Below are 112,072 nucleotides of genomic sequence, written 5' to 3' on the forward strand. Positions count from 1 at the left end.
GAGTCCCCTAGGCTCCACACCGAAGTCGACGTCACGGAGGGAGGGGTGGGCGCAATTGGCAGCGGCTCCCCTCGACAGACGTGGCAAGCAGGGGGTTAGGGGTTCGAGTCCCCTAGGCTCCACACCGAAGTCGACGTCACGGAGGGAGGGGTGGGCGCAATTGGCAGCGGCTCCCCTCGACAGACGTGGCAAGCAGGGGGTCAGCGGTTCGAGTCCCCTAGGCTCCACATGATCAGCAGGCTCGGCCTCGGCATGGCCGCCGTGCTGCTCGCCTCCTCGCTGGGCGCGTGCTCGGGGGACTCCTCCGACCCGGCCCCCGCACCGGCGCCGACGAGCCGGACCCCCGCGCCGGAGTACGACGTGCGCGAGGAGGCCTCCGCCGCCGTGCTGCCGCTCGTGCCCGCGAGCGCGACCTCGCTGTCGGTGACCGACCTCGACCGGGTCCGGCTCCAGCTCGGCCTCCCCGACCTCAGCGGGCAGTCCTCGCCGGCCCAGCGGGCCGCGTTCTGGTCCCGGGCGGAGCGGCAGGCGCCGCTGCTGACCCCCGGCCTCCTGCGCCCGGTCGACGCCCGGCTCTCGCGCGACTACGGCTTCACCCAGGACGACGTGCTCTGGGAGGCGCGGTTCGACGGACCGGACGGGCCCGGCTGGGTGCTTTCCTTCCGGCTCGGCCTCGACATGGCCGCCGTCCAGCGGGCGGTCGCCGACGGGGTCGGCCCGCTGGCCGGCGCGGAGGTCCGGGCCCAGGACAGCCTCGTCGTGCGGGGCGCGAGCGCCGACGGGTCGGACTCGTGGGCCGCGGACCCGGAGGTCGCCTCGGTGGTGGGGTTCCCCGCGGAGGCGACGTACGTCGAGCGCGGCTGCGTCGAGCCGCCGGCGGGGGTCGACACCGGCGGGCTGGACGAGCTGGCGGCGTGGTCGGTCGCGCTGCAGGGCGGGCTGGCCACCGCGCGGCTGGGCGAGCTCCGGTCGGACGCCTTCGACCGCCTGCGGCTGGGGGAGACCTGGCCGGCCCGGGGCGCCTCGTTCACCGACGGCTTCCGGGACGGCGTGGCCGACCCCTCGACCGGCCGGATCGGGTACCAGCTGACCGACCCCGTCGTCGCCGCCGACCTGGTCCGCCGGCGCACGGTGCCGGTCGCCGCCTGCGCGGGCTGAGGGCCCGGCCGCGCGGACCGTCGCACCGCTTGCACCCGCCGGGCGACCCCGGTCACGCCGTACCCTGGAGGGGTGCCCGTCGCCCTCGCCCCCCGCTACTGGGGCGGTCACCTCCTCGCGGTCGTGCTGGTCCTCCTGGCCTGCTGGCTGGGCGTCTGGCAGCTCGAGGCGTGGCAGGCGCAGCGGGACCTCGAGGCGCGCGACCTCACCGGCGTGGCGCCCGAGCCGCTGGAGGACCTGATCGGCCCGGACGACCCCTTCCCGGGCGAGGAGGTCGGCCACCCCGTCGAGCTCAGCGGCACCTGGGTGCCGGAGAGCACCGTGTTCATCGAGGGTCGCCAGCACGAGGGCCGCGACGGCTACTGGGTCGTCACGCCGGTCGAGGTCGACGGGGGCGGCGGCGCCGCGATGTACGTCGTCCGCGGCTGGAGCGCGGAGGCGCAGGCCCCGCCCCCGGCGCCCGGACCGGTCACGCTCACCGCGTGGCTCCAGCCCACCGAGGGCACCACCGCCGTCGACCCCGACCGCAGCGACGACGTGCTCCCGCAGATCCGGGTCGCCGACCTGGTGCAGTACGTCGACCAGGACCTGTACGGCGCGTTCGGGATCGCCACCGAGCCGCTCGACGGCCTCGCGCCGGCCGAGCTCGAGCAGCTGCCCGGCGCCTCGGCGTTCACCGGGCTGAAGAACTTCCTCTACGGGATCCAGTGGTTCGTCTTCGGCGCCTTCGCCGCCTTCATCTGGTGGCGCTGGTCACGGGACCTGGCCACGGCCGTCGGGCGGACCGAGGAGACCGCCGACGAGGCGGTACCGTCGAGGCCGTGATCGACGACGACGAGCGCACCGACCCCGGCCTGAGCAGCGCCCTGACCCGCTACCGCTTCATGGCCACCGTCGTCGGCGTGCTGCTCATCGTGCTGTGCCTGGTCGGCGTGCCGCTGGCCAACTTCGACGGCACGGGCATGTGGGGGGTCTTCGGCAGCACCCCGGACCTGTTCGCCACCGGGTCCGGCGCCCAGGAGCTCGGCGAGGCGATCACCGGCTACCTCGGGGTCGCCCACGGCTGGCTCTACATGATCTTCCTGGTGATGGCCTTCCTGCTCGCCCGCCGGGCCGGCTGGGACCTCCGGTTCACCCTCGTCACGCTGGTGTGCGGGACGATCCCGGTGCTCAGCTTCTGGGCCGAGCACCGCGCCACCGAGCGGGTCCGCGCCCAGCTCGGCGAGCCGGTCCACGGCTGAGCGGCGCGCCCGGTAACCGATGACCACCACGGCGTTCGTCCTCGGCGGCGGTGGGGTCCTCGGCGCCGTCGAGGTCGGCATGCTCCGGGCGCTGCTCGAGCGGGACATCACGCCCGACCTGGTGCTGGGCACGAGCATCGGCGCGCTCAACGGCGCGCTGGTCGCCCGCGAGCCCACCCTCGCCGTCATCGACCGGATGACGCGGCTGTGGGACGACGCGAGCCAGGCCCCGCGCGAGGTGTACGGCGACCGGCCGCTGCGCACGGTCCGCCGTGCGGTCTCCACCGGAACCCACCTGTGGTCCTCCCGCCCGTTGAAGCAGCGCCTGCTCGACGAGCTCGGCGACCTCACCTTCGAGGAGCTGCCGGTGCGCTTCCAGGTGTGCGCGGCGAGCATCGAGCGGGCGGCCGAGCACTGGTTCGACTCGGGCCGGGTCGTCGACGCGGTGATGGCCAGCGCGGCGGTGCCCGGCCTCCTGCCGCCCGCCAAGGTCGGTGACGAGCACTACCTGGACGGGGGCATCGTCAACTCGATCCCGCTGGCGCGCGCGGTGCGGCTCGGGGCCGACCGGGTCTTCGTGCTGCAGGTCGGCCGGGTCGACCGGCCGCTGCAGGTGCCGCGTCGGCCGTGGGAGGTCGCCCGCGTGTCGTTCGAGATCGCCCGGCGGCACCGGTTCCACCGGGAGCTCGAGGAGCTCCCCGACGGCGTGCGGGCGTACGTCCTCCCCGCCCGCGGCACCTCGGCGCGGGACGACACCTGGCGCGCGGCGACCGACTTCCGCAGCGTCCAGGAGCGGATCGACCGCACGTACGACGCGTGCGTGGACTACCTCGACCGCGAGCTGGGCCCGTGACCTGGGCCCTCCGCCGCCTGGTGCTCGCGCCGGCGGTCGTGGCGTCGGCCGTGCTGCTGTGGTTCACCCTGCCGCTGTGGCTCCTGGGTGCGGCGCTGGTCTCGCCGGTGGTGCCGGGCCGGCTGCGGGTGGTCCGCCTGGCCTGGGTCGCGGTCCTCTACCTCACGATCGAGGCGCTCCTGCTCGTGGTGCTGCTCGGCATGTGGCTCGCCAGCGGCTTCGGGCGGCGGATCCGCACGCCGTACTGGGAGGGCATCCACTACGACCTCGTCCAGGGGGTCATGTGGATCTTCTTCCGCGAGGCGCGGCGGGTGCTCCGGCTGACGATCACCACCGACGGCCCCGCGCCCGACGCGCACCCCGGCGTGCCGATCGTCGTGTGCTGCCGCCACGCCGGCCCGGGGGACTCCTTCACCCTCGTCCACGCGCTGATGCACTGGTACGGCCGGGAGCCGCGCGTCGTCCTCAAGGACACCCTGGCCTGGGACCCCGCGATCGACGTGCTCCTGAACCGCATCCCGGCGCGGTTCATCACCCCCGGGCGTCCGGGGGAGGACGTGGACAAGCAGATCGCCGCGCTCGCGACCGGCCTGGACGAGAACGACGCGTTCGTGATCTTCCCCGAGGGGGGCAACTTCACCCCGCAGCGCCGGACCCGGGCGATCGAGCGGCTGCGCCGGCTGGGGCTGCAGGCGATGGCCGACCGCGCCGAGCGGATGACGCACGTGCTGGCGCCCAAGCCCGGCGGGCTGCTCGCGGCGCTGGACGCCGCTCCCGAGGCCGACGTCGTGCTGGTGGCCCACACCGGGCTCGACCACCTCACCGGGGTCGCCGACATCTGGCGCGCGCTGCCGATGGACAAGCGGCTCACCATGCGGTGGTGGCAGGTCCCGCGGGCGGAGATCCCGACCGACCGGGACGCGCGGATCGACTGGCTCTACGGCTGGTGGGAGACCATCGACGCCTGGGTGGCAGAGAACCGGCCGGAGGATCTTCCCCCCGGCCGGTCCCGTTGAGCTGCCGCTCCTGCTGACCGCCGCCGGCGGTCAGCAGGCGACGGAGGCGGTCACTTCCGGTCGCCGTCCACGTCGGTGACCTCGGCCGGGTCGTCCGGCGTGGTCACCGCGTGCGGCGCCTCGGCGGCGTCGGCGATGGCCTCGTCGGGCGAGGCACCGCCGATGTCCTGGGCGACCTCGTCGGCCAGCGGCGTCGCCGCGGTGGCGTCACCGACGGGCGCGGCCGGGGTCGTCGTGGTGCTCGGCGTCGTCGTGCCGGCGCTGGGCGGCGGGCTCGGGACGTAGGAGGACTGCCAGTTGTCGCTGGTGCCCCCGCCCTGCAGGCGCTTGGCCACGACCGCGACGACGCCGGCGAGGCCTCCGAGGAGGAGCAGCTTCTTGAGCGCACCGCCCTTCTTCTTCGGCGGCTCGCCCTTGATCGTCGCGATCCGGGCCTCCGCGGCCGTCCTGGCCGCAGCGGCCTTCTCACCGGCTGCCGCGGCACCCGCGGCGACCAGCGGGGCGGCCTTGGCTTTGGCGTCGGCCAGCGCGGGGCCGGCCTTCTCGCGCGCGTCGGCGATGACCGGAGCGGCCTTCTCGCGTGCGTCGGCCAGGCTGCTGGCCGCCTTCACCTTGGCATCGGCCAGCGCGGGGCCGGCCTTCACCTTCGCGTCGGCGAGAGCGGGTCGTGCGGTGGTCTCGACGAACTCCTCGACCGCCTCCCGGGCCTGGGCGACGGCGGCCTCCACCTGGGGGCGCACGGTGTCGACGTAGTCCGAGGCCTGATCGAGGAGGGACTTCTTCTTGCGCAGACGCATCGCGTCACTTCCTCTCGTTCGGTCACTGCCATTCGATCACGCACCGCGCGGCCGGGCCACCCGGGAGACCGGTTGGCGCCACGTGCGAGGATCGACGGGTGCGGCGCATCGCCGCCGTACGTCGTGCAGTACCCACTCGCGTCGCGATCGGAACGCGCGGCGCGTCGAACCAGCCCGTTCACACGCGAAGGACACCCATGGCTGACCAGCAGGCCGTACTGAAGACGAACCGGGGCGACATCGTCCTGAACCTCTTCCCGAACCACGCCCCCGAGACCGTCGCGAACTTCACCGGGCTCGCCTCGGGTGAGAAGTCCTACGACTCCGGGAACGGCAGGAGCGGACCGTTCTACGACGGCCTGATCTTCCACCGCGTGATCGACGGCTTCATGATCCAGGGCGGCGACCCGCTCGGCACCGGCACCGGCGGCCCGGGCTTCACCTTCAAGGACGAGCCGCACCCGGAGCTCACCTTCGACAAGCCCTACCTGCTCGCGATGGCGAACGCCGGCCCGGGCACCAACGGCTCGCAGTTCTTCATCACCGTCGGCGCGACGCCGTGGCTGAACTTCAAGCACACCATCTTCGGCGAGGTCGCCGACCAGGCCTCGCGCGACGTGGTCGACGCGATCGCGACGACCAAGACCGGCCCGGGTGACCGTCCGGTCGAGCCGGTGGTCATCGAGACCGTCGAGCTGCGCTGACGCGGTCCTCCCGGAACGCGTGCTGAGCCCTCGCTGAGACCTCGTTGAGCCAGCCCACCCAGCCGATCCCCCCGGCCGGGGTGCCCGTCTGCTACCGGCACCCCGACCGGGAGTCGCACATCCGCTGCCAGCGCTGCGGCCGTCCGATCTGTCCGGACTGCATGCGTGACGCCGCCGTCGGCTTCCAGTGCCCCGACTGCGTCGCCGAGGGCGCGCGCACGACGCGCAGCGGCCGCACGGCGTACGGCGGGTTGCGGCCCACCAACGCCGCGATCACCTCCGGCGTCCTCATCGCCGTCAACGTGGCGGTGTGGATCGCGATCCTCGTCACCGGGGGTGCGGCCAGCCGGCTGGTCGACCTGCTGGCCATGCGGCCCAGCGGGCTGTGCCTGCTCGGCGACGGCGGCTACAACGTGCCGGAGGCGGCCTGCACGGGCGGCGGCACCTGGCTGCCCGGCGTGGCCGACGGTGCGGTGTGGCAGGTGCTCACCTCGGGGTTCACCCACGTCACGGTGCTCCACATCGCGTTCAACATGTTCGCGCTGTACGTCCTCGGGCCCCAGCTCGAGCTCGCGCTGGGCCGTGCCCGCTTCCTGGCGCTGTACTTCCTCTCCCTGCTCGCCGGGTCCGCGGTGGTGATGTGGGCGGCACCGGAGTTCCAGGCCACCCTCGGTGCCTCCGGCGCGATCTATGGGCTCTTCGCGGCGCTGCTGATCATGGCGCGGCGGGTCGGTGGCGACGTGCGCCAGCTGGTCGCGCTGATCGTGGTCAACGTCGTGATCACCTTCGCGGTCCCGGGCATCTCCTGGCAGGGCCACCTCGGCGGGTTCCTCGGCGGTGCCGCGGTGACCGCGCTGCTGGTCTACGCCCCGCGGGGACCGCGACGCACGCCGGTCCAGGTCGCCGGGCTGGTGCTGGTCGCGCTGCTCGTCCTCGGCGCGATCCTCGCCCGCGTGCTCGTCCTGTCCTGAGCGCTGCCGGTCGTCGGCGGGCCGCCTTGACGCCGACCTGGCGGGTTCCGACCACTTCTTGATGCCCCACCCCCTCCCGCGCCGGAGGACGGGTCGGCACGCTCGGTGCGTGGAACGAACGACAGGGCGAGGTGTCCTCCGGGTCCCGGTGCGCGTCGACGACATCGGGCGCAGCCTGCGTGCGGACCTACCGACGGCCCGACGGCCCGACGGCACGCGGACCGCGGTGGCGTTCACCTCCGTGGAGGCCTGGGACCGGGCCATGACGCCCGGGCAGCAGCCGGTCACGCTCGCCGAGCCCGTGCTGCGGGCGCTGCTGGCCGATGTCGCGATCGACGCGCTCCAGGTCGACCCGGAGCGTCTTGACGTGTTCACCGCGGGTGGTGCTGACCCGCCCGCGCACCGGGCCCGTCCGGGCCGTTCTCGTCCACAGGTGTGGAGGACCCTGTGCAGAACTACATGCGTGTAGTTCTGCACAGGCTTGTCCACCGCTGTGGAGAAGTCGCGCCGGAGATGCCGACCGCCGGCCGGCCCGGAGGCCGACCGGCGGTCGGGGTGGTGCGTGCTCGGCGGTGCCGAGGGGAGGTCACTCCCAGCGCGTGGCGTAGGTGAACCCCACCGCCATGAACCCGATGCCGACGACCAGGTTCAGCTGGCCGAGGTCGTTGAAGACCCAGAGACTGCTGAGGTCGTCGCTGAAGACGTAGAAGGTGCAGATCCACAGCAGGCCGACGAGGAAGCACCCGAGCATGCCGACCACGACGCCGCGACCGCGGCCGAGCGGCGTGGAGGGGTGGGCGGCGACGATCAGCCCGAGGAAGAGCAGGCCGAAGCCGACCAGGTAGTTCCAGTCGCCGAGGTCGGCCATGAACGCCGGGCTGCCGGCCTCACCGGAGCCGTCGGGGCGGACAGCGGCGTAGTAGTACGCCATCCAGGCGATGCCCACCACCATGAGCACCAGGGCCAGGACGAACCGCACCGATGCGATCGGTCCCCGCACGGGGGCGAGGGGGTCGCGCTCGGTCTTCTGCTTGGCCACGGTCTCTCCTGGTGGTCTCGCCGGTCCGTCCGCGACCGGGCGCCGCGGGACGCGGGATACCTTAGTCGGCGTGACGTCCGGATCCCACGCGCGGCCTGAAGACCGCCCGCCGCGCCGCTGGAGCGGCCTGCTGCGGCGCCCGCGCGGTCGCGCCGCCCTCGGCTGGCGGATCGGCACGCCCGTGATGGTCGTCCTGAGCGGCGTGCTGTTCGTGGCGAGCGCCGAGAACAGCGAGGGCACCGACCTGCGGCCGGGGCGCTACACCGACCTCGCGTCGCTGGTGGAGGCCGAGGCCGACCAGTACGACGCGCTCCGCGAGCGCGCCACCGAGCTCGACGACGAGGTCGACCGGCTCGCCGGGTCGGTCTCCGACGCGGGCGTCACGAAGCTGCGCCAGCGGGCCGACCAGCTGCGCGACCCGGCCGGGCTGGAGCCGCAGCGGGGGAGCGGGGTGCGGATCACGCTCTCGGACGCTCCCCGCGAGGTGGTCGAGGCCCAGCCGGAGGCCGCGGACGTCAACGAGTACGTCGTCCACCAGCAGGACATCCAGGCGGTCGTCAACGCGCTGTGGCGCGGCGGCGCGACGGCCGTGACGATCGCGGGCCAGCGGATCATCACCACCACCGGCATCAAGTGCGAGGGCAACGCCGTCACCCTGCACGGCGTGCCCTACCCCCAGCCCTACGTCATCGAGGCGGTCGGCGACCCGACCAGCCTGCAGTCCTCGGTCGGGGCCGACTCCTACGTCGCGGCCTACCTCGACGCGGTCGCCCGCGACACCGTCGGCTGGGACCTCGAGGTCGAGGACGACGTCGAGGCGCCGGCGTACGAGGGCGTGCTGGCCATGTCCTACGCCGAGCCGATCGACTGAGCCTGGTCGACTGGGCTCAGCCGCGGCCGTCGCGGGAGGGCACCGCGGGCGGCAGGTCGGTCGGGAGGCCGCTGGGGTCCGGCGTCTCGCTGGGCGACGGGGTGTCGCTGGGCTCCTCCTCCGGCTCGAACGTGGAGACGACGATGGTGATCGTCGAGCCCTCCGGCAGCGTCTCGCCGGCCTGCGGGCTCTGCTGGATCACGGTGCCCGCCGGCTCGGTGGTGTCGGAGCTGCGGACGACCGAGGTGCGGAACCCAGCCTCGCCGATCAGCCGCTCGGCCTCCCGCTGGCGGCGACCGACGACGTCGGGCACCTCCTCGGGACCGTCGGAGTAGGAGATGGTGACCGTCGCCCCGTCGGCGACCTCCTGCCCGGCGGCCGGGGCCTGGGCGATGACCTGCCCGGCCGGCTCGTCGGAGGAGGTCTCCTCCTGGGCGGTGCGCAGCCCGGCCGAGCGCAGCTGGGCCGCGGCGTCGGCTCGGCTGAGACCGACGACCGACGGCACGGTCACCTTCGGCTCCCCGAGGGAGACGACGAGGTCGACGGCGGTGCCGGGGTCGACGTACTGGTCGCGGTTCGGCTCCTGCTCGGAGACCTTGCCGGCGGGCACCGCCTCGTCCTCGGCGAAGGACACGTTCCCGACGCTGAGCCCGGCCTCGCGGATCTCCGCGCGGGCCTGGTCGTCGGTGAGGCGGATCAGGTTCGGCACCTGGACCTGCTCGGGAGGCGACTCGAAGAGCCGGCCGGCCGCGAAGACGCCGGCGGCCACGAGCACGAGGGCGAGCACGACGAGGAACGCGATCAGGCCGGTACGCCGTCCCGGCCGGTCGTCGCCCGCCGGTGGCAGCGGCGGGCGGGCGGCCGTGCTGGTCGTGGCCGAGGTGGGCATCGGCGCCGGCGCGACGTGGGTGACCGGCACCGCCGCGGTCGGCGGCGGGACCGTCGCCTGGACGGGGCGGCCGGCGAGGTAGCGCTCGATGTCGCTGCGCATCGCGGCGGCGGACTGGTAGCGGTCCTCGACGCGCTTGGCGAGCGCCTTCATCACGATCGCGTCGACCTCGGGCGGGAGGTCCTGGTCGTGGTCCGACGGCGGGCGGGCGGGCTCGCGGACGTGCTGGTAGGCCACCGCGACCGGGCTGTCGCCCACGAACGGCGGACGGCCGGTCAGCAGCTCGTAGAGCAGGCAGCCGGCGGAGTAGACGTCGGAGCGTGAGTCGACGGTCTCGCCGCGCGCCTGCTCGGGGGAGAGGTACTGCGCGGTGCCGACCACGGCGGCGGTCTGGGTCATCGTCGAGGACGCGTCGCTGATCGCCCGGGCGATGCCGAAGTCCATCACCTTGACGTCGCCCGACGGCGTGAGCATCACGTTGCCGGGCTTGATGTCGCGGTGGATGATCCCGGCGCGGTGGCTGTAGTCCAGCGCCGACAGCACGCCGCTGGTGATCTCCAGCGCGCGCTCGGGGAGGATCTTGCGGCCCTCGCGGAGGATGTCGCGCAGCGTCCGCCCGGCGACGTACTCCATGACGATGTAGGGCTGGGCGACACCGCTGCCGTCGGTGGCCAGCTCCTCGCCGGTGTCGTAGACCGCGACGATCGCGGGGTGGTTCAGCGAGGCCGAGGACTGCGCCTCGCGGCGGAACCGGGCCTGGAACGTCGCGTCGCTGGCGAGGTCGGTGCGCAGCCGCTTGACCGCGACCACCCGACCCAGCCGCGTGTCGGTGCCCTTGCGCACCTCGGCCATGCCGCCACGGCCGAGCAGCTCGCCGAGCTCGTAGCGCCCGCCGACGACGGGGCCGGTCACGGCGTGCTCCCGGCCGTCGGGGCGGACATGCCGGTCGCCTGCGCGGGGGACGCCTGCGCCGGCGACGCCTGGGTGGTGGGTGCCGGGGCCGTGGGGGACGGCGGGGTGGACGTGGTCGGCTCCTGGGTGGGTTCCTGCGTCGGGGTCGGGGTCGGGGTGGGCGTCGGGGCCTGGGTGGTCGGCTCGGCCGACGGCTCCTCCGGCGTGGGCTCGGGGGTCGGCGCCTCCGTGGTGGGCTCCGGGGTCGGCTCGACGACCGGCTCCTCGCCCCAGAACTGGACGACGACGCGCTCGCCCTCGTCGAGGCGGCCCGAGGGGTCGACGGACGTCACCGTGCCGGGCGTCTCGCCCCCGGGGTTGGCGACCTCGTCGGTGGTCACCCGCAGGCCGGCGCGCGTCAGCTCGCGGCGCACGTCGCCGACCGGGCGCCCGAGGTAGTTGTCCTCGTCGATGGTGATGGTGCCGGCGGAGGCGGTCGGCCGGTCGGTCGGGTCGTCGTCGCCGTCCCGCCCGGCCAGCGCGATGGCGGCGACGATTCCGGCGATCACGAGGACCGCGACGAGCAGGCCGATCACCAGGCCGGTCCGGCGGCGGTCGGCGTCCTCGGCCGTCTCGTCGGCGGCGACGGCGCCGGTCGTGCCCGTGGCGGCAGCGGCCGGCAGCGGGGGCACGACGGCGGTCGCCTCGGACGGGGGCGTCGCGACGACGGTCGGCGCGAGGAGCTGGGTCTGCTCCGCGGCCGAGGCCGGCGGCGGGGCCAGGAGCTCGGTGGAGGGGTCGCGCAGCGCGGCCGCGAGCGCGGAGGCGTCGGCGTACCGCTCGGCGGGGTCCTTGGCGAGCGCGCGGCGCACCACCGCGGCCAGGTCGGCCGGCACCGAGTCGGGCAGGTCCGGGACCGGGTCGTTGAGGTGGGCCAGCGCGGTGGCGACCGGGGAGTCGGCCTGGAAGGGACGCCGGCCGGCGAGCATCTCGAAGGCGACGACGCCGAGCGCGTACACGTCGGAGGCCGGTGTCGCGGGGTTGCCGCGGGCCTGCTCCGGCGAGAGGTACTGCGGGGTGCCCATCACCTGGCCGGTCTGGGTCATCCCGATCCCGTCGGCGGCGCGCGCGATGCCGAAGTCGGTGATCTTGACCGTGCGGTCCGGGGTGACCAGCAGGTTGGCCGGCTTGATGTCGCGGTGCACGATGCCGGCGGCGTGGGCGGCCGCGACGGCGTCGGCGACCTGCCCGAGCAGCTGGCGCACGGCGTCCGGGTCGAGCGGCTCGCCCTCGCGGAGGAGGGCCGACAGCGGCTGCCCGTCGACCAGCTCCATGACGAGGTACGGACGGGGGACGCCGGACCCGTCGGTGGCCGCGGCCTCCCCGAAGTCGTAGACGGCCGCGACGCCCGGGTGGTGCAGCGAGGCGGCGTGGCGCGCCTCGGTCTCGAAGCGGGAGCGGAACGTCGCGTCGTCGGCGTACTCGCTCTTGAGCAGCTTGACCGCGACCTCGCGGCCCAGGGTGGTGTCGGTGGCCCGCCACACCTCGCCCATGCCGCCGGTGGCGATCCGGCCGTCGAGGCGGTAGCGGTGGGCGTCGTCGGCGTAGCGGTCGCCGGGGGCGCCCGGGGCCCCGAAGGTCACGGTCGGGTCGCTCACTGGCGGATCACCGCCTCCATGACGGCCTTGGCGATCGGGCCGCCGAGCGCGCCGCCGGCGATCTCGGAGCGGGAGATGTCGGCGTTCTCGATGACCACCGCGACCGCGACGTCCTCGTCGGGGGCGAAGGACACGAACCAGGCGTACGGCGGCCGGTCGGGGTCGCCGCTCTGCGCGGTGCCGGTCTTGCCGGCGACCTCGACGCCCTGGATCTGCGCCGGGGAGGCGGTGCCCTGCTCGACCGTGGCCACCATCAGCTCGGTGACCTCGTCGGCGGTCTGCGGCTTGACGGCCCGGGACAGCTCGCTGGGCTCGGTCTTGTCGAGGACCTCGTAGTCGGCCGACTGCACCTCGTCGACGACGTAGGGCCGCATCACGACGCCGCCGTTGGCGATGCCCGCGACGACCATCGCCATCTGCAGCGGGGTCGCGCGGACGTCGAACTGACCGATGCCGGTCTGGCCGAGCTCCGCGGCGTTCGGGTCCTCGGGGTAGACCGACTCGGCCTGCGGGCGGAGGTCCTGGAGGTAGTCGCTGTTGAAGCCGAAGCCCTCGGCGGTCTCCCGCATCTTCTCCGCACCGACCTCACCGGCGATCGCGGCGAAGCTGGTGTTGCAGGACTGCTCCATCGCCTGGGTGAACGGGATCCGGCTCGTGCCGCAGGGGCGGCCCTCGTTGTCGATCAGGCCGGTCTCGCCGCTCGTCAGCGGCAGCTGGTACGTCGCGCCGCCCGGCACCAGGTCGTCGGCGGTGTAGAGCCCCGCGTCGATCGCCGCGGCCGCGGTGACCACCTTGAACGTCGAGCCGGGGGGCAGCGTGGTCTGGATCGCCCGGTTCAGCAGCGGCTGGGCGGGGTCCTCCTGGAGCCGGTCCCAGGCGTCGGTGACCTCGCTGAAGTCGTGGGACGCGAGGTTGTTGGGGTCGTAGGTCGGCAGCGAGACCATCGCGAGCACCTTGCCGCTGCTCGGCTGCAGGGCGACGACCGAGCCGCGGGTGCCGGCCCCCAGCCTGGTCAGGCCCTCGTACGCCGCGTCCTGGGCGGCCGGGTCGATCGTCAGCTGGACGTTCCCGCCCTCGCTGTTGTCGTTGCTGACCAGGTCGACCAGCTTGGTCACGAACAGCCGGGAGTCCTCCCCGGAGAGCACGTCGTTCTCCGAGCGCTCGATGCCGCTGGCGCCGTACTGGTAGGAGAAGTAGCCGGTCAGCGGGGCGTACTTGAACGGCTGGGGGTAGGTCCGCTGGAACTCGAACCGGTCGCCCGAGCGCTCGCTGACCGCCACCGAGTCGCGGCCGACGAGGATCGCGCCCCGCTCGCGGGAGAACGCCGCGTCGATCACCCGCCGGTTGCGCGGGTCGTCGTTGAGGTCGCCGGCCGCCTGGTACTGCAGGTAGGTCGCGTTGACCATCAGCGCCAGGAAGAGCAGCAGGCAGAAGATCGAGATGGTGCGGATCGGCTTGTTCATCGTCATGACAGGCGTACCACCTGGGTGGTCTCGGCGGCGGCGTCGTCGTCGTCGGTGTCCGCGGTCGGGACCGGCCGACGGGCGAGGTCGGAGACGCGGATCACGAGCGCGATGATCACCCAGTTCGCGACCAGCGAGGAGCCGCCGTAGGAGAGGAACGGGGTGGTCAGGCCGGTGAGCGGGATCAGCCGGGTGACGCCTCCGACGACCACGAACACCTGGAGCGCGAAGACGCTCGCGAGCCCCGTGGCGACCAGCTTGCCGAACGCGTCGCGCGAGATCAGCGCGGCCCGCAGCGAGCGCTCCACGATCAGGCCGTACATCAGCAGGACGGCCATGACGCCGGTCAGGCCGAGCTCCTCGCCGATCGAGGCGACGATGAAGTCGGACTCCGCGTAGGAGATCCGCCACGGGCTGCCCTCGCCGAAGCCGCGGCCGAGCAGGCCGCCCCAGGACATGCCGAACATCGACTCGACGATCTGGCGGCCGTTGTCGCTGGTGCCCTCGCCGTAGTAGGCGAAGGGGTCGAGCCAGAGGTCGACCCGGTCCTGCACGTGGCCGAAGAGGCGCCACGCGACGACCGCGCCGGCCAGGAACATCGCCGAGCCGACGACCAGCCAGCCGGGACGCTCGGTGGCGACGTAGAGCATGACCAGGAAGAGGCCGAAGAAGAGCAGGCTGGAGCCGAGGTCGCGCTGGAAGACCAGGATGCCGAGGCTGATCAGCCACATCGCGAGGATCGGACCCAGGTCGCGGCCCCGGGGGAGGTCGACGAAGACCAGCCGCCGGCCGGCCAGCGCCAGCGCGTCGCGGTGGAGCACCAGGTAACCGGCGAAGGCGACCACCAGGAGCACCTTGGCGACCTCGCCGGGCTGGAAGCTGAACGGCCCGACGCCGATCCAGATCCGCGCGCCGTTGATGGTCTTGCCGATCCCGGGGACCAGCGGCAGCAGCAGCAGCACGATCGCGCCGAGCCCGCTGGTGTAGGTGAAGCGGGTCAGCACGCGGTGGTCGCGGATGACGATCAGGGTGCCGATGAAGAGGACGACGCCGAGGGTCATCCAGGTCAGCTGCTGGCGGGCGAACGTCGTGTCGCCCGCGGCCAGGTCCAGGCGGTGGATCACCGCGAGCCCGAGCCCGTTGAGCGCGGCCACCACGGGCAGCAGCACCGGGTCGGCGTACGGCGCCACGAAGCGGATCACCACGTGGGCGGCCACCACCAGGCCGGCCAGCCAGCCGCCGTACCCGAGGAGGTCGACGGGGACCTCGCCCTCGACGCCGATGCCGACGGCGGCGTACGCCCCGATGCCGACCGCGAGGGCCAGGACGAGCAGGAACAGCTCGGCGCCCCGGCGGCGCCGGTGGACGAAGCCCATGATCGCGCCCTGCTGCGCGCCCGCCATCAGGGCTCCTCCGTCGCCGAGCCCGGGCCGGACCCGGACGCGGGGCCGGGCGGCGCGGGCGTGGTCCCGCCGGTGGTCCCGCCGGTGGGGCTGTCCGTGGCGCCGGCGGTGGGCTCGCCGCTCGCCGCGGTGCTGTCGTCGGCCGGCTCGTCGACCGGGGCCTGCTTGGCGGCCAGGTTGTCCACGGCGCGGCGGGCGTCGTCGAGGTCGTCGACCTCGATGCCCTCGCGGACCTTGCCCGCGTCGAAGTCCGAGAGGCGGTCCAGCTCGACGTCGGTGGTCTCGAACGGCTCGTTGAGCGGCACGCCGGGCAGGTCGGTGTTGAGGCCGCGGTAGATGACCACCGCGCCCTCCTCCTCGCCGACGAAGTACTGGTCCTGGCTCCACGACCACGCCACGGCGGCCGCGACCCACACGATCCCCCCGAGGACGAGGATCCCGAACAGCGGGCGCAGCCAGGCCAGCCGCCGCGGCGGCCGGGGGGCATAGCGGGCCGCCTCGGGGTCGAGGGGGTCGGAGGAGATCGCGAACGGCACGTCGTCGGGGATGTCGGCCTGCACCGGCTCGAGCTCCCCGGTGTCGCCCGAGCGGTGGCCGCGGAAGAGGCCGCCCGAGCCCGGCTTGGTGCCCCGCGACGGCTTGCGGCGCAGCTCGCTGGCGGCACCGACGAGCATCGGCTCCAGCTCGGCCCAGGAGGCGTCGGCGGACGCCTGCTCCTCGGTGAGGACGTCGGCGACGATGCAGGTGACGTTGTCGGAGCTGCCGGCCTCGAGGCTGGCCCGGACCAGCTCGACGGCGGCGTAGTCGGGCGAGCCGGTCCCCACGATGTCGCCGAGGCGGGCGTCGTCGAGGACGCCGCTCGCGCCGTCGCTGCACAGCAGCAGGCGGTCGCCGGCCTCGAGCTCGACGAGGAACAGGTCCGGCTCGACGTCGCCGGGTCCGCCGAGGGCCTTGAGGATCAGGTTGCGGTGCGGGTGCACCCGCGACTCGGCCTCGCTGATCCGGCCCTCGTCGATGAGGGTCTGGACGAAGGTGTGGTCCTTGGTGAGCTGGGAGAGCCGCCCCGCGCGCCAGAGGTAGGCACGGCTGTCGCCGACGTGGCCCATGGCGATGCGGCGCCCGTCGAAGAGCGCGACCGTGGCGGTGGTGCTGGTGCCGTTGATCGAGGGGTCCTCGTCGACCAGGTCGTTGATCCGGTCGTGCGCGCGGTGCAGGGCGCCGGAGACCAGCCCGAGGAGGTCGTCGGGCTCGCCGGTGGGCTGCTCGTCGAGCCGTCGCAGCTGGGCGACCGCCGTGCTGGAGGCGATGTCGCCGCGGGCCGCGCCGCCGACGCCGTCGCACACGGTGAGCAGCCAGGGGCCGGCGTACCCCGAGTCCTGGTTGTCCTTGCGCACCCGACCCACGTCGGAGATCGCCGACCAGTGCAGGAGCAGGCTCACTTGCGGAGCTCCAGGATGGTCTTGCCGATCCGCACCTGGGAGCCGAGCGTGACCGTGGTGGGCTGGGTGATCCGGACGCTGCCGATGTAGGTGCCGTTGGTGGAGCCGAGGTCCTCGACGAACCACTCGTCGCCCGACGCGGCGATCCGGGCGTGCCGCGTGGAGACGTAGTCGTCGTCGAGGCGGATCGCGGCGTCGGAGCCGCGGCCGATGAGCACGGGGCCCTGGTCGAGCTCGGCGCGCTCACCGACGTTGCTGCCCTCGGTGACGATGACGTGGGTGGGGGAGCCGCGCCGCTTGCTCGGCGGCTTGGCCTTCGGCGCGCGTCCGCCGCCGCGGCGCCCGCGCGGCTCGGCGGCACCTCGGGCGGCCTCGGGCACGCGCGCGCCGAACATGTCGGAGCGGATGACCGAGATCGCGGAGAGCACGAAGATCCAGAGGATCGCCAGGTAGGCGACCCGGATGAGGAACAGCGTCAGCTCAGACATCCCAGCCGTCCTCCTCGACGATGCGGACCGTCATCGTGGTGTTGCCGATGCGCACCTCGGCGCCGTCGTGCAGCGCGGCGCGGGCCATCTTCTGCCCGTCCACGAGCATCCCGTTGGTGGAGCCGAGGTCGCGGACCTCGACCCGGACGGTCTCGTCGCCGCCGCGCCGCTCGGTGGTCACGCCGAACTCCACGTGCCGCCGGCTGACGCCGGGGTCGTTGATCCGGACGTCCGCCTCGGTGCCGCGGCCCACGACGACGCCCGGCGGGTGCAGCGGCTGGGTGGTGCCGTTGACCTCGAGCAGCGCCCGCGCGCGGCGCACCTGCGTGTGCGTGGCGCTGCCGGTCACCCGGGCCTGCGCGCGGCTGCGGATGCGGAACCGGCCGGTCGTGAGGTCCTCGGCGGGCTCGAACTCGATCGCGATCGGCCCGGGGAAGACGTAGCCCTGGCTGTCGGCGTGCTCCTGCAGCTGCTCGGCGAGCTCGCCGGCCATCGCGGTGTCGTACGGCGCGAGCCGGTCCAGGTCGGGAGCGGAGAGCTCCACGTGGAAGTCGTTGGGCACCAGCCGGCGGTCGCGCGACAGGATCTGCGCGTTGTTGTCGACCTCGCGCTGCAGCGCAGCCGAGATCTCGACCGGCTGGACGGCCGAGCGGAACGCCTTCGCGAAGGCTCCTGAGATTATCTGCTCCAACCGCTGCTCGAGCTTGGAGAGTCCGCCCACGTCCCGCCGCCTCCTTCCACGTCGCTCTGCCTTGCTCTGCCGGGGCAGGGCCGACAGGCCCTGTCGGCCGCCGGGTCGCGACCGATCGTAACCATGTCGGGGACCGGCGGCCCGCACCCTCCGTTCCCGGTTTGGTCGCTGCTCACGCGCTGGGCTAACCTTGGGCCGCTTCAACACGCGCGAGTGGCGGAATAGGCAGACGCGCACGGTTCAGGTCCGTGTGCCCGAAAGGGCGTGGGGGTTCAACTCCCCCCTCGCGCACGCGTCGAGCAACCGAAGGCCCCGGGTAGCCCCGGGGCCTTCGTCGTCCACGTCCTCGTCCACGACGTCCCCGGCCGTGCTGGAATTCGTGCGGCCCGCGGTTGTTGGGCCTCCCATGACCAACAACCTCGCGGAGCAGAGCGGCACCTTCACCATCGGCGGCGACCTGAAGGTCCGTCGCCTCGGCTACGGCTCGATGCAGCTCACCGGCCCGGGCGTGTGGGGCGAGCCGAACGACCCCGACGAGGCGGTGCGCGTGCTGCGGCGCGCGGTCGAGCTGGGCGTCAACCTCATCGACACCGCCGACTCCTACGGCCCGGTCGTGGCCGAGCAGCTGATCAAGAAGGCCCTGCACCCCTACGCCGACGACGTCGTCGTCGCCACCAAGGCCGGCCTGACCCGGCAGGGCCCCGACGTGTGGACGCCGGTCGGCCGCCCCGCGTACCTGCGCCAGCAGGCGGAGCTGTCGCTGCGCAACCTCGGCGTGGAGCGGATCGACCTGCTCCAGCTGCACCGCATCGACCCCGAGGTCCCGCTCGCGGACCAGGTCGGTGAGCTCGCGAAGCTGCAGGAGGAGGGCAAGGTGCGCCACATCGGGTTGTCCGAGGTCAGCGTCGAGCAGCTCCGGGAGGCCTCCGAGGTCGCCACCATCGCCACCGTCCAGAACCTCTACAACCTGGCCAACCGCTCCGCGGAGGCGCTGCTCGACCACTCCGAGACGAACGGCATCGGCTTCATCCCGTGGTTCCCGCTCGCCACCGGCCAGCTCTCCGGCCCGGGCAGCCCGCTGACCGCGATCGCCCAGGAGAAGGGCGTCTCCGCCTCCCAGCTCGCCCTGGCGTGGCTGCTGCGCCGCTCGCCGGCGATGCTGCCGATCCCGGGCACCTCGAAGGTCGCCCACCTCGAGGACAACATGGCCGCCGCGTCGATCGAGCTCAGCGACGAGGAGTACGCCGCGCTCGAGGCCGCCGTCTGACCGGCCGGGGGGCGCCCGGTCAGGGCAGCGGCACGCGCAGGAACCGCGGCCGGTAGAGCAGCGGGTCGTCGAGCACCCGCCCGACGTCGGTGCTGTTGCGGCTGTACGACACCAGCACCGACCCCGCCTCGGGCAGCAGGTCGGGGTGGGCCAGCGGCATGTACCGCAGCTCGCCGCCGGCGCTGTCGGAGGGCAGGTCGGCCACCGGCGGCTGGGCGGTGAACGGTCCGGTCGGCGCCGGCGCGGTCCAGAAGACGAGGTCGGAGCCGAGGAACTCGTCGCGCTTGCTGAAGGCGAACCACCGGCCGTCGCGCTCGAAGACGCTGAGCGTCTGCGACGTGCCGCCCTCGGCCGGGACCAGCTCGGCCGCCGCGCCGGAGTCGGCCACCCAGGCGCTGCCGTCCCAGTAGCGCCACCGGTCGGTCTCCAGCACGTCGTCGGGCCGGACGCGCGCGACGCGGAGCGAGAACCCCGTCGGTGCATCGGCCTCGGGGCGGGCCGTGCCGTAGAGGTGGAGCCAGCCGTCGGCCAGCGCGGTCGCCGCCCCCCACATCGGCCGCGCCGGGTCGGCGGAGTCCTCGCCGACGTCGACGCGGGAGACCAGCTGCGGGGTCTCGCCGCGCGGCACGACGTACAGCGCGACGGCCGGGCCGAGGTTCCCGAACCCGAACGCGTCGGTGCGGTCGGTGGACCGCACCCGCTGGGCGGTGACCGTGACCAGGTCGTAGCCCGGCCGCCCCCTGACCACGACCGACATGGGCCAGTAGCCCACCTGGCCGTCGCGGTCGGGGATCACCGCGCCGCCTCCGGCCGGGACCACGACCTGCAGGCAGCCCGGCTCGACGACCAGCATCGAGTTGCGGACGAAGGACCGCCCCCCGTCCCCGGCGCGCAGCGTGTCGCCGAAGACCCACACCCGCCGGCCGTCCTGCAGCGCCGCCTCGGCCCCGACGTCGCCGCCCTGGAACTGCGGCGACCCGCGCAGCTCGGTGACCCTGTTCAGGTCGGCCACCGTGCGCACCGGCCCGGTCGGCTCGCACGTGGTGGCCGAGGCCAAGCTCGGGTAGGCCTCGGCGTCGTCGGGCCCGGGCAGCAGGGCCAGCGTCAGCACGACGCCGCCCGCGAGCAGGGCCAGCACCGCGAGCAGCTGGAGGCGCCAGCGCCCCGTCGTGGGCACGTCGTCGGCCGGTCGATCGGCGCGTGCCGGGACCGCGGGGCTGGTGCGCACCCCGTCGAACCGGGTCAGGGCGAGCACGAGCAGCCCGACGGCCGCCACGACGGCGAGGAGCAGCAGCTCGCGCTGCGCACCACCGCCCGCCGCGCTGTCCCGCACGGCCTCGGCGACCGCGCCGGCCGGGGTCCACCGGGTGACCCCGGGCCAGGGGTCCGCCAGCAGGAGCGGGTCCTCGGCGACGAGCAGCGGGAGCGGCACGACCAGCAGCAGGGCCGCGGCCAGCAGCAGGCCGGCGAGGCCGGCCAGCGCCTCGAGCGCCAGGGTGAGGCAGCCGGCGGCGAGGACGCCGAGCGCGAGTGCGGCGCCGACCTCCGGGGCCGCCGCGCCGGGCACCCCGGGGAGCAGCTGCGCGGTGCCGAGGACGACGGCGGCGAGCGCACCCAGCGCGGCCAGGCGCAGGAGCCCGCGGGGCAGGGTGCGGGCGAACGGTCCCCACACCAGCGAGACGACCAGCACCAGCACGAACGCCGCCGCCACGGCGGCCAGGCCGAGCGCGTCGTACGCCGGCGCGTCCCGGACGGGCCCGACGCGCTCGACGGCGAGGGTCCGTCCCCGGCGCTCCTCGGCGGCCCGCGCCTCGCGGACCAGCGCTGCGTCGAGGTCGTCGGTGCGCAACCGGGGGAGCAGCAGGGTGTCCTGGGTGCGGCGCAGGTCGAGCACCAGCACGGCGACCACGTCGCCGGCGGCCAGCGCCGCCTCGGCCGTGGCCCGGTCGTCCTCGGGCTCGGCGTCGAAGGGCGACCCCGGCAGCGCGTCCACGTCCCGCGCGAGCGGCCCCACCACCACCTCCGGCCCGACGAGCAGCACCGGTGCGCCGTGGGTGCGACCGGCCGCGGCGTCGTCGACGGCGGGCAGCACGGCCAGCAGCGCGCCGACCAGCAGGGCCAGCGCCGCGAGCGTGCGCAGCCGCCGCCGGGTGATCACCGGGCCAGTGTGCCGGGCGCCCCGCCCGTGCCGCGCCATCCCTCCGCGAGGCGGTCCCGGCCCGCTCGGGGGGCACGCGGACGGGGTGGGTACCGGACCCCCATGACCCACACGCCCGAGGACCCGGCGACCAGTCCCGCGACGCCGCCTGCCGCATCCGACGAGCACGCCGCGACCACGCCCGCGGCCCAGCCCGCACGCCCCGCGTCGGGCGGCGGCGACCCGCTGCGCGGCTCCCTGACCAGCGGGATCTGGGCCGCGCTCGTGGCGTTCGGCGTCGTGCTGGTGCTGCTCGTCGTCTTCATCGCCCAGAACACCGAGCGGGTCCTGGTCCGCTTCCTCGGCTTCGAGGGCGAGACCCCGCTCGCGGTGGCCCTGCTCATCGCCGTGGCCGCCGGCCTGCTGCTCACCGCCCTCGCCGGCACGCTGCGCCTGTGGCAGGTGCGCCGCCGGGTGCGCCGCGAGACCAAGCGCAGCCGCCGCTGACCCGGGTCCCGCCCCGACCGAGGCGGTCAGGGGTCGCGGTCAGGTGCTGGGTCAGGGCTGCGGTCAGGGCTGAGCCGTGCGCGAGGCCCGCAGCCGGGCGTCGACGGCGGCGGGGGAGAGCTCGTGGTCGATGACCAGCGCGGCGCAGCCGACCAGGCCGGCGGAGTCGCCGTGGGCGGCGGGCGCGAAGCGCAGGTCGCGGGTGACCGAGCCGGCGGCGCGGGCGTAGACGCTCTCGCGCATGCCGGCGGTGTAGAGGTCGAAGGCCGAGCCCATGTCGCCGCCGACCACGACGGTCTGCGGGTGCAGGAGGTTGACCGCCACCGCGAGCACCTCGCCGACGCGGCGGCCGCTCTCGCGCAGCATGCTGCGGGCGACGGGGTCGCCGTCGAGCGCCAGGGCGACGAGGTCCCGGACGTGGCGGGCCTCGGTGCCGCCCTCGACCAGCCGGTTGACCATTGCCCAGCCGGCAGCGACGGTCTCGAGGCAGCCGTGCGCTCCGCAGCGGCACAGCAGCTCGTCGGCGCCCTCGACCCGGGTGTGGCCGAGCTCGCCGGTGACCCCGCGGGAGCCGTTGACCAGCCGGCCGTCGGCGATGACGCCCATGCCCAGGCCGGTCGAGGCCTTGACCACCAGGACGTCGCTGCCCAGGGGCGCGGGCCCGAACAGCTCGGACCGGGTGAGCGCCGAGGTGTCGTTGGTGAGGTGGAGGGGCGCCGCGCACGCGTCGTGGAGGTACGGCGCGAGCGGCACGCCGTCCCAGCCCTTCATGACCGGGGCGTCGACGCTGACCCGTCGCTCGGGGTCCACCGTGCCGGGCAGGCTCAGCCCGATCCCGAGCACGGGCGGCTCGATCCCGTCGAGCAGGGTCCGCAGCCGCTCGGCGACGTCGACCATCACCTCGTCGGGCCCGCTGCCGACCTCGTGGTCGCGGGTGTCCCCAACGATCTCGCGGCCGTCGAGGTCGAACACACCGACCTGGGTCCGCGACCGCCCGACCGCGGCGCCCACGACCACGGCCGCGTCGACGTTGAAGGACAGCGAGCCGGCGGGTCGCCCGCCCGTCGAGGCCAGCCCGGTGCCCTCGGTCACGAGGCCGGCGGCGACCAGCGCGGTGACGCGCTGGGAGACGGCCGTGCGGGAGAGGCCGGTGAGGCGGCCGAGGTCGGCCCGGGTGGACGCCTCGCCGGCCCGGACGAGGGACAGCAGACCGCCGGCGGTCGTCTCGACCGGTGTGGTGCTCATTGTCGGATCAAAGCACGGCAACTTTGTCCGTGAAAAGTCGGAAGTCCGCTTGTATCGATCCAAAAGTCCTGAGACCGTGGAGTCATGCACTCGACCCCGGACAGCCCGACCTCCCTCGCGGCGCTCCCGGAGCACTGCGACTTCACCGTCTTCGGCGGCACGGGCGACCTGGCCCTCCGCAAGCTGCTCCCCGCGCTCTACCACCGCGACCGCGAGGGCCAGCTGCTCCCCGGTCACCGCATCGTCGGCGTCTCCCGCAGCCCGATCGACTCCGAGGGCTACCGGACGATGGTCCGCGAGGCGCTGGCCACCCACGTCCCAGCCGACGAGCTCGACCCGGTCGCGGTCGACCGGCTGCTCGGCCGCCTGCACCACCTCGACCTGGACGCGCACACGCCCGAGGGCTGGCACGAGCTGCACGGCCTGCTCAAGGACCGCCCGGGCGCCGACGAGACCGTCCGCGTCTACTACCTCGCCGTCGCGCCGGGCCTCTTCGGGCCCACCTGCGAGCGGCTCGACGAGCTCGGCCTCGTCGACGAGCGCTCCCGCGTGGTCATGGAGAAGCCGATCGGCCACGACCTCGCCTCGGCCCGCGCGGTCAACGACGCGGTCGGCCGGGTCTTCGCCGAGCACCAGGTCTTCCGCATCGACCACTACCTGGGCAAGGAGAGCGTCCAGAACCTCCTGGTCACGCGCTTCGCCAACGCCTTCCTCGAGCCGCTGTGGAACAGCCGCTGGGTCGACCACGTCCAGATCACCGTCGCCGAGACCGTCGGCGTCGGCAAGCGCGGCCCCTACTACGACAACGCCGGCGCGCTGCGGGACATGGTGCAGAACCACCTCCTGCAGCTGCTGTGCCTGGTCGCCATGGAGCCCCCGACGTACGTCGGCCGCGAGACCGTCCGCGACGAGAAGCTCAAGGTCCTCCAGGCGCTCAAGCCGCTGACCCCGCTCGACGTGGACCGCGACACCGTGCGCGGCGCCTACGAGGGGTACGCCGAGGAGGTCGGCCACGCCGACTCGCGGACCGAGACCTTCGTGGCGCTCAAGGCCGAGGTGCAGAACTGGCGCTGGGCCGGCGTGCCGTTCTACCTGCGCACCGGCAAGCGGATGGACCAGCGCGCCTCGGAGATCGTCGTGGTCTTCAAGGAGCCGCCGCACGCGATGTTCCCGCACAGCGAGGGCACGACGGCCCCGAACCGGCTGCACATCCTCGTCCAGCCCGACGAGGGCATGAAGCTGCACCTGACCGCGAAGGAGCCGGGCCCCGGCGGCATCCGGCTGCGCCCGGTGTCCCTGGACCTCTCCTACGCGACCGCGTTCGACCAGCGCTCGCCCGACGCCTACGAGCGGCTGCTGATGGACGTCGTCCGCGGCAACCCCACGCTGTTCATGCGCCGCGACGAGGTGGAGGCGGCCTGGTCGTGGGTCGAGCCCGTCCTCGCCCGTTGGGCGCAGCGCTCCGCCGAGTCCGGCGAGCGCCCCGAGACCTACCCCGCCGGCTCGACCGGACCGACCGCCGCCGCCGACCTGATCGGGCGTGACGGCCGCACCTGGCAGGAGACCGACCAGTGAGCACCTCCCCACAGCAGCCGATCCACCCCGTCGTCGCGGCGGTGACCGCGCGCGTCACCGAGCGCAGCGCCGCCGGCCGCGCGGCGTACCTCCGCCGGGTCGAGCAGGCCACCGACCGGGCGCCCGCCCGGCACCGCCTGGCCTGCGCCAACCTCGCGCACGGCTTCGCCGCGGCCGAGCCCGACGGCAAGGCCGCGCTGCGCGGGCGGGTCAAGCCGAACGTCGCGATCGTGACCAGCTACAACGACATGCTCTCGGCCCACCAGCCGTTCGGCACCTACCCGCCGGTGCTGAAGAAAGCCGTGGTCCGCGCCGGTGGCGTCGCCCAGGTCGCCGGTGGCGTGCCGGCGATGTGCGACGGGATCACCCAGGGCCGCGACGGCATGCAGCTCTCCCTCTACAGCCGCGACGTCATCGCGATGTCGACCGCGATCGCGCTCTCCCACGACATGTTCGACAGCGCGCTGATGCTCGGCGTCTGCGACAAGATCGTGCCCGGGCTGCTGATCGGCGCGCTCTCCTTCGGCCACCTGCCGACCGTCTTCGTGCCCGCCGGCCCGATGGCCTCGGGCCTGCCCAACGGCGAGAAGGCCCGCGTGCGCCAGCTGTACGCCGAGGGCAAGGTCGGCCGCGAGGAGCTGCTCGAGGCCGAGGCCGCGTCGTACCACTCGGCCGGGACGTGCACGTTCTACGGCACCGCCAACTCCAACCAGCTGATCACGGAGGTGCTCGGGCTGCACCTGCCGGGCTCCTCCTTCGTCAACCCCGGCACCCCGCTGCGCGAGGCGCTCACCCGCGCCGCCGCGGCGCGCTCGGTGCAGATCACCCGCCAGGGCGGCGAGCCCACGCCGATCGCGAAGATCGTCGACGAGAAGGCGGTCGTCAACGCGTGCGTCGCGCTGCTGGCCAGCGGCGGGTCCACCAACCACACGCTCCACCTGGTCGCCATCGCCCGCGCCGCCGGCATCACCCTGACCTGGGACGACCTGGCCGACCTCTCGGCCGTGGTGCCGCTCCTGGCCCGGGTCTACCCCAACGGTGCCGCGGACGTGAACCACTTCCACGCCGCCGGCGGCATCGCGTTCCTCGTCCACACCCTGCTGCGCGCCGGGATGCTGCACGAGGACGTGTGGACGATCGCCGGCCGCGGGCTGCGCCACTACACGACCGAGCCCGTGCTGCGCGGGACCGCCGAGACCGGCGACCTGACCTGGGAGGAGGGTCCCAAGGCCAGCCTGGACCTCGACGTGCTGCGCCCCGCGGACGACCCGTTCCAGGCCACCGGCGGCCTCGAGGTGCTGCACGGCCCGCTGGGCACCGCCGTCGTGAAGACCTCCGCGGTCAAGCCCGAGCACCGCGTCGTGACCGCGCCGGCCATGGTCTTCGACGACCAGGCCGACCTGCTCCGGGCCTTCGACGACGGCCTCCTCGACGGTCGCGACCTGGTCGCGGTGGTCCGCTACCAGGGCCCCGCCGCCAACGGCATGCCCGAGCTGCACAAGCTGACCCCCGCGCTCGGCGTCCTCCAGGACCGCGGCCAGCGGGTCGCCGTGGTCACCGACGGGCGGATGTCGGGTGCCTCGGGCAAGGTCCCCGCCGCCATCCACGTCACGCCCGAGGCCGCCCTCGGCGGACCGCTGAGCCGGGTGCGCGACGGCGACCTGGTCACCGTCGACGCCGAGCGCGGCGTGCTGACGGTGCGCACCCACGACGGCGCGGACCTGGCCTCCCGCGAGCCCACGGGCCGTGCGCCCGAGGGCGAGGAGTGGGCCGGCACCGGCCGCGAGCTGTTCGCGGCGTTCCGCGCCACGGTCGGCCCGGCCGACGCCGGCGCCAGCGTCTTCCCGGCGTACGACGCGCCGGCCGAGCCCCGTCCCCTCACCAGCGAGGTCCCCGATGCCCAGCCCGTCTGACGTCCCGCCGGTCGGGCCCGGCGCCCTGGCCGGCTCCCTGGCCGGCTCCCTGCTCGACCTGGTCCCGGTGATCCCCGTCGTGGTCGTCGATGACCTGGCCCAGGCGGTGCCGGTCGCACGGGCGCTCGCCGCGGGCGGGGTGCCCGTCGTCGAGCTCACCCTGCGCACGCCGGTCGCGCTCGACGCGATCCGCGCGATCGCCGCCGAGGTCCCCGAGGTCCTCGTCGGGGCCGGGACCATCGTCGCGCCGGACCAGGCCGAGCAGGCGCTCGACGCCGGCGCCCGGTTCCTCGTCTCGCCCGGGACGACGCCCGGCCTGCTCGACGCCATGCTCGGGACCGGCCTGCCGTTCCTGCCGGGCACCGCGACGGTCTCGGAGGTCCTGGCCGTGCTCGAGGCCGGCCTCACCGAGATGAAGCTGTTCCCGGCCGAGGCCTCGGGGGGCACGACCTTCCTCTCCTCGCTCGCCTCGCCGGTGCCGGCCGCCCGGTTCTGCCCGACCGGCGGGATCACACCGGCCAACGCCGCGTCGTACCTCGCCCTGCCGAACGTCGGCTGCGTCGGCGGCTCCTGGCTCACGCCCAAGGACGCGCTCGCCGCCGGTGACTGGGAGCGGGTCACCGACCTGGCCCGGGCCACCCTGTCCAGCCGGTCAGGACCAGCGGCACGGACGATGGACCCCCGCGCCTGAGGACCCCTACTGTGACCGTCGCCCGCGGGCGGCCAGCGCCGCCCCCGGGCGGCGTCCCCGCTCGACCGTGGGGGGAGGGCGGGGGCGTCCACTCGGGATACTGACCCGGTGGCCGCCCCCCGACGTCGCTGGACCCCCACCCTGGCGGTGGTGCTGGTCGCGGCGCTGGTCAACCTCCCGGTCGTCCACGGGCTCTGGCTCGACCGGCGGCTCGCCGCCGACGGCGTCGTCCGGGTCGCCACCGTCGAGGCGCACCGCGAACGCGGCGACGCGCACCTCCTGCAGTACGTCGTGGAGGACTTCCCGGGCACCGCGGACGTCGATCCCGACGTCTACGAGCAGGCCGTCCGGACCGGCCAGGTCGCCGTCCGGGTGCTCCCCGACGACCCGTCCGTCCGCCGCGTCGAGGGCGAGGTCCGTGGGCGCCTCGGGCTGGTCCTCGCGCTCGTCGCCGACGCGGCGCTGGCCCTGATGCTCCTCCTGCTCTGGCGCTTTCGCGGCCGGCACCGCCCGCAGCTGCGGCTGGTGGCGACCGGCGACGTCGAGCGCTGCCCGCCGGGCGCACGCCTCGAGCCAGTCGGGGACCAGCACGTCGTGTGCGGCGACGTCCTCGAGATCGGTGACGGCGAGCTCGTGCTGGACCTCGGCGACCTGCGGGTGCAGGTGCTCCTCGACGGGCACGTCAACCAGGTGGGGCACCAGCAGCCGGCGCGGGTCACCGGGCGGCTGGTCTGATCGACCGCCGGGGACCCACCACGGCCCTGCCATGCTTCCCGGCATGACGACGCTGCACGACTTCAGCGCCCGCGGCATCGACGGCAGCAACGTCGACCTCGCGGCGTACGCCGGCCGGGTGGTGCTGGTGGTCAACACCGCCTCGCAGTGCGGGTTCACCCCGCAGTACCAGGGCCTGCAGGCGCTCCACGACCGCTTCGCCGACCGCGGGTTCGCGGTCCTCGGCTTCCCGTGCGACCAGTTCGGTGGCCAGGAGCCGGGCTCGGACGAGGAGATCTCCGGCTTCTGCGAGCGCAGCTTCGGCGTCAGCTTCCCGCTGTTCTCCAAGGTCGAGGTCAACGGGTCCGGCGCGCACCCGGTCTTCGACTACCTGCGCTCGGAGAAGGGTGGGGTGCTGGGCAACCGGATCAAGTGGAACTTCACCAAGTTCCTCGTCGGGCGCGACGGCCGCGTCGTCGAGCGGTACGCCCCGACCACCAGGCCCGAGCGGATCGCCGACGACGTCGAGCGGGCGCTCGCCGCCGGGGTCGCGGGCTGATGGCCCGCTTCACGTCGGGGACGACGGCCGAGGCGGTCGTGCGGGCCCCGCGCCAGGCGATCTGGGACGTGCTCACCGACCCCGCGCTGGTCGCGCGGCTGACCCCGCTGCTCAAGCGGATCGACGCCGACGGCGAGCACTGGACGTGGCACATGAGCGGCCTCGACGTCCTCGGCGTGCAGGTGGCGCCGACGTTCACCGAGCGGATGTCCTACCGGGAGCTGGAGCGGATCGACTTCTCCCACGACCCGCCCGCCGGCTCCTCGGAGCGGGCCGGCGTCGAGGGGTGGTACGTCCTGACCGAGGTGCCGAAGGCCGAGGGCGGTGGCACGCACCTGGCCACCAGCCTCGACATCACCCTGGAGCTCCCGCTGCCGCGGCTGTCCTCGCCGGCCGTCACCGCCGCGATGCGCGGCGTGATGGGGCAGATGGGCGAGCGGTTCTCGCGGAACCTGCTCGCCCACCTCGGGGTGGCCGAGGCCTGACCTCGGCTGGTCGCCCACCCCGGTCCGCCTCTGCTCCCGCCCTGGTCCGCCCGGCGGGGTAGTCCGCCACCGGAGGGCCCTTCCCGCGCCCGTCGAGGGCGCAGGCGTGCCGGACTACCCCGACGTACGCCCGGTGGCGCGGCGCCGACCCCGGGGCCCGACCTCTCAGGGGAAACCGGCACATCTCAGGGGACGCAACCCCTGAGAAGTGCCGGAATCCCCGGGGCCCCGGGGATTCCGACGATCGCGCCAGCCCGCCGGCCTCAGACCGGCTGCCGCTCGCCCTCGCTGGCGCCGGCGGCACCGGCCTCGCCGGGCACGAGCTCGCCGCCGCGGCCGCGCTCGAGCTTCTCGCCCTCGACGTCGACGTTCGGCAGCAGCTTGTCCAGCCAGGCCGGGAGCCACCAGGCCTTCTCGCCCATCAGGTAGAGCAGGGCCGGCACGAGCGCCATCCGGACGACGAAGGCGTCGAGGAGGACCGCGACGGCGAGCGCGAAGCCCATCGACTTGATGATCGGCTCGTCGATCAGGATGAACGCGGCGAAGACCGAGATCATGATGACCGCCGCGGCCGCCACGACCCGGGCGCTGTTGCGGAAGCCGTCGACGACGGCGTCGCGGGTGCCCATGCCGTGCACGTGCGCCTCGCGCATCCGGGTCACCAGGAACACCTGGTAGTCCATGGCCAGGCCGAAGACCAGGCCGATGAGGAAGATCGGCATGAAGCTGACGATCGGCTGGCCCTCGACGATCCCGAAGGTCCCCTCCTGGAAGACCGCCACGGTGATGCCGAGCGTGGCCAGCACCGAGAGCAGGAAGCCCAGGGTCGCCGTCAGCGGCACCAGGATCGAGCGGAAGACGATCATCAGCAGGATGAACGCCAGGCCGATCACGACCAGCAGGTAGATCGGCAGCGCGTCGCTGAGCCGCTCGGAGACGTCGGTGAAGATCGCCGTGGTGCCGGTGACGCCGAGCTCGGTGCCGGTCGCCTGCTCGAGGTCGGCCTGGCCGTCGCGGAGCGCGGTGAGCAGGTCCTCGGTGGCGGTGTCCTCGGGGCCGGTGCGCGGGGTGACGAGCACCTGGGCGCCGGTGCCGGCCTCGTTCTGACCCACGACCTGGGCGTTGAGGACGTCGTCCTGGCCCGCGGCCCACTCCACGACCTCGCCGTACGCCGCCGGGCGGTCGTCGGCGGGGACGTCACGGCCGTCGACGACGAGCAGCAGCGGGGCGTCGCGGCCCGGGCCGAACGCGTCGGCGACCAGGTCGGAGGCCTTGCGCTGGGTGGAGTCGACCGAGGCGGTGCTGTCGGTCGGGAAGGCGAGGTGCAGGTCCTTCATCGGGATGGCCAGCGCACCCAGCGCGACGACGACGAGCGCGACGACGGCGAGGGGCTGCTTGCCCACCAGGCGCGCCCAGCGGACGCCGTTGTTGAGGACGCGGCCGTCGTGGTCGCGGGCCGGGCGGTAGCGGCGTACCCGGCCGGCGAAGACCTTGGAGCCGAGCAGGCCGAGCAGGGCGGGCAGCAGGGTGAGCGCGACCAGCACGGCGACGAGGACGGTGCCGGCGGCCGCGATGCCCATCGAGGTGAGGAACGGGATCCGCACGACGGAGAGCGCGGCGAGCGCGATGAGCACGGTGAGACCGGCGAAGACCACCGCGGAGCCGGCGGTGCCGACGGCGAGGCCGGCCGCGTCCTGCCGGTCGGAGGTGTGGTCCAGCTCGGCCCGGAAGCGGGCCAGGATGAACAGGCAGTAGTCGATGCCGACGGCGAGGCCGATCATCGTGGCGAGCATCGGCGTCGTCGAGCCGATGTCGGTGAAGGCGGTCATCAGGCTGATGCCGGTGACGCCGAAGCCGACCCCGACGGCCGCGGTGAGGATGGGCAGGCCGGCCGCGACGAGCGAGCCGAAGGTGAGGACGAGGACCACCAGCGCGACTGCGATGCCGATCAGCTCCGAGGTGCCGCCGATCTCCGGCATCCCGGCGCTGCCGGAGCCGTTGGCCTCGACGGTGAGGCCGCTGTCGCGGGCCTCGGCCAGGACGTCCTCGAGGTCCTCGATGGTCGTCGGCTCGACGTCCGCGACCGCCTCGACGTCGAAGTCCCAGGTGATGGTGCCGACCCGGCCGTCCTCGGACAGCGGGGACAGCGCGGCGGCGTTGGCCTCCGCGACCTCCGGGTCGGTCCCGGCCTCCTCCGCGGCGCCGACGAGCTGCTCGCGCTGCTGCTCGGCCGCGGTGACCGGGTCGACCAGCGGCGTCTCGGGCATCTGCGGCAGGCCGGAGAGGTCACCGATCAGCGCCTTGGTGGCCCGGGTCCACTCCGGGTCGGAGAGCTGCTCGCCCTCCGGCGCCGCCACGACCACGTTGACGGTCGCCTGCTCGGCCGGGTCGGGAGCGCCCGGGAAGAGCTCGGCCTGCATGTCCGAGGCCTTCTCCGAGGGGATGCCCGGGATCGAGAACGAGTCGCTCATCGGCTTGGAGAACGCCGCCACCGAGGCGCCCAGGGCGATGAAGAGCACGACCCAGGTGGCGATGACGAGCGGCCACCGCCGGTAGGCGGTGAGTCCGAGGCGGTGGAGCAGCGTGGCCATGGGGGGTTCCTTCGGGCTGTCGGGGTGCGGGTGCGGGTGGAGCGGGACGAGGGTCCTCAGGAGAGGAGGCGGCGGGCGGCGGCGAGGTGCTCGTCGAAGACCTCGCCGAGGGGGCGGTCGTCGCCCGCGACGTACGCGGCCATGACGCTGTCGAACACGGTGACCAGCAGGCGCACCAGCAACCGTGCGTGCACGGGGTCCAGGTCGGCCTCGCGCTGGGCGACGAGGCCGGCGATGTCGGTGCAGATGTCCTCGAACCGGCCGTGCAGCGCGATGAGCAGCCGCGGCGTCGTGGTGAGGATGTGCTGGACCCGGCGGACCTGGTCGCGGTCGATGTCCTTGGTCTCGAGGATGACGTGCCCCAGGCTCGCGAGGTCCTCGACGAGGACGCCGTGCGGCCCGCCGCGGGCGAACTCCGCGCGGACCTCGTCGGGGATCCGCGGCGGGTTGCCGAGCACGGCGTCGAGCTTGCTGGGGAAGTAGTTGAACAGGGTGCGGCGCGAGACGTCGGCCGACGCGGCGAGGTCCTCCATCGTGAACCCGTCGAGCCCGTGCTCCTCGACGAGCCGCTGGGCGCAGTCGGAGATGCGGTCCTCGGTGTCGCGGCGCTTGGCGTCGCGCCGCGAGAGTTCGGTTGCACTTCCGGTCATGGAGTGCAGTCTTGCACTCTTGCCCAAGCCGGTGCAAAACTAGTGACGGCTGTCACGTGCCGCCCGCCGGGGCCCCTGCTGACTTGCCGGTAACCCGCGCGGGCGCGGAGAGTGGGTCGGTGACCTCCCGATCAGCCGCCACCACCTCGTCGTACTCCATCACCATGCGGCTGCACACCGCTCCCGACCACGGCGTGGTCGGAGCGGTCGCCACCGCGATCAGCCAGGCCGGCGGCATCGTGACCGCGATGGACGTCGCGGAGTCCAGCCACGAGCGGCTCGTCGTCGACGTCACCTGCTCGGCCAGCGACGCCGACCACGCCAAGCTGCTCGAGCAGGCGGTCGACGCGCTCGACGGCGTCACCGTGCACAAGACGAGCGACCGCACCTTCCTGCTGCACCTCGGCGGGAAGATCGAGGTCTCCTCCAAAGTGCCGCTGCGCAACCGCGACGACCTCTCCATGGCCTACACCCCCGGCGTGGGGCGGGTCAGCACCGCGATCGCCGAGCACCCCGAGGACGTGTGGCGGCTGACCAGCAAGGGCAACACCGTCGCCGTCGTCACCGACGGGTCCGCGGTGCTGGGCCTGGGCAACATCGGCCCCGGCGCGGCGCTCCCGGTGATGGAGGGCAAGGCGGCGCTGTTCAAGCGCTTCGCCGGCATCGACGCCTGGCCGATCTGCCTGGACACCCAGGACATCGACGAGATCGTCCGGGCGGTCGAGATGATCGCGCCCGGCTTCGGCGGCATCAACCTCGAGGACATCGCCGCCCCGCGGTGCTTCGAGATCGAGCGCCGGCTGCGCGCGAGCCTGGACATCCCGGTCTTCCACGACGACCAGCACGGCACGGCGATCGTGGTCCTCGCGGCGCTGACCAACGCGCTGCGCGTGGTGCACAAGTCGCTGGCGTCCGTGCGGATCGTCGTCTCCGGTGGCGGCGCCGCCGGCACCGCGATCGTTACCCTCCTGCTCGCCGCCGGCGTCACCGACGTCGTCGTCGTGGACCGGGCCGGCGCCCTCAGCGCCGACGACACCTCGCTCACCGGCGCCCACCGCCAGCTCGCCGAGGCCACCAACCCCCGGCGGGTCACCGGCGACCTGCACACGGTGCTGACCGGGGCGGACGTCTTCATCGGCGTCAGCGCCCCGCGGATCCTCAAGCCCGAGTGGATCAAGGACATGGCCGACGACGCGGTCGTCTTCGCGCTGGCCAACCCCGACCCGGAGGTCGACCCGGCCGAGGCGGACAAGTACGCCGCGGTCGTGGCGAGCGGCCGCTCGGACTACCCGAACCAGATCAACAACGTCCTCGCCTTCCCCGGCGTCTTCCGGGGCCTGCTCGACGCGCGTGCCTCGGAGATCACCGTGGAGATGCTGCTGCGGGCCGCCGACGCGATCGCGCACGTCGTGGACGACGACGAGCTCAACCCGTCCTTCATCATCCCGACGGTCTTCCACCCCGACGTCCCGAAGGCCGTCGCGGCGGCCATCCGCGGCGCGTGAGCGCGGAGCGGGCGGTGCCTCAGGCGCCGCCCGCCGAGCCGGCCGCGTAGAGCGCCGCCCCGACGACGCCGGCCTTGTTGCGCAGGGTCGCCGGCACGATCTCGGTGTCGAGACCCAGCAGCGGCAGGAACTCGTCGGCCCGCTTGCTGATCCCGCCGCCCACGACGAACAGGTCGGGGGAGAAGAGCCGCTCGAGGTGGCGGTAGTACGCCGTCAGCCGCTCGGCCCAATCGGCCATCGAGAGGTCCTCGCGCTCGCGGGCGCTGTTGGCGGCCCGCTTCTCCGCGACGTGGCCGTCGATCTCGAGGTGGCCGAGCTCGCTGTTGGGCACGAGGACGCCGTCGTGGACCAGCGCCGAGCCGATGCCGGTGCCGAGGGTGGTGACGATGACCAGCCCGCGGCGGCCGCGCGCCGCGCCGTACCGCACCTCGGCCAGCCCGGCGGCGTCCGCGTCGTTGACGACGTGGACCTCGCGCCCGGTGGCCTCGGTGAACAGGGCGTCGGCGTCGGTGCCGACCCAGGCCGGGTCGATGTTGGCCGCCGAGCCCACGACGCCGTGCCGGACGATGCCGGGCACCGTGACCCCGATCGGGCCGTCGCTGCCGGGGAACTGCGCGAGCAGGTCGCGGAAGACCCCGGCGACGACCTCGGGGGTCGACGGCTTCGGGGTGCGGATGCGCGCACGTTCCGCGGCGAAGTCGCCCACCTCGAGGTCGACCGGCGCGCCCTTGATGCCGGTGCCGCCGAAGTCGATGCCGAAGGGGGTGCTGGGACCCAGCGTCGTCGCTGCCATCCCTCCATCCCACCACGCCCGGGTCGGGGGGACGGAGGCGCGGCGTACGACGGTCAGCCGGCGGCCGCGCGCACCGCCGGGGGTGCGAGCACCACCGTGGGCGCCAGCACCGACTCCAGCGCGTGCACCAGCACCTCGTTGTCGGCCCGGTCGCGGACCGCGACGCGCAGGTGCGGTCCCAGCCCCTCGAACCCCGGCTTGCCCGTGCAGTCCTTGACCAGCACGCAGTGCTCGTTGAGCAGGCGGGCGGCGACGTCGGCGCCCGAGGCGCCGGTCGTGACCTCGCACAGCACGAAGTTGGCCTGGGAGGGCACCACCCGCAGCCCGTCGAGCGCGGAGAGCCGCTCGACCAGGTGGTCGCGCTCGGCGCGGATCCGGCCGCACGCGTCGACGTAGTCGGCCTGGTGGTGGCCGATGACCTGGAGGAAGTACTCCCCGACCGAGTTGATGTTCCAGACCGGCAGCCGTCGCGCCACGCGGGCGACCAGGTCGGCGTCCCGGGTCGCCAGGACGCCCAGCCGGGCGCCCGGGACGCCGTAGCTCTTGCTGATGCTCTTGATGACGACCGCCGAGGGGTGGGCGTCGAGCACCTCCTGGGTGAGCAGGCTGGTGCAGTGGTCGGGGTCGGCGAAGTCGACGAACGACTCGTCGAGCAGGATGCGCTTCCCGGTCGCGTCGGCCCGGTCCAGCAGGCTGAGCACCTCCTCGGTGCGCAGGCACCGGCCGGTCGGGTTGTCGGGGTTGACCAGCACCAGCAGGTCGACCCAGTCCAGCAGGTGCGTGTAGTGCTCGAGCGACGACCCGGTGCCGACGTCGGCGCCGTCCCCCGGCCCGCGGACCGTGACGACCTGCGCGTGCGGGAAGCGCTTGACGTACTCCTCGAACGTCGGCACGGTCACGCCGACCGTGCGGGCCCCGACGACCTCGCCGAGCGCCGCGATCAGCTCGGCCGCGCCGTTCCCGACGAGGAAGCACTCCGGCTCGCCGCCGAACATCTTGGCGGCCAGGTGGTTCTGCACCGTCGCGCTCGAGGGGTACTCGCCCAGGAGCCGGGGGAAGGAGCGGGCCAGCTCCTCGCGCAGGGCGGGGGTGGGGAAGTAGGGGTTGACCAGGTAGCAGAAGTCCAGCAGCCCGGGGAACCGCCAGAACCCGCCGTGCCGACGCAGGTAGTGGTGGTAGCGGTCCTCGGCCGGGGCGAACAGCGTCTCGGCGATCTGGTGGTCCTGGACGTCGTCGATCTCGTACCACGCCTCGCCCTCGAGCGGCATGCCGACGAGCCCGTGGTGGTCGAGGCCGGCGATGACCCGGAGCACCTGCTCGTAGTAGTCGTTCGGGCCGACGGACCGGACGTAGGCCTCGAGGAACGGCAGGTAGCGGTTCTTGATGAACTCCCGCGACAGCTTGTAGATGTTGACCGTCTTGAAGTACTGCCCCATCGCCGAGCCGTCGACCAGGTGCTTGGGCACGAAGGCCTCGACCATGCCGTCGCGCCCGAGGGTGACCATCGTGCCGTCCATCCAGGGCTCGTACGCCGCGACCGCCGCGACGTCGGGGGAGGGGTGGGCGAGCAGCCGCTCGATGATCTGCGGCTCGAAGATCAGGTCGCTCTCCAGCAGCAGGGTGTCGTCCTTGGCCAGCTCCTCCGCGGCGAGGTAGAGCGAGTGGATGTTGTTGGTCGTCGCGTGGTCGGCGTTCTCCACGTAGGTCACCGGGACGCCGCGGTACTCGTGGCCGACGGCGTCACGGACCCCTTGGCCGCGGTGGCCCACCACGATCGTGACCCGTTCGACGCCGTTGGCGACCAGGGCGTCGAGGCTCCGCTCCAGCAGCGTCCGCCCGTGCACCTCGACCATGCACTTGGTCCGGTCCCTGGTCAGCCGCCCCAGTCGTCGACCGACGCCCGCGGCCAGGATGAGTGCCTGCACGTTCCCCTCGCTTCCTCCGGGCCGTCGCTCCGGCGGGTGCCGGGATGCCCTCGCCGCCAGTGAACGGGCGCGCGACCCGCCGGCCCGGGGCCGGCGGGGGAAGTCCCCGAAATTGGTGACCCCCCGGCCGCCCCTCGCGGGGTTCGCTGGGCACCCGGCCGACCGACCCCGCACACGGAGGTGGACGCATGGCTGCCAGCCGACCCGAACCCGGGCGACAGCTCACCGAGCTGTGGACCTTCTTCGCCGTCGACCCCGTCGCGGTGCCCCTGGCCCGACGGCTGGCGCGGGTGCGGGGCGTCACGCCGAACCGGCTGACCGCCCTTGCGCTGGCGCTCGGCCTCGCGGCGGCCACCTGCCTGGCCACCGGCCGGCTGCGGACCGGGGGCGCGCTCTTCGTGCTGCGCTTCTTCGTCGACTGCCTCGACGGCACGGTCGCCCGGCTGCAGGGGACCTGCTCCACGCGCGGGGCGTTCGCCGACCTCGGCGCCGACATCATCGGCGTCACCGCGGCGTACGCCGCGCTGGGCTGGTACCTCGTCGACACCGGTCGCCTGGGCCCGGCCTGGCCGCTGGCCGTGCTCGGCGCGCTGGGGCTCTACAACTGGGAGCTCGGCCACCGCAAGCGCCTCGCGGCGGAGGCCGGCCTCGGCACCGGCGGGGCGGCGCACCGGTGGCGTCGGTCCGGGGGGCTCCTGGGCGGGTGGACCGGGTTCTGCGACCGGCACGGCGTCTCGGCCGTGCCGTGGGCCGTCGAGGTCGAGATCGCGACGCTCGGGCTGGCCCCCCTGCTGCTCCCGGCCGACGCGCTGCCGGCCGCGATCGCCACCGCGCTGGCCTTCTACGTCCTGGCCGACCTCCTCAACGCCCGCCGCATCTGGCGCATCGCCGGCCACCTCGACGCCCGGACTCCCTCGGACGTCCCCGCGCTCGACCCGCTGCTGCCCGAAGGAGCCACCCCGTGAGCCCGTCCCCGAGCGTCGACGTCGTCATCGCCACCCGCAACCGCCCCGAGCTCCTGCGCCGGGCGATCGCCGGGGTGCTGGACCAGGACGCGGACTGCGAGATCACCTGCTTCGTGGTCTTCGACCAGTGCGAGCCGGACCCGTCGGTCGCCGAGGAGCGGCCCGGCCGGCGCGTCCGCGTGCTGACCAACACCCGCACCCCCGGGCTGGCGGGGGGCCGGAACACGGGGATCCTCGCCGGCGAGGCCGACCTGGTCGCCTTCTGCGACGACGACGACGTGTGGCTGCCGGAGAAGCTCGCCGCCCAGCTCGCCGTCCTGGAGGCGCAGCGCGCCGACACCTCGGTCACCGGCATCACCGTGGAGTACGACGGCCACAGCGTGGACCGCGTCCCGGCGGCCGACGAGCTCCGCCTGGAGAACCTCGCGCGCCGGCGCGTGATGGCGGCCCACCCCTCGAGCGTGCTGGTCCGCCGCGAGGCGCTCGTCTCGCGGATCGGCCTGGTCGACGAGGAGATCCCCGGCAGCTACGGCGAGGACTTCGACTGGCTGCTGCGCGCGGCGGCGGTCTCCCCGGTCGCGGTCGTCCCGCGGCCGCTCGTGCGGGTGCGCTGGGGCGGCTCGCAGTTCTCCCACCAGTGGCAGACGATCGTCGACGCGATCGACTACTCGCTGGGCAAGCACGCCGTCTTCCACCGCGACCCGCGGGCGCTGGGCCGGCTCTACGGCCGGCGGGCGTTCGCGCTGGCCGCCCTGGGCCGTCCCGAGGCCCGGCGCGCGGTGCTGCGCACCGTCCGGGTCGCACCGCTGGAGCCCCGCGCCTACCTCGCGGCCGCCGTCGCGATGCACGTGGTCAGCGCCGAGCGCCTGCTCCACCTCGCCCACCAGCGGGGCCACGGGATCTGAGCACCCGCGCACCGATGAGTCCGCCCGCCGGGCCGGGTCGGACGTCGTGGCGGCGGGCGCGGCCGCGCCGGAAAGCGGTCGACGCGCGCGCGAGGGCGCCGGACACTGGCGGTGCCCACCACGGACGAAGGAGCGCGGATGATCCATGCACGGGGACTGGTGCAGACCTTCCACACCGGTCGGGGGAAGGAGAAGAAGGCCGTCCAGGCCGTCGACGGCGTCGACCTCGACGTCGCGGAGGGCGAGGTGGTGGGCTTCCTCGGCCCCAACGGCGCCGGCAAGACCACCACGCTGCGGATGCTGACCACGCTGCTGCGGCCGACGGCCGGCACCGCGACGGTCGCGGGGTACGACGTGGCGACGCAGCCGGTGCAGGTGCGCCGCAGCATCGGCTACTGCAGCCAGGTCGGCTCGACCTTCTCCGGGGCCTACGCCGGGGACGAGGTCGTCGACCACGGGATGCTCTACGGGATGTCGCGCAAAGACGCGGTCGCGAAGGGCCAGGAGCTCTTCGACCGGCTGCAGCTCGACGGGCTGTGGCGCCGGATGCCCAAGAACATGTCGGGCGGGCAGAAGCGCCGGCTCGACATCGTCATGGGGCTCATCCACTCCCCGTCACTGGTCTTCCTCGACGAGCCGACCACCGGCCTGGACCCCCAGGCGCGGGCGAACCTGTGGGAGCACATCGCGGGCCTGCGCACCGAGCAGGGCGCGACGGTCTTCCTGACCACCCACTACCTCGACGAGGCCGACGCCCTGGCCGACCGGATCGTGATCATCGACCGGGGCCGGATCGTCGCCAGCGACACCAGCGACAGCCTCAAGGCGCAGGTGGCCGGCGACCTGGTGGACCTGGAGGTCAACGCCGACGAGCACGTGCCGGTCGCCCGGGACAAGCTGGCGTCGCTGGCGCCGGACGTCGTCGTGGACGGACGCCACGTCCGCGGCCGGGTCTCGCGCGCCGGCCGGGCCGTGCCGGGGCTGCTGCGCGACCTGGAGGCCTCCGGGGTCACCCTCGACTCCATCGAGGTGGCCCGGCCGACCCTCGACGACGTGTTCCTCACCCTGACCGGCCGGTCGCTGCGGGACGCCGAGGCCACGGCCGAGGCGACCGAGCCGGCCGCCGACGTACCCGACGAGACCCAGACCGTCGCCAGCACCTCCGGAGTCGCCCGATGACCACCTTCCTGCGCGAGACGTCGATCGTCTTCAACCGTCAGCTGCGGATGAACCTTCGCAACCCGGCCTGGGTGATCATCGGGATGCTGCAGCCGGTGCTCTACCTGCTGCTGTTCGGGCCGCTGCTCGAGCCGGTGATCGGCCAGCTGGGCGTCAACCAGTACACCTGGTTCGTCCCCGGGATGCTCGTCCAGCTCGGCATCTTCGGCGCGTTCTTCGCCGGCTTCAGCCTGATCGGGGAGTGGCGCGAGGGCGTGATCGAGGCCGAGCGGGTGACGCCGGCGAGCCGGTCGGCGCTGCTGATGGGCCGGCTGGGCCGCGACCTCCTCCAGCTGCTGGTCCAGGCGCTGATCCTCGTCGCCCTCGGCCTGGTCATGGGGATGGAGTGGAACCCCGGCGGCATCCTGCTGGGCATCGTGCTCACGATCCTGCTCGGCGGCGCCTGCGCCGCGGCGTCGAACGCGTTCGCGCTGACGGTCAAGAGCGAGGACGTCATGGCGCCGGTCATCAACCTGGTGATGATGCCGGTGCTGCTGCTCTCGGGGATCCTGCTGCCGATGAGCTTCGGCGCCGCCTGGCTCGACACGCTGGCCGACTTCATGCCGATCCGCCACGTCGTCGACGCGGTGCGCGGGGCGTTCTTCGGTGAGTTCGACGCCTCGGTGATGGGCTGGGGCGTGGGCTGGACGGTGCTGCTCTTCGGCCTCGCCGTCTGGTGGGGCACTGCGGTGTTCCGGCGCGAGAACGCCTGACCGCACCGCCACGCGTTCCCCGCGGGGTTTACATCGGCGTACCTCTTGTCAAGCGAGGTTTACAGACCCTATGGTCGTGTAAACCCCGCACCGCCAGGAGGTACGCCGATGAGCAGCGCCGTCCCGCACCGCACGCCGCACAGCACCGTCCCGCAGGGCTCGACCGAGCAGTGGACCGACCAGAAGCGCTACCTGTGGCTGATCGGCCTGGTGGTGCCCTCGCTGGCATTCCTGGCCTACGCCGGCTGGAAGCTGACCGGCTTCGGCGGCTGGTTCTGGATCGGCCCCGTCGTGATCCTGGTGGTCGTGCCGGCGATCGACCTGGTGGCCGGTCTGGACCGCTCGAACCCGCCCGACGACCTGATCGAGGCGCTCGAGGAGGACCGCTACTACCGGTGGGTGACCTACCTCTTCCTCCCGGTGCAGTACGCCGGGTTCCTCGGCGCGATGTACCTCATCGCCGCGGGCGACCCGCTGGCCGGCGTCGGGCGGGGCGGCGGCGACCTGGCCACCTGGGAGGCGGTCGGCCTGGCGATCTCCATCGGGTGCATCGGCGGGATCGGCATCAACACCGCCCACGAGCTGGGCCACAAGAAGGAGAGCCACGAGCGCTGGCTGTCCAAGATCGCGCTGGCCCAGAGCTTCTACGGCCACTTCTACATCGAGCACAACCGCGGCCACCACGTCCGCGTCGCCACCCCCGAGGACCCGGCGTCCTCCCGCCTCGGCGAGACGTTCTACCGGTTCTGGCCGCGCACGGTGCTCGGCTCGCTGCGCAGCGCCTGGAACCTGGAGAAGCGTCGCTACGCGCGGAAGGAGCAGCACCCGTTCCGTCCGGGCAACGACGTGCTCAACGCCTGGGTGATGTCGGCGGTGCTCTGGGGCGGGGTCGTCGCCTGGCTCGGCGTCGAGGTGCTGCCGTACCTCCTGCTCCAGGCCGTGGTCGGCTTCTCGCTGCTGGAGGTCGTCAACTACATGGAGCACTACGGGATGCTGCGCCAGAAGGTCGGCGTCGGCGAGCGGCAGCGCTACGAGCGGGTCGACCCCTCGCACTCGTGGAACTCCAACAACATCGCCACCAACGTGCTGCTCTACCACCTGCAGCGGCACAGCGACCACCACGCGAACCCCACCCGCCGCTACCAGACCCTCCGGGACTTCGAGGAGTCGCCGGTCCTCCCCACGGGGTACGCCGGGATGATCGTCCTCGCGCTCGTCCCGCCGCTGTGGCGCCGGGTGATGGACCCGCGGGTGCACGCGCACTTCGGGGGCGACCTGACCCGCGCGAACATCCAGCCCGGCCGGCGCGAGCGGCTGCTGGCGGCGTACCCGCCGCCGGTCGCGGAGCCGACGGCGGCCGAGCGCGCCGACCGCACCCCCGGCGCGACCGAGGAGGTGCTGGCCGCGCGCTGCCCGAGCTGTGCGTACGTCTACGACGTCGCCGCCGGTGACGAGCACGAGGGCTTCGCGGCGGGCACCGCGTGGGCCGACGTCCCCGACGACTGGTGCTGCCCGGACTGCGGGGTGCGCGAGAAGGTCGACTTCGTGCCGCTGACCGGGGCGGACGCCTGATGGGCGCGCCCGCCGGACCGGTGCGGATCACCGTCGACCGGGACCGCTGCGAGGGGCTCGGGATGTGCGAGGCGATGGCCTCGGACTACTTCGAGCTCGACGACGACGAGGTCCTGCACGTCCTGGCCGAGACACCGGCCGAGGCCGACCGCGGCCGCGTCCACGCCGCGGTGGAGTCCTGCCCGGTCCTCGCCCTGGCCCTGGCCCCCGCCTGAGACCACCCCGGCCGGGGCAGGGCGGTTCCCCCTGCCGTCCGGCCCCGGTCCGGGGTCTGCTTCCTAGACTGGCCGCATGACGACGTCCCCGGCGCCCACCCCGGCGCCCACCACGACGCGCGACCGCGTGGTGGACGCCGCGGTGCGGCTCACCATCGACGTCGGCTGGGCCCGGGTGACGATGGGGCGCCTGGCCGACGAGGTCGGCGTCAGCCGGCAGACCGTCTACAACGAGATGGGCACCAAGGCCGGCCTCGCCGAGGCGATCATCGCTCGCGAGCTCGAGCGGTTCCTCGGGGTCGTGACCCTCGCCTTCGACGAGCACCCCGACGACCTGGTCGCAGCGATCCGCGAGGCGACCCGCTCGGTCCTCGAGCTGGCCCAGGACAACCCGCTGCTGCACGCGGTGGTGAGCGCGACCCACGGCGCCGACACCGAGCTCCTCCCACTGCTGACCACGCAGTCGGAGTCGCTGCTCGTCGCGGCGCAGGGCGTGGTCGCCGAGCGGATCGCGCCGTACGACGTGGACCTCGAGCCCGAGCAGCTCGACGCCGCGATCGACATGGTCGTCCGGGTCGTGCTCAGCCACGTCATGCAGCCCTCCGCGCTGCCGGCCACGACCGCCGACCGGCTGGCCTGGCTCGCCGCTCGCGTCCTGCGCGTCCGCGTCGGGTGAGCGGCCCCGCCGGCGTCCGGCTGGGCACCCCGTCCGGCCGGGCCGTCGTCGCCGCCGCGACGCTCGGCTCGGGGATGACGCTCCTCGACGGCACGGTCGTCAACGTGGCGCTGGTGCGCATCGGCGAGGACCTCGACGCCTCGCTGGCCCAGCTGCAGTGGATCACCAACGGCTACCTGCTCTCGCTGGCCAGCCTGATCCTCCTCGGCGGCTCGCTCGGCGACCGGTTCGGCCGCCGCCGGGTGTTCGTCGTGGGGACCGTGTGGTTCGCGCTGGCCAGCCTCGCCTGCGGCCTGGCGCCGAACGCGGAGACGCTGATCGCCGCGCGGGTGCTCCAGGGCGTCGGCGGGGCGCTGCTGACGCCCGGCAGCCTCGCGATGATCCAGGGCGCGTTCGTGCCCGAGGACCGGCCGCGGGCGATCGGTGCCTGGTCGGGCCTCGGGGGGATCGCGACCGCCGTCGGGCCGTTCGTCGGCGGCGTGCTGGTCGACCACGCGAGCTGGCGGTGGATCTTCCTGGTCAACCTGCCGCTCGCCGCGGTGACCGTGCTGGTCGCGCTGCGGTCGGTGCCCGAGACCCGGGACCCGGGCGCCTCCGGGCGGCTGGACGTCGCGGGCGCCGTCCTGGCCACCCTCGGCCTCGCCGGCACGACGTACGCGCTGATCCAGTGGGGCGGGGACCTGGCGCCGGCCGCGGCGGTCCTCGCCGTGCTCGCGCTCGTGGCCTTCGTGGTGGTCGAGCGCCGGCGCTCCGACCCGATGCTGGACCCGGCGCTCTTCGCCGACCGCACCTTCAGCGCCGCGAACGCGATGACGCTGCTGGTCTACGCCGCGCTCGGCGCGGTGATGTTCTTCCTGGTCCTGCAGCTGCAGACCGTCGGCGGGTACGCCGCGCTGGCGGCCGGCACCGCGACGCTGCCGGTCACGGTCTGCATGCTGCTGCTGGCCGCGCGCGGCGGCGCGCTCGGGGCCCGGATCGGGCCGCGCATCCCGATGACCGTCGGCCCGCTCGTCATGGCGGCCGGCGTCCTGCTGCTGCTGGCGGTCGGCGAGGACGTCGACTACCTGCGCGACGTGCTGCCCGGGCTCACCGTCTTCGGCCTCGGCCTGGCGCTGATGGTCGCGCCGCTGACCGCGACCGTGCTCGCGGCGGCCCCCGACCAGCAGGCGGGGCTGGCCAGCGGGGTCAACAACGCGGTCGCCCGGGCCGGCTCGCTGCTGGCCGTCGCCGCGCTGCCGGTGGCTGTCGGCCTCGGCGGGGACCAGTACGCCGACCCGGTCGCGCTCGACGCGGCGTACCGCACCGCGATGATCGCATGCGCGGGCCTGCTGGCCCTCGGCGGTGCGGTGTCGTGGGTCCTCGTCCGCAGCGACGTCCTGGAGGAGTGAGCCGGGTTCGGGCGCGGGCGTTGCGGACCCGGCCTACCCTGGGCGGCGGGAGAGCTCGGAGGGAGGACCGGTGGGAGCGACGCGTGCCTGGACGCCGCTGGTGGCGGCGACCCTGCTGCTCCTGACGTCCTGCGCGACGTCGGCGGAGACCACCCCGGAGCCCGCACCCGCCCCGTCCGGCTCCGCCGTCGGCTCGGTCGACACCGCGCCCCGGCCCGAGGGCGGTCGCGCCGCCCCGGTCGGCGCGTTCGCCGTCGAGCCGCCCGGCCCGCTGCGGGGCAGCACCCTCGAGGGCCCGGACATGCTCGTCTACAGCCAGGACCCGCTCAGCGACGACATGGTGGAGCGGATCGAGGGCCTGCGGGGCGTCGACGCCGTCGAGCCGCTGGCCATGGCGCAGGTGCCGGTCGAGGAGAAGGTCATCAACCTCGCCGCGGTCGACCCGGCGACGTACCGCCGCTTCGTGCCGGACCGTGCGAGCGCCCGGCTGCTCGAGGCGTGGAAGCGCGTCGCGGCCGGCGAGATCGCCGTCCTGCCGGAGATGAAGACGAAGATCCCGATGGACGAGCAGGGCTTCTTGTCGCTGGGCAACTCGACCAAGGCGCCCAAGGCCCACGTCGGCGCCTACGTCGCGCAGGTCCCGCAGGTCGACGCGGTCGTCAACGAGAAGTGGGGCGAGGCGCTCGGGATGAAGCCCGGCAACGCGCTGCTCGTCTCCGCCGACATCACCGCCCCCCAGGCGCTGCGCAAGCCGATCCAGGAGATCGCCGGCGACGAGGCCTCCGTGCAGATCCTCGGCCCCGACCTCGACACCAGCGTGAAGCAGACCGCGTTCCTGGTCGGGACGGTCGCCGAGGCGGTCGGCACCTTCAACTACACCGTGCTCGGCGGGGGCCGGATCGCCCCCGAGCCGGCCTGGGTCACCGAGCACATCCGCACCGAGCCGGTGCCGATCCTCGGCTCGGTGACCTGCAACAAGGCGATCTTCCCGCAGCTGCGGGCGGCCCTGCAGGAGGTCGTCGACCGCGGCCTCGCCGACGAGATCCACCCCGACGAGTACGCCGGCTGCTACTACCCGCGCTTCATCGCCGGCTCGACGAAGCTCTCCAACCACTCCTTCGGGCTGGCGCTCGACTTCAACGTCCCCGGCAACCTGCGCGGCACCGTCGGCGAGATGGACCGCACGGTGGTGGACATCTTCAAGAAGTGGGGCTTCGGGTGGGGCGGCGACTGGCGCTACACCGACCCGATGCACTTCGAGATGGTCGCCATCGTCGAGCCCCGGACCTGACCGGCCGGGCGTGGGGCGGGTCGTGGAGCGGGGCGTGGAGCCCGGCGTGGCGATCGGACGGGTCGTCGAGCTGCACCGGTTCCCGGTGAAGTCGCTGCAGGGCGAGCGCCTCGAGCGGGTGGACGTGGACCTGCGCGGTCTCGTCGGCGACCGGGCCTGGGCGGTGCGCGAGCCGGACGGCAAGCTCGGCAGCGGCAAGTCGACGCGGCGGTTCCGCAGGATGGCCGGGCTGCTCGAGCTCCACGCGACGTACGACGGGGGCCGGGTGGGCGAAGGGCCGGTGGTCGCCCTCCCCGACGGGCGGTCCTGGCGGGCCCCCGACGCCGAGCTGGACGAGGCGCTCACGGCGTACGTCGGCCGGCCGGTCGCCCTGGCCCCGGAGGCGGACGTCGCCCACCACGACGAGGGCCCGCTGCACCTGGTCACCACCGCCACGCTGGGCCGGCTGGCCACCGACGGGGTCGTCCTGCGCGCGAACCTGGTGCTGGACGTGCCGGGCCTCGAGGCGTTCGCCGAGGACGGCTGGTCCGGGCGGGAGCTGCGGGTCGGTGGTGGCGGGCTGGTGCTGCGGGTGCGCGAGCCGATGCCGCGGTGCGTCATGGTGGGCACCGAGGTGCTCCACGAGACCACCCGGCTCAACGACGGGTGCGCGGGCGTCGTGGTCGACGTCGTGGGGCCGGGGCCGGTCGCGGTCGGGGACGACGCGGTCCTCGCCGGTCGCTAGCCTCGCCTGCATGCGCGCCGCCAGAGTCCTCGCCACCACCGGTCCCGCCGACGTCCGTGTCGAGGAGGTCGACGAGCCCACGCCGGGCGCGGGCGACGTGCTCGTCGAGGTCCACAGCGTCGGGGTGTCCTTCCCCGACCTGCTGCTGAGCCGCGGCGAGTACCAGATGAAGCCCGAGCCGCCGTTCACCCTCGGCGTCGACTTCGCCGGCACGGTCGTGTCGGGCCCGGGCTTCGAGCCCGGCCAGCGGGTGGCCGGCGTGGGCGGCTGGGGCGGGGCGTCCGAGCTGGTCGCCAACCCGGCCGACTTCGTCTTCGCGCTGCCCGACGAGCTGTCGTACGACGAGGGCGCGGCGCTGCCGATGAACTACCTCACCGCCGACTTCACCCTCCACGAGCGCGCCGGGCTGCGCGAGGGCGAGACCGTGCTGGTCCACGGCGCCGCCGGCGGCGTCGGCACCGCCACCATCCAGGTCGCCAAGGGGATGGGCGCGCGGGTCGTCGCGGTGGTCTCCACCGAGGAGAAGGCCGGGGTCGCCCGCGCCGCCGGCGCCGACGAGGCCGTGCTGGTCGAGGGGTTCAAGGACGCCGCCAAGGAGCTCACCGGCGGCGTCGGCGTCGACGTGGTGGTCGACGTGGTGGGCGGCGACCTGTTCACCGACTCCCTGCGCGTGCTCGCCCCGCAGGGCCGGCTCATGGTCGTCGGGTTCGCCGCCGGCCAGGGCATCCCCCAGGTCAAGGTCAACCGGCTGCTGCTCAACAACGTCGACGTGCGCGGCGTTGGCTGGGGCGCCTACGCGATGGTCCGCCCCGGTTACATGCACCAGCAGTGGGAGCGCCTCGTGCCGATGATGACCTCCGGCGTCGTGAAGCCGCCGATCGGCTCGACCTACCCGCTCGACGACTTCTCCCAGGCCCTGCTCGACATGGAGGCCCGCCGGACGCTCGGGAAGTCGGTCGTCCGCGTCCGTGGCTGAGGTCGGCGGGATGTAACGCGCCGTTCGGGGAGCTGCCGCGCCGGTGGAGCGGCGCGGTAGATCACCGGAAAGCGCGTTGCAAGCCGCGACCGCTCAGGCCCGCGACCGCTCAGACCGCGCGGAGCGGGTGGATCGCGACGTCCCCGGCGAGGACCGGGCCGAGCACGGCGAAGGCCTCGGCCACGTGCGGGGCGGACATGTGGGCGTCGATGGCGGCCTGGGACTCCCACGCCTCGATGGTGACGAAGGTGCCCGGCGCGGTGGCGGACTCGAAGGCGTCGTACTGCAGGCAGCCCTCGTCGTCCGCCAGGCTGGCGGCGGCGAGGGTGGCGAGCGCGGCGCGGGCGGCGTCGGCGTGGTCGGGCTGGACGGGCAGCGTGGCGACCACGCGGATCGGGGTGCTCATGGCGCCGAACCTAGCGGCGGCGTGCGGGCCGGGGCAGTGGGTCGCGCCGGTTAGGGTCGATCCCGTGACGATCCTCGATGACGCCCGCCCGGGCATGGACCCCGACATCCGCCCGCAGGACGACCTGTTCGGCCACGTCAACGGGCGCTGGCTGGACGAGACCGAGATCCCCAGCGACCGGTCGAGCTGGGGCCCGTTCGTGCAGCTGGCCGACGCCGCAGAGGACCACGTCCGGCAGATCATCGAGGAGCTCGCCGCCGGCGATCCCGCGACGATGACCGAGGACGCGCGCAAGATCGGCGACCTGTTCGCCTCCTTCATGGACACCGAGGCGATCCAGCGGCACGGGCTGCGCCCGGTGCGGCCGCTGATCGACGCGGTCGACGGGCTGCGCGACGTGCGCGACCTGGCGGCGTTCCTCGGCGAGTTCGAGCGGGTCGGGGGCCACGGGCTGTTCGGGTCCTACGTCGACACCGACGACCGCCGCTCGGACCGCTACCTCTTCCACCTCGTCCAGGGCGGGCTGGGGCTGCCGGACGAGTCGTACTACCGCGAGGAGAAGTTCGCCGAGGTCCGCGAGGCCTACCTGGGCTACCTCGAGCAGCTCTTCACCCTCGCCGAGCACCCCCACGCCGCGGCCGCGGCGCGCACCGTGCTGGAGATCGACACCCGCCTGGCCGCGGGCCACTGGGAGCGCGCGGCGACCCGCGACGTCCAGAAGACCTACAACCTGATGACGCTGGCCGAGCTCAAGGAGCTGTGCCCGGCCTTCGACTGGGACGCCTACGTCACCAACCTCGGCGGCAACGACGAGACCGTCGCCGAGGCGTGCGTGCGGCAGCCGTCGTTCTTCGGCCACCTCTCGACGGTGCTCGACGAGGTCCCGATCGACGCGTGGCGCCCGTGGATGCTCAGCCACGTGCTGCGCTCCTCCGCGCCGTACCTCACCGACGACTTCGTCGAGACCAACTTCGACTTCTACGGCCGCACCCTCAACGGCACCCCCGAGCTGCGCGCGCGGTGGAAGCGCGGCGTGGCGTTCGTCGAGGGCGCGATCGGTGAGGCCGTGGGCCAGGAGTACGTCGCGCGGCACTTCCCGCCGACCTCCAAGGCGCTGATGGACGACCTGGTCGCGAACCTGATCGCCGCCTACCGCGAGTCGATCTCCCAGCTGGACTGGATGACCGAGGAGACCAAGCAGCGGGCCTACGAGAAGCTCGCGACCTTCCGCCCCAAGATCGGCTACCCCGAGAAGTTCCGTGACTACTCGGCGCTGTCGGTCAGCGCGACCGACCTGCTCGGCAACGTCGCGGCCGCCGCGGCGTTCGAGACCGACCGCCAGCTGGCCAAGATCGGCTCGCCGGTCGACCGCGACGAGTGGTTCATGCTCCCGCAGACCGTCAACGCCTACTACAACCCCGGCACCAACGAGATCTGCTTCCCCGCCGGCATCCTGCAGAAGCCGTTCTTCAGCCCCGACGCCCACCCGGCGGAGAACTACGGCGGCATCGGCGCGGTCATCGGCCACGAGGTCGGGCACGGCTTCGACGACCAGGGCGCGCAGTACGACGGCGAGGGCAACCTCCACGACTGGTGGACCGCCGACGACAAGGCCGCCTTCGAGGTGAAGTCCCGGGCGCTCATCGAGCAGTACGACGCGTTCGAGCCGCGCAACCTGCCCGGCGAGCACGTCAACGGCTCGCTGACCGTGGGCGAGAACATCGGCGACCTCGGCGGGCTCACCATCGCCCACAAGGCGTTCCTGATCTCCGAGGGCGGCACCGCCTCGGAGGAGGACCGCCGCCGGCTGTTCCTGAACTGGGCCTACGTGTGGCGGACCAAGCGCCGCACCCAGCAGGAGCAGCAGTACCTCACCATCGACCCGCACAGCCCGCCGGAGTTCCGCGCCAACATCGTGCGCAACCTCGACGAGTTCCACGAGGTCTTCGGCACCCGGGAGGGCGACGGCCTCTGGCTCGACCCCGACCGGCGGGTGCGGATCTGGTGAGTGCCGGGTCGGTCGCTCCTCAGACCGCGGCCGGCTCCGGCCGGGCGGCCGCGCCCTCGTCGACGGGCGCGAGGTCGACCGTCAGGTCGCGGCCACGGGTCTCGGGCAGCAGAGAGACCGAGACCAAGCTGATCGCGGCGACGACGACGTTGTAGGTCGCCACGAGCCACAGCGTGCCGTCGCCCTTCGTCACCAGCCAGGCGGCGATGAGCGGGGTGAGGCCGGAGGCGAGGATGCCCGAGACCTGGTAGAGCGTGCTGAGCGCGGAGTAGCGGTACCGGGTGTCGAACAGCTCGCTCCAGAACGCCGCCAGCGGGCCGTACACCCAGCCGTAGACGATCCCGAGGCCGCCGACGAAGGTCAGGAACACGCCGAGGGTCGTGCCGGTCTGGATCATCCAGGCGGCGGGGAAGGCGAAGACCAGCGCGAACGCCGCGCCGGACGCGTAGACCGGCCGGCGGCCGACCCGGTCGCTGAGCCGCCCGGACACCAGCACCAGCGCGACGCCGAGCAGCGCGCCGACCATGATGCAGTTGAGGGCGGTGGACTTGGTGACGCCGACCTCGTCGACGGCGTAGGCGAGCAGGTAGACCGAGAACAGGTTGAACGAGAACCCCTCGATGAACCGGGTGCCCATGCCGAGGAGGAGGGTCCGCCCCTGCCGGGCGAACAGCTCGGTCACCGGCATCGCGGAGACCTGCTTCTCCTCCTGCACCCGCTGGAACGACGGGGTCTCCATGACGCTCAGCCGGATCCACGCGCCGATGGCGAGCAGCACGATGCTCAGCAGGAAGCAGGCGCGCCAGCCCCACGCGAGGAACGCCTCGTCGGGCAGCTGCGAGGCGATCGCGAAGGCGCCGCTGGCCAGGAAGAGGCCGCCGGGCACGCCGATGTGGGCGAAGCTGCCGAAGAACCCGCGCCGCCGCGCGGGCGCGAACTCGACCGCGAGCAGCACGGCGCCGCCGTACTCCCCGCCGACGCCGATGCCCTGGAGCACCCGCAGCACGACGAGCAGCACCGGCGCCCACACGCCGATCTGGTCGTACGTCGGCAGGAGGCCGATCACCGCGGTGCCGATCCCCATGATCATGAGCGTCCAGATCAGCATCGTCTTGCGACCGATGCGGTCGCCGAAGTGGCCGAAGACGAGCCCGCCGACCGGCCGGGCGAGGAAGCCGACGGCGAACGTGCCGAACGCCGCGAACTGCGCCGCCGGTCCGTCCAGGCCGTTGAAGTACAGCTCGTCGAAGACCAGGCCGGCGGCGGTGCCGTAGAGGAAGAAGTCGTACCACTCGATGGTGGCGCCGACGGCCGAGGCCATCGCGACCCGGCGGGGGTCGGCGGCCGCGCTGGTCGCCGCGGCTCCCGTGGTGCTTGCCATGATCGTCTCCTCGACTGGTCCGTCGTCGTCCACCGGCTGTGGATGAGTTTGTGCAGTGAACAACCTGACAAACCATAGAAGGTGTGGCCTGTCGGCGCAGCACCGGGCGGGCCGCCCGGTGGCAGGCGTTGCCGATGACCCGATCGGCGCGACCGCCCGGCTTGGAGGGCGCTCCGGCACCGTCCGTGGCCGCTGGTAGACAGGTCGCCATGACCTCTCCCGCGGCCGCCCCGTCCCCGAGCAGCGCGACCGACGTGCGCGAGCAGGCCGAGGCGCACCTGCGCGCCCTGGTCGGCAGGGACGACGCCGTCCTGCGCGAGGACCAGTGGTCGGCGATCGAGGCGCTCGCGGTCGACCGGCGCCGCGCCCTGGTGGTGCAGCGCACCGGCTGGGGCAAGTCGGCGGTCTACTTCGTGGCCACGCTGCTGCTGCGCGGGCAGGGGGCCGGGCCCACGGTAATCGTGTCCCCGCTGCTGGCGCTGATGCGCAACCAGATCGCCGCCGCCGAGCGCGCGGGCATCCGCGCCGTCACCATCAACTCCACCAACATCGAGGACTGGGAGCCGGTCCACCAGGCCATCCGCGACGGCGAGGTCGACGTCCTGCTGGTCAGCCCCGAGCGGCTCAACAACCCCGGCTTCCGCGACGAGGTGCTGCCGCGCCTGGCCGCGACCTGCGGCCTGCTCGTCGTCGACGAGGCGCACTGCATCTCCGACTGGGGCCACGACTTCCGGCCCGACTACCGCCGCATCCGCACGTTGCTGGCGGAGCTCCCCGACGGCATCCCGGTGCTGGCCACGACCGCGACCGCCAACGAGCGGGTGACCGCCGACGTCGCCGAGCAGCTCGGGCCTCTGGGCCAGCAGGTGCTGGTGCTCCGCGGCTCGCTGGACCGGGAGTCCCTCCGCCTGGGCGTGGTCCGGCTCAGGACGGCCGAGCAGCGGCTCGCCTGGCTCGCCGACCACCTCGCCGAGCAGCCCGGGTCCGGGATCGTCTACTGCCTGACGGTCGCCGCCACCCAAGAGATCGCCGACTACCTGCGCTCGCGCGGGCACGACGTCGCGGCGTACTCCGGCCAGACCGACACCACCGAGCGGCAGGCCCTCGAGCAGGACCTCGCCGCCGGCCGGGTCAAGGCGCTGGTGGCGACCAGCGCGCTCGGCATGGGCTTCGACGCGACGCTGGGCTTCGTGGTCAACATGGGCGCGCCGTCGTCGCCGGTCGCCTACTACCAGCAGGTCGGACGTGCGGGCCGCGGCACCGACGAGGCGGTCGTGGTGCTGCTGCCGGCCACCGAGGACCGCGACATCTGGAACTACTTCGCCTCGCTGGCCTTCCCCCGCGAGGAGCTGGTCCGCCAGACCCTCGAGGTCCTGGCCGCGGAGGGCCGTCCGCTGAGCACCGCCGCGCTGGAGACCCGGGTCGAGCTCAACCGCACCCGGCTGGAGACGATGCTCAAGGTGCTCGACGTCGACGGCGCCGTGCGCCGCGTCCGCGGCGGGTGGGAGTCGACGGGCCGGGACTGGAGCTACGACGAGGAGCGCTACCGCCGCGTCACCGAGGCGCGCGAGCGCGAGCAGCAGGCGATGCTCGACTACATCGCCACCGACCGCTGCCGGATGCGCTTCCTGCGCGACCAGCTCGACGACCCGGAGGCGGCCGACTGCGGGCGCTGCGACAACTGCGGCGGCCTCGACCTGTCGACCGAGGTGTCGGCGGCGGCGCTGGAGGAGGCCGGTGCGCGGCTGTCGCGCCCGGGGGTGGTCGTCGAGCCGCGCAAGATGTGGCCGACCGCGCTCGCCAACCTCGGCGTCGACCTCAAGGGCAAGATCGCCGAGGGGGCGTCCGAGGGGCGCGCCGTGGCGCGGCTGACCGACCTCGGGCACGGGCAGGCGCTGCGGGAGCTGTTCGCGCCGGGCACGCCCGACGGGCCGGTCCCCGTGCCGCTCGTGCGGGCCGTCGTCGAGGTGCTCGAGGAGTGGCGCCCGCGGGTCGACGCGATCGTGTCGGTGGAGTCGGCCACCCGGCCCACGCTCACCAGCGACCTCGCCGCGGGGCTCTCGCGCTACCTCGGGGTGCCGGTGGTCGGCACCTGGGCAGTCGTCGACCCCGACGTCGCCCCGGGGCAGGGCGCGATGAACTCCGCCCAGCGGGTGGCCGCGGTCGGCCGCCGCTCGGCGCTGCACGCCGACGTGCCGGAGGGCGCGCGGGTGCTGCTGGTCGACGACCGCACCGACACCGGCTGGAGCCTGACGCTCGCCGCCCGCGCGCTGCGGCGGGCGGGGGCGGCCGAGGTGTTCCCGCTGGTCCTCGCCGTCACCGGCTGACCCCGCAAACGCCTCGTGCTGCCCAGCGTGCGCCGGGGCGCACGCTGGGCAGCACGAGGGCTGGGATGAGGTGGGTGACCGAGGGGTCAGTGACCCATCAGCGCGGTCTGGTCGACCGGCTCGGCCGGGGGCCGGCGCGGCAGGAAGAACGCCGGGAGCAGCACGACGGCCACCATGACGGTGGCGACCCAGAAGGTGCCGCTGAAGACGCCGGCCAAGTCGCCGGCGATGGCGGCCGGGTCGCCCGAGGTCGGGTCGACGTCGTTCTTGATGCCGTTGGTGAGCAGCACCGAGAAGATCGCGGTGCCGATCGAGGCGGCGACCTGCTGGACGATGTTGAGCAGCGTCGAGCCGCGGGCGACGGTGTGGCCGCGCAGGGTCTGGAGCGCCGCGGACATGATCGGCATCATCGTGGCGCCCATGCCCAGGCCCATGACGAACAGCGCGGCCATCAGGAACGTGTACGACGTGGTCGCGTCGAGCGTGGCGAACATGCCCATGCCGACCGTGATCACCGCGATGCCGGCGAGCACGATCTTGCCGGGGCCGATCTTGTCGCTGAGGACGCCGGCGACCGGCATCACCAGCATCGCGCCGACACCCTGCGGGGCCAGCAGCAGGCCGGCGTCCAGGGCGCCCTCGCCGCGGACGTTCTGGAAGTAGAGCGGGAAGAGCAGGCTGGCGCCGAAGAAGGCGATCGCGAACAGCGACATCGCGATGACCGCGACGGTCATCGTGCCGTTCGTGAACAGCCGCAGGTCGACCAGCGGGTGCTTGTTGGACCGGGCGAGCGCCCACGGCACGAACGCCGCGATGAGCAGCAGGCCGACGATCGCGGGGACCAGCACCTCGGCGTCCAGGACGGTGCCGGTCTCGGGAATGGTCGAGACGCCGTACAGGAACGCGGCGAGGCCGGGGGAGAGCAGCACCATGCCGAGCCAGTCGAAGGTCTCGGAGGGCTCGACGTCGTCCTTGGGCAGCACCTTCGCGGCGTAGACGATCGCGACGAGGCCGATCGGCACGTTGATCAGGAAGATCCAGTGCCAGCTGGCGTTGTCGATCAGCGCGCCACCGATGATCGGGCCGAAGATCGGGCCGAGCAGCATCGGGATGCCCATGACGGCCATGACCCGGCCGATCCGCTCCGGGCCGGCCGCACGGGTCAGGATCGTCATGCCGAGCGGCACGAGCATGCCGCCGCCGAGGCCCTGCAGGACGCGGAAGGCGACCAGCACCTCGAGGGAGTCGGCCACCGCGCAGAGCGCCGAGCCGGCCGCGAAGAGGACGATCGCCAAGAGGTAGAGGCGCTTGGTGCCGAACCGGTCGGAGGCCCAGCCGGTCAACGGGATCACGCTGGCCAGGGCCAGCGTGTAGGCGGTCATCGTCCACGCGACCTGCGCGGTGGTCGCGTCGAACTCGCGCTGGAAGGTCTCGAGGGCCACGGAGACGACCGTGATGTCGAGGATCGACATGATCGCGCCGAGGACGACGACGCCGGCCACCACGAGGACCTGCCGGTCGAGCTTGTCGGAGACGGGCGTGCCCGGCCCGCCGGGCGTGCTGGAGAGATCGGTGCTCACCGGAGGAGATTAGTCTCCGCTCTCACCCTCGGTCATCCGACTTCGGTCGTCGGGGCCCGTGCGGTTGGTCACCCCGGTCCTGCCGGCCGGGGGCCGGCGCCGCCCTCAGGCGCCGCTGCTGGAGGCGAGCGCGCGGGCGGCGTCGCGCAGCACCGGGTCGTCGGGCTCCACGCCGGGGCGGAAGCGCGCGACGACGTGGCCGCTGCGGTCGACGAGGAACTTCTCGAAGTTCCACTGGACGTCGCCGGCCTCGCCCTTCTCGTCCGGGGTCCGCACCAGCTCGGCGTACAGCGGGTGCTGGTCCTCGCCGTTGACCTCGATCTTCTCGGTCATCGGGAACGTCACGCCGTACGTCGCGGAGCAGAACTCCCCGATCTCCTCGGCGGTGCCCGGCTCCTGGCCCATGAACTGGTTGCACGGCAGGCCGACGACGGTGAACCCGGAGCCGGCCAGCTCCTCGTGCAGCGCCTCGAGGCCGGCGTACTGCGGCGTGAGCCCGCACTTGCTCGCCACGTTGACCAGGAGGGCCGGCTTGCCGCCGGTGATCTCGCCCAGGGTGGTGGGCGTCCCGTCGAGCCGGTTGATCGGGAGGTCGAGGATGCTCATGGCGCGACGGTACCGGCACCGGCCGCACCGTCGGCAGGAGCGGTTACGGTCCTGCGGGTGAGCTTCGTCCCCGTCACCGGCCCGGCCAGGTTCCGGCCCGCCGAGCCGCCGCGGGACGGCGTGGTCGACTTCGGCGACGACCGGCGCACCGTGAGCCTTCCGGTGCGCGCCGCACTGCCGGTGCTCACCAAGGCCCACGCCCGCGACGACCTCCACCCGAGCGTCGCGCTGCTCTCCGGAGCCGCCCTGCTCGGCCTGCGGCTGGTCGCCGCCGGGCGGATCGAGCCGGCCGACGGCGACGGGCCTCCCTCGTGGCGGATGGCGCCGCTCGACGGGTCCGACACCGACCGGGTGGAGATGCTCGCGCGCACCCGGGCGTACGACGGCGTGGACGCCGCGGCGGCGGAGGAGCTGGTGCGCCAGGTGCTCGACGCGGTCGCCGACGCCGTGCCGCGGACGGCCCCCCGGCCGCAGCGCCCGGACCGGCAGCCCGGGGCCGGCGGTCCGACGCGCCCCGCGGCGGGCCGGCCGGCGCAGCGCGACTTCGCGGCCAGGCTCCAGGCGCGGATCGACCGGAACCGCACCGCGGCGGGCCCGGTCGGCGACCTGCCCCAGCTCGTCACCGTCTCGCTGCGGGTGGAGGCCGACGAGGAGGAGCTCGTCGCCGGCGCCGTCCGGCTCGTCCTCCAGGTCCACGACGAGCAGGACCCGCTCCACGTCTGCGACGCCGCGTTGCTGTGGACCGGGACGGGCGCGGATCCCGGCCACGGCTTCGGGGACCGGGCGCGGACGCACGCGACGATCGCGCTGCGGGCGGCCGCGGAGGCGTGGCCCGTGCTCGACCGGCTGCTCGAGCTGCGGGTGCCCGACCAGATCACCCTCGACACCGACGAGATCGTCAGCCTGCTCGAGGAGGGCGTGGGCGCCCTGCGCGAGCGCGGCGTCGACGTGCTCTGGCCGCGCAGCCTGGGGCGCGACTTCACCACCACGACCGTGCTCGACGCGGCGTCCGCGACCTCGTCCCGGAGCGGGACGGGTACCCGCGAGGAGCCGCTGAACAAGCCGCTGCTCGGGACCGAGGACCTCTTCGCCTTCCGCTGGCAGGTCGCGCTGCACGGCGAGCCCCTGACCGACGAGGAGATGGACCAGCTGGCGCAGGCGGCCTCGCCGGTCCTCAAGCTGCGGGGCAGCTGGACGGTGGTCGACCCCGCCGTCGCCCGCAGGGCCCGCAAGCGGCTGGTCCGCACCGCCACCCCGGCGCAGGCCGTCGCCGCGGCGCTGACCGGGACGGTCCAGGTCCCCGCCCCCGGCGGGGCGCAGAGCGAGGAGCAGGTGGTCGTCGGCGCGAGCCTGCTGCGGGTGCGCGAGCGGCTGACGACGGCCGCCACCCGCGAGCCCGTCGAGGTCCCGGCAGCGCTGCGCGCGGAGCTGCGCGACTACCAGCGCCACGGCCTCACCTGGCTGGCCGAGCTGACCTCGCTCGGCCTCGGCGCCTGCCTGGCCGACGACATGGGGCTGGGCAAGACGATCACCCTCATCGCGCTGCACCTGCACCGCCGCGAGCAGGGCGCGACCGGCCCGACGCTGGTGGTGTGCCCCACCAGCCTGCTCGGCAACTGGGAGGCGGAGGTCGCGCGCTTCGCCCCGGGCACGCCGGTGCGCCGCTTCCACGGGTCCAGCCGCGACCTCGGCGGGCTCGGCGAGGGCCTGGCCGGCATGGACGACGGGTTCGTCCTGACGACGTACGGCACCGCCCGCCGCGACGCCGCCGTGCTCGCCGACGTCGGGTGGGACCTGGTGGTCGCCGACGAGGCGCAGCACGTGAAGAACGCCCAGTCCGCCACCGCCCGCGCACTGCGGACCATGCCGTCGCGGGCCCGGGTCGCCCTGACCGGCACACCGGTCGAGAACGACCTGACCGAGCTGTGGTCCGTGCTCGACTGGGCGACCCCCGGGCTGCTGGGCAGCCGGGCGGCGTTCCGCAAGGTCTGGGCGGCGCCGATCGAGTCGGGGCAGGAGCCCACGAAGGCGCGGCAGTTCGCCGACCTGATCGACCCGTTCCTGCTGCGGCGCCGCAAGTCCGACCCGGGGATCGCGCCGGAGCTGCCGGCCAAGACCGAGACCGACCACCCGCTGCGGCTCACCCGCGAGCAGGTCGTGCTCTACGAGGCGTTCGTCCGCGACACGATGGAGCGGATCGAGCGGGCGGACCCCGAGGCCCGCCGCGGGCTGGTGCTGGCGCTGCTGACCGGGCTCAAGCAGATCTGCAACCATCCCGCCCAGTTCCTCAAGCAGTCCGGCGCCGTGCGCCTCGCGGGCCGCTCGCAGAAGCTCGACCTGCTCGAGGAGCTGCTCGAGACCGTGGTCGCCGAGGGCGGGGCGGCGCTGGTGTTCACCCAGTACGTCGCCATGGCGCGCCTGGTCGAGGCCCACCTGACCCGTCTCGGCATCGGCCACCAGCTCCTCCACGGCGGCACCCCCGTGCGCGAGCGCGAGGCGATGGTGGCCCGGTTCCAGGCCGGGTCGCAGGACACCGGCCATCCCGACCCGGTGCCGGTCTTCCTGCTGTCGCTGAAGGCCGGCGGCACGGGGCTCAACCTCACCCGCGCCGACCACGTCATCCACCTCGACCGCTGGTGGAATCCCGCGGTGGAGGAGCAGGCGACCGACCGCGCCTACCGGATCGGGCAGACCAAGCCGGTCCAGGTGCACCGGATGATCACCCGCGGCACCATCGAGGAGCGGGTCGCCGAGCTGCTCACCCGCAAGCGTGCGCTGGCCGACTCGGTGCTCGCCCGCGGGGAGGCCGCGCTGACCGAGCTGTCCGACGCCGACCTGCGCGACCTGGTCACCCTGCGGCCGGAGGCGTGAGGTGACCGCGCCCGGGCGAGGCGTCGTCCACCCCCGCGTCCCGGCGCGGCGGGGCGGCGCCCGGGCCGGCACGTGGTGGGCCCGGGCGTGGCTGCGCGCCGCCGAGGAGGCGGCGTACGACGAGGCGGACCTGGTCGCCGCCCGCCGGCTCGCGCGCTCGGGCCGGATCGGCGGGATCATCGTCGACGTCGGCACCTTCGTCGCGGCGGTCGAGGACGACGGCGGACTGTGGACGACCTCCGGCACGGTGCCGGTGCTCGACGAGCCCGCGCGGCAGGCGTTCGTCGAGACGGTGGCCGCCGAGGCCGGCCGGGTCGCCGCGCTGCTGGCCGGGGACCTCCCGCACACCCTGGTCGAGCACGCGGAGGACGCCGGCGTCGAGCTGCTGCCGTACGGCGGGGAGCTGGGCGCGACCTGCACGTGCACGTCGTGGACCGACCCGTGCGTGCACGCCCTGGCCGTCCTGCACCAGCTCGCGTGGCTGCTCGAGGGCGACCCGTTCGTGCTCCTGCACCTGCGCGGGCTGCCGCGCGACGAGCTGCTCGCGCGCCTGCACGCCCGCTCGGGCCCGGCGGCTCCGGAGGAGGACCCGGCCGAGGTCGACGCGGACACGGCGTACGACGCCGCCCTCCGCGCCGCCCGGGCGCTCGACCTGCTGGCCGACGGGCGGCCGGTGGACCACCTGTTCTGAGCCGACCGGCGAGGCGCGGGGAGGTGCGGCGCGGCTCAGAAGCCGTAGGACCCGCAGACCCGGTCCCGCACGGCCCGCCAGCTCGACTCGTCGACCGGGCTGCCGGGCTCGATGTCGTGGTAGGCCTGCAGGGGCTCCATCCGGGCGGCGGTCGCCTCGTCGTACCGCCCGGTCACCCGCTCCTCGGGGAACCGGGTCGGGTCGAGGTCGACCAGCATGCCCTGCAGGGCACGCACCCAGATGCCCAGCTCGGGGTCCAGGGGCCCGCCGAGGGTCAGTTGCGGCATGCCGGTCGTCGGCAGCACGCACACGCACCGGACCAGGTCGTCGGTGCCGGGGGTGAGCACGGTGACGCCGTCGCCCTTGTGGTCCAGCGTCATCCGGGCCGCGCACGGCTCGGCGAGGTCGTCGTAGGGGCCGAGGTACGCCGCCCAGGTCGGCGTCGGCCGCTCCTCGTCGAGGGACCACTCGGTGTCGCAGGAGTCGTCGACCCTCAGGTACCGGACGTCGGTGCCGTGGTCGGCCACGGCACCGCGCAGCGCCGTCGGCGTGTCCCCGACCGCCACGACGAGGAGCGCCTCGCCGGTGCACGCCTGGTCGACCTGGGGCACCCCGAGGTGGAGCGGGTCGCGGGCCGCGCTCGCGCCGGTCCCGCCGGTCCCGCCGTCCCCGTCGTCGCCGCCGAGGGGGTCGAGGAGGGCGGTCGCCGCGCCGCCGCCGGCCCCGAGGACCGCGGCGAGCAGGAGGGCGACGAGCCGGCCACGCACGCTTCGAGCCTAGGCCCCGCTGGGCCGACCGACCGGTGCCCGCACGCCGAGCGCGGCGAGCGCCATGCCGGCCAGCAGCTCGTGCATCGGCTCGTCGGGCAGGAGGCCGCTGTGCGGGGTGGAGTTCAGCAGCCCGAACGTCGCGTGCGCCATCGCCCGCGCCCGCTCGGTCCCCAGCCCGTCGTGCACGCCGCGCAGCTGGTCGGCCCACAGGTCGACGTACGCCCGCTGGAGCGCGCGCACCCGCTCCCGCGCGTCGGCCGGCAGCGACTCCCAGTCGCGGTCCTGGACGACGATCAGCGCCCGCCGGCCCAGCGCGAACGACACGTGCCAGTCCACCAGCCCCACCAGCGCCCCCTCCGGGTCGCCCGCCTCGGCGACCCGCTGGCGCCCCACGACCAGCAGCTCCTCGCTGATCGACACCAGCATCTCGGCGAGCATCGCGTCCTTGGACGGGAAGTGCTTGTAGAGCGCCGGCCCGGAGATCCCGCACGCCGCCCCGAGGTCGGCCACCGACACCCCGTGGAACCCGCGTGCCGCGAACAGCTCGGCCGCGGTCGCCAGGATCTGCGCGCGACGGCTCACGGTCGGCAAGGCTAGCGGGGGCCGGCCCCGGCCCGGCGGGAGGAAAGGCAGGGAAGCGTCAACATCCCAAGTTCACTTGGGATCCTCACGCTCCGCGGCCGTTGCAACCGCAGGGAACCTTCAACATCCCAGGTTCACTTGGGATGTTGACGCTCCGCGGCCTTCTCAACCACCGACCCCCGAGCCTCAGTCGACGAGGAACCCCCGCAACCGCTCGTGGTAGCCGGGCGGCTCGAGGAGGAAGGAGTCGTGGCCCCAGGGCGAGGCCAGCTCGGCGAGGTCGACGTCGACCCCGCAGGCGGCGAGCTCGCGGGCGAGCCGCTGGGACTGGCCGGTGTCGAAGCGCCAGTCGCTGTCGAAGGAGGTGACCTGGAAGCGCGTGCGGGTGGCGCGCAGCCGGTCGGCGGTCCAGGGGTCGGCGAAGGGGTCGAAGTAGTCGAGCAGCCGGGTCAGGTAGAGGTAGGACAGCGCGTCGAAGCGGTCGAGGAACGTCTCGCCCTGGTGCTGGAGGTAGTGCTCGACCTCGAAGTCCGGCCCCATCCGCCAGTCGTCGCCGGTGCTGGTGCGCCGGTGGCCGAACTTGGTCTCGAGCGAGGCGGCCGACACGTAGGTGATGTGGGCCATCATCCGGGCGATCTTCTGGCCCAGGCGCGGCTGGACCCCCTTCTCGGCGTACCGCCCGTCGTGGAAGTCGGGGTCGCTCATGATCGCCTCGCGGGCGACGGAGGAGAAGGCGATGTTCTCCGGGGTCAGCCGGGAGGAGGCCGCCACGACGACCGCCCGGTCGATCTCGTCGGGGGCGTCGACCACCCACTGCAGGACCTGCATCCCGCCCAGCGATCCACCGACGGCGGCGTGCAGCCGCGACACCCCCAGTGAGCGCAGCAGCCGCCGGTGCACGGCCACCAGGTCGCTCATGTGCAGCATCGGGAACCCCAGACCGTACGCCGCGCCCGTGGCCGGGTCCGTCGACAGCGGCCCGGTGGTGCCCGAGCAGCCCCCGAGCAGGTTCGCCGACACGACGAAGAACCGGTCGGTGTCGACCGGCCGACCGGGACCGATCAGGTTGTCCCACCACCCGCGCTTCTTGGCGCCCAGGTGCAGCCCGGCGGCGTGCGCGTCCCCGGTGAGGGCGTGGCAGACGAACACCGCGTTGTCGCGGTCCGGCGAGAGCGCGCCGTAGGTCTCGTAGGCGACCTCGACGTGGTCGAGCCGCCCGCCGCCGCGCAGGCGCAGCGGGTCGTCCTCGGAGGCGAGGACGACCCGCTGGGTCTCGACGTAGCCGATCGGTCCGGTCACGGAGCGGTGCTGCCCGGCGCTACTTGGTGGCCGACAGCGCCTGCTCGAGGTCGGCGATGATGTCGTCGACGTGCTCGATGCCGATCGAGAGGCGGACCATGTCCTCGGGCACGCCGGCGGCGACGAGCTCCTCGGGCGTCAGCTGGGAGTGGGTGGTCGTGGCGTTGTGGATCGCCAGCGACTTGGCGTCGCCGATGTTGGCGAGGTGGCTGAACAGCTCCAGTGACTCGATGAAGGTCCGCCCGCCCTCGCGGCCGGCCTTGAGCCCGAAGCTGACCAGGCCGCCGTACCCCTTGCCGGTGAAGGTGCGGTCCGCGACGGCCTTGTAGGCGCTGGACTCCAGGCCCGGGTAGCTCACCCAGGAGACCGCCTCGTGGCCCTCGAGGTACCGCGCTACCGCCAGCGCGTTCTCGCTGTGCCGCTCCATGCGCAGGTGCAGCGTCTCCAGCCCCTGCAGGAACAGCCAGGAGTTCATCGGGGTGATCGCCGCGCCGGTGTTGCGCAGCAGCACCGTGCGGGCGCGGATGATGTACGCCGCCGGGCCGGCGGCCTCGGTCCACACCGCGCCGTGGTACGCCGGGTCGGGCCGGGTGAGGCCCGGGAACCGCTCGGAGTGCGCGGCCCAGTCGAACTTCCCGGAGTCGACGATCACGCCGCCGATCGACGTGCCGTGGCCGCCGATGTACTTCGTCGCGGCGTGCACGACGACGTCGGCGCCCTGCTCGATCGCCCGGACGAGGTACGGCGAGGGCGTGGTGTTGTCGATGACCAGCGGCAGGCCCTGGGCGTGGGCGGCCTCGGCCCAGGCGGGGATGTCGATGACGTTGATCCGCGGGTTGCCGATCGTCTCGCCGAAGACCATCTTGGTCTTCTCGTCGACGTGCTTCGCGAGGTCCTCGGGCTTCTCGGGGTCGACGAAGCGGACCTCGATCCCGAACTGCGGGAGCGTGTGGGCGAACAGCGCGTAGGTGCCGCCGTACAGCGTGGAGAGGGCGACGATGTTGTCGCCGGCGTAGGTCAGGTTGAGCACGGCGTACGTCGTGGCGGCCGAGCCGCTCGCGGTCGCCAGGGCGCCCACCCCGCCCTCGAGCTGGTTGACGCGGTCCTCGAAGACCGACTGCGTCGGGTTCATGATCCGCGTGTAGATGTTGCCCGGCTCGGCCAGGGCGAACAGGTTCGCGGCGTGCTCGGTGTCGTTGAAGACGTAGGACGTGGTCTGGTAGATCGGCACCGCCCGCGCGTTGGTCGCGGGGTCGGCCTGCTCCTGGCCGGCGTGGACGGCGAGGGTCTCGGGGCTGTGCGGCACGTGTTCCTCCTGGGTGGGTCGGGCGCGCCAGCGTATTGTCGAGCCATTCGGTGGACAATGGGCGTCCGCCGAGCGGACGCACCCGGTCGCTCGACGTTACCGGTTAACGATCGCTAACCTGCCCGGGTGACCCAGGACCTGAGATCGCTCGTCGAGGACCTGCGCGAGCGCCTCGCGACCGCCCGGCTCGGCGGCTCGGAGGCGGCGCGTGCCAAGCACACCGCCCGCGGCAAGCTGCTCGTCCGCGACCGCGTCGACCGGCTCCTCGACCCGGGCAGCGCGTTCTTCGAGCTCAGCCCGCTCGCCGCGACGGGGATGTACGGCGCGCCGGGGGAGACGCCCGTGCCCTCGGCCGGCGTGGTGACCGGCATCGGCCGGATCAGCGGACGCGAGTGCGTGGTGGTCGCCAACGACGCGACGGTCAAGGGCGGGACGTACTACCCGGTGACCGTCAAGAAGCACCTGCGCGCCCAGCAGGTCGCGGCCGACAACCACCTGCCGTGCGTCTACCTCGTCGACTCCGGCGGCGCGTTCCTGCCGCTCCAGGACGAGGTCTTCCCCGACCGCGAGCACTTCGGGCGGATCTTCTTCAACCAGGCCAACCTGTCCGCGCGCGGCATCCCGCAGGTCGCCTCGGTGATGGGCTCGTGCACGGCCGGCGGCGCCTACGTCCCGGCGATGTCGGACGAGACCGTCATCGTCAAGGAGCAGGGCACGATCTTCCTCGGCGGCCCGCCGCTGGTGAAGGCCGCGACCGGCGAGGTCGTCACCGCCGAGGAGCTCGGCGGCGGCGACGTCCACGCCCGCACCTCCGGGGTGGTCGACCACCTCGCCGAGGACGACGCCCACGCGCTCGCGATCGTCCGGTCGATCGTCTCCACCTTCGAGCGGCCGCCGCACCGGGCCGGCGGAGCGGCGCCGTGGGAGGTGCACGAGGTCGAGGAGCCGGCCGAGGACCCCGAGGGCCTCTACGACGTGGTGCCCGCCGACACCCGCACGCCGTACGACGTGCGCGAGGTCATCCGCCGGGTGGTCGACGGCAGCCGGTTCCACGAGTTCAAGAAGCTCTACGGCGAGACGCTGGTGACCGGCTTCGCGCGGATCTGGGGCCACCCGGTCGGGATCGTCGCCAACAACGGGATCCTCTTCGGGGAGTCCGCCCTCAAGGGCGCGCACTTCATCGAGCTGTGCAACCAGCGCGGCATCCCGCTGGTGTTCCTGCAGAACATCTCCGGGTTCATGGTCGGCCGGGAGTACGAGAACAAGGGCATCGCCCGCGACGGCGCCAAGCTGGTCACCGCGGTCGCCTGCTCGGTGGTCCCGAAGCTCACCGTCGTCATCGGCGGCTCGTTCGGCGCTGGCAACTACGGCATGTGCGGGCGGGCCTACGACCCGCGGTTCCTGTGGATGTGGCCCAACGCGCGGATCTCGGTGATGGGCGGCGAGCAGGCCGCGTCGGTGCTCGCCACCGTCGCGGGCCGCCCCGACGACGAGGACCTCAAGGCCCCGATCCGCGAGCAGTACGAGACCCAGGGCTCGCCGTACTACGCCACGGCCCGGCTCTGGGACGACGGCGTCATCGACCCCGTCGACACCCGCCGCGTGCTCGGCATGGGCCTCGCGGCCGCCGCCCACGCCCCGATCCCGGCGCCCTCCTACGGCGTCTTCCGCATGTGATGGGAACGAACATGACCGGCTCCACCAGCGGCCGCATCCGCACCCTCCTCGTGGCCAACCGCGGCGAGATCGCGCTGCGGGTCTTCCGGACCGCGGCCCGCCTCGGCATCCGCACCGTCGCGGTCCACACCGACCTCGACGCCGCCGCGCCGCACGTCCGCGCGGCCGACGAGGCGGTCCGGGTGGGCAGCTACCTCGACGTCGACGAGGTCGTCGCGGCGGCGGTGTCGGTGGGTGCCGACGCGGTCCACCCCGGCTACGGGTTCCTGTCCGAGCGCTCGGCGTTCGCGAGCGCGCTCGAGGCCGCCGGGGTCGTCCTGGTGGGCCCGAGCGCCGCGGTGATGGAGCAGATGGGCCGCAAGGACCTCGCCCGCGAGGTCGCGGTCGCCGCGGGCGTGCCCGTCGTGCCGTCGTACGCCCTCGACGCGGACCCCGGCACCCTCGGCTACCCGGTGCTGGTCAAGGCGGCCGCCGGCGGCGGCGGCAAGGGCATGCGGGTGGTCCGCTCGGCGGCCGAGCTGGCCGAGGCCCGGGCTGCCGCAGCCCGCGAGGCCGCGAGCGCGTTCGGCGACGACACGCTGCTGGTGGAGCGGTACGTCGAGCGCGGCCGCCACATCGAGGTCCAGGTCCTCGGTGACACCCACGGCACAGTGCTGGCCTTCGGCGAGCGCGACTGCTCGACCCAGCGCCGGCACCAGAAGGTGCTCGAGGAGGCGCCCGCCCCCACGCTCGACGAGGCCACGCGGGCCGAGGTCGCCCGGGCCGCGGTCGCGCTCGCCGCCCAGGTCGGCTACGTCGGCGCCGGCACCGTCGAGCTGCTGCTCGACGCCGACACCGGGGAGTTCTGGTTCCTGGAGATGAACACCCGCCTCCAGGTCGAGCACCCCGTCACCGAGCTGGTCCACGACGTCGACCTCGTCGAGCTGCAGCTGCTCGTCGCCGACGGCGGCCGGCTCGAGGGGCTCGGCCCGTTCCCGGCACGCGGGCACGCCATCGAGGCCCGGGTGTACGCCGAGGACGCCTTCGGCGGGTTCCTGCCCCAGGCCGGCCGGGCCGAGCTGGTCCGCTGGCCCACCGGACCCGGCGTCCGGGTCGACCACGCGCTGGAGAGCGGGCAGGTCGTGTCCACGGCGTACGACCCGATGCTGGGCAAGGTCGTCGTTCACGGCCCCGACCGGGAGTCCGCGCGCCGCGGGCTCCTGCGCGCCCTGGACGAGACCGCGGTGACCGGGCTGACCACCAACACCGGCTTCCTCCGCGCGCTCGTCGCGGGCGAGGAGTTCCGCGACGCCACCATCGACACCGCGTGGCTGGACCGGCACGAGCTCGCCGCTCCCGCGCCGGACGAGGCCCGGCTGTTCGCGGCGTGGACCGCGGCGCACCTGCTCACCCCGGCCGCGACCGGCGAGCCCCACCCCTTCCAGGCCGACGGCTGGCGGCTGGCCGGCCCGCCGGCACCCGTCCTGGTCGAGCTGGACCGCCCGGTCCCGGTGACCGACGGCCGCGTCGGCGCCGCCGGGACCGTCGACGGCGTGCCGTTCGTCGCGGTCAGCGCGGAGCGGCACGTGGTCGTCGCCCAGGTCGAGGGCCGCCGTCGTCGCGCCGTCGTCGACGCCCGCGCCCACACCGTCGAGGTGGTCCTCGACGGGCAGCGCCACGTGTTCACCCGCCCCGACGTGCTCGCCGACACCGGGCCCGACGCCGGCGACGGCACGGTGCCCGCGCCGATGCCCGGCACGGTCCTCGACGTGCGGGTCGCCGAGGGGCAGCAGGTCGCGGCCGGCGAGGTGCTCGGGGTGATGGAGGCGATGAAGATGGAGTTCGCGCTCAAGGCGCCGTACGACGGCACCGTGACGGCCGTGGAGGCGGTCGCCGGGCGACAGGTGCCGCTCGGGGCGCGCTTGTTCGAGGTGACGGGTACCGACCTGTCATGACCCTCCCCACCCACGTCACGGTCTACGAGGTCGGTCCCCGCGACGGCCTGCAGAACGAGGCCGGCCAGGTCCCGACCGAGGTCAAGGCGGAGTTCGTCGAGCGGCTGCTCGCCGCCGGCCTGCCCGTCGTCGAGGCCACCAGCTTCGTCCACCCCCGGTGGGTGCCCCAGCTCGCCGACGCCGCGGACCTGCTCACCGTGCTGGGCGAGCGGATCGGCGACCGCGCCCGCGACCTGCCGGTGCTGGTGCCGAACGACCGCGGCCTGGACCGCGCCCTGGAGCTGGGCTGCCGGCACGTCGCCGTCTTCGGCTCCGCGACCGAGACCTTCGCCCAGCGCAACCTCAACCGGTCCTTCGACGAGCAGTTCGCGATGTTCGAGCCGACCGTGCGCCGCGCACGCGACGCCGGCGTCGAGGTCCGTGCCTACCTCAGCATGTGCTTCGGCGACCCGTGGGAGGGCGCGGTGCCGGTCGAGCAGGTCGTCGCCGCTGGCCGGCGGCTCGTCGACCTCGGCGCGAGCACGCTCAGCCTCGGGGACACCATCGGCGTCGGCACCGCCGGCCAGGTCGGCACCCTGGTCGAGGCGTTCGCGGCGGCCGGCCTCGGCCCCGAGCGGCTCGCCCTGCACTTCCACGACACCTACGGCCAGGCGCTCGCCAACACCTACGCCGCGCTGCAGGCGGGGATCACCACCTTCGACGCCAGCGCCGGCGGCCTCGGCGGCTGCCCCTACGCCAAGAGCGCCACCGGCAACCTCGCCACCGAGGACCTGCTGTGGATGCTGCGCGGGCTCGGCATCGAGACCGGCGTCGACCTCGACGCCGTCGTGGCCACCAGTGCCTGGATGGCGCGGCAGCTGGGACGGCCCAGCCCGTCGGCCGTCGTCCGTGCCCTGGCAGGATCGGGGTCGTGAGCACCCGCCGCGTCTACCTCCACGTCGGGGCACCCAAGACCGGCACGACGTACGTCCAGGACCGGCTGACCCGCAACGCGCGGCTGCTCGCCCGGCACGGCGTGCACGTGCCGACCGGGTCGCCGCTCGTGACACCGGCCCTGTTCCACTTCCGCGCCGCCCTCGACCTCCTGGGCCAGGACTGGGGTGGTCCGCCGGGCCACGCGGCCGGCGCCTGGAACGCCCTGGCCCGCAAGGCGCGGCGCAGGACCGGGACCGTGGTCATCAGCCACGAGATCCTCGCGCCCGCCACGCCCGCCCAGGTCGCCCGCGCCAAGCGCGACCTCGCCGGCGAGGGGGCAGAGCTGCACGTCGTCTACAGCGCGCGCGACCTCGCCCGCCAGGTCCCCGCCGCCTGGCAGGAGAGCATCAAGCAGGGCCGCAAGTGGACCTACCGGCGCTTCCTGGCCCGGACCCGCGAGGGCAGGCCGTGGTTCTCCCACGCCTTCGACCTCCCCGCCGTGCTCGCGACCTGGGGCGCCGGCCTCCCGCCCGAGCAGGTCCACCTGGTCACGGTCCCGCCGCGCCGCGTGGCCGAGCAGCGCGGGGACGAGCTGTGGCGGCGCTTCTGCGCGGCCCTCGACATCGACCCCGCCTGGGCGCCGCAGGACAGCGACCGCACCAACCAGTCGCTCGGCATCGTGGAGACCCAGGTCGTGCGCCGGCTCAACCGGCGGATGGACCGGGCCACCCGCCGCGAGGCGTCCTACGACGAGCTGATCCGGGAGATGCTCGCGCAGGGAGAGCTCGTGGGCCGCGAGTCGGCCCCCGTGCGGCTGCCCCCGGACATGTACCCCTGGGCCGAGGAGCAGGCGCAGCGCTGGATCGACTGGGTCGGGGCCTCCGGCATCCACGTCGTGGGCGACCTGGAGGAGCTCCGGCCGGGGCCGCCGCCCGACGAGCAGACCTGGCGCGACCCCGACCGGGTCCCCCCGAAGCAGCAGCTCGGCGTCGCCCTCGACGCGCTCGCCGCGATGACCCGCGAGGCCGCCCGCCGGCAGGACCCCGAGCGGGCGATCCTGGCCAAGGCGCGGGCGCACGCCCAGCGGCTCCGGCAGCAGTGACCCCACCGGTACCGGCCACCGGCTCGCGGCCCCCCGCGGCCGGGGAACGGCGCGCGTGGGGCTGGCTGGCCCACCTCCGCGCCGGCGGCACCACCCCCTGGGATGGCTGGGCGGGTGAGGCCGACGCCTCGGCCACCCACGGCCGGCTCCTCCCGGGCGCCCAGCAGCTCGAGCTGCTCCGCCGCGTCAACGCCGCCGGGCGGCCCTCGGCCGGGCTCGTCGGCCGTGTGCTCGCCGCCAGCGCGCCGGGCCGCGGACGGCCGGACCTGGAGCTGGCCGGCGCCGTGGAGCCCGGTCGGTTCGGGCCCCGCCCCGTCGACCCCGCCGCCCTGCCCGCCGACGAGCTCGTGCGCGTCGCGACCTCGGTGCTCGCCGACGAGCTGGTGGCCGCCGACCTCCCGCCGGTGCCACCCGGGGCCACGCGGCCTTGGCGCCGGCGCTTCCGGCTCGTCGGCGACCCGTGGCTGGCCGACGCCGCCCGCCGACAGGCACGGGAGCAGGGCCGCGAGCCCGGCGGCCGCGGGTCGGTCGTGCTGGTGCTCGCGGACGACCTCGCCACGATGCTCGGCCACGCCTGGTGCCACCGGGTGACCGGCGAGGGCGCACCGTCGTGGTCGGACTGGCTGGCCGACGCCGTGCGCCGCGACCGGGTCCCCCCGCGGGTCGACGTGCTCCAGGCGCTGCGCCGGTGGGAGTCCCGCGTCGGCCGCGACCGGGTGCGGCTCGTCCTCGACCCCGCGGCCCTGCCGCGGCTGACCGGCACCCGCGGCCCGCTGTCGGGTCCGCCGGTGCTGCCGGCCGACGGCGCCGAGCTCGCCCGGCGCACGGCGCCCGTGCTGGGCCTGCTCGTGCCGCCGGAGCGACGCACCCGGGTGCTGCGGGAGGTGCTGGTCCCGCGGCTGGCCGCGGCCGGGGGGCCGCCCCTCGTCGTGCCCGCGGAGCACGACCGGTGGGTCCGCACCCACGCGGTGCGGCTGCGCGACGCCGCCCGGTCGGCTGGCTACCCTGTCGTCGGCGACCCGGACGGGCTGCTGCCCGGGCACCCCGACGGCGTGCCCGAGCCCTCGGAGGAGGGCGTGCTCGCCCTCGCCGTGCGCTTGCTGCTGGCGGCGGACGCGGGCGCAGGTGCGGGCACGGACGCCGGCACGGGCACGGAGGACGACAGGGGGAGCGAGGACCGATGAGCGCCAAGGTTCTCCTCCACGTCGGCACGCCCAAGACCGGAACGTCCTACCTCCAGGACGTGCTGTTCCGGAACCAGCGGCTCCTCGCCGGGCACGGCATCCTCTACCCCGCCGACCGGTTCGACGCCCACTTCCTCGCCGCGCTGGACCTGATGCGGCTGCCCTGGGGCGGCCTGGAGACCGAGGCCGTCGGTGCCTGGGACCGGCTCGCCGAGCGGGTGCGCCGGCACAGCGGCACGTCGGTCGTCAGCCACGAGATCCTGGCCACCGCGTCGCGCTCCCAGGTCGGCCGCGCGCTGGAGTCGCTCGGCCACGGGTCCGGCACCGAGGTGCACCTCGTGCTCTCCGTGCGCGACCTCGTGCGCCAGATCCCCGCGGAGTGGCAGGAGAACGTCAAGCACCGCAGCACGATCAGCTACGCGGCGTTCCTCGAGCAGGTCCGCGACCCCGCGCGGGAGAGCCGGATCGCCACCTGGTTCTGGGGCGTCCAGGAGATCCCCGACATCCTCGCCCGCTGGGGCCACGACCTGCCGCCCGAGCGGGTCCACCTGGTGACCGTGCCGCCCCCGGGTGGGCCGCCGGAGCTGCTCTGGCAGCGCTTCAGCCACGCCTTCGGCCTCGACGACGTCGACCTCGACCTGCACGCCGAGCGGGCCAACCCCTCCCTGGGCGTCCCCGAGACCGCCCTGCTGCGGCGGGTCAACCGTGCGGTCAACAAGGTGGTCGAGCCGGCGCACTACCGTCCGCTCGTCCGCGAGCTGCTCGCCCACCAGACGCTGTCGCGGCGCACCCGCTCCCCGCGCCTGGCCCTGCCGCCCGACGTCCACCCGTGGGCCCGGCAGCTCGCCGCGGACTGGGCCGAGGAGGTCGCCCGGCGCGGGTACGACGTCGTCGGCGACCTCGCCGACCTGGCCGGGCCGCCCCCGCTCCCGCGGTGGTCGGACCCCGACCACCCGGCGGAGCGCCAGGTGGCCGGCGCGGCCGTCGACGCGATCAAGGCGCTGCTGCTGGACAACGTCGCGCTCCGCGAGGAGCAGGACCGCCTGCGTGGCGAGCTCGACGAGACGCGCCGGGCGCTGGACCGGTCCTACCTGCGCCCCTCCTACCGACTGCGCGAGAAGGTCGTGCGCCGCCTCCAGGGCGGCCGGGGCGGCCGCGCCGCCCTCGCGGTCTACCGCCGGGTGCGGGGCAGGAGCTCGCGGTCGGCGTAGCGGCCCACCCGCCAGGTGGCGTACCCGTCGGCGCCCATGCCGACGATGCCGCCGACCACCGGAACGCGGCGACCGATCGTCGTGGCGATCCGCTTGCCCGCCACCTTGGTGATCAGCTCCGTGGCCACCTCCGCGGAGACGATCGCGTCGAGGTCGGGGTCGTGGGTCGGGGCCGTCGCCAGCGCCATCGGCGGGGCGGGGAGCTTGTTCTTCTTGACCAGCTCGTCGACCTTGTCCTCGCCGAGCAGGGTCACCAGGACCGCGTTGCGCACCCGCGGGTCGGCCAGCTCGTAGCCGCGCAGGTGCGCGATCCCGGCGATCATCCGGCACTGGATGAGCGCCTGGCCGGTGATGTTCGCCGGGATGGTCACCGCCGCGGTCACCAGGCCGCCGACGTTCGTGGTGAAGCCGCTGGCGCCGGCGTAGCGCACGTGGTTCTCGATCACCTCGTGCACCGCGCGGTCGACGTCGCCCTTCTGCTCGGCGAGCTGCTTCTCCGCCGCGGCCGCGGCCGGGGGCAGGGGGCCGACGCCGGCGATCGCGCGGTGCAGGGCCTCCCGGACGAAGGACGTGGTCAGCCCGGGGGCCAGCTGGGCCAACCGGGGGGCGAGCTGCCGGCCGACGTGTCCGGTGACGCTGCGCTTGACGCTCATGCCGACATCGTAGGGAGCCCTCGCTAACGTCGGTCCGTGCCCGATCCCGTGGTCCCCGTCGAGCCGCCACCGTCGGCGTGGGCCTTCGGCGACCCCGCCGGCTACGACCCGCTCGACGACCTCGTCGCCGTCGGCGCCGACCTCGCGCCCGGCACGCTGCTCGCGGCGTACCGGCAGGGGCTGTTCCCGATGCCGTCCGGGACGCCGGGCGACCCGATGTACTGGTTCTGCCCGGTGCGCCGCGGGGTCCTCCCGCTCGACGGGCTCACGGTCTCCCGCTCGCTGCGGCGGTCCTGCCGCGACTTCGACGTCCGCGTGGACACCGCCTTCGCGGCGGTCGTCGACGCCTGCGGCGACCCGCGCCGTCCGCAGGGCTGGATCGACGAGGACATCCGCGCGGCGTACCTCCGCCTCCACGAGCTGGGCTGGGCGCACTCGGTGGAGGCCTGGCGCGACGGCGAGCTGGTCGGCGGGCTGTACGGCGTTGCGGTCGGCGGGCTGTTCGCGGGGGAGTCGATGTTCCACACGGCGCGCGACGCCTCCAAGGTCGCCCTGGTCGGGCTGGTCGAGCGGCTGCGCGACGAGCACGCCGCCGACCGCCTGCTCGACGTCCAGTGGTCCACCCCGCACCTCGCCTCGCTCGGCGTCGTCGAGGTGCCGCGCGCGACGTACCTCGACCGGCTGCGCCGCGCGGTGCGGCTCCCCCTGCCTCCCGGGCTGGTGCCGACCCCGGTGCCGACCCCGAAGGCCGCCGAGGACTGATCCGTGCCAGGCTGGGCAGAGTGAGCCAGCGGCGCCCCGCTCGTCCTGCCACCCGCAGGGCACGCGCCGCACCAGCCACCCAACCGTGAGGAACCCATGCTGAACCTGCGCCGTGCCGTCGCCACCTCGTCCCTCCTGCTGCTCGCCCCCCTCGCCGCCGCGTGCGGTGGGGACGAGGAGGCCAGCTCCGCGCCGGACGACGCGTCGACCGAGGACTTCTGCACCGCCTACAGCAGCATCTTCGAGTCGCTCGTCGCCGCCCCGACCGACGGGTCGGAGAGCGAGCAGGAGCAGGCCGCCGTCGACGCGCTCAAGGAGTGGAGCGCGAAGATGAAGGACGTCGGCACGCCCAGCGACCTGCCCGACGACGCCCGCCAGGGCTTCGAGCTCGTCCTCGAGCAGGCCCAGGACATCGAGGACGTCGAGGACCTCTCCGAGCTCAAGGACTCCGGTGACTACTCCGACTCCGAGCAGGAGCAGATGAAGGCGCTCAACACCTGGATGACCGAGAACTGCGCCGACCAGATGCCGGGCATGGGTGCGCCGTCCGCCGAGGCCCCCTCCCCCGAGGGGCTGCCCACCGAGGACACCACTCCCTGATCCACCGCACCGGGGTCGTGCCCGGTCGGACCCAGGTCAGACCACGCGGGGCTGCTGGCCGTTCTCGCTGACCATCGGTCGGCCGGCAGCCTCCCAGTCGAGCATCCCGCCGTCGAGGTTCACGACGTCGTACCCCTGCTGGGCGAGGTAGCCGACCGCCTGCGCGGAGCGGCCGCCGACCTTGCACACCACCAGCGTCTGCCCGACCGGCAGGTCGCCGAGGCGCTGCGGCAGGTCCATGAGCGGGACGTGCACGGCGCCCTCGATGTGCCCGTGCTCCCACTCCACCGGCTCCCGCACGTCGAGGACCACCAGGCCCTGGGGGAGGGGGTCGGGCACGCCGTCGAGGGTCACGGTGGGGATCTGGTTCATGGCACCAGTTAACCCGGCCTACTTGAGCAGCTTCGACATCCGCCGGTCGGCCAGCGGCTTGCCGCCGGTCTGGCAGGTCGGGCAGTACTGCAGGCTGGAGTCGGCGAAGGAGACCTCGCGGACGGTGTCGCCGCAGACCGGGCACGGCTGTCCGGTGCGGCCGTGGACGGCGAGGTTCGACTTCTTCTCGCCCTTGAGCTCGCTGGCCGCCAGCCCGCGCGAGCGGTCGACCGCGGCGCCGACGGTGGCGCGCAGCGCGTCGAAGAGACTCTGCAGCTCCTCGCCCTCGATCGAGCTCGCCGGCTTGTACGGCGACATCCGGGCCGCGTGCAGGATCTCGTCGGAGTAGGCGTTGCCGATGCCGGCGATCGTTCCCTGGTGGCGCAGCACGCCCTTGATCTGCTTGCGGCCCTCGCGCTGCAGGATCTCGCCGAGCCGCTCGACGGTGAAGTCGTCGACGAGCGGGTCGGGGCCCAGCGTGGCGATGCCGGGGACGTCCATCGGGTCCCGCACGACGTACATCGCGAGGCTCTTGCGGGTGCCCGCCTCGGTGACGTCGAGCCCGGAGCCGTCGTCGAGGACGATGCGCACGGCCAGGGTGGACTTCGTGCTCGGCTTGGGCGGGATCGTCGGCACCTCGTCGCGCCAGCGCACCCAGCCCGCGCGGGCGAGGTGCAGCACGAGGTGGGTCCCGGAGCAGTCCAGGTCCAGGAACTTGCCGTGCCGGGTGACGTCGTCGACGAGCGTCCCCTCGAGGGCGCTGAGCGGCGGGTCGAAGGTCTTCAGGGCGCTGAACGCCGCGACGTGGACCCTGACGATCGCGCGTCCGTCGAGCCGGCCCAACAGGTCGAGGGCCAGCGCTTCCACCTCGGGCAGCTCGGGCACGTCGTCGAGTCTAGGAGGACGGGGAGCAGATCAGGCGTCGTAGCGCTCGCGGTGCTCCGCGCGCAGCCGCTGGTACGTCGCGTCGGCGGCGGCCGCGTCCCAGGCCGCCTTGAACACCTGCGCGGCGTCGGCCTTCTCCTGGGCCTTTTCGCCCTCCTGCCGGTTGGCGTAGCGGCGGGCCCGCGTGTAGCCCATCTGGAGGTACTTCCGGGCCATGTCGGCGCCGACGAAGTCGCCCGCGGCGAGGTAGGCCCCGAAGCGCTCGGCGATCGCCGCGCTGGAGCGCTCGGCCTTCTCCACCGTGGCGAACTCCCACAGGGGCAGGAGCTCGGACTTGTACGGCTCGACGTGGAAGACGCCCTGCTCGCCGCGACCCACGGCGTACAGCTCGGGGTGCTCGCGCAGGTCGAGGCCCGCGTAGTCGAGGGAGTAGTCGAAGCGGCGCACGACGTGCCGGTACCCGGTGACAACCGGCTGCGACGGGTGCACCATGGGCGGATGACCGCTGCGCGACCGCTCCCGGTCTCGGGCTCGATCCACCTCGACGCCCGGGGGGACGACCGCGCGCTCCGGGTCTCCTGGCACCACGAGTCGGGGCTCGTCGTGCTCTCGCTGTGGCGGGAGAACCTCTGTGCGGGGTCCTTCCGGCTCTCCGTCGAGGACGTGCCCACCCTGATCGAGGCGCTGCGCACCGGGCTCGACGAGCAGTACGACATCGCGCTGGGCCGCCGGATGGGCGGCGACACCGACGCCACCGGCACGCTGCCGTCCGTCGCCGGCTAGCGGCTCGCGTCCGCCGATAGGGCCGTCGCGACACGTCTAGGAGGAACCCTAGACGGGCGCATATCGGCGATACGGTCGTCGGATGGACCCGATCCGCAACCCGTACGCCCCCGGCGCCGGGCAGCGACCGCCGGAGCTGGCGGGCCGCGACCTGGAGCTGGAGCAGTTCGAGATCACCCTGGAGCGGGTCGCCGCGGGCCGGCCGGAGCGCAGCATGGTGCTCTCCGGCCTGCGCGGGGTCGGCAAGACCGTGCTGCTCAACGCGCTGCGCAGCCAGGCGGTGAAGCGGGCCTGGGGCACCGGCAAGATCGAGGCCCGTCCCGACCGCAGCATCCGGACGCCGGTCGCCCAGGCCGTCCACGCCGCCGTGCGCGAGGTGGCCCACCGCCACCGCGACCCCGACCGGGTCGACGAGGTCGCCGGGGTGCTCAAGGCCTACGCCCTGCGCACGACGCTGGCCGACCGCAAGGGCCACGCCTGGACCCCGCCGCTCGACGTGCCCGCCACCAGGGGGCGCGCCGACTCCGGGGACCTCGAGCTGGACCTGCTCGAGCTGTTCACCGACGTCGCGGGCCTCGCCGGCGACCTCGGCGTGGGGATCGCCCTGTTCGTCGACGAGATGCAGGACATCGACCCCGCCGAGCTGACCGCCCTGTGCGGGGCGTGCCACGAGATCAGCCAGCTGGGCGCACCGCTCGTCGTCGTCGGCGCGGGCCTGCCGCACCTGCCGGTCGCGCTGGCCGCCTCGAAGTCCTACGCCGAGCGGCTCTTCCGCTACGTCTCGGTCGACCGCCTCCCGCGGGAGATGGCCGACCGCGCCTGGCGGGTGCCGGCGGCCGAGGAGGGCGTCGACTTCGAGGCCGGGGCGCTCGACGAGCTCTACCGCCTCACCGACGGCTACCCCTACTTCGTCCAGGCCTACGGCAAGGTCGTCTGGGACGCCGCGGTCGGCTCCCCGGTCACCCTGGACGACGTCGCCGAGGCGGCCCCCCTCGCGGAGGCGGAGCTGGCGATCGGCTTCTTCGGGGCGCGCTACGAGCGCGCGACGCCTGCCGAGCGCGACTACATGACCGCCATGGCCGACCTGGGCGCGGAGGCCGACGACGGCCCGGTCGCCACCGCCGAGGTGGCCCGGCACCTGGGGCGCAAGCCGCAGTCGCTCTCGCCCGCCCGCGACGGGCTGATCAAGAAGGGGCTGGTGTACTCCGGCGAGCGCGGCTCGGTGGCGTTCACGGTCCCGCACTTCGGGAAGTTCCTCCGGGCCCGGTGACCCTCTCCGACCGACCCGCCGATTGACCCCGTCCACCGACCGGTCGAAGATCCCTCCTGTGGACAAGGTTGTGGGAAGCGCTGCCGAGGCGGTGGCCGACGTCGCGAGCGGCTCGCGGATCGCGGTGGGCGGGTTCGGGCTGTGCGGGATCCCCTCGGTGCTGATCGAGGCGCTGCTCGAGGCGGGGGTCGACGAGCTCGAGGCGGTGTCGAACAACGCCGGGGTCGACGGCTGGGGCTTGGGCCGGCTGCTCGCGGCCGGCCGGCTGCGGCGGATGGTCGCCTCCTACGTCGGGGAGAACAAGGAGTTCGCGCGGCAGTACCTCGCCGGCGAGCTCGAGGTCGAGCTGACCCCGCAGGGCACGCTCGCCGAGCGGATGCGGGCCGGCGGGTCTGGGATCCCGGCGTTCTACACCGCCACCGGGGTCGGCACGCAGGTCGCCGAGGGGGGTCTGCCGTGGCGCTACGACGCCGAGGGGAACGTCGTGGTCGCGTCCCCGCCGAAGCCGACCCAGGTCTTCGAGACCGCCGACGGACCGCGGGAGTTCGTGCTCGAGCACGCGATCGTGGCCGACGTCGGCCTGGTCCGGGCCTGGAGGGGCGACCGGCACGGGAACCTCGTCTACAAGGACTCCGCCCGCAACTTCAACCCGCTCGCCGCGATGTGCGGGCGGGTCACCATCGCCGAGGTCGAGGAGCTGGTCGAGCCCGGCGAGATCGACCCCAACCACGTGCACACCCCCGGGGTGTTCGTGCAGCGGGTCGTCGCGCTGACCCCCGAGCAGGCGGCCGACAAGCGCATCGAGAAGAGGATGGTCCGCTGATGGCCTGGAGCCGCGAGGAGATGGCCGCGCGCGCGGCCTCGGAGCTGACCGACGGGTCCTACGTCAACCTCGGCATCGGGCTGCCCACGCTCGTGCCGAGCTTCGTCGCCGACGACGTCGAGCTGGTGCTGCAGTCGGAGAACGGCATCCTCGGCGTCGGCGCCTACCCGCTGGCGGGCGAGGAGGACCCCGACCTGGTCAACGCCGGCAAGGAGACCGTGACGGTCCGGCGGGGCGCGAGCTTCTTCGACTCCGCGACGTCCTTCGGGATGATTCGCGGCGGCAAGGTCGACGCCGCGATCCTCGGCGCGATGCAGGTCAGCGCCGCCGGGGACATCGCGAACTGGATGATCCCCGGGAAGATGGTCAAGGGCATGGGCGGCGCGATGGACCTCGTCCACGGCGCGAAGAAGGTCGTGGTCCTGATGGAGCACGTCGCCCGCGACGGGTCCTACAAGATCGTCGAGGAGTGCTCCCTGCCCTACACCGGCCGCGGGGTGGTGCAGCGGATCATCACCGACCTCGCCGTCATCGACGTCGTGCCGCCCGCCGAGGGCGGTGGCCTCCGGCTGGTCGAGCTCGCGCCCGGCGTCACCGAGGACGAGGTGCGCGAGAAGACCGAGCCGGCACTGCGCAGCTGAACGGCACTGCGCGGCTGAGCCGGCCCGGCGGGCGCCGCCCGCGCCGGTCGTGCGCGACGATGGGACGGTGCAGTCCGACGGTGCCGGCCAGGCGGCCACGCCCCCCACGCCCGCGACCCGGCCGCAGGTCGTCGCCCACCGGGGGGCCAGCGCGGACAACGCCGAGCACACCCTCGGCGCGTACGTCGCGGCGCTGGCCGCCGGCGCAGAGGCGCTCGAGTGCGACGTGCGGCTGACCGCCGACGGCCACCTGGTCTGCGTCCACGACCGCAAGCTGCGCCGGACCGCGAGCCGGCGCGGCGTCGTCTCCACGATGGAGCTGGCCGAGCTCGCCGAGCTCGACTTCGCGACCTGGAAGAACCCCTGGTCCGACCTCGACGACGAGGCGCCGGAGCGCGACGAGGAGCACGACCGGGTGCTCACCCTGCGCCGGCTGTGCGAGGTGGCCGCGGACCACGACCGGCGCGTGGAGCTGGCGATCGAGACCAAGCACCCCACGCGCTACAGCGGTCTGGTCGAGCGCCGGGTCGTGGAGACGCTGCGGCACTTCGGCTGGGACCGGGCCGGGAGCCCGGCGCGGGTGATGAGCTTCAGCTTCACCGCGCTGCAGCGGGTCGAGCGGCTCGCGCCGGGGGTGCCGCTGGTGATGCTGCTCGAGCGCGCGCAGTACTGGCCGGCCCTGCGCCGGATGATCGGCCCCGACTGGCTCGTCGGGCCCGGGGTCGAGGAGCTGGCCGAGCACCCCTCGCTCGGCCCGCGGATCACCCGCGCCGGGCACGGCATGCACGTGTGGACCGTCAACACCCGCGAGCAGCTCGACCTGTGCCTCGAGCTCGGCGTCCGCGCGGTCATCACCGACCGCCCGGCGTACGTCCTCCAGCAGCTCGGCGCCTAGTCTTCGCCCATGGCGAAGAAGTCCCGCACCAAGTCCCGCCCGGACGCGCGCACCTCCGCGCCCCTCGCCGAGGGCGAGGTCGGCCCCCGCCAGCCCTGCCCGTGCGGCTCTGGCAAGCGGTACAAGGCCTGCCACGGCGCCCCCGGCGGGGCGGCTGCCCCCTTCGTCGCGCGGCCGTTCGAGGGCCTGCCCTCGGAGTGCGACATCGTCGCGATGCGCGAGCTGGTGCCGGCCGCGACCGCGCCGCTGACCCTGAAGGACGACCCGGACCGCACCGTCGTGCTCGCCAGCCTGCTGCCGATGGCGGCCCCGGCAATGGCCCGCGAGAGCGGTCAGACCTGGCTGGGCCTGCAGGTCCAGCACTCCTTCGGCGACCCCTCCCGCGACCTCGCGGCCGCCCTGCAGCAGGCGCTGGTCGCCGAGCCGGGCATCGTCGGCCTCACCGAGCCGCCCGCGGCCGGGCCCCGCCTGCAGGACCTGGTCACCGGCGACCGGCTGGAGGTCACCGTGCACGAGGGCTTCGAGTACTGGATCGCCGACCTCGAGGACACCAGCGGCATGGAGGCCGCGCTCGAGCAGGCCAACGGTGCCGCCAGCCCCACCGCCCGCCTGACCAGCGTCGAGGCGGCGTACTGGACCAACGTCGGCACCAAGGAGCACCTGCGCTGGGTGATGCCCGAGCCGGAGGACGACCTGCTCACCGCGTTGGCGCGGCTGCACGTCGCGGGCCGCGACGTGCTGGTGCCGGACTCGCGGTTCGTGGGCATGTTCCGCGCCCACGGCCTGCTCGCACCCGTGTGGGACCTGCCGCTGGGCACCGGCGCGGAGGTGCTCGAGGAGCCGGCCGACCGGTTCCGCCAGGAGCTGGCCGAGGCGCTCGCCGACACCTCCGACCTCACCTCCGAGCAGCGCTCGGCCCGCCAGGGCCTCGCCACCCGGCAGGTGACCATCCGCTGAGCGCCGACGCCGGGGCCGGGACCTAGCGTCGCCGCAGCACCCAGGGCTGCAGCCGCGAGTAGCCCTTGACCGAGGTGCGGCGCACCCGGCGGAAGCGGTACGGCGCGTCGCCGGCGTCCTCGTCGTCCCCGTCCTGGTCGTCGCGGTCGGCGTCCTGGTCGTCGCGGTCGGCGTCGTCGGCCGGCGGTCGGCCCGACAGCGCGTCGTGGGCCCCGCGGTCGACGAGCACCGTCCCGGGCCGGGCGAGGGAGGTCAGCCGTGCGGCGATGTTGACGGTGGGGCCGAAGACGTCGCCGAGCCGGCTGACCACCGCGCCGTACGCCAGTCCGGCACGCACCTCGGGGAACGGGTCGTCGGGGTCGGCTCCACGCTCGACCATCCGCAGGGCGATCGCGGCGGCCGCGAGCGGGTCGTCGGCGACCAGCAGCACCTCGTCGCCGATGTTCTTGATGACCCGGCCGCCGTGCTCGACCGCGATGTCGGTGCAGACCGACTCGAAGCCCTCCAGCCAGCCGACCAGTCCGGCCTCGTCGAGCCCCTTGCTGCGCGAGGTGTAGCCGACGATGTCGACGAAGACGACCGCCAGGGAGGTGGCCGGCGAGCCGGGGGAGTCCACGGCGAGCAGCCGCCCCGCGGCGCTGACCAGGTGGCGGCGCCAGACGTAGGACTGGAGCGCCTCGACCCGGGGGAGCACCTCCTCGGCCAGCTCGGCGACCCGCGCGACCGGGTCGCCGACGCCCTCCTCGAGCGCGACGTCGGCCAGCAGCGTCGTCTGCCACTCCGCGAGCCGGGCGAAGCTGCGCCCCCAGGTGCGCACCAGCGCCGCCTGACGGTCCTCGGTGAGCACGCCGAGGTCGACGAGCTCGACGGCCTGGCGCAGGGAGTCGACGTCCAGGCGGGTGAACGCCACGTCGTCGTGGTCGGCCTGGGGGAACCCCAGCCACCGCCACAGCTCCTCGGCGACGGCCTCCTCGACGCCGGACTGCTCGATCACCTCGTCGCGGGTGAACCGCGGCTCCTCCTGGAGCAGGAAGCGCTCGACCGCCTCGACGGCGCCGGTGAGGTCGAGCCGCTCCCCGTCGTCAGCCACGGGCGGCGACCGCGGTCAGCGGGACTCGACGACGGCGTTCAGCGCCTCGCGGAAGGAGGGCATCTCCTCCGACAGCCGCTCGACGGCCTCGGCGGTGAGGTGGATCAGGTCCAGCGGGGTCAGCGCGACGATCGAGGCGGTGCGCAGCGAGTGCCCGACGATCGCCTTCTCGCCCATGATGTCGCCCGGGCCGAGCTGCGCGATCTCCTCCTTGCCCCGGCGCACCGAGACGCGGCCCTCGAGGAGGATGTAGGCCTTGTCGGCCGGGGTCCGCTCGGAGATCGGCGACCAGCCCTCGGGCAGGTGGACCCGGGTGCCGGCGGCACTGATCCGGGCGACCTCCTGCGGGGTGAAGTTCTCGAAGAACGAGACGCTCATGTGCGTTCCTTACTCACCGCGAACGGTGCGACGGCGGGTCCCCTCCCGCGGTCGATCCTCGCAGACCGGCCCCGGGGTGTGAAGGAGACGGCTGCCACACCGGCGGGTCGGCGGGCTCGGGTGCGGCCGGACGAGGGTCAGACCGGCAGCGGGTCGCGCGTCACGGGGCAGCTCATGCAGCGAGGGCCGCCGCGCCCGGACCCGAGCTCGGATCCCGCGATGCGGACGACCTCGATGCCGGCCGCCTCGAGCCGGTCGTTGGTCTCGACGTTGCGCTCGTAGGCGACGGCCACCCGCGGCGAGAGCGCCAGGGTGTTGTTGCCGTCGTCCCACTGCTCGCGCTCGGCGGTGACCGGGTCCAGGCCGGTGTCGATCTGGTGCAGGGTGTCGATCCCCATCGCCTTGGCGGCCGCGACGAGGAACGGCTCGGCGTCGGCCACCCGCAGGGTCAGCGCGCCGGCGTCCCCGCGCTCGCCGGGAGGAGCGTCGCCGGCGGCGGCGTCCAGCGTGACGGCGTACGCCTGCAGGGAGTCGGCGACGTTCGGGTACATCACGATCTTGTCGACGTCGACCATGGTGCAGACCGTGTCGAGGTGCATGGTGGCCCGCTCCTGGGCGATCGGCACGGCCAGCACGGTGTGGGCGAGGTCGGCGTGGAAGACCTGCCGCGCGAACCGCTCGACCCCCGCGGGGGTGGTGCGCTCGCCGACGCCGACGGCGATGACACCGGGGGCGAGCAGCAGCACGTCGCCGCCCTCCACGTGCTCGCTGTGCCAGCCGTGGATGCGGCGGGTGCCCCGGAACCGCGGGTGCTCGGTGTAGATCAGCTCGGTCAGCTGGGTCTCGCGCTTGCGCGCGGGCATCGACAGCGAGGTGACGGCCACCCGGTCGCGGACCCACACGCTGGAGTCGCGGGTGAACAGCAGGTTCGGCAGCGGGTCGACCAGGAAGTCGTCGCTGGCCAGCAGCGAGGTGACCAGGCCGAAGCCGCCGCGGACCTCGTCGTTGCGGATCCCCGCGGTGAGGTACTCGGTCAGCTCCGCCGGGGACGCCTCGCGCAGGAACCCGGCCAGGTAGCCGCGCATCGTGTCGCCCAGGTGCAGGCCGGTGAGCGCGGAGTTGATCGCGTGGTTGCGGGCCGACTCCTGCTCGAGGGTCTCGGTCAGCAGCTCGGTCAGGTAGAGCACCTCGACGTCGCGGGTGCGCAGCGCCTCGGCGAACGCGTCGTGCTCCTCCTGCGCGCGAGCGACCCACGGGATGCCGTCGAAGAGCAGCTTGTCGTTGTTGCGGGGGGTCAGCCGCTTCAGCTCCGGCCCGGGCCGGTGGAGCACCACCGTCCGCAGCCGTCCGACCTCGCTGTCGGCCCCGTACCGGGCCTGCTGCTCGCTCATGGCCGGAACTGTAGGCGCGTCAGCGGACCAGCTCCCAGATCAGGAACGCCTCGAGCACGAGGCACACGCCCGCACCCGCGTAGAACAGCACGTGCATCGGCACCCAGCGCATGAGCGTCCGGCCGACGAGCACCGCGAGCCCGCTGACCGCGAGGAGGGCGCCCAGGGCGCCGACGAAGACCTCGAACGGCGCTTCGTACCGCGCCACGAGCGAGATCGTGAGCAGCTGGCTGAGGTCGCCCCACTCGGCGGCCAGCAGGACCAGGAACGACGCGAGCACCGCGCGCCAGCCGGTCGCCGGCTTGGCCCGCTCGGCGAACTCCGCCCCCTCGTCGGCGTCGCGGTCACGCTGGTGCGCCCGCGCCTCGCGGAGCAGGAGGACCGCTCCGATGAGGAACATGACCGCGGCCGCGACCTGGACGACCTCCTCGGGCAGGAACGACGCCGCGTGGCCGAGCAGCACGGCGATGGTCGTCTGGACGGCGAAGGCCAGGCCCACGCCGATCCACACCAGCAGCGGCCGGTAGCGGGTGGAGAGGACGAGCGTGGCCAGGAACGTCTTGTCCGGCAGCTCGACGAGGAAGATCGTGCCGAAGGCGATCGCCGCGACGGCGAGGTCCATGAGGTGCTGCTTTCAGGTGCGGGGAGGGTGGTCGGGAGGGTGCGGCGGCAGCCCTCAGGCGCGGAACGGGTCGGCGGGGTAGACCCCGAGCACCTTGATGTCGGTGGTGAAGAACGCCAGCTCCTCCAGCGCGCGGGCCAGGCCCGGGTCGTCGGGGTGGCCGTCGACCTCGGCGAGGAACTGGGTGGCGGTGAACTGCCCGCCGACCATGTAGCTCTCCAGCTTGGTCATGTTGACGCCGTTCGTGGCGAAGCCGCCCAGCGCCTTGTAGAGCGCTGCGGGCAGGTTGCGCACGTTGAAGATGAAGCTGGTGACGACCGGTCCGCTGCCGCGCTCGGCCTCCTGCAGGTCGCGGGAGAGCACGACGAAGCGGGTGGTGTTGTGCTCCTCGTCCTCGACGTCCTCGGCGAGGACCTGCAGCCCGTAGATGTCGGCCGCCAGCGGCGGGGAGATCGCGGCCTGGGTGGGGTCGGCCGCCTCGGCGACCTCGCGGGCGGCGCCGGCGGTGTCGCCGGAGATGACCGGCTGCAGGCCGTGCTCGCGGATGACCTTGCGGCACTGGCCCAGCGCGTGCACGTGGCTGTGCACCGTCCTGATCGACTCCAGCGACGAGCCGGGGACACCCATGAGGTGGAAGCGGATGCGCAGGAAGTGCTCGCCGATGATGTGCAGGCCCGAGCCGGGCAGGAAGTGGTGGATGTCGGCGACGCGGCCGGCGATCGAGTTGTCGATCGGGATCATCGCCAGGTCCGCGTCACCGCCCTCGACGGCGGCGAAGACGTCCTCGAACGACGCGCAGGCGAGCGCCTCCCAGTCGGGGTAGTGCTGGGCGCACACGATGTGGGAGTTGGCTCCGGGTTCGCCCTGGTAGGCGATGCGGCGGGCGTCGGGCACGGCCGCAGTCTAGGGTCGGCGCCGTGGCCGTCCTCGCAGTGCTCTCCTTGGTGGTCGCCCTCGTGGCCGTCGTCTTCGCCGTGCTCGCGCTGAGGCGCACGGCGTCCGCGCCCCGCACCGCTCCGGTCGACGCCCTCCCCGAGGACGTGCACGGCCTGCGCCAGGAGGTCGCCGCCCTGCGGGCCGAGACGCGCGACGCGCTGCGCCACCTCGCCGTCGTGCGGTACGACGCCTTCGGCGACATGGGCGGGCACCTGTCCTGGTCGCTGGCCCTGGTCGACGACGGCGGGAACGGCGTCGTGCTGACCTCGATCCACGGCCGCAGCGACTCGCGCACCTACGCCAAGAACGTCGCCGGCTGGACCTGCGAGCAGCAGCTCTCCCCCGAGGAGGAGGAGGCGGTCTCCGCCGCCCGCCCCTGAGCTCCGGCGCTCCGCTAGCGGGGGACGCGCACCAGCAGGCGTCCGTGGACGCACTGCATCCGCAGCTCGCGGCCCGGGCCGATCGAGTCGCCGTCGAGCTGTCGGGGGGTCTCCCGCTCCGCGCGGACGACGACCGAGGCGCCGGTCTTGCGGTCGACGAGCTCGTCGGTGTGCGGCCGCTTGAGCATGACCCGCCACGCCAGCGGCACCCAGGCCAGGAAGTTGCGCGGGTGCAGGATGACGACGTCCAGGGTGCCGTCGTCGATCGCCGCGTCCGGCAGCAGCGGCATGCCGGCCTGGAGGAAGCCGACGTTGCCGACGACGACGGTGCGCGCGCGGTGCTTGGTGAACTCCCCGCCGTCGACGGAGACCTCCACCTTCACCGCGGGGAACATCAGCGACTTCATGCCGGAGACGACGTAGGCGACCCAGCCGACCCGCTTCTTGAGGTCCTCGTTGACGCCCTCCATGATCGCGGCGTCGAAGCCCATGCCCGCCATCACCATGAAGTGGGCCGGCTCGATGCCGTCGCCCTCGACCTCGACGAGGTCGATGGCGCGGTCCTGGCCGTTGAGCCCGATGTCGATCGCCGAGCGCAGGTAGAGCGGGATGCCGAGGTTGCGGGCCAGCAGGTTGCCGGTGCCGGCCGGGATGATCCCGACCGGGATCCCGGTGCCGGCCAGCTCGGCGCAGACCTCTCGGACGGTGCCGTCGCCGCCGCAGACGAGGACCAGGTCGGTGCCGTCGACCGACGCCTGCTCGGCCATGCCGCCGCCCGGGTCCTCGACGGTCGTGTAGTGCCAGCGCGGCTCGGACCAGCCGGCCTCCACCGCCATCGAGGTCACGGTCGCCCGGAACGCGTCGAGGTCCTCGACCTTGATCGGGTTCACGATCACCGCGAGCCGGTGCGCCGAGCTGAACACCTCCGGCAGCGGCTCCGCCTTGTCCGCGATGCTGCGCGGCAGCGGGCTGAGCACCGCCAGCCCGAGCAGGACCATGCCCGACCCGAGCAGCACGCCGCCGACCGCGTCGGAGGGGAAGTGCCGCCCCAGGAGCACCCGGTCGAGGCACACGAGCAGCACGACGAGCCCGACGGCGACGTACGCCGCCCGCCGCACGCTCGAGCGCCGCACCAGCATCGCCACGAGGACCACGAGCACGCCGCCGAACGCCGCGATCGAGGAGGCGTGCCCGGAGGGGAAGGACTTGGTGCTCAGCAGCGCCTCGCTCAGCTGCCACTCCGGTCGCTCGCGGCCGATCCACAGCTTCAGTCCGGTGGTCGCGAGCGAGGTCGCCACCATCACGGCCAGCACGTACGCCGCGGCGCGGGCGTGCTTCTTGAGGAACATCGCCGCCGCCAGCACGAGCGTCAGCACGGTCATGCCGGTCGTCGCGAACGCCACCTCGATCCAGCGCAGCGGGCCGGAGAGCCAGCCGGCGTCGACCGCCCACTGCTGGGCCGGGTCGCCTCGGTCGTCGAAGGTGGCGAGCGGGCCCCAGCCCTGCGCCACACCCAGGCCGAGCAGCCCGAGGAGGACGAAGCAGAGGACGGCCCAGCTCAGCGGGGCGACGCGGGGACGGTCCAGCACCTCGACAGTATGACCGGCCGGTAGCACGTGCCCGGAACTCGCGTGAGCGGCCCGGAACCGCCCGGATAGCCTTGCCGACATGATCGACCCCCGCATCCTGCGAGACGACCCCGACCGCGTGCGCGCCGCCCAGGCCAAGCGCGGTCTGTCCGACGAGGTGGTCGACCGCGCGCTGTCCGCCGACGGCGCCCGCCGGACGGCGATCAGCGCCTTCGAGTCGCTGCGCGCGGAGCAGAAGCAGCTCGGCAAGCAGATCCCGAAGGCCTCGCCCGAGGAGCGGGCCGAGCTGCTGGCCCGCACCAAGGCGCTGGCCGCCGAGGTGAAGGAGGCCGAGACGGCGCAGGCGGCGGCCGAGGAGGAGTGGCAGGCGGCGCTGATGTCGATGCCGAACCTCGCGTCCCCCGAGGCCCCCGAGGGCGGCGAGGACGACTTCGTCGTGCTCGAGGAGGTCGGCACCCCGCGCGACTTCGCCGCGGAGGGCTTCGAGCCCCGCGACCACATCGAGCTCGGCCGGATGCTCGGCGCCATCGACCTCGAGCGGGGGGCCAAGGTCTCCGGCTCGCGCTTCTACTTCCTCACCGGCGTCGGCGCGCAGCTGGAGCTCGCGCTCGTCAACCTGGCGATGGAGCAGGCCCGCGAGGCCGGCTTCACCCAGGTCATCGCGCCCTCCCTGGTGCGTCCGCGGGCCATGGACGGCACCGGCTTCCTCGGCCAGGCGGCCGACGACGTCTACCGGATCGAGGGGGAGGACCTCTACCTCGTCGGGACCTCGGAGGTCCCGATGGCGGCGTACCACTCCGACGAGATCCTCGACGGCGGCTCGCTGCCGCTGCGGTACGCCGCGTTCAGCCCCTGCTTCCGCAAGGAGGCCGGGTCGCACGGCAAGGACACCAAGGGGATCATCCGGGTCCACTGGTTCGACAAGGTGGAGATGTTCGTCTACACCACCCTCGAGGAGGCCCCGGTCGAGCACGAGCGGCTGCTGGCCTGGGAGCGGGAGTTCCTCGACAAGCTCGAGCTGGCCTACCGCGTGATCGACGTCGCGACCGGCGACCTGGGCCTGTCGGCGACCCGCAAGTTCGACTGCGAGGCGTGGATCCCGACCCAGGGCAAGTACCGCGAGCTCACCTCGACCTCCAACTGCACCGAGTTCCAGTCCCGCCGCCTCGACATCCGGGTGCGCGACGACGCGGGGGTGCGCCCGGCCGCGACGCTCAACGGCACCCTCACCGCGGTGACCCGAGCGATCGTCGCGATCCTCGAGACCCACCAGCAGGCCGACGGGTCGGTCCGCGTCCCGAAGGCGCTGCAACCGTTCATGGGCGGCCTCGAGGTCCTCCGGCCGGTGGCCCCGTGAGCGCGCCCTCCCCGGCGCCGGGCACCGAGGGGTGGCAGCCGAAGGTCGTCGCGCTCGACATCGACGGCACGCTGCTCAAGTGGGTCGAGGGCGGCGGGACCACCCACGAGGAGATCGCGCCGGCGGTGTACGACGCCGTGCGGCGCGTCCGCGAGGCCGGTGGCCACGTGGTGCTCGCCTCGGGGCGCTCGCCCCACGGCATGACCACGATCGCCGACCTGCTGGACCTGCACCCCGGCGAGCACACCGACGACGACGCCCTGTGGGTCGTCGCGTCCAACGGCGCGGTGGTCTTCCGCTACCCGCCGCTCGAGGTGGTCCACGAAGAGACCTTCGACGCCGGCCCGGCGGTCAAGGCGGTGCTCGAGCGGCACCCGAAGGCCCTGGTGGCGGTCGAGGAGCGCGGCGTCGGCTACCGGGTGACCTCCCACTTCCCCGAGGGGGAGCTCTCCGGCGACATGATCGTCACCGAGCTCGAGGAGCTCGTGGCCGGACCGGTCAGCCGCGTCATCATCCGCGACCCCGAGGCGACCGCCGACGAGTTCGTCGCGCTCGCCGAGGAGCTCGGCCTGCACGGCACCAACTACATCGTCGGCTGGACCGCCTGGCTCGACATCGCCCCGATCGGGGTGTCCAAGGCCTCCGGCCTGGCGCACGTGTGCGCCGAGCTCGGCTGCACCGCCGCGGACGTCCTGGCGATCGGCGACGGCCGCAACGACATCGAGATGCTGCAGTGGGCCGGCCGCGGGGTCGCGATGGGCCAGGCCATCGAGGTCGTCCGGGAGGCGGCGGACGCCGTCACCGGCGAGGTCTACGAGGACGGCGCGGCGAAGGAGATCTCCCGCTGGTTCCCGGAGCGCTGAGCGTGACCGCGCCGGTGCCGCCCCAGCTGCCGGAGCTGCTCGTCTCCGAGCGCCTCCGCCTGCCGCTGTGGACCGCGGCCGAGGTGGCCGACATCCGCGCGGGGAGGCGGCGAGCGGAGTGGCACCCGGACTTCCCGCGGCGCGACGACGCCGACGCCGCGACCATCTGGGCCGAGGGCGACACCTGGGGCCCGCGCTCGGTGGTCCGCGGGCGCACCGTCCTGGGCTCGATCGGCTTCTACGGGCCGCCGGGCGGCGAGCCGCCCGAGGCCGAGGTCGGCTACGGCCTGGTCGAGGAGGCGCATGGCTACGGCTTCGCCACCGAGGCGCTGCGGACCGTCCTGGCCGCCACGGACGCCGTCGGCGTGCTCGTCCGCGCCGCCGTCGCGCCGGGCAACCGGTCCGGCATCCGGGTGCTGGCCAAGGCCGGCTTCACCGGGCTCCGCGGCTCCGACGAGGACGGCAACCTCGTGATGGCGAGGCCGCTGCCGTGAGCGCCGACGGCTCCTCCCGCCCGGACCGCACGCCCCGGCTGGTCGCCACCGACCTCGACGGCACCCTCGTGCGCTCCGACGGCACCGTGTCGGACTACACCGCCGACGTCCTGGTCCGGGTCGAGGCGCTCGGGGTGCCGGTGGTCTTCGTGACCGGGCGGCCGCTGCGCTGGGCCGAGGAGGTCTTCGAGCACGTGGGCGAGCACGGCCTGGCGATCATCTCCAACGGGGCGCTCGTGTGGGACGTCGCCCGCAGCCGCATCCACCTGGAGCGCCCGATCCCGCCGGCGCTGGCGCTCGAGGTGTGCCGCGACCTGCGCGCCGCGGTGCCGGGCACGGCGTACGCCGTGGAGGACCTGGACGGCATCGGCCTGGAGCCGGACTTCATGGAGCGCTACGAGATGCCGGCCGGCTCCCGGCGCGCCCCGGTCGAGGACCTCCTGGCCCGGCCGCCGCTGAAGCTGCTGGTCCGTCACGAGGAGCTCGCCCCGCAGGAGTTCTGGGACCGCGCCGAGGAGGTGAACGACGGCCGGCTCACCTTCACCTGGTCCTCGGCGACCACGCTGCTCGAGGTCAGCGGACCGGGCGTCACCAAGGCCTCCACGCTCGAGCTGCTCTGCCGCGACCTCGGCATCGACGCCGCGGACGTCATCGCCTTCGGGGACATGCCCAACGACCTCCCGATGCTCGGCTGGGCCGGTACGGCGTACGCCATGGCCGACGCGCACCCGACGGTCACCGCCGCGGCGACCCACGCCGCGCCCGGCCACGACGAGGACGGCGTCGCACGGGTCCTGGCTGGTGTCTTCGGGCTCTGATCTGTTGTGATGCTCCTCGTGCCAGCCGCCCGCCGACTCCTCGCGAGCGCCGCCGTGGCGGCTGCGTGCCTCGTCGGTCCTGGCGTCGCGGTGCCGGCTGCGGTGCCGGCTGCGGTCGCCGCGCAGGCGCCGCCCCGCTGCCCGACGCCCACGGTCCAGGACGCGACGCGCCAGGCCGACGCGGTCTTCTCGGGCACGGTCGAGGACGTCACGACCGAGCGCTCCGGGGGGCGAGCGGTCCACGACCACGGGGTCGCCGTCTCGCGGGTGTGGAAGGGCGGGCTGGCCGCCGAGCAGGTCGACGTCCGCACGGTCGGGGGGCGCGAGGCCTGCGGCTCCGGGCTCGGTCGCCTCGAGGTCGGCTCGGACTACCTGTTCTTCGTCGACCGGCGCGCCGGGACCATGATCGCCTCGGCCGGGAGCCGGACCGCTCCCGCCGACCCACGCCTGGTCGCCCAGGTGACCCGCCTGCTCGGCGCCGGCACGACGCCGGTCGAGCCCCCGCCGGAGTCGGCGGAGTTCACCCGCGTCGCCAACGGCAGCCCTGCACCGCTCTCGCGCACCGCCGCACCGGGCCTCGCGATGGTCCTCGTGGGCCTGCTCGGCCTCGCCGTCGTGCGCCGGCTGGGCCGCCGCTGACCGCGAGGGTCAGAGGTACATGCCCCCGGACTCACCGGGGGTCGGACCGGGGTCCTGCCGCGGCTGCTGACCCATGGTCGGCATCCCGCCCTGGGCGCCGGGGACGGCGCCGGGGGGCAGGGCCCGCCGGATCTGCTCGAGCTGGGTGCGGGCGGCGATCTGCTGGGCGTAGATCGCGGTCTGGATGCCGTGGAAGAGCCCCTCGAGCCAGCCGACCAGCTGGGCCTGGGCGATGCGGAGCTCGCCCTCGGAGGGCGTGACGTCCTCGGTGAAGGGCAGCGCCAGCCGGCTGAGCTCCTCGACGAGCTCGGGCGCGAGGCCGGCCTCGAGCTCCTTGATCGAGGCGGCGTGGATCTCCTTGAGCCGGTTGCGGCTCGCCTCGTCCAGCGGTGCGGCCTTCACCTCCTCGAGCAGCTGGCGGATCATGCCGCCGATCCGCATCACCTTCGCGGGCTGCTCGACCAGGTCGGTCACCGAGCGCTGCTCCTCGCCCTCGCCGCCGTCCTCACCGGCGGCGCCGTCCTGCTGCTGCTGCAGCGCCGAGACGGGGACCGACCCCATCGGCTGCCCGTCCGGGCCGATGACGACGACGTGCTGCTCCTGCTCCTCCGCGGGACCGCTCATGCACCGACCCTATCGACCGGCGCCCAAGCCTCAGAGGGTGAGCACGATCTTGCCGGTGTGCTCGCCGGACTCCATCAGCTCGTGGGCACGGACGACGTCCTCCAGCGGCATCGACCCGTGCACGACGGGGGTGACCGAGCCGTCGGCGAGCAGCGGCCACACGTGCTCGACCACGGACGCGCAGATCGCGGACTTGCCCGCCACCGGCCGCCCGCGCAGGGAGGTGGCGATGACCGCGCCGCGCTTGCCCAGCAGCTTCGCGATGTCCAGCTCGCCCTTGGTGCCGCCCTGCATGCCGATGATGACCAGCCGGCCCTCGGGGGCGAGCACGTCGACGTTGCGGCCGAGGTACTTGGCGCCCATGTTGTCCAGCACGACGTCCGCGCCCACACCGTCGGTCGCCTCGCGCACGGCGGCCACGAAGTCCTCGTCGCGGTAGCTGATCGCCACGTCGGCGCCCAGCTCGCGGCAGTACGCCAGCTTCTCCGGCGTCCCGCTCGTCGTCAGCACGCGGGCGCCGGTCGCCGCGGCGAGCTGGATCGCGAAGGTGCCGATGCCCCCGGCGCCGCCGTGCACCAGCAGGTTCTCGTCGGGGCGCAGGCCGGCCACCATGAACAGGTTCGACCACACGGTGCAGGCCACCTCGGGCACCGCGGCGGCGGTGACCAGGTCGAGCCCGTCGGGGACCGGCATCAGCTGCCCGGCCGGCACGACGACCCGGGAGGCGTAGCCGCCGCCGGCCAGCAGCGCGCACACCTCGTCCCCGACCGACCAGCCCTCCACGCCCTCGCCGACGGCGGCGACCGTGCCGCTGCACTCCAGGCCGATCACGTCCGAGGCGCCCTTCGGCGGCGGGTAGAACCCCTGCCGCTGGAGCAGGTCGGCGCGGTTGACCGCCGTCGCGGCGACGGCGACGGCCACCTCGCCGGGCCCCGGCTCGACGTCCGGCACCTCCTGCACGCTGAGGACCTCCGGCCCACCGGCCCCGTCGGCGATCACGGCTCGCATGTGCCCACCCTAGGAGGGACCCGCTCGCCGGCCGGCGGACGCTCGGGCGGGTCTCAGTCGAGGGTGTCGCCGCTGTGGTCGACGGCGCGGTCGTCGGGCACCTCGTCGGCCACGTCGTCGGGGTCCGCGGCACCGGCCGGCCGGTCCCACGACTCGGCGAGCCGCTGGGCCTTCGCGGCCAGCCGCTCGACCTCCTCGGGGCTCGCACCGGCCGCCCCGGCGGCGTACCCGAGGAGGTAGGAGGTCACCGGCGCCGCCGGCCTCTCGACCGCGTGGGCGACGACGCGGGCGAGGTCGAGGACGAGCCCCTCGTCCATCTCCTCCTCGACGTCGAGGACGTCGCTGAGCTCGTCGATCCAGTCGTGGAGGTTCACGGTCCCCAATCTGCCCAGCGGAGGGCTCCGGCCGCAACCGTCCCGGGCCGGTCAGGGCGCGTCGTCGTCCCCCTGCTCGCGCAGCTCGCGCAGGTCGGCCCAGGTGTCGAGGTCACGGTGCTCGCGGCCCTCGGTCGGGACGGCGGCGAGGTCCAGCGGCTCGAGCAGCCGGTGCAGGGCGGCGCCGTGCTGCTCCTCACGGCCGGGTCGTACCGCGTCGAGCCGGGCCACGTCGAGGACCAGCGCGAGCTGCCGGCGGCCGTCGGGGTCCACGAGCGCCGCGCCGTCACGGCCCTGCGCCGCCTCGTGCAGCCGGCGGATCGTCCGGGGGGTCACGTGCGGCATGTCCACCGCCAGCACCGCCAGCGTGGGCGTGCGCCGCAGCAGCGCGTCGCGGCCGGTGAGCAGGGCGGCCACCGGCCCGCCGTACCGCGGGTCCTCCCGGGTGAACGTCACCGGCCGCTCGGTCGGCACCGGGTCACCCACCACGACGACCTCCGCGGCGTCGACGACCGCGTCGAGGGCGTGCGCGAGGAGGGTGCGACCGGCGACCTCGACCGACGCCTTGTCGGCCCCGCCGAGGCGGGCGGCGCGGCCCCCGGCCAGCACGACCGCGCAGAAGCTCTCCAGCACGCCTCGATCCTGCCGCACCGCTCCGGGCGGGCGGCTCCGGAGGTGGCACGCTGGGGTCGTGCGATCCCCGATGCGTGTGGCCCTCGTCCAGGAGGCGGCGGGCCTGGACCCCGACGCCAACCGTGCGCGGCTGGCGGACCTCGTGCCGGCCGGCGCGGACCTCGTCGTGCTCCCGGAGGCCTTCGCCCGCGACTTCGGCGAGGCCGGCTCGGACGTGGGCGCGTACGCCGAGCCGGTCGACGGACGCTTCGCCGACGAGGTCGACCGGGTCGCCGCGGTGCGCCGGACCACCGTCGTGGCCGGCATGTTCGAGACCGGCCCGGACGCAGCCCGGCCCTACAACACCCTCGTCGTCCGCGGCGCCGCCGAGGCGGCGTACCGCAAGGTCCACCTCTACGACTCGTTCGGCTACCGCGAGTCCGACCGGCTGACCGCGGGCCCGCCGGCACCGGTGGTCGTCGACGTCGCGGGCGCCCGCGTCGGCCTGATGACCTGCTACGACCTGCGCTTCCCCGAGCTCGCGCGCCTGCTCGTCGACGAGGGTGCCGAGGTGCTGGTGGTGCCGGCGGCGTGGGTGGCGGGGGAGCGGAAGGTCGACCACTGGCGCACGCTGGTCCGTGCCCGGGCGATCGAGAACACCGTGTACGTCGTGGCCTGCGGCCAGCCCGGTCCGCGCTACAGCGGCCACTCCATGGTGGTCGACCCGCTCGGCGACGTGCTGGCCGAGGCGGGCGAGGGGCCCGAGCTGCTGACGGCGGAGCTGCGTCCCGACGTGCTCGAGCAGGCCCGGCGCACCAACCCCTCGTTGGCCAACCGCCGTCTGTAACGTTGCCCGGCGTGTCCCGGACCGCCCCTCGCCGCCGTGCCGAGCCGCCGCCGCGCCCGGAGCGTCCCGCACGTGAGCGACGTCCGCGCGACGAGCGGGGGAGCCGCGAGCGCCCCCCGGGCCGTGGGCCGCTGAGCGGCCGCGCCAAGGTCGCCGTGGCCGCGGTGGTCGCGGCCCTCGGGCTGGCCGCCCTGGTCGCCGCGATGGTGCCGGTCGGTCCCGGCTGGCTGGGCGAGGCCGGCGCGGTCGCGGTCGCGGTGACGTACACCTGGGCGCTCGCGGCCCGGACCGGCGGCCGGCCGCTCGTCTTCGGCGGCCTCGCGCTGCTGCTCGGCGTGCTGGCCGTGGTCCTCGACGAGGACGCCCTGCGCACCGGTGCCGCGGTCCTCACCTGCGTGGTCAGCGCGGTCCTGGCGGTGATGGGCACGGTCCCGGCCCGGCGCTTCCACCAGGCGGCCCGCGAGTGCGCCCTCGCGCTGCTCGTCGCGGCCGTCGGCGCCCTCGCGACCGTCGGCTTCGAGCCGCGGATCGCGCTGGTGCGCTTCGAGTACGTCACCCTCGGGCTCGCCCTCGTCGCGGCGTTCCTGCTCGTCGTCCGGCTGGGGGCCGGCCTGCACGGGCTCGGCCGGCGGGGGGTCGCCATCGTGCTGGTCGGGACGGTGCTGCTGGCGGTGACGCTGGCCTACGCCGAGCTGCTGCGCCGCTACGGCACCCCGGGCCTGGTCAGCTCGCTGCTCGACGCCGTGCGCTGGAGCCGCGACCACCTCGGCGCGTTCCCCCGGCCGATCGAGACGGTGCTCGGGGTCCCCGCGCTGGTGTGGGGGTGCCACATGCGCGCCCGGCGGCGCCAGGGCTGGTGGGTCTGCGCCTTCGGGGTCTGCGCGACCGCACCCGTCGCCAACGCGCTCGCCAACCCCTCGATCTCGCTGCTCGAGTGCACGCTCTCGGTGGTGTACGGCGCGGTCGTCGGGCTCGTCATCGGGTACGTCGTCATCCGGCTCGACCTCGCCCTCACCGGCCCGCGGGGCCGGCGCTCGCGGCGGGCCGAGGAGGAGGCCGCCGGGCGGCCCGAGCCGCGGCGTACCGAGGCGCTGCTGTAGCCGTCGCCGGGAAGCTTCAGCGGTTGGCCGATGAAGCTGTCGGTGGGCCGCTGAAATTTCATCGGCCACCCAGGAGCTTCATCGGCTGACCGATGGATCTTCCGGCTGCCCGGCGACCCCGCGAGCGGGCTAGGAGACGATCTCGAGCAGCACGTCGCCCTCCTGGACGACGTCGCCCGGCGCGACCTTGACGGCGCGGACGGTGCCGGCGTGCTCGACGACGACGGGGATCTCCATCTTCATCGACTCCAGCAGCGCGACGGTGTCGCCGGGGGCGACCGCGGCGCCGGGCTCGACGGTCACGGTCATGACGTTGGCGACCATCTCCGCGACGATCTCGCTCACCTGTTCGCGGGCCATGCCGGCGACGCTAGTCGTTACCCGGGGGTACTCGGGCATCCGGCCGGGACGAGCCGCCGTACCTGGCAGAGGGGGCGGGATTCGAACCCGCGGTAGGTCTCCCTACGACCGCTTTCAAGGCGGTTCCGATCGGCCACTCCGGCACCCCTCCGTGCGACCGGTGCTCGCGCGCCGGCCGACGGGAGGAGTGTAGGAGACGCCTACTCCGACCCACCCAGCTCCAGCTCCACCTCGTCGTAGGCCAGGTCGTGGAGGCGCTGCACGTGGTGGGCGATGTCGACGACGAGCCGGTCGAGCTCGCGGTGGGCCGGCGCGAGGTCGGTCTCGGTCAGCACCCGCGCCCCGAGGACGCCGAGGCGGGTGAGCAGCACCTCGCGACTGCGGTACGCCGTGCCGCCGCGGGCCGCGAGCCAGCCGTCGGCGCTCCCGGCCGTCTCGGCGAGCAGGGCGTCGCGGACGGCGGCCATCCGGCGGTGGACCCGCCAGCGCCACGCGCCCGGCAGCTCGGTCGTGCCCGGCGGGCCCGCGGCGGCGGCGAGTGCAGCGAGCGCGGCCAGGGTCTCGGCGGGCTGGTGGGACACGAGCGTCATGGCGACCTCCCGAGCGCCCGGGGGCCCCGGGCCTGGACCTCCGAGCATGGACCCCGTCCGCGCGCGGCGGCAAGGGTCCGGGGACAATCGGGGGCATGTCCGACCCAGCATCGAGCGCAGGACCGAGCGCAGACCCTGCCGACGCCCCGGTGGAGTACCGGCTGGCGCCGCTGGTCGCCGTCCGGTTCGTCGGGCTCGCGCTCGTCCTGCTCGCGGTCCTGGTGCTCGTCGGCACGGCGCTGGTGGCCCTCGCGGGGATGCCGGCCGACGTCCTGGTGGTGCTGCTCGTCCTCGGGGTGGCCGCGGTGCTCGGGCTCGGCTGGTGGCTGCGCTCGCGGCTCGCGGTCGTCCGCTTCGACGAGCACGGCTACCGGGTGCGGCTGGTCCGTGGTGCCGGGGTCAAGGCCGCACCGTGGAAGCAGGTGGCCGAGGCCGCGACCGTCTCGCCGCGGGGCATCCGGTGCGTCCTGCTCCGCCTCGAGGACGGCTCCACCACCACGATCCCCGTCGAGGTGCTCGACGCGGACCCCGAGCAGCTCGTGCGCGACCTGCAGCACCGGCTGCGGCGCGGCGAGGGCCTCCGGCCGCTCTGACCGGACCTGACCGCTCCGGGCGTCCGACGCGCCGGAGGGGTGGGGACCGCCCCTGATTGGCCGCACCGGCGCGCCGCCTTGTAGCCTGTGCGGGCTGTCGAGGAGGCGTCGCCTAGTCCGGTCTATGGCGCCCGCCTGCTAAGCGGGTTGAGGGCTACAACCCTCTCGCGGGTTCAAATCCCGCCGCCTCCGCCAGCCTGGCCCCCGTGCGGTTGATCCGCACGGGGGCCGATCTGCACTACGGTGCCGTGCGGGTGCTCCCCACCGCCGAACGCGCTGTGCGTGGTCGGCGGTCCGGTGCTGCCCGCGTGCTGCATCTTCTTGCACTGCAGTTTTCTGACCCAACGTTCCGCGCCTGCCCCCCGACGGGCCGGGACAGACTGTGGTTCCGGCACCGCCGTGGGCGCCGGGGACACAGGACACAGAGGTGGGACTCATGAAGATCGTTCGCAAGGTGGGCATCACGTTCGCAGCGGCCGCCGTCAGCGTCGGCCTGCTCGGCATCTCCGCTCCGGCCGCGCACGCCGACACCAGCTGGGGCTACCGCGTCGCCCCGCACAGCGGAGGCGGCAAGTAGCCCCCCAAGCCAGCTCGGGACCGCTGCCGCTCCCCCCGCGGCACACCATCGTCCGAAGCCCCCCTAGGACGGGCGGCTCCCGAGCCCCGTTCGAGGCCAGCGACATCCCCCCGTCGCTGGCCTCGAGCGATTTCGGGGGCCGGTCGCGCGGGACCCGTGGCGACCGGCGGTCACTCCTCCCCGGAGATGCCGCGCTGGCCGATCGTGTAGCCGAGCTGGAAGCGTGTCTCCGCCTCGAACTCGTTCTTGAGGTCGGCGACGTAGCCCGCGTAGGTGCGGGGGCTGACGCCGAGCCGCTTGGCCGAGACCGGGTCGGGATGGCCCTCGATGAGCATCCGCAGGGTCATCGCGCGCTGCTCGGCCGCGATGTCCTTGAGCATCGTCGCGCTGCGGCTGGTGAAGGGCCGGCCCCGCTCCCACGAGCGCTCGAAGACGTCGACGAGGTAGGAGACCACCGACGGCTCGCGCACGGCGAGCGCGACGCTGAGGTCGTCGCCGCTGGGGATGACCGCGACCCGCCGGTCGATGACGATCATCCGGTTGAAGAACTCGTCGAGCGTGCGGACCTCGGCACCCCGCGCCGTCACCGCGGCGACGTACTCGCGGGTGGCGCTGCTGCGCCGCGCGCTGTGCTGGTAGAGCGTGCGGATCCGGGCGCCGCGCTCGAGCAGGGCGCTGTCGCGCTGGGTGATGCCGGCCGAGAGCTGCAGGTCGCGGCCGGTCTGCGGCTGCGCGGTGAGCGCCTCCTCCTGGCACTCCGCGACCAGGCCGGCGAGGAACGGCCCGATGGCCTCGGCGCGCAGGTAGGTGAACGGCCCGACCTCCGTGGCCTGCGGCGTACGTCGCCAGGCCTGCCCCAGGCTGGCCAGCGTCGAGGACCAGGCGGCCGACTCCTGGAGCAGGCGCGCGCCCTCGCGACCCAGGGGGGAGACCACGCGCGCGACCGTGCTGGTGGGGTCCTCGGGCAGCCACCGGTCGGACTCCGCGTCGTGACGGACCAGGCCCAGCTCGACGAGGAGGTCGAGCGCACGGCGGAGCGTCTCGTCCGTGGCGAGCCGGGGGTCGTCGGGCGCCAGCCCGGCCTCGGTCAGCATCTCCTCGTACAGCGGCGCGGCGACGGTCTCGAACAGCTGCCGGTCCTGCGAGTCGTACTCGTCCACGGACCTCCCCTTGCTCTCACACTGCGGGCACACGTGGGCACGCCTGCCAAAGGCTCCGAGACGTTCCGATCTTGGCACAGGGCGCCACACGCGCCACGGGGGCCCCGTCCGTGCGGACGGGGCCCCCGGTGGGGTGCTGCGGGGTGCTGCGGGTGGTGCCGCGCTGCGTCGTTCAGGCGCCGAGGCGCGCCTTGAGGCCGTCGAGCTCGGTCCACAGCACGGCGGGGAGGTCGTCGCCGAACTTCTCGAACCACTCCTGGATCTGCGGGATCTCGGCCTTCCACTCCTCGGGGTCGACCGCGAGCGCCTTGCGCAGGTCGTCCTCGTCGAGGTCGAGGCCGTCGACGTCGAGGGAGCCCGGGGCCGGGACGTGCCCGATCGCGGTCTCCTCGGCGGCGGCCTGGCCGTCGATGCGCTCGACGACCCACTTCAGCACGCGGCTGTTCTCGCCGAAGCCCGGCCACAGGAAGCCGCCCTCGTCGTCGCGGCGGAACCAGTTGACGTAGAAGATCTTCGGCAGCTTCGCCGCGTCGTTGTCCTTGCCGACGTTGATCCAGTGGCTGAAGTAGTCACCGGCGTTGTAGCCGATGAACGGCAGCATCGCCATCGGGTCGCGGCGCACGACGCCGACCGCGCCGACCGCGGCGGCGGTGGTCTCCGAGGAGAGCGTCGCGCCGAGGAAGGTGCCGTGGGTCCAGTCGCGGGCCTCGAAGACCAGCGGGACCGTCGTCTTGCGGCGACCGCCGAACAGGATCGCGTCGATCGGCACGCCGCGCGGGTCGTCGTACTCGTCGGCGAGGATGTCGCACTGCTTGATCGGCGTGCAGTAGCGGCTGTTCGGGTGGCTGGAGAGCTCCTCGGAGTCCGGGGTCCACGGCTCGCCCTTCCAGGACGTCGCCCGGGCCGGCGGGTTCTCCAGTCCCTCCCACCAGACGTCGCCGTCCTCGGTGAGCGCGACGTTGGTGAAGACCGAGTTGCCCTTCTCGATCGTCTTCATCGCGTTCGGGTTGGTGTGGTAGTTGGTGCCCGGCGCGACGCCGAAGAAGCCGTACTCGGGGTTGACCGCCCAGAGGCGGCCGTCCTCGCCGATCCGCATCCAGGCGATGTCGTCGCCGAGCGTCTCGACCTTCCAGCCCGGGATCGTCGGCTCGAGCATCGCCAGGTTGGTCTTGCCGCAGGCGCTCGGGAAGGCGGCGGCGATGTACTTCACGACGCCCGCCGGGCTGGTGAGCTTGAGGATCAGCATGTGCTCGGCCAGCCAGCCCTCGTCGCGGGCCATGACGCTCGCGATGCGCAGGGCGTAGCACTTCTTGCCCAGCAGCGCGTTGCCGCCGTAGCCGGAGCCGAAGGACCAGATGCCCCGCTCCTCGGGGAAGTGCACGATGTACTTGGTGTCGTTGCACGGCCAGGCGACGTCCTTCTCGCCCTCGGCCAGCGGGTGGCCCACGGAGTGGACGGCCTCGACGAAGTCCGCGTCGAGCTCCTCCATCCGGCGCAGGACGTTGGTGCCCATCCGGGCCATCACGCGCATCGAGGCGGTGACGTACGCCGAGTCGGTGATCTCGATGCCGAACATCGGGCGCTCGGACTCGAGGTGGCCCATGACGAAGGGGATGACGTACATCGTGCGGCCCTTCATGCAGCCCTCGTACAGGCCGTTCATGAGGGACTTCATCTCGCCCGGGTCCATCCAGTTGTTGGTGGGCCCCGCGTCCTTCTCGTCGACCGAGCAGATGTACGTCCGGTCCTCGACGCGCGCGACGTCGATGGGGTCGGAGGCGGCGTAGAAGGAGTTCGGCTTGATCGAGGGGTTGAGCCGGGTGAAGGTGCCGGTGGACTCGAGCGCCCGGGTCAGCTCGTCCCACTCCTGGTCGTCGCCGGTGCACCAGTGGATGCTGTCCGGCTGCATGATCGCGGCCCACTTCTCGACGAAGTCGGCGATGCCTCGGTGGGTGGTCGGTGCCTGCGTCTCGGCGGTCATTGCCCTGGGTCCTGTTCCCTCTCGCGCATTCGCGGTGGCCGCCTCGCTCGGCGAGGGCCGCCGGCCGTCGAGCGTATCGACGGTGTGTCGTGGAGCTGCTGTGGATCGCGCGGCGTCGTTGTCGGCGACTGTTCGTGGTGCACCGGGGGTCGACGGGAGCTGCCGAGGGCCCCGGTTCGCTGAATGTACCCGCGGCCTCCGGGGGTGAGTATTGGATCGTTCAACGGCTCGTGTGCCAGGTCACACCGGGTGTCGGGGCCCGGTGGAGGGGGAAGGAGGGGGTGTTCCCCCGTCGGCCCGGGCTCCCCTGATTTCGGGTTCGTCGCCCGGGTCGGCTATCGTCTTCCTTCGTCCACCGACGCGGTGGGCAGGCGCCCGTAGCTCAACGGATAGAGCATCTGACTACGGATCAGAAGGTTTGGGGTTCGAATCCCTACGGGCGCGCAGGACTGAACGGCCCTTCACCGGCGGAGACGCAGCTGAGGGGCCGTTCTCCATTGGTGACACGCCTTGCTCGGTGCTAGCACCGTGCTGAGGGTCCGGGGTCGATGCCGCCCCAGCATCGGCTGTCGAGCTGCGGTATCACCTCGAGGGCACCTCGATCTCGGGTTCCGCGGACTGGCCAGGTCCGCTGCGGGTGTGGCTGCACGAGCGCCTGCTGCGCGGCCTCGAGCGCCCGTCCGGAGGCGCTCAGCCCAGTCGCGTCGGGCGGGTGGTCTCCGCGGAGAGCGATGCGTGGGTGGTGAGCGAACCGGTTACCCGCGTGCGCCACACGGGCTTCGACTGCTTCACCGACCGCTCGGGCGACGGCATCGGTCAGGCGGACGGTCTCACGGTCAGCCGGGAGTGGGACTCGCGTAGCAGCTCGTTCGTGCGCAGGTCGGATGCGTGGCTCGCCGCGCCGCGGTCGAGAAGGCGTTGTCGAGCGTCGGTCTCCGACGCCAGCCGCGGGCCGCTGGCGAAGACCGTCCTGGCCGGGGTCGCCCCGCCATCGGTGCCTCTGCGATGCTGTCGATGATCGTCGACGACTCACCGGCCTCTCCGCGGCGCGAGGTCGAGCAGCGTCCAGTCCGGCTTGCACTCCGACACCCCACCGGCCGGTCGTGCCAGGTGATCGTCAACGCGGCAGATTCCGATGGTCTCGCTCAACCTGGCGGCCACGCACGGAGCGGTTCTCAGCACTTACGCCTGGTTCGTTGCTCAGCGCCGCTCACTTCGGCCGCCACCTCGGGTGGCCGCGAAGTGGGCGGCGGCCGTGGCGTTCACCGAGCCTGAGGCCCGCTAGGACGTGGGCCTGGTCGGTTCTCAGACCTGACCCAGGCCACCGTCTACCGGGATGTCCGCACCGTTGATGAAGGACGCCTCGTCGGATGCGACGAACGCGACGGCGTTGGCCATCTCGTACGGTTCGCCGACCCGGCGCGAGGGGGACCTCCGTACGGCGTCGTCGACGAAGGCCTGGAATGACTCGTCGAACGCGCCGCTCCTGAAGCCCTCGCCGGCGTTGGGGCCGGAGGTCACGACGTTGACACGGATCTTCCGGTCGGCGAGTTCTGAGGCCCAGGAGCGCGCGAAGTTGCGGATCGCGGCCTTGGTGGCGGCGTAGACGCTTGCCGAGGGGGTCCCCTGCTGCGCCGCCAACGAGGACATCATGATGATCGATCCGCCGTTGGTCAGGATGGGGAGGGCGGCTTGAACGAGGAAGATCAGGCCCTTGATGTTCACCCCGAGCTGCTGGTCAAGGGTCTCTTCGGTGATCTGCCCTAGAGGCTCGAAGCCTGCTGCTGCGGCGTTGGTGAAGAGGATGTCGACCTTCCCGTGGTGGCCCTGATCTGCTCGATCACTGCCTTGATGTCTTCCTTGCTTCCAGCATCTGCACGAACTCCGGTCAGCTGCGGTCCCCGGCCTCGGCTGCGCGCAACTGCTCGACTCGACGACCGGTCACGAAGACGGTCGCTCCCTCGTCGATGAGCCGCTTGGCAGTGGCGAAGCCCATGCCCACACTTCCCCCGGAGATCAGCGCGACCTTTCCGTCGGAACGAGTGCTCATTTCGCTTTCCTTGCTCTCTACGTTGATGCGACGACGTGCTTGGTCGTCGATGTACTGAGGTGGAGCTGCGGTGCGTGCCCAGGTAGCGAGGAGCCCCGCCCTGAACGGGGAGGTGGTGTCGTCCAGGGGGTGGGGCCCACTGGGATCTACGCGGTGATCTCGCGGTAGATCTGGACGCCGTTGACCATGTCGACGCCGATTTCCGGCTTGTACACGGCCTGGATCTGGGCGGGCCGATCGCGGTCCATGCGCGTCTTGTCGGCGCGTGCGAGCGCGCCCTGGAGGGCGGTGGCGTCCAGGTCGGTGCAGTACGCGGGAGTGCCCGGCTGCATGCGCCAGGAGTCGGCGAGGCTTCCGGCGTCGACGGCGTCGAAGCCCGTGTCCTCGACCAGCTGCATGACCACCTTCTTGGCCGCTGCGTCGTCGCCGGCGACCGGCAGCGCCACCCGGTCCAGGTCGCCCGATGCGCGTCCCTTGATCGCGAGGCTGCGGGAGAAGATCGAGCTCCAGGCCTTGGTGAGGGGTCGGCCGACCTGTTCGCTGAGCCAGGCCGTGTCAGAGGCCGCGTCCGCCACCCCCTCCATCACGCCGGCCTCGGGGTAGTAGTTGGACATGTCGACGATGACCGTCGACGCGGGCGCCTCGCGCAGGGTCTGGGCCAGGCCGGGGATGGCCACGAACGGGATCGACAGCACCACGGCGTCGGCGTGTGCCACGGCGTCGGCGACTGTGGCCGGACGTGCACCGAGCTCCGCGGCCAGCTCCTGCAGGGACGCAGGGCCGCGGGAGTTGGCCAGGGTCAGGTCGTGGTTGGCGGCCGCCAGGACGCGCGCGAGCTCGCTGCCGATGTTCCCGGTTCCGATGACCGCGACATTCATGGGGTTCTCCTTGGCTGGGCGCCGAGATCGGGTCCGGCGCGGGGGATGACGGAGGCGGTCCGGCGTCTGCGAGGAGCGCGACATCAGGTCTGCACCGCCTCGTCACTGTACGTCACTACTGACAGTAACTGTCAAACACGTTAGGTGCTAACGTCCGTGGCATGGCGGGCACTGGAGTTCGTGAGGTAGCGCGACGCGCGGTCCACGCTGAGATCACCTCGGCTGCGGAGTCGCTGTTTCGAGAGCAGGGCTACGACGCGACGACGGTTGACCAGATCGCCGAGCGCGTGGGGATGTCGCAGCGGACGTTCTTCCGCCACGTCGGGACCAAGGAGGACCTGGTCCTCGCCGAGTTCGATCGGCTCTCGGCACGCATGGTCGAAGACGCTCGGTCGCGCCCCGAGACGGAGGACCCATGGTCATCGCTGCGGCATGCCTTCGAGGTCGTCGTCGGCCAACGCGAGGACCAAGCCGCTCGCGAGCGAGCCACACTCATGATGTCGATCGTCGAGACCAGCGGCACTCTTCGGGCCGCGTACTTCGACCGGATGGACCTCGTCCAGCGTCAACTCGTCGACGTCCTGCAGGAACGCGCGCCCGGGGCCGAAGACCGCGTCCTGATGCGGGCTCTCGTCGGCGCCGCTTTCGCCGCGCTCCATGCCGTCAGCGAGAACTGCGAACTAGCCGACGGACCCGACACCTTCGCCGCCGACCTCGACCGAATCCTTGCTCGCCTCGCACCGACCGATGTCTGACGCGCACCGGTCCCGAGGCTGGCCGGCGCGGAACCCGGTGCCAAGCGTGTCCGCGGACGGATGCTTGCGCCAGTCCTTCGCGACCGCTCATCGGCGTGAGCGTGCGGTGCCTCCACTCGTGAGGTAGCACCAGGTGCAGGTTGCAGCTGCCACGTGGTTGCCGGCACCGGTGACCAGACCTGGCTGGACGCGCCCGAGCTCGCGCGGATCTCGCAACCCAGTGCGCGCAGGACGGGACGGCCCCTCACCAGCGGAGACGCAGGCGAGGGGGCGGTCCTGCGTCTGCAGGAGGCCGGCGCCCGGACGCTCGCTCGAGCAGCGTCGTCATCTCCTCCGCAGGTACCGACGTCCTGGGCCCAGGTACCGCGCTCGTCCGAACGGCGCCGATCGTCTGCGAACGGCGCCGAGGATGGGTCCGTGACCTCGTTCCCACGCGCCGTCTCCTCCGCCCTCGCCGTGGTCGGCGCCAGCCTGCTGCTCGGCGCCCTGACGTCGTGGGCGCAGGGTGTGCTGCCGCATGCGCTCGCTTCGTTCGCCAACTCGCCCTCCGGCTGGACGGTGCTGACCGCCCTGCTCGTCGCCGCGGCACGGCCGCCGCTGGCCCTGGGCGCGGTGCTCGGGGTCGCGTCGTTCGTCGCCCTGGTGCTCGGCTACACCGTGGCCTCCGAGCTGCGGGGCCTCACCTACGACCCGGTGCTCTGGAGCGTGGTCGGGATCATCGCCGGTCCGTTCGTCGGCGTCGCGGCCGCCGCGGTCGTGGGGGACCGGACCGTCCACAGCGCGCTCGGCGCGGGCGCCCTCGCGGGCGTGCTGGTCGCGGACGGGGTCTACGGCCTGACCGTCGTCGGTTCCAGCACGAGCCCGGTCTACTGGACCATGTGCCTCGTGGCCGGTGTCGTCCTGGTCGGCGGCACCGCCGCACGGATGCGCACCCCCGCCGCGGCTGCAGGCGTCCTCGCCAGCGCCGCGGCCGCCACGGGCGTGCTGAGCCTGGGGTACGGCGTGCTCAACGCGATGGGCTGATCCGGTGACGACTAGGGTCGGCCAGGAGCGGTGCCGCTGCCGGGCCGAGGCCGCAGGACGACCGATGAAGGGTCCGATGAGGAACGCAGGCGCTGAAGGACACACGGGTCGTCGCGGGCTCACCGCGGTGCTGGTCGCCGCTCTGGCGATCGCCCTCGGTACGGCGGGCACCGGGGCGGTGAGCTCCGTCGCGCCGGCGCCGCAGCCGCGGAGCGCTGCGACGAGCACGCCCGTCGAGCCCTTCTGGTCCGCGGAGTTCTCCGGGTGGGCCGGCGAGCGCCCGGACGCCGACGTCTTCACCACCGAGGTCGGCAACCGGCGGCAGCAGGGCTGGTGGAACAACGAGCTGCAGTACTACACCGCCCGCGCCGCCAACTCCTCGCTGAGCGGCTCGGGCAGGCTGTTGGTCCGGGCGAGGTGGGCCGGCCATCGGGGGAGCCTGCCGTGCTGGCCCCGCGGACGGTGCGACTACACCTCGGCCCGGCTCACGACCGAGGGGAAGGTGTCGATCACCCGCGGGCGGGTCGACGTGCGCGCGAAGCTGCCGACCGGCCGGGGGCTCCTCCCGGCGATCTGGCTGCTGGGCGACAACGGTCGCACCTGGCCCCGCCAGGGCGAGGTCGACATCGTCGAGGTCGTCGGCGGCGAGCCGCGCACGGCGTACGGCACCGCCCACGGCCCCACCTACTTCAACGAGGGCGGGATCGGCGGCACGACCAGGCTTCCGGGCCGCGCCGACGAGGAGTTCCACGTCTACTCCGTCGTCAAGGAGCCGCAGCGGATCACCTGGCTGGTGGACGACGAGCCGTACTTCTCCCTCGCCCCGCAGGACCTCCCGGCCGAGCGGGACTGGGTCTTCGAGCAGTCGATGCACCTGCTCCTCAACGTCGCCGTCGGAGGCGACTGGCCCGGTGACCCGGGCCGCGCGACCCGCTTCCCGGCGACGATGAAGGTCGACTACGTCCGCATGTACGGCGAGGGCGTCGTCGACGGCGTCGAGGTCGGCCACGACGACTGACCCGAGGAGGGCGCCGGACGCACGCCGATACCCTGACCGGAGACCGCTTCCCGGGGCTCCGCTGTCGAAAGGTGCTTCCTTGGCACTGCCCACCGTCGCCTCGCTGTGCTCGACACTCGGTCACCACCTCTCGCCGGCCCCGGGCTTCTCGCCGCCCGACACCGAGATCACGGCCGTCCACATCAGCGAGCTCCTCGACCCGGCCGCCTACCTCGCGGGCGGCGAGCTGCTGCTCACCACCGGCCTGGGGCTGCCGGAGGACGAGGCAGCCTGCCGTGCGTACGTCGAACGGCTGGTGGCCGCCGGGACCAGCGCGCTCGCGCTCGGCCTCGGGCCGGTGCACGCGGACCCGCCCGCTCGACTCGCTGCAGCGTGCCGCGCCCTGGGCCTGGTCCTGCTGGTGGTCCCTGCGCCCACGCCGTTCCTGACCGTCTCCACGGCCTACTGGGCGGCCCGCTCACGCTCGACGGAGCAGCAGCTGACCGACGCGGTCGCCGCGCACCGCGCCCTGGTCGACGCCGCGGTCGCCCCCGACCCGGCCGCCGCCATCCTGCGCCGCCTCGCTCGGCTGCTCGACGGGTGGGCCGCCGTGCTCGGGCCCTCGGGCGAGGTGGACCAGGTCCACCCGCCGTCGATGCAGGAGGACGCCGAGGCGCTGCAGGCGGAGGTCACGCGTCTCGAGATGGCAGGCGTGCACTCCTCGGCCTCCCTCAGCATCGCCGGGAGCGTGGTGGTGGTCTTCCCCCTCGCGGTGCAGGACAGGGTCGTGGGCTACCTGGCGGCCGGGGCGCCGGACCAGGTGCATCCCTGGCAGAGACGGGTCATCCTCACGGCCGCCGCCCTCCTCAGCCTCGACGTGCTCCGCAACCAGCGCACGGAGTCCGCCCGCGAGGCGACCCGTCGCTGCGTCGCACTGCTCGTGGACGCCGGCCTCGTCGACGCCGCCCGTCGCTTGGCGGCCGAGGCCGGCGCGCCCTCGCCGGGTCGGGAGCTCCGCGTCGTGGTCGCGCGAGGTCGCGACAGCGAAGGGCTCGTCCAGGCGGTCGAGCGCTGGTGCCCCGACGCCCTGGCGGTGGCGGTGGACCGGTCGATCGCGTGGTTCCTGGTGCCCGACGACCACCCGGACCCTGGCGCGCTCGAGAAGCGGCTCCGCGACGTGGACCGCTCGGTGGCGGCCGCGATGTCGGACCTGGTCGCCGCCGAGGCCGCGGGACCCACGCGGGCGCGACTGCTGCAGGTCGTCGCATCGATGCCGGGCGCGACGGTCGCCCTGCCCCGGTCCGCCGCGCCCGGTGCCCTGCTGGGTGCCCTCGACGTCTTCCTCGCCACCGCTGCCGGGGAGGTGCGCGGTGCGCTCGTCGCCTACCTGCGTCACCGGGGCCAGTGGGAGCAGGCGTCGCGGGAGCTCGGCCTGCACCGCAATACGCTGCGCTACCGCGTCCAGCGGGCTCGGGCCCACCTGGCGGTCGACCTCGACGACCCCGACGTCGCGGCTGAGCTCTGGCTGGCGCTGCGAGCGCGGGGCGTCGCCTGACCCGCAGCGACCTCGTCGTTCCGTCCATCGGAGCGCCCGATTCGTCGGATCGTCCAAGGACCACCGACGGCGCCGCGCCTACCGTCCTGGCAACCGACCACGACGGAGGAAGTCATGTCGCAGCCCGAGCAGCGGCGCATCGTCGCCACAGCGATCCCCGGCCCCGCATCGACCGCGCTGCAGGAGCAGCGGAGCGCTGAGCTGGCCGGAGGTCTCGGTACCACGATGCCGGTCTTCGTCGAGCGCGCAGGCGGCGGCGTCGTCGTCGACGTCGACGGCAACCACATCATCGACCTGGCCTCGGGCATCGCCGTGACCAGCGTGGGCGCCGCGCACCCGGAGGTGGTCCGCCGCATCACGGAGCAGGCCGAGCGCTTCACCCACACGTGCTTCCTCGTCACGCAGTACGAGGGGTTCGTCGAGGTGGCCGCCGCGCTGAACCGCCTCACTCCCGGTGACCACGCGAAGAAGACGGCCCTGTTCACGACGGGATCAGAGGCGGTCGAGAACGCCGTCAAGATCGCCCGCGCCGCCACGGGCCGGCCCGCGGTGGTGGTGCTCGGGCACGCCTACCACGGGCGCACCCTGCTCACGATGTCGATGACGGGGAAGAACGTGCCGTACAAGGACGGCTTCGGTCCCTTCGCCCCCGAGGTCTACCGGGTGCCCTCGCCGTACCCGTTCCGGTGGCCGTCGGGCCCCGAGCACGCCGCGGAGGAAGCGCTGGCCGCGCTCAGGGAGACGGTCCTGACGCAGGTCGGTGCGCACAACGTCGCGGCCATCGTCGCCGAGCCGATCCAGGGCGAGGGTGGCTTCATCGTGCCTCCCGCCGGCTACCTGAAGGCGGTCCAGGAGCTCGCCACGGAGCACGGCATCGTCTTCGTCGCCGACGAGATCCAGACGGGGTTCGGCCGCACGGGCGCGATGTTCGCGTGCGAGCACGACGGAGTCGTGCCCGATCTCGTGACGACCGCCAAGGCACTCGCCGGAGGCATGCCCCTCGCGGCGGTGACCGGTCGTGCCGAGCTGATGGACAGCGTTGCTCCCGGCGGCCTCGGCGGGACCTACGCCGGCAACCCCGTCGCCTGCGCGGCGGCGCTCGGCACGCTCGAGGTCATCGAGCGCGACGGCCTGGTGGAGCGGGCTCGCGAGATCGAGGCGAGGGTGCGGCCGCGCCTGGAGGCGCTGCAGGGCGCGGGCTCGCCGGTCGGCGAGGTCCGTGGCCGGGGCGCGATGCTCGCGCTCGAGCTGGTCCGCCCGGGGACGACCGAGCCCGCCCCCGACATCGCGAGGGCGATCGCCGCCCACTGCCACCGCGAAGGAGTGCTCACCCTCGTCTGCGGCACCTTCGGGAACGTCATCCGACTGCTCCCCCCGCTCGTCATCCCGATGGACCTGCTCGACGAGGCGGTCGCGGTCCTCGAGTCGGCCGTCGCAGCAGCGCGATGACCGGCGACGCGTCGTACGACCCGCGGACCGGGAGCGTGGTCGCGACCGCGACCGCCACCACGCCGGAGGAGGTGGGGCTGGCCGCCCGTCGCGCGGCGCAGGTCGCTCCCGCGGTCGCGGCCACCAGCCCACGGCGACGCCGCCGATGGCTCCACGGGGTGGCCGACGCCCTCGAGGCGCACCGCGAGGAGCTCGTCGCCCTCGGCGACGCCGAGACCGCGCTGGGGTCGGAACGCCTGGGCGGCGAGATCACCCGGGCTGCGAACCAGCTCCGGTTCTACGGCGACGTCGCGGCCGAGGGCTCCTACCTCGGCGTCACCCTGGATCCCGCGACGGCGACCTCGCCCGCCCTCGCCCGCGTGAACCAGCCGCTGGGGCCGGTCGCGGTCTTCGGAGCCAGCAACTTCCCCTTCGCGTTCGGCGTGCTGGGCAACGACACGGCCTGCGCGCTCGCCGCCGGGTGCCCGGTCGTCGTCAAGGCACATCCCGCACACCTGGGCACCAGCGTGCGCCAGGTCGAGATCGCCTACGAGGCGCTCGCCGCGGCGGACGCCCCGGCCGATGTCCTCGACGTCGTGGTCGGGCACGACGCGGGGGTCCGCCTGGTCCAGGCCCCCGAGGTCAGCGCGGTCGGCTTCACCGGCTCGCAGGCCGGGGGCCTCGCCCTGTGGCGGTTGGCGAACGACCGCGACGAGGTGATCCCCGTCTACGCCGAGATGGGCACGGTGAACCCGGTGGTCGTCACCCGCGCCGCAGCGGCGGACATCGCCTCCGTGGCGACCGGGTTCGTGGGTTCCTTCACCCAGGGCCACGGCCAGTTCTGCACCAAGCCGGGCCTGTTCCTGGCGCCGACGGGCTCCGGCGCCGCCCGGGCGGTCGCCACGGCCCTGCGTGCGGCGGCGCCCCGCCCGGTGATGCTGACGCGGGCGATCGCCGACTCCGTGGTCACCGGCATCTCCGAGATGGAGGCGGCGGGCGCCGAGGTGGTGACGCGCCTCGACCCGCCCGGGTCGACCGGGTGGGTGGCGCCCGCCGCGGTCCTCTCCGCCGGTGCCGACGCGCTCGAGCGGGGGAGCAGGCTCCTCGAGGAGTGCTTCGGCGCGGTCGTGGTCGTGGTCGAGTACGACTCCGACGAGCAGCTCGCCAGCGTGCTGTCGACCCTGCAGCCGTCCCTGGCCGCCAGCCTGGTGACCGGCACCGAGGACGACCCGCAGGCCGCTGCCCTGGTCGAGGTGCTCAGCCGCAAGGTCGGCCGGGTCGCGGTCAACGACTGGCCGACCGGGGTCGCCGTCGCCTGGGCGCAGCAGCACGGCGGCCCGTGGCCCGCGACCTCCGCCCCGGGCGCGACGTCGGTGGGCGCGCACGGACTGGCGCGCTTCGTGCGTCCGGTCGCCTACCAGTCGTCGTACGACGCGTGGTTGCCGCCGGCCGCGCGCGCAGCCAACCCGTGGCGCGTCCCGCGACGGGTCGCGGGTGAGGCACGGGCCGGCGGCTCGGCATGACCCTCCCGCTCGACGGCCTGCTCGTCGCCGACTTCAGCCGGGTGCTGGCCGGCCCGCTGGCGGCCGCGACCCTCGCCGACCTCGGTGCCGTGGTCGTCAAGGTGGAGCGGCCCGGCTCCGGCGACGATACGCGTCACTGGGGGCCACCCTGGACGGAGTCCTCAAGCTCGTACTTCGAGTGCGCCAACCGCTCGAAGCGATCCGTCGAGCTCGACCTCGCCGACCCTGCCGACCTGGTCCTCGCCCGACGGCTCGCCGCGCGCTGCGACGTCCTCGTTGAGAACTTCCGCACCGGCACCCTCGAGCGGCGCGGCCTGGGCTACACCGACGTCGCCGCGGTGAACCCCGCGGTGGTCTACGCCTCGATCACCGGCTTCGGGAGCCGCGGCGGTGCCGACCTCGCCGGCTACGACTTCCTGGTCCAGGCGGTGGGTGGGCTGATGAGCATCACCGGGGACGAGGAGCCGACCAAGGCCGGGGTCGCCCTCGTCGACGTGCTGACCTCGAAGGACGCCGTGGTCGCGATCCTGGCCGCGCTCCGGGCCCGAGAGGCGCTCGGGTGTGGTCAGCACGTCGAGGTCAACCTGCTCTCGAGCCTGCTCGGCTCACTGGCCAACCAGGCCTCGGCGTACCTCACGACGGGCGAGCTGCCGCGACGGATGGGGAACCGGCACCCGTCCATCGCTCCGTACGAGACGCTCGCCGCCCGGGACGGGCACGTGGCCGTGTGCTGCGGCAACGACCAGCAGTTCGGAAGGCTCGTCGAGGTCCTCGGCGTGCCCGGTCTGTCGCGGGACCCGCGGTTCGCGACCAACGCCGACCGCGTGGCGCACCGCGACGACCTGGTCCGCGTGCTCGAGGCCGCGCTGGCGGCGGACACGGTGGACGGGTGGACTCAGCGGCTCGGGGCGGCCGGCGTACCGGCCGGCGGGGTGGGCTCGGTCGGCGACGCCTTCGACCTCGCCGAGCGTCTCGGCCTGCGCCCGACCGTCGCGGTGGGGGACGACCGCCCGCGCCAGGTGCGGAGCCCGCTCACGTTCTCGGCCACCCCGATCACCGGCTACGCGGCGCCGCCGCTGCTGGGCGAACACAACGACGACGTCCGCCGTTGGCTGACCAAGGAGATCGACTGATGAGGACCAGCAACCTGCCCGCCTTCGAGCCGCTCGACCCGGTGGGCATCGACGACCTGCTCACCCCGGACGAGAAGGCCGTGCGGGCCTCGGTCCGGCACCTGTGCGCGGAGCGGGTCGACCCGTTCGTGGCGGACTGGTTCGAGCGGGGCGTCGTCGACGACGTCCGCGGGCTGGCCGAGGAGCTCGGCGCGCTGGGCCTCCTGGGCATGCACCTGGAGGGCTACGGGTGCGCCGGCATGTCCGCCACCGAGTACGGCCTCGCGTGCCTCGAGCTGGAGGCGAGCGACTCGGGCATCCGGTCGCTCGTGTCGGTCCAGGGGTCGCTGGCGATGTACGCCATCTGGCGGTGGGGATCGGAGGAGCACAAGCTCGAGTGGTTGCCTCGCATGGCCTCCGGCGAGGCGATCGGGTGCTTCGGACTGACCGAGCCCGACATCGGCTCCGACCCGGGCAGCATGCGGACCCGCGCACGTCGCGACGGGTCGGACTGGGTCCTCGACGGTCGGAAGATGTGGATCACCAACGGCTCCGTGGCCGACGTGGCGGTCGTCTGGGCGCAGACCGACGAGGGGGTGCGGGGCTTCGTCGTGCCCACGACGACCCCCGGGTTCAGCGCGCCGGAGATCAAGCACAAGCAGTCGCTGCGCGCCTCCGTGACCAGCGAGCTGGTGCTCGACGGGGTCCGCCTCCCCGACGCCGCTGCCCTCCCCGAGGTCCGCGGCCTCCGCGGGCCGCTCAGCTGCCTGAACGAGGCCCGCTTCGGGATCGTGTGGGGCTCGATGGGCGCGGCGCGCTCGTCCCTGGCGGCAGCGCTGTCCTACGCCGGCGAGCGGATCCAGTTCGGTCGCCCGGTCTCGGGGTTCCAGCTGACCCAGCAGAAGCTGGTCGAGATGAACCTCGAGTACACCAAGGGCGTGCTCCTGGCCCTGCACCTCGGGCGCCGCAAGGACGCCGGCACGCTGCGTCCGGAGCAGGTCAGCCTCGGCAAGCTCAACAACGTCCGGGAGGCGCTGGAGATCTGCCGGACCGCCCGGACCGTGCTGGGCGCGAACGGCATCTCGCTGGAGTACCCGGTGATCCG

Annotated in this window: 108 protein-coding genes, 5 tRNA genes and 1 pseudogene (2 of these 114 running past the window's edge); 69 read left to right on the forward strand and 45 right to left on the reverse strand. The window is 73.8% G+C overall.

Annotated elements, in window-relative coordinates:
- The 6 genes from AB0N29_RS07870 to AB0N29_RS07895 all read left to right on the forward strand — a co-directional run.
- Positions 1-17, forward strand: a tRNA-Ala gene (locus AB0N29_RS07870); it begins 156 nt to the left of the window's first position.
- A 211-nt stretch (positions 18-228) separates the two neighbouring features.
- Positions 229-1,158, forward strand: a complete 930-nt coding sequence (locus tag AB0N29_RS07875; RefSeq protein WP_302268853.1) for a hypothetical protein — start codon at positions 229-231, stop codon at positions 1,156-1,158.
- Positions 1,159-1,230: 72 nt separating this feature from the next.
- Positions 1,231-1,983 (forward strand): SURF1 family protein, encoded by a 753-nt coding sequence (locus AB0N29_RS07880; RefSeq protein WP_364865604.1) that lies wholly within the window; start codon positions 1,231-1,233, stop codon positions 1,981-1,983.
- Positions 1,980-2,399, forward strand: coding sequence for a DUF3817 domain-containing protein (locus AB0N29_RS07885; protein ID WP_364865606.1), 420 nt, complete (start codon positions 1,980-1,982; stop codon positions 2,397-2,399). The genes AB0N29_RS07880 and AB0N29_RS07885 overlap by 4 nt, the downstream gene beginning before the upstream one ends.
- Positions 2,400-2,418: 19 nt before the next feature.
- On the forward strand, positions 2,419-3,252 hold the full coding sequence (locus AB0N29_RS07890; protein WP_364865608.1) for a patatin-like phospholipase family protein: 834 nt from the start codon (positions 2,419-2,421) through the stop codon (positions 3,250-3,252).
- Positions 3,249-4,268, forward strand: coding sequence for a 1-acyl-sn-glycerol-3-phosphate acyltransferase (locus AB0N29_RS07895; protein WP_364865610.1), 1,020 nt, complete (start codon positions 3,249-3,251; stop codon positions 4,266-4,268). The genes AB0N29_RS07890 and AB0N29_RS07895 overlap by 4 nt, the downstream gene beginning before the upstream one ends.
- A 50-nt stretch (positions 4,269-4,318) precedes the next feature.
- On the opposite strand, the gene AB0N29_RS07900 is transcribed toward AB0N29_RS07895, so the two are convergent.
- Positions 4,319-5,065 carry a hypothetical protein gene (locus tag AB0N29_RS07900; RefSeq protein ID WP_302268859.1) on the reverse strand — a complete coding sequence of 249 codons (747 nt, stop codon included), beginning with the start codon at positions 5,063-5,065 and terminating at the stop codon, positions 4,319-4,321.
- Positions 5,066-5,262: 197 nt separating this feature from the next.
- Here AB0N29_RS07900 and AB0N29_RS07905 point away from each other — a divergent pair, with 197 nt between their 5' ends.
- From AB0N29_RS07905 to AB0N29_RS07915, 3 genes are all read left to right on the forward strand, one after another.
- The gene (locus AB0N29_RS07905) at positions 5,263-5,769 is read left to right on the forward strand and encodes a peptidylprolyl isomerase (RefSeq protein ID WP_302268860.1); all 507 of its coding nucleotides are present in this window, start codon (positions 5,263-5,265) and stop codon (positions 5,767-5,769) included.
- 161 nt (positions 5,770-5,930) lie between these two features.
- Entirely contained in the window at positions 5,931-6,740 is an 810-nt protein-coding gene (locus AB0N29_RS07910; RefSeq protein ID WP_364865613.1) for a rhomboid family intramembrane serine protease, read from the forward strand.
- A gap of 109 nt (positions 6,741-6,849) precedes the next feature.
- Complete coding sequence (locus AB0N29_RS07915; protein ID WP_364865615.1) at positions 6,850-7,209, forward strand: SAV_915 family protein; 360 nt, start codon at positions 6,850-6,852, stop codon at positions 7,207-7,209.
- Positions 7,210-7,326: 117 nt separating this feature from the next.
- Here AB0N29_RS07915 and AB0N29_RS07920 read toward each other — a convergent pair whose 3' ends face one another.
- Positions 7,327-7,779 (reverse strand): cell division protein CrgA, encoded by a 453-nt coding sequence (locus AB0N29_RS07920; RefSeq protein WP_364865617.1) that lies wholly within the window; start codon positions 7,777-7,779, stop codon positions 7,327-7,329.
- 70 nt (positions 7,780-7,849) lie between these two features.
- On the opposite strand from AB0N29_RS07920, the gene AB0N29_RS07925 reads away from it, so the two are divergent.
- Positions 7,850-8,650 carry a DUF881 domain-containing protein gene (locus AB0N29_RS07925; protein ID WP_302268865.1) on the forward strand — a complete coding sequence of 267 codons (801 nt, stop codon included), beginning with the start codon at positions 7,850-7,852 and terminating at the stop codon, positions 8,648-8,650.
- Positions 8,651-8,666: 16 nt separating this feature from the next.
- On the opposite strand, the gene pknB is transcribed toward AB0N29_RS07925, so the two are convergent.
- From pknB to AB0N29_RS07960, 7 genes are read right to left on the reverse strand one after another with little or no spacing between them, the layout of a single operon-like run.
- The gene (gene pknB / locus AB0N29_RS07930) at positions 8,667-10,451 is read right to left on the reverse strand and encodes a Stk1 family PASTA domain-containing Ser/Thr kinase (RefSeq protein WP_302268866.1); all 1,785 of its coding nucleotides are present in this window, start codon (positions 10,449-10,451) and stop codon (positions 8,667-8,669) included.
- The gene (locus AB0N29_RS07935; RefSeq protein WP_364865620.1) at positions 10,448-12,088 is read right to left on the reverse strand and encodes a protein kinase; all 1,641 of its coding nucleotides are present in this window, start codon (positions 12,086-12,088) and stop codon (positions 10,448-10,450) included. Before AB0N29_RS07935 ends, pknB begins: the two co-directional genes overlap by 4 nt.
- On the reverse strand, positions 12,085-13,557 hold the full coding sequence (locus AB0N29_RS07940; RefSeq protein ID WP_302268868.1) for a penicillin-binding protein 2: 1,473 nt from the start codon (positions 13,555-13,557) through the stop codon (positions 12,085-12,087). Before AB0N29_RS07940 ends, AB0N29_RS07935 begins: the two co-directional genes overlap by 4 nt.
- On the reverse strand, positions 13,554-14,954 hold the full coding sequence (locus tag AB0N29_RS07945) for an FtsW/RodA/SpoVE family cell cycle protein (protein ID WP_302268870.1): 1,401 nt from the start codon (positions 14,952-14,954) through the stop codon (positions 13,554-13,556). The genes AB0N29_RS07940 and AB0N29_RS07945 overlap by 4 nt, the downstream gene beginning before the upstream one ends.
- Positions 14,954-16,393: a protein phosphatase 2C domain-containing protein gene (locus tag AB0N29_RS07950; protein WP_364865623.1), complete on the reverse strand. Its 1,440-nt coding sequence runs from the start codon at positions 16,391-16,393 to the stop codon at positions 14,954-14,956. The genes AB0N29_RS07945 and AB0N29_RS07950 overlap by 1 nt, the downstream gene beginning before the upstream one ends.
- A complete protein-coding gene (locus tag AB0N29_RS07955) occupies positions 16,390-16,881 on the reverse strand; it encodes an FHA domain-containing protein (protein ID WP_364865625.1) in 492 nt (163 codons plus the stop codon). Before AB0N29_RS07955 ends, AB0N29_RS07950 begins: the two co-directional genes overlap by 4 nt.
- Positions 16,874-17,602 (reverse strand): DUF3662 and FHA domain-containing protein, encoded by a 729-nt coding sequence (locus tag AB0N29_RS07960; protein ID WP_364865627.1) that lies wholly within the window; start codon positions 17,600-17,602, stop codon positions 16,874-16,876. Before AB0N29_RS07960 ends, AB0N29_RS07955 begins: the two co-directional genes overlap by 8 nt.
- Positions 17,603-17,779: 177 nt before the next feature.
- Between AB0N29_RS07960 and AB0N29_RS07965 the strand changes: the two genes are divergently transcribed.
- Both AB0N29_RS07965 and AB0N29_RS07970 read left to right on the forward strand, forming a co-directional pair.
- Positions 17,780-17,863 (forward strand) — tRNA-Leu (locus tag AB0N29_RS07965).
- A gap of 115 nt (positions 17,864-17,978) precedes the next feature.
- Positions 17,979-18,839, forward strand: coding sequence for an aldo/keto reductase (locus AB0N29_RS07970; RefSeq protein ID WP_364865629.1), 861 nt, complete (start codon positions 17,979-17,981; stop codon positions 18,837-18,839).
- Between the two features lie 19 nt (positions 18,840-18,858).
- On the opposite strand, the gene AB0N29_RS07975 is transcribed toward AB0N29_RS07970, so the two are convergent.
- Positions 18,859-20,997, reverse strand: coding sequence for a hypothetical protein (locus AB0N29_RS07975; protein ID WP_364865631.1), 2,139 nt, complete (start codon positions 20,995-20,997; stop codon positions 18,859-18,861).
- Between the two features lie 102 nt (positions 20,998-21,099).
- Between AB0N29_RS07975 and AB0N29_RS07980 the strand changes: the two genes are divergently transcribed.
- The gene (locus tag AB0N29_RS07980) at positions 21,100-21,483 is read left to right on the forward strand and encodes a lipopolysaccharide assembly protein LapA domain-containing protein (RefSeq protein WP_302268899.1); all 384 of its coding nucleotides are present in this window, start codon (positions 21,100-21,102) and stop codon (positions 21,481-21,483) included.
- 63 nt (positions 21,484-21,546) lie between these two features.
- On the opposite strand, the gene AB0N29_RS07985 is transcribed toward AB0N29_RS07980, so the two are convergent.
- The gene (locus AB0N29_RS07985) at positions 21,547-22,728 is read right to left on the reverse strand and encodes an ROK family transcriptional regulator (protein WP_364865634.1); all 1,182 of its coding nucleotides are present in this window, start codon (positions 22,726-22,728) and stop codon (positions 21,547-21,549) included.
- Positions 22,729-22,812: 84 nt separating this feature from the next.
- On the opposite strand from AB0N29_RS07985, the gene zwf reads away from it, so the two are divergent.
- The 6 genes from zwf to AB0N29_RS08015 all read left to right on the forward strand — a co-directional run bounded on the left by zwf (position 22,813) and on the right by AB0N29_RS08015 (position 28,665).
- On the forward strand, positions 22,813-24,303 hold the full coding sequence (gene zwf / locus AB0N29_RS07990; protein WP_302268902.1) for a glucose-6-phosphate dehydrogenase: 1,491 nt from the start codon (positions 22,813-22,815) through the stop codon (positions 24,301-24,303).
- A 20-nt stretch (positions 24,304-24,323) separates the two neighbouring features.
- Positions 24,324-26,216, forward strand: coding sequence for a phosphogluconate dehydratase (edd, locus tag AB0N29_RS07995; protein ID WP_364866837.1), 1,893 nt, complete (start codon positions 24,324-24,326; stop codon positions 26,214-26,216).
- Entirely contained in the window at positions 26,200-26,907 is a 708-nt protein-coding gene (gene eda, locus AB0N29_RS08000; protein WP_364865637.1) for a bifunctional 4-hydroxy-2-oxoglutarate aldolase/2-dehydro-3-deoxy-phosphogluconate aldolase, read from the forward strand. Before edd ends, eda begins: the two co-directional genes overlap by 17 nt.
- Positions 26,908-27,015: 108 nt before the next feature.
- Positions 27,016-27,642: a hypothetical protein gene (locus AB0N29_RS08005; protein WP_364865639.1), complete on the forward strand. Its 627-nt coding sequence runs from the start codon at positions 27,016-27,018 to the stop codon at positions 27,640-27,642.
- Between the two features lie 43 nt (positions 27,643-27,685).
- On the forward strand, positions 27,686-28,180 hold the full coding sequence (locus tag AB0N29_RS08010; RefSeq protein WP_364865641.1) for a glutathione peroxidase: 495 nt from the start codon (positions 27,686-27,688) through the stop codon (positions 28,178-28,180).
- Positions 28,180-28,665: an SRPBCC family protein gene (locus AB0N29_RS08015; RefSeq protein ID WP_364865643.1), complete on the forward strand. Its 486-nt coding sequence runs from the start codon at positions 28,180-28,182 to the stop codon at positions 28,663-28,665. Before AB0N29_RS08010 ends, AB0N29_RS08015 begins: the two co-directional genes overlap by 1 nt.
- Positions 28,666-28,928: 263 nt before the next feature.
- Here the strand turns inward: AB0N29_RS08015 and AB0N29_RS08020 are convergent, their stop codons facing one another.
- Entirely contained in the window at positions 28,929-31,256 is a 2,328-nt protein-coding gene (locus AB0N29_RS08020; RefSeq protein ID WP_302268912.1) for an MMPL family transporter, read from the reverse strand.
- A 56-nt stretch (positions 31,257-31,312) separates the two neighbouring features.
- A complete protein-coding gene (locus AB0N29_RS08025) occupies positions 31,313-31,906 on the reverse strand; it encodes a TetR family transcriptional regulator (protein ID WP_302268913.1) in 594 nt (197 codons plus the stop codon).
- Between the two features lie 164 nt (positions 31,907-32,070).
- Here AB0N29_RS08025 and AB0N29_RS08030 point away from each other — a divergent pair, with 164 nt between their 5' ends.
- Positions 32,071-33,411, forward strand: coding sequence for an NAD-dependent malic enzyme (locus AB0N29_RS08030; protein WP_364866839.1), 1,341 nt, complete (start codon positions 32,071-32,073; stop codon positions 33,409-33,411).
- Between the two features lie 19 nt (positions 33,412-33,430).
- Here AB0N29_RS08030 and ppgK read toward each other — a convergent pair whose 3' ends face one another.
- Together ppgK and AB0N29_RS08040 are read right to left on the reverse strand one after the other, a co-directional pair.
- Positions 33,431-34,204: a polyphosphate--glucose phosphotransferase gene (gene ppgK, locus AB0N29_RS08035; RefSeq protein ID WP_364865646.1), complete on the reverse strand. Its 774-nt coding sequence runs from the start codon at positions 34,202-34,204 to the stop codon at positions 33,431-33,433.
- A 53-nt stretch (positions 34,205-34,257) separates the two neighbouring features.
- On the reverse strand, positions 34,258-36,129 hold the full coding sequence (locus AB0N29_RS08040) for an aminotransferase class I/II-fold pyridoxal phosphate-dependent enzyme (protein ID WP_364865648.1): 1,872 nt from the start codon (positions 36,127-36,129) through the stop codon (positions 34,258-34,260).
- A gap of 188 nt (positions 36,130-36,317) precedes the next feature.
- Here AB0N29_RS08040 and AB0N29_RS08045 point away from each other — a divergent pair, with 188 nt between their 5' ends.
- The 11 genes from AB0N29_RS08045 (at position 36,318) to AB0N29_RS08095 (ending at position 46,772) form a co-directional block, all read left to right on the forward strand.
- The gene (locus tag AB0N29_RS08045; RefSeq protein WP_364865650.1) at positions 36,318-37,094 is read left to right on the forward strand and encodes a CDP-alcohol phosphatidyltransferase family protein; all 777 of its coding nucleotides are present in this window, start codon (positions 36,318-36,320) and stop codon (positions 37,092-37,094) included.
- Positions 37,091-37,999: a glycosyltransferase family 2 protein gene (locus AB0N29_RS08050; RefSeq protein WP_302268919.1), complete on the forward strand. Its 909-nt coding sequence runs from the start codon at positions 37,091-37,093 to the stop codon at positions 37,997-37,999. Before AB0N29_RS08045 ends, AB0N29_RS08050 begins: the two co-directional genes overlap by 4 nt.
- A gap of 138 nt (positions 38,000-38,137) precedes the next feature.
- Positions 38,138-39,178 (forward strand): ATP-binding cassette domain-containing protein, encoded by a 1,041-nt coding sequence (locus tag AB0N29_RS08055; RefSeq protein WP_364865653.1) that lies wholly within the window; start codon positions 38,138-38,140, stop codon positions 39,176-39,178.
- Positions 39,175-39,930 (forward strand): ABC transporter permease, encoded by a 756-nt coding sequence (locus tag AB0N29_RS08060; RefSeq protein ID WP_364865656.1) that lies wholly within the window; start codon positions 39,175-39,177, stop codon positions 39,928-39,930. The genes AB0N29_RS08055 and AB0N29_RS08060 overlap by 4 nt, the downstream gene beginning before the upstream one ends.
- Before the next feature lie 108 nt (positions 39,931-40,038).
- Positions 40,039-41,502, forward strand: a complete 1,464-nt coding sequence (locus AB0N29_RS08065) for a fatty acid desaturase (protein ID WP_302268922.1) — start codon at positions 40,039-40,041, stop codon at positions 41,500-41,502.
- Positions 41,502-41,717, forward strand: coding sequence for a ferredoxin (locus AB0N29_RS08070; RefSeq protein ID WP_302268923.1), 216 nt, complete (start codon positions 41,502-41,504; stop codon positions 41,715-41,717). The genes AB0N29_RS08065 and AB0N29_RS08070 overlap by 1 nt, the downstream gene beginning before the upstream one ends.
- 76 nt (positions 41,718-41,793) lie before the next feature.
- On the forward strand, positions 41,794-42,393 hold the full coding sequence (locus tag AB0N29_RS08075; RefSeq protein ID WP_364865658.1) for a TetR family transcriptional regulator: 600 nt from the start codon (positions 41,794-41,796) through the stop codon (positions 42,391-42,393).
- The gene (locus tag AB0N29_RS08080; RefSeq protein WP_364865660.1) at positions 42,390-43,781 is read left to right on the forward strand and encodes an MFS transporter; all 1,392 of its coding nucleotides are present in this window, start codon (positions 42,390-42,392) and stop codon (positions 43,779-43,781) included. The genes AB0N29_RS08075 and AB0N29_RS08080 overlap by 4 nt, the downstream gene beginning before the upstream one ends.
- Positions 43,782-43,851: 70 nt before the next feature.
- Positions 43,852-45,072 (forward strand): M15 family metallopeptidase, encoded by a 1,221-nt coding sequence (locus AB0N29_RS08085; protein ID WP_302268927.1) that lies wholly within the window; start codon positions 43,852-43,854, stop codon positions 45,070-45,072.
- Positions 45,073-45,118: 46 nt separating this feature from the next.
- Positions 45,119-45,796, forward strand: a complete 678-nt coding sequence (locus tag AB0N29_RS08090) for an MOSC N-terminal beta barrel domain-containing protein (protein WP_364865663.1) — start codon at positions 45,119-45,121, stop codon at positions 45,794-45,796.
- 10 nt (positions 45,797-45,806) lie between these two features.
- Positions 45,807-46,772 carry an NADPH:quinone oxidoreductase family protein gene (locus AB0N29_RS08095; RefSeq protein ID WP_302268929.1) on the forward strand — a complete coding sequence of 322 codons (966 nt, stop codon included), beginning with the start codon at positions 45,807-45,809 and terminating at the stop codon, positions 46,770-46,772.
- A gap of 109 nt (positions 46,773-46,881) precedes the next feature.
- Here the strand turns inward: AB0N29_RS08095 and AB0N29_RS08100 are convergent, their stop codons facing one another.
- Complete coding sequence (locus AB0N29_RS08100) at positions 46,882-47,178, reverse strand: putative quinol monooxygenase (RefSeq protein ID WP_364865666.1); 297 nt, start codon at positions 47,176-47,178, stop codon at positions 46,882-46,884.
- 64 nt (positions 47,179-47,242) lie between these two features.
- On the opposite strand from AB0N29_RS08100, the gene AB0N29_RS08105 reads away from it, so the two are divergent.
- Positions 47,243-49,186: a M13-type metalloendopeptidase gene (locus AB0N29_RS08105; protein WP_364865668.1), complete on the forward strand. Its 1,944-nt coding sequence runs from the start codon at positions 47,243-47,245 to the stop codon at positions 49,184-49,186.
- 19 nt (positions 49,187-49,205) lie between these two features.
- Here the strand turns inward: AB0N29_RS08105 and AB0N29_RS08110 are convergent, their stop codons facing one another.
- The gene (locus tag AB0N29_RS08110; protein WP_364865670.1) at positions 49,206-50,567 is read right to left on the reverse strand and encodes an MFS transporter; all 1,362 of its coding nucleotides are present in this window, start codon (positions 50,565-50,567) and stop codon (positions 49,206-49,208) included.
- Positions 50,568-50,776: 209 nt separating this feature from the next.
- Here AB0N29_RS08110 and AB0N29_RS08115 point away from each other — a divergent pair, with 209 nt between their 5' ends.
- Positions 50,777-52,894 (forward strand): RecQ family ATP-dependent DNA helicase, encoded by a 2,118-nt coding sequence (locus AB0N29_RS08115; RefSeq protein WP_364865672.1) that lies wholly within the window; start codon positions 50,777-50,779, stop codon positions 52,892-52,894.
- A gap of 86 nt (positions 52,895-52,980) precedes the next feature.
- Here the strand turns inward: AB0N29_RS08115 and AB0N29_RS08120 are convergent, their stop codons facing one another.
- On the reverse strand, positions 52,981-54,474 hold the full coding sequence (locus tag AB0N29_RS08120) for a DHA2 family efflux MFS transporter permease subunit (RefSeq protein ID WP_302268934.1): 1,494 nt from the start codon (positions 54,472-54,474) through the stop codon (positions 52,981-52,983).
- A gap of 105 nt (positions 54,475-54,579) precedes the next feature.
- Positions 54,580-55,080, reverse strand: coding sequence for a glutathione peroxidase (locus AB0N29_RS08125; protein WP_302268935.1), 501 nt, complete (start codon positions 55,078-55,080; stop codon positions 54,580-54,582).
- Positions 55,081-55,137: 57 nt separating this feature from the next.
- On the opposite strand from AB0N29_RS08125, the gene AB0N29_RS08130 reads away from it, so the two are divergent.
- A complete protein-coding gene (locus AB0N29_RS08130; protein WP_364865675.1) occupies positions 55,138-57,951 on the forward strand; it encodes a DEAD/DEAH box helicase in 2,814 nt (937 codons plus the stop codon).
- A gap of 1 nt (position 57,952) precedes the next feature.
- A complete protein-coding gene (locus tag AB0N29_RS08135; protein ID WP_302268937.1) occupies positions 57,953-58,642 on the forward strand; it encodes an SWIM zinc finger family protein in 690 nt (229 codons plus the stop codon).
- Positions 58,643-58,677: 35 nt separating this feature from the next.
- On the opposite strand, the gene AB0N29_RS08140 is transcribed toward AB0N29_RS08135, so the two are convergent.
- The 4 genes from AB0N29_RS08140 to AB0N29_RS08155 form a co-directional block, all read right to left on the reverse strand.
- Positions 58,678-59,409 carry a hypothetical protein gene (locus AB0N29_RS08140; RefSeq protein ID WP_364865677.1) on the reverse strand — a complete coding sequence of 244 codons (732 nt, stop codon included), beginning with the start codon at positions 59,407-59,409 and terminating at the stop codon, positions 58,678-58,680.
- Between the two features lie 9 nt (positions 59,410-59,418).
- Entirely contained in the window at positions 59,419-59,994 is a 576-nt protein-coding gene (locus AB0N29_RS08145; RefSeq protein ID WP_364865679.1) for a TetR/AcrR family transcriptional regulator, read from the reverse strand.
- Between the two features lie 186 nt (positions 59,995-60,180).
- Positions 60,181-61,293: a homoserine O-acetyltransferase gene (locus AB0N29_RS08150; RefSeq protein ID WP_364865681.1), complete on the reverse strand. Its 1,113-nt coding sequence runs from the start codon at positions 61,291-61,293 to the stop codon at positions 60,181-60,183.
- A gap of 19 nt (positions 61,294-61,312) precedes the next feature.
- Complete coding sequence (locus AB0N29_RS08155; protein WP_364865684.1) at positions 61,313-62,599, reverse strand: O-acetylhomoserine aminocarboxypropyltransferase/cysteine synthase family protein; 1,287 nt, start codon at positions 62,597-62,599, stop codon at positions 61,313-61,315.
- A gap of 126 nt (positions 62,600-62,725) precedes the next feature.
- Here AB0N29_RS08155 and AB0N29_RS08160 point away from each other — a divergent pair, with 126 nt between their 5' ends.
- From AB0N29_RS08160 to AB0N29_RS08185, 6 genes are read left to right on the forward strand one after another with little or no spacing between them, the layout of a single operon-like run.
- Positions 62,726-64,276, forward strand: a complete 1,551-nt coding sequence (locus AB0N29_RS08160; RefSeq protein ID WP_364865686.1) for a carboxyl transferase domain-containing protein — start codon at positions 62,726-62,728, stop codon at positions 64,274-64,276.
- A gap of 11 nt (positions 64,277-64,287) precedes the next feature.
- Positions 64,288-66,210 carry a biotin carboxylase N-terminal domain-containing protein gene (locus tag AB0N29_RS08165; RefSeq protein ID WP_364865688.1) on the forward strand — a complete coding sequence of 641 codons (1,923 nt, stop codon included), beginning with the start codon at positions 64,288-64,290 and terminating at the stop codon, positions 66,208-66,210.
- Positions 66,207-67,124, forward strand: coding sequence for a hydroxymethylglutaryl-CoA lyase (locus tag AB0N29_RS08170; RefSeq protein WP_364865690.1), 918 nt, complete (start codon positions 66,207-66,209; stop codon positions 67,122-67,124). The genes AB0N29_RS08165 and AB0N29_RS08170 overlap by 4 nt, the downstream gene beginning before the upstream one ends.
- A complete protein-coding gene (locus AB0N29_RS08175) occupies positions 67,121-68,227 on the forward strand; it encodes a hypothetical protein (RefSeq protein ID WP_364865692.1) in 1,107 nt (368 codons plus the stop codon). The genes AB0N29_RS08170 and AB0N29_RS08175 overlap by 4 nt, the downstream gene beginning before the upstream one ends.
- Positions 68,224-69,411 (forward strand): hypothetical protein, encoded by a 1,188-nt coding sequence (locus tag AB0N29_RS08180; RefSeq protein ID WP_364865695.1) that lies wholly within the window; start codon positions 68,224-68,226, stop codon positions 69,409-69,411. The genes AB0N29_RS08175 and AB0N29_RS08180 overlap by 4 nt, the downstream gene beginning before the upstream one ends.
- Positions 69,408-70,622 carry a hypothetical protein gene (locus AB0N29_RS08185; protein WP_364865697.1) on the forward strand — a complete coding sequence of 405 codons (1,215 nt, stop codon included), beginning with the start codon at positions 69,408-69,410 and terminating at the stop codon, positions 70,620-70,622. The genes AB0N29_RS08180 and AB0N29_RS08185 overlap by 4 nt, the downstream gene beginning before the upstream one ends.
- Here the strand turns inward: AB0N29_RS08185 and AB0N29_RS08190 are convergent.
- Positions 70,583-71,275 carry an EcsC family protein gene (locus AB0N29_RS08190; protein WP_302268948.1) on the reverse strand — a complete coding sequence of 231 codons (693 nt, stop codon included), beginning with the start codon at positions 71,273-71,275 and terminating at the stop codon, positions 70,583-70,585. The two genes, AB0N29_RS08185 and AB0N29_RS08190, sit on opposite strands and share 40 nt — an antisense overlap.
- Before the next feature lie 36 nt (positions 71,276-71,311).
- Between AB0N29_RS08190 and aat the strand changes: the two genes are divergently transcribed.
- Together aat and AB0N29_RS08200 are read left to right on the forward strand one after the other, a co-directional pair.
- Positions 71,312-72,037, forward strand: coding sequence for a leucyl/phenylalanyl-tRNA--protein transferase (gene aat, locus AB0N29_RS08195; RefSeq protein ID WP_302268949.1), 726 nt, complete (start codon positions 71,312-71,314; stop codon positions 72,035-72,037).
- Positions 72,038-72,133: 96 nt separating this feature from the next.
- The gene (locus AB0N29_RS08200; RefSeq protein WP_364865700.1) at positions 72,134-72,637 is read left to right on the forward strand and encodes a hypothetical protein; all 504 of its coding nucleotides are present in this window, start codon (positions 72,134-72,136) and stop codon (positions 72,635-72,637) included.
- A gap of 36 nt (positions 72,638-72,673) precedes the next feature.
- On the opposite strand, the gene AB0N29_RS08205 is transcribed toward AB0N29_RS08200, so the two are convergent.
- The 3 genes from AB0N29_RS08205 to AB0N29_RS08215 are packed head-to-tail and all read right to left on the reverse strand — an operon-like array spanning position 72,674 to position 74,341.
- Positions 72,674-73,009 (reverse strand): rhodanese-like domain-containing protein, encoded by a 336-nt coding sequence (locus tag AB0N29_RS08205; protein WP_364865702.1) that lies wholly within the window; start codon positions 73,007-73,009, stop codon positions 72,674-72,676.
- Positions 73,010-73,027: 18 nt separating this feature from the next.
- Entirely contained in the window at positions 73,028-73,894 is an 867-nt protein-coding gene (locus AB0N29_RS08210; RefSeq protein ID WP_364865704.1) for a DNA-formamidopyrimidine glycosylase family protein, read from the reverse strand.
- Positions 73,895-73,924: 30 nt separating this feature from the next.
- Positions 73,925-74,341, reverse strand: coding sequence for a DUF4385 family protein (locus AB0N29_RS08215; RefSeq protein WP_364865706.1), 417 nt, complete (start codon positions 74,339-74,341; stop codon positions 73,925-73,927).
- Between the two features lie 51 nt (positions 74,342-74,392).
- Here AB0N29_RS08215 and AB0N29_RS08220 point away from each other — a divergent pair, with 51 nt between their 5' ends.
- The 6 genes from AB0N29_RS08220 (at position 74,393) to AB0N29_RS08245 (ending at position 79,263) form a co-directional block, all read left to right on the forward strand.
- Positions 74,393-74,677: a hypothetical protein gene (locus AB0N29_RS08220; RefSeq protein ID WP_302268954.1), complete on the forward strand. Its 285-nt coding sequence runs from the start codon at positions 74,393-74,395 to the stop codon at positions 74,675-74,677.
- Between the two features lie 82 nt (positions 74,678-74,759).
- Complete coding sequence (locus AB0N29_RS08225; protein WP_364865708.1) at positions 74,760-75,947, forward strand: ATP-binding protein; 1,188 nt, start codon at positions 74,760-74,762, stop codon at positions 75,945-75,947.
- Between the two features lie 58 nt (positions 75,948-76,005).
- Positions 76,006-76,770 carry a CoA transferase subunit A gene (locus AB0N29_RS08230; protein ID WP_302268956.1) on the forward strand — a complete coding sequence of 255 codons (765 nt, stop codon included), beginning with the start codon at positions 76,006-76,008 and terminating at the stop codon, positions 76,768-76,770.
- Positions 76,770-77,411, forward strand: a complete 642-nt coding sequence (locus AB0N29_RS08235; RefSeq protein ID WP_364865711.1) for a 3-oxoacid CoA-transferase subunit B — start codon at positions 76,770-76,772, stop codon at positions 77,409-77,411. Before AB0N29_RS08230 ends, AB0N29_RS08235 begins: the two co-directional genes overlap by 1 nt.
- Positions 77,412-77,478: 67 nt before the next feature.
- The gene (locus tag AB0N29_RS08240; protein WP_364865713.1) at positions 77,479-78,306 is read left to right on the forward strand and encodes a glycerophosphodiester phosphodiesterase family protein; all 828 of its coding nucleotides are present in this window, start codon (positions 77,479-77,481) and stop codon (positions 78,304-78,306) included.
- A gap of 9 nt (positions 78,307-78,315) precedes the next feature.
- Entirely contained in the window at positions 78,316-79,263 is a 948-nt protein-coding gene (locus tag AB0N29_RS08245) for a DUF5926 family protein (RefSeq protein ID WP_302268959.1), read from the forward strand.
- A 22-nt stretch (positions 79,264-79,285) separates the two neighbouring features.
- Here AB0N29_RS08245 and AB0N29_RS08250 read toward each other — a convergent pair whose 3' ends face one another.
- From AB0N29_RS08250 to AB0N29_RS08270, 5 genes are all read right to left on the reverse strand, one after another.
- Positions 79,286-80,353 (reverse strand): adenylate/guanylate cyclase domain-containing protein, encoded by a 1,068-nt coding sequence (locus AB0N29_RS08250; RefSeq protein ID WP_364865716.1) that lies wholly within the window; start codon positions 80,351-80,353, stop codon positions 79,286-79,288.
- Between the two features lie 15 nt (positions 80,354-80,368).
- Complete coding sequence (locus AB0N29_RS08255; RefSeq protein WP_302268961.1) at positions 80,369-80,731, reverse strand: cyclic nucleotide-binding domain-containing protein; 363 nt, start codon at positions 80,729-80,731, stop codon at positions 80,369-80,371.
- A 137-nt stretch (positions 80,732-80,868) separates the two neighbouring features.
- Positions 80,869-82,122 (reverse strand): arginine deiminase, encoded by a 1,254-nt coding sequence (locus AB0N29_RS08260; RefSeq protein WP_302268962.1) that lies wholly within the window; start codon positions 82,120-82,122, stop codon positions 80,869-80,871.
- A 19-nt stretch (positions 82,123-82,141) separates the two neighbouring features.
- Positions 82,142-82,744: a TMEM165/GDT1 family protein gene (locus AB0N29_RS08265; protein WP_302268963.1), complete on the reverse strand. Its 603-nt coding sequence runs from the start codon at positions 82,742-82,744 to the stop codon at positions 82,142-82,144.
- A 54-nt stretch (positions 82,745-82,798) separates the two neighbouring features.
- Positions 82,799-83,638 (reverse strand): prephenate dehydratase, encoded by an 840-nt coding sequence (locus AB0N29_RS08270; RefSeq protein ID WP_302268964.1) that lies wholly within the window; start codon positions 83,636-83,638, stop codon positions 82,799-82,801.
- Between the two features lie 23 nt (positions 83,639-83,661).
- On the opposite strand from AB0N29_RS08270, the gene AB0N29_RS08275 reads away from it, so the two are divergent.
- Positions 83,662-84,060: a DUF4446 family protein gene (locus AB0N29_RS08275; protein ID WP_302268965.1), complete on the forward strand. Its 399-nt coding sequence runs from the start codon at positions 83,662-83,664 to the stop codon at positions 84,058-84,060.
- Between the two features lie 14 nt (positions 84,061-84,074).
- Here AB0N29_RS08275 and AB0N29_RS08280 read toward each other — a convergent pair whose 3' ends face one another.
- The gene (locus tag AB0N29_RS08280; protein WP_364865721.1) at positions 84,075-85,649 is read right to left on the reverse strand and encodes a YegS/Rv2252/BmrU family lipid kinase; all 1,575 of its coding nucleotides are present in this window, start codon (positions 85,647-85,649) and stop codon (positions 84,075-84,077) included.
- Positions 85,650-85,728: 79 nt separating this feature from the next.
- On the opposite strand from AB0N29_RS08280, the gene serS reads away from it, so the two are divergent.
- Genes serS through AB0N29_RS08305 form a run of 5 tightly spaced genes read left to right on the forward strand, consistent with a single transcriptional unit; the run spans position 85,729 to position 89,820 of the window.
- A complete protein-coding gene (gene serS, locus AB0N29_RS08285; protein WP_302268974.1) occupies positions 85,729-87,006 on the forward strand; it encodes a serine--tRNA ligase in 1,278 nt (425 codons plus the stop codon).
- Positions 87,003-87,869 carry an HAD family hydrolase gene (locus AB0N29_RS08290; RefSeq protein ID WP_302268976.1) on the forward strand — a complete coding sequence of 289 codons (867 nt, stop codon included), beginning with the start codon at positions 87,003-87,005 and terminating at the stop codon, positions 87,867-87,869. The genes serS and AB0N29_RS08290 overlap by 4 nt, the downstream gene beginning before the upstream one ends.
- A gap of 2 nt (positions 87,870-87,871) precedes the next feature.
- Complete coding sequence (locus AB0N29_RS08295; protein WP_302268977.1) at positions 87,872-88,363, forward strand: GNAT family N-acetyltransferase; 492 nt, start codon at positions 87,872-87,874, stop codon at positions 88,361-88,363.
- Positions 88,360-89,181 (forward strand): HAD family hydrolase, encoded by an 822-nt coding sequence (locus AB0N29_RS08300; RefSeq protein ID WP_364865724.1) that lies wholly within the window; start codon positions 88,360-88,362, stop codon positions 89,179-89,181. The genes AB0N29_RS08295 and AB0N29_RS08300 overlap by 4 nt, the downstream gene beginning before the upstream one ends.
- Positions 89,182-89,190: 9 nt before the next feature.
- Positions 89,191-89,820, forward strand: a complete 630-nt coding sequence (locus AB0N29_RS08305) for a hypothetical protein (protein ID WP_364865726.1) — start codon at positions 89,191-89,193, stop codon at positions 89,818-89,820.
- A gap of 9 nt (positions 89,821-89,829) precedes the next feature.
- Here the strand turns inward: AB0N29_RS08305 and AB0N29_RS08310 are convergent, their stop codons facing one another.
- The 4 genes from AB0N29_RS08310 to AB0N29_RS08325 are packed head-to-tail and all read right to left on the reverse strand — an operon-like array spanning position 89,830 to position 92,459.
- Complete coding sequence (locus tag AB0N29_RS08310; RefSeq protein WP_364865728.1) at positions 89,830-90,444, reverse strand: bacterial proteasome activator family protein; 615 nt, start codon at positions 90,442-90,444, stop codon at positions 89,830-89,832.
- Between the two features lie 30 nt (positions 90,445-90,474).
- Positions 90,475-91,452, reverse strand: coding sequence for an NAD(P)H-quinone oxidoreductase (locus tag AB0N29_RS08315; RefSeq protein ID WP_364865730.1), 978 nt, complete (start codon positions 91,450-91,452; stop codon positions 90,475-90,477).
- Between the two features lie 53 nt (positions 91,453-91,505).
- Entirely contained in the window at positions 91,506-91,826 is a 321-nt protein-coding gene (locus tag AB0N29_RS08320) for a DUF6457 domain-containing protein (protein ID WP_302268984.1), read from the reverse strand.
- A 51-nt stretch (positions 91,827-91,877) separates the two neighbouring features.
- Positions 91,878-92,459 (reverse strand): NTP transferase domain-containing protein, encoded by a 582-nt coding sequence (locus AB0N29_RS08325; RefSeq protein WP_364865732.1) that lies wholly within the window; start codon positions 92,457-92,459, stop codon positions 91,878-91,880.
- A 58-nt stretch (positions 92,460-92,517) separates the two neighbouring features.
- On the opposite strand from AB0N29_RS08325, the gene AB0N29_RS08330 reads away from it, so the two are divergent.
- Positions 92,518-93,285 carry a carbon-nitrogen hydrolase family protein gene (locus tag AB0N29_RS08330; protein WP_364865734.1) on the forward strand — a complete coding sequence of 256 codons (768 nt, stop codon included), beginning with the start codon at positions 92,518-92,520 and terminating at the stop codon, positions 93,283-93,285.
- A gap of 11 nt (positions 93,286-93,296) precedes the next feature.
- A complete protein-coding gene (locus AB0N29_RS08335) occupies positions 93,297-94,385 on the forward strand; it encodes a hypothetical protein (RefSeq protein WP_302268986.1) in 1,089 nt (362 codons plus the stop codon).
- A 129-nt stretch (positions 94,386-94,514) separates the two neighbouring features.
- Here the strand turns inward: AB0N29_RS08335 and AB0N29_RS08340 are convergent, their stop codons facing one another.
- The 3 genes from AB0N29_RS08340 to AB0N29_RS08350 all read right to left on the reverse strand — a co-directional run bounded on the left by AB0N29_RS08340 (position 94,515) and on the right by AB0N29_RS08350 (position 95,335).
- Positions 94,515-94,745, reverse strand: coding sequence for a biotin/lipoyl-binding carrier protein (locus tag AB0N29_RS08340; protein WP_302268987.1), 231 nt, complete (start codon positions 94,743-94,745; stop codon positions 94,515-94,517).
- 63 nt (positions 94,746-94,808) lie between these two features.
- Positions 94,809-94,896 (reverse strand) — tRNA-Ser (locus tag AB0N29_RS08345).
- A 49-nt stretch (positions 94,897-94,945) separates the two neighbouring features.
- Positions 94,946-95,335, reverse strand: a complete 390-nt coding sequence (locus tag AB0N29_RS08350) for a hypothetical protein (protein ID WP_364865737.1) — start codon at positions 95,333-95,335, stop codon at positions 94,946-94,948.
- Between the two features lie 95 nt (positions 95,336-95,430).
- On the opposite strand from AB0N29_RS08350, the gene AB0N29_RS08355 reads away from it, so the two are divergent.
- The 3 genes from AB0N29_RS08355 to AB0N29_RS08365 all read left to right on the forward strand — a co-directional run bounded on the left by AB0N29_RS08355 (position 95,431) and on the right by AB0N29_RS08365 (position 96,505).
- Positions 95,431-95,928 carry a hypothetical protein gene (locus tag AB0N29_RS08355; RefSeq protein WP_364865739.1) on the forward strand — a complete coding sequence of 166 codons (498 nt, stop codon included), beginning with the start codon at positions 95,431-95,433 and terminating at the stop codon, positions 95,926-95,928.
- Between the two features lie 101 nt (positions 95,929-96,029).
- A tRNA-Ser gene (locus AB0N29_RS08360) sits at positions 96,030-96,123 on the forward strand.
- Between the two features lie 241 nt (positions 96,124-96,364).
- Complete coding sequence (locus AB0N29_RS08365; RefSeq protein WP_302268991.1) at positions 96,365-96,505, forward strand: hypothetical protein; 141 nt, start codon at positions 96,365-96,367, stop codon at positions 96,503-96,505.
- A 170-nt stretch (positions 96,506-96,675) separates the two neighbouring features.
- Here the strand turns inward: AB0N29_RS08365 and AB0N29_RS08370 are convergent, their stop codons facing one another.
- Both AB0N29_RS08370 and AB0N29_RS08375 read right to left on the reverse strand, forming a co-directional pair.
- Complete coding sequence (locus AB0N29_RS08370; RefSeq protein ID WP_364865742.1) at positions 96,676-97,665, reverse strand: LuxR family transcriptional regulator; 990 nt, start codon at positions 97,663-97,665, stop codon at positions 96,676-96,678.
- 172 nt (positions 97,666-97,837) lie between these two features.
- On the reverse strand, positions 97,838-99,646 hold the full coding sequence (locus tag AB0N29_RS08375) for a phosphoenolpyruvate carboxykinase (GTP) (protein WP_302268994.1): 1,809 nt from the start codon (positions 99,644-99,646) through the stop codon (positions 97,838-97,840).
- Positions 99,647-100,017: 371 nt separating this feature from the next.
- Between AB0N29_RS08375 and AB0N29_RS08380 the strand changes: the two genes are divergently transcribed.
- Positions 100,018-100,090: transfer RNA gene (locus AB0N29_RS08380), tRNA-Arg, on the forward strand.
- A gap of 861 nt (positions 100,091-100,951) precedes the next feature.
- Here AB0N29_RS08380 and AB0N29_RS08385 read toward each other — a convergent pair.
- The 3 genes and pseudogenes from AB0N29_RS08385 to AB0N29_RS08395 form a co-directional block, all read right to left on the reverse strand.
- A pseudogene (locus AB0N29_RS08385) lies at positions 100,952-101,461 on the reverse strand (SDR family oxidoreductase); the annotation flags it as partial.
- Positions 101,462-101,534: 73 nt separating this feature from the next.
- The gene (locus tag AB0N29_RS08390) at positions 101,535-101,696 is read right to left on the reverse strand and encodes an SDR family NAD(P)-dependent oxidoreductase (protein WP_302268995.1); all 162 of its coding nucleotides are present in this window, start codon (positions 101,694-101,696) and stop codon (positions 101,535-101,537) included.
- Positions 101,697-101,842: 146 nt separating this feature from the next.
- Positions 101,843-102,574, reverse strand: a complete 732-nt coding sequence (locus AB0N29_RS08395; RefSeq protein ID WP_364865745.1) for an NAD(P)-binding domain-containing protein — start codon at positions 102,572-102,574, stop codon at positions 101,843-101,845.
- Between the two features lie 161 nt (positions 102,575-102,735).
- Between AB0N29_RS08395 and AB0N29_RS08400 the strand changes: the two genes are divergently transcribed.
- The 8 genes from AB0N29_RS08400 to AB0N29_RS08435 all read left to right on the forward strand — a co-directional run.
- Complete coding sequence (locus AB0N29_RS08400) at positions 102,736-103,329, forward strand: TetR/AcrR family transcriptional regulator (RefSeq protein ID WP_302268997.1); 594 nt, start codon at positions 102,736-102,738, stop codon at positions 103,327-103,329.
- A gap of 417 nt (positions 103,330-103,746) precedes the next feature.
- Complete coding sequence (locus tag AB0N29_RS08405; RefSeq protein WP_364865748.1) at positions 103,747-104,352, forward strand: DUF6518 family protein; 606 nt, start codon at positions 103,747-103,749, stop codon at positions 104,350-104,352.
- Positions 104,353-104,428: 76 nt separating this feature from the next.
- Positions 104,429-105,370, forward strand: a complete 942-nt coding sequence (locus AB0N29_RS08410; RefSeq protein ID WP_364865750.1) for a glycoside hydrolase family 16 protein — start codon at positions 104,429-104,431, stop codon at positions 105,368-105,370.
- 79 nt (positions 105,371-105,449) lie between these two features.
- The gene (locus AB0N29_RS08415) at positions 105,450-106,904 is read left to right on the forward strand and encodes a PucR family transcriptional regulator ligand-binding domain-containing protein (RefSeq protein ID WP_364865752.1); all 1,455 of its coding nucleotides are present in this window, start codon (positions 105,450-105,452) and stop codon (positions 106,902-106,904) included.
- A gap of 114 nt (positions 106,905-107,018) precedes the next feature.
- Positions 107,019-108,353, forward strand: coding sequence for a 4-aminobutyrate--2-oxoglutarate transaminase (gene gabT, locus AB0N29_RS08420; protein ID WP_364865754.1), 1,335 nt, complete (start codon positions 107,019-107,021; stop codon positions 108,351-108,353).
- Positions 108,350-109,855: an aldehyde dehydrogenase family protein gene (locus AB0N29_RS08425; RefSeq protein ID WP_364865756.1), complete on the forward strand. Its 1,506-nt coding sequence runs from the start codon at positions 108,350-108,352 to the stop codon at positions 109,853-109,855. Before gabT ends, AB0N29_RS08425 begins: the two co-directional genes overlap by 4 nt.
- Entirely contained in the window at positions 109,852-110,988 is a 1,137-nt protein-coding gene (locus AB0N29_RS08430) for a CoA transferase (protein WP_364865758.1), read from the forward strand. The genes AB0N29_RS08425 and AB0N29_RS08430 overlap by 4 nt, the downstream gene beginning before the upstream one ends.
- Positions 110,985-112,072: the 5' portion of an acyl-CoA dehydrogenase family protein gene (locus AB0N29_RS08435; RefSeq protein ID WP_364866841.1), read on the forward strand. 103 nt of this gene lie beyond the right edge of the window; 1,088 of the gene's 1,191 nt are visible here — the first part of the coding sequence; its start codon is at positions 110,985-110,987; its stop codon lies beyond the right edge, outside the window. The genes AB0N29_RS08430 and AB0N29_RS08435 overlap by 4 nt, the downstream gene beginning before the upstream one ends.

It is taken from the genome of Nocardioides sp. NPDC092400 (genome assembly GCF_040684155.1).
In the GTDB taxonomy this organism is placed as follows: Bacteria; Actinomycetota; Actinomycetes; order Propionibacteriales; family Nocardioidaceae; genus Nocardioides.

What these genes read in the sequence shown, in the direction of transcription:
- AB0N29_RS08305 (WP_364865726.1), top strand. Translation starts at nt 89,191, where the DNA reads ATGCTCCTCGTGCCAGCCGCCCGCCGACTCCTCGCGAGCGCCGCCGTG.
- AB0N29_RS08400 (WP_302268997.1), top strand. Translation starts at nt 102,736, where the DNA reads ATGGCGGGCACTGGAGTTCGTGAGGTAGCGCGACGCGCGGTCCACGCT.
- AB0N29_RS08430 (WP_364865758.1), top strand. Translation starts at nt 109,852, where the DNA reads ATGACCCTCCCGCTCGACGGCCTGCTCGTCGCCGACTTCAGCCGGGTG.
- AB0N29_RS08010 (WP_364865641.1), top strand. Translation starts at nt 27,686, where the DNA reads ATGACGACGCTGCACGACTTCAGCGCCCGCGGCATCGACGGCAGCAAC.
- AB0N29_RS07905 (WP_302268860.1), top strand. Translation starts at nt 5,263, where the DNA reads ATGGCTGACCAGCAGGCCGTACTGAAGACGAACCGGGGCGACATCGTC.
- AB0N29_RS08395 (WP_364865745.1), bottom strand. Translation starts at nt 102,574, where the DNA reads ATGAATGTCGCGGTCATCGGAACCGGGAACATCGGCAGCGAGCTCGCG.
- AB0N29_RS08030 (WP_364866839.1), top strand. Translation starts at nt 32,071, where the DNA reads ATGCGGCTGCACACCGCTCCCGACCACGGCGTGGTCGGAGCGGTCGCC.
- AB0N29_RS08390 (WP_302268995.1), bottom strand. Translation starts at nt 101,696, where the DNA reads ATGAGCACTCGTTCCGACGGAAAGGTCGCGCTGATCTCCGGGGGAAGT.
- AB0N29_RS08015 (WP_364865643.1), top strand. Translation starts at nt 28,180, where the DNA reads ATGGCCCGCTTCACGTCGGGGACGACGGCCGAGGCGGTCGTGCGGGCC.
- AB0N29_RS08060 (WP_364865656.1), top strand. Translation starts at nt 39,175, where the DNA reads ATGACCACCTTCCTGCGCGAGACGTCGATCGTCTTCAACCGTCAGCTG.
- AB0N29_RS07985 (WP_364865634.1), bottom strand. Translation starts at nt 22,728, where the DNA reads ATGAGCACCACACCGGTCGAGACGACCGCCGGCGGTCTGCTGTCCCTC.
- AB0N29_RS08255 (WP_302268961.1), bottom strand. Translation starts at nt 80,731, where the DNA reads ATGAGCGTCTCGTTCTTCGAGAACTTCACCCCGCAGGAGGTCGCCCGG.
- AB0N29_RS08110 (WP_364865670.1), bottom strand. Translation starts at nt 50,567, where the DNA reads ATGGCAAGCACCACGGGAGCCGCGGCGACCAGCGCGGCCGCCGACCCC.
- AB0N29_RS08225 (WP_364865708.1), top strand. Translation starts at nt 74,760, where the DNA reads ATGGACCCGATCCGCAACCCGTACGCCCCCGGCGCCGGGCAGCGACCG.
- AB0N29_RS08340 (WP_302268987.1), bottom strand. Translation starts at nt 94,745, where the DNA reads ATGGCCCGCGAACAGGTGAGCGAGATCGTCGCGGAGATGGTCGCCAAC.
- AB0N29_RS08165 (WP_364865688.1), top strand. Translation starts at nt 64,288, where the DNA reads ATGACCGGCTCCACCAGCGGCCGCATCCGCACCCTCCTCGTGGCCAAC.
- AB0N29_RS08190 (WP_302268948.1), bottom strand. Translation starts at nt 71,275, where the DNA reads ATGAGCGTCAAGCGCAGCGTCACCGGACACGTCGGCCGGCAGCTCGCC.
- AB0N29_RS08355 (WP_364865739.1), top strand. Translation starts at nt 95,431, where the DNA reads ATGTCCGACCCAGCATCGAGCGCAGGACCGAGCGCAGACCCTGCCGAC.
- AB0N29_RS08200 (WP_364865700.1), top strand. Translation starts at nt 72,134, where the DNA reads ATGCTGAACCTGCGCCGTGCCGTCGCCACCTCGTCCCTCCTGCTGCTC.
- AB0N29_RS08045 (WP_364865650.1), top strand. Translation starts at nt 36,318, where the DNA reads ATGGCTGCCAGCCGACCCGAACCCGGGCGACAGCTCACCGAGCTGTGG.
- AB0N29_RS08315 (WP_364865730.1), bottom strand. Translation starts at nt 91,452, where the DNA reads ATGCGAGCCGTGATCGCCGACGGGGCCGGTGGGCCGGAGGTCCTCAGC.
- AB0N29_RS07970 (WP_364865629.1), top strand. Translation starts at nt 17,979, where the DNA reads ATGACCAACAACCTCGCGGAGCAGAGCGGCACCTTCACCATCGGCGGC.
- eda (WP_364865637.1), top strand. Translation starts at nt 26,200, where the DNA reads ATGCCCAGCCCGTCTGACGTCCCGCCGGTCGGGCCCGGCGCCCTGGCC.
- AB0N29_RS07980 (WP_302268899.1), top strand. Translation starts at nt 21,100, where the DNA reads ATGACCCACACGCCCGAGGACCCGGCGACCAGTCCCGCGACGCCGCCT.
- AB0N29_RS08020 (WP_302268912.1), bottom strand. Translation starts at nt 31,256, where the DNA reads ATGGCCACGCTGCTCCACCGCCTCGGACTCACCGCCTACCGGCGGTGG.
- AB0N29_RS08075 (WP_364865658.1), top strand. Translation starts at nt 41,794, where the DNA reads ATGACGACGTCCCCGGCGCCCACCCCGGCGCCCACCACGACGCGCGAC.
- zwf (WP_302268902.1), top strand. Translation starts at nt 22,813, where the DNA reads ATGCACTCGACCCCGGACAGCCCGACCTCCCTCGCGGCGCTCCCGGAG.
- AB0N29_RS08310 (WP_364865728.1), bottom strand. Translation starts at nt 90,444, where the DNA reads ATGAGCGGTCCCGCGGAGGAGCAGGAGCAGCACGTCGTCGTCATCGGC.
- AB0N29_RS08070 (WP_302268923.1), top strand. Translation starts at nt 41,502, where the DNA reads ATGGGCGCGCCCGCCGGACCGGTGCGGATCACCGTCGACCGGGACCGC.
- AB0N29_RS08425 (WP_364865756.1), top strand. Translation starts at nt 108,350, where the DNA reads ATGACCGGCGACGCGTCGTACGACCCGCGGACCGGGAGCGTGGTCGCG.
- AB0N29_RS08220 (WP_302268954.1), top strand. Translation starts at nt 74,393, where the DNA reads ATGACCGCTGCGCGACCGCTCCCGGTCTCGGGCTCGATCCACCTCGAC.
- AB0N29_RS08410 (WP_364865750.1), top strand. Translation starts at nt 104,429, where the DNA reads ATGAGGAACGCAGGCGCTGAAGGACACACGGGTCGTCGCGGGCTCACC.
- AB0N29_RS08065 (WP_302268922.1), top strand. Translation starts at nt 40,039, where the DNA reads ATGAGCAGCGCCGTCCCGCACCGCACGCCGCACAGCACCGTCCCGCAG.
- AB0N29_RS08235 (WP_364865711.1), top strand. Translation starts at nt 76,770, where the DNA reads ATGGCCTGGAGCCGCGAGGAGATGGCCGCGCGCGCGGCCTCGGAGCTG.
- AB0N29_RS08185 (WP_364865697.1), top strand. Translation starts at nt 69,408, where the DNA reads ATGAGCGCCAAGGTTCTCCTCCACGTCGGCACGCCCAAGACCGGAACG.
- AB0N29_RS07890 (WP_364865608.1), top strand. Translation starts at nt 2,419, where the DNA reads ATGACCACCACGGCGTTCGTCCTCGGCGGCGGTGGGGTCCTCGGCGCC.
- AB0N29_RS07910 (WP_364865613.1), top strand. Translation starts at nt 5,931, where the DNA reads ATGCGTGACGCCGCCGTCGGCTTCCAGTGCCCCGACTGCGTCGCCGAG.
- AB0N29_RS07955 (WP_364865625.1), bottom strand. Translation starts at nt 16,881, where the DNA reads ATGTCTGAGCTGACGCTGTTCCTCATCCGGGTCGCCTACCTGGCGATC.
- AB0N29_RS08350 (WP_364865737.1), bottom strand. Translation starts at nt 95,335, where the DNA reads ATGACGCTCGTGTCCCACCAGCCCGCCGAGACCCTGGCCGCGCTCGCT.
- AB0N29_RS08100 (WP_364865666.1), bottom strand. Translation starts at nt 47,178, where the DNA reads ATGAGCACCCCGATCCGCGTGGTCGCCACGCTGCCCGTCCAGCCCGAC.
- AB0N29_RS07945 (WP_302268870.1), bottom strand. Translation starts at nt 14,954, where the DNA reads ATGGCGGGCGCGCAGCAGGGCGCGATCATGGGCTTCGTCCACCGGCGC.
- AB0N29_RS07900 (WP_302268859.1), bottom strand. Translation starts at nt 5,065, where the DNA reads ATGCGTCTGCGCAAGAAGAAGTCCCTCCTCGATCAGGCCTCGGACTAC.
- AB0N29_RS08205 (WP_364865702.1), bottom strand. Translation starts at nt 73,009, where the DNA reads ATGAACCAGATCCCCACCGTGACCCTCGACGGCGTGCCCGACCCCCTC.
- AB0N29_RS08260 (WP_302268962.1), bottom strand. Translation starts at nt 82,122, where the DNA reads ATGAGCGAGCAGCAGGCCCGGTACGGGGCCGACAGCGAGGTCGGACGG.
- ppgK (WP_364865646.1), bottom strand. Translation starts at nt 34,204, where the DNA reads ATGGCAGCGACGACGCTGGGTCCCAGCACCCCCTTCGGCATCGACTTC.
- AB0N29_RS08375 (WP_302268994.1), bottom strand. Translation starts at nt 99,646, where the DNA reads ATGACCGCCGAGACGCAGGCACCGACCACCCACCGAGGCATCGCCGAC.
- AB0N29_RS08115 (WP_364865672.1), top strand. Translation starts at nt 50,777, where the DNA reads ATGACCTCTCCCGCGGCCGCCCCGTCCCCGAGCAGCGCGACCGACGTG.
- AB0N29_RS08170 (WP_364865690.1), top strand. Translation starts at nt 66,207, where the DNA reads ATGACCCTCCCCACCCACGTCACGGTCTACGAGGTCGGTCCCCGCGAC.
- AB0N29_RS08265 (WP_302268963.1), bottom strand. Translation starts at nt 82,744, where the DNA reads ATGGACCTCGCCGTCGCGGCGATCGCCTTCGGCACGATCTTCCTCGTC.
- AB0N29_RS08125 (WP_302268935.1), bottom strand. Translation starts at nt 55,080, where the DNA reads ATGAGCATCCTCGACCTCCCGATCAACCGGCTCGACGGGACGCCCACC.
- AB0N29_RS08095 (WP_302268929.1), top strand. Translation starts at nt 45,807, where the DNA reads ATGCGCGCCGCCAGAGTCCTCGCCACCACCGGTCCCGCCGACGTCCGT.
- serS (WP_302268974.1), top strand. Translation starts at nt 85,729, where the DNA reads ATGATCGACCCCCGCATCCTGCGAGACGACCCCGACCGCGTGCGCGCC.
- gabT (WP_364865754.1), top strand. Translation starts at nt 107,019, where the DNA reads ATGTCGCAGCCCGAGCAGCGGCGCATCGTCGCCACAGCGATCCCCGGC.
- AB0N29_RS07940 (WP_302268868.1), bottom strand. Translation starts at nt 13,557, where the DNA reads ATGACGATGAACAAGCCGATCCGCACCATCTCGATCTTCTGCCTGCTG.
- AB0N29_RS07875 (WP_302268853.1), top strand. Translation starts at nt 229, where the DNA reads ATGATCAGCAGGCTCGGCCTCGGCATGGCCGCCGTGCTGCTCGCCTCC.
- AB0N29_RS08245 (WP_302268959.1), top strand. Translation starts at nt 78,316, where the DNA reads ATGGCGAAGAAGTCCCGCACCAAGTCCCGCCCGGACGCGCGCACCTCC.
- AB0N29_RS08365 (WP_302268991.1), top strand. Translation starts at nt 96,365, where the DNA reads ATGAAGATCGTTCGCAAGGTGGGCATCACGTTCGCAGCGGCCGCCGTC.
- AB0N29_RS08025 (WP_302268913.1), bottom strand. Translation starts at nt 31,906, where the DNA reads ATGACCGGAAGTGCAACCGAACTCTCGCGGCGCGACGCCAAGCGCCGC.
- AB0N29_RS08055 (WP_364865653.1), top strand. Translation starts at nt 38,138, where the DNA reads ATGATCCATGCACGGGGACTGGTGCAGACCTTCCACACCGGTCGGGGG.